This window comes from Nocardia sp. NPDC050435 (assembly GCF_040655395.1).
Classification (GTDB): domain Bacteria; phylum Actinomycetota; class Actinomycetes; order Mycobacteriales; family Mycobacteriaceae; genus Nocardia.
In genome coordinates this window covers 397317-512659 of the sequence record NZ_JBFAJW010000004.1, presented here as the reverse complement: position 1 = coordinate 512659, position 115343 = coordinate 397317, and the positions used below count along the sequence as shown (strand labels likewise).

General features: G+C 69.9%; 75 protein-coding genes (2 of these 75 cut by a window edge). 43 read left to right on the top strand and 32 right to left on the bottom strand.

The genetic code is table 11. The features are described 5' to 3' along the window. The 7 genes from AB0I43_RS14705 to sucC form a co-directional block, all read right to left on the bottom strand. Window positions 1–1388, bottom strand: the 5' portion of a protein-coding gene (locus tag AB0I43_RS14705; RefSeq protein WP_356973273.1) for a family 20 glycosylhydrolase. It extends 184 nt beyond the left edge of the window; only the first 1388 of its 1572 coding nucleotides appear in the window; the start codon lies at window positions 1386–1388; its stop codon lies beyond the left edge, outside the window. 120 nt (window positions 1389–1508) lie between these two features. Continuing rightward, window positions 1509–3113 carry a bifunctional phosphoribosylaminoimidazolecarboxamide formyltransferase/IMP cyclohydrolase gene (gene purH, locus AB0I43_RS14700; RefSeq protein ID WP_356973272.1) on the bottom strand — a complete coding sequence of 535 codons (1605 nt, stop codon included), beginning with the start codon at window positions 3111–3113 and terminating at the stop codon, window positions 1509–1511. Then, entirely contained in the window at window positions 3106–3768 is a 663-nt protein-coding gene (gene purN / locus AB0I43_RS14695; RefSeq protein WP_357432287.1) for a phosphoribosylglycinamide formyltransferase, read from the bottom strand. Before purN ends, purH begins: the two co-directional genes overlap by 8 nt. A gap of 283 nt (window positions 3769–4051) precedes the next feature. Continuing rightward, window positions 4052–5671, bottom strand: coding sequence for a DUF6350 family protein (locus AB0I43_RS14690; RefSeq protein WP_356973271.1), 1620 nt, complete (start codon window positions 5669–5671; stop codon window positions 4052–4054). 305 nt (window positions 5672–5976) lie between these two features. Continuing rightward, window positions 5977–6984, bottom strand: a complete 1008-nt coding sequence (locus AB0I43_RS14685; protein ID WP_356973270.1) for a DUF5336 domain-containing protein — start codon at window positions 6982–6984, stop codon at window positions 5977–5979. A gap of 185 nt (window positions 6985–7169) precedes the next feature. Further along, entirely contained in the window at window positions 7170–8072 is a 903-nt protein-coding gene (sucD, locus tag AB0I43_RS14680; protein ID WP_356973269.1) for a succinate--CoA ligase subunit alpha, read from the bottom strand. A gap of 28 nt (window positions 8073–8100) precedes the next feature. Continuing rightward, a complete protein-coding gene (sucC, locus tag AB0I43_RS14675) occupies window positions 8101–9267 on the bottom strand; it encodes an ADP-forming succinate--CoA ligase subunit beta (protein ID WP_356973268.1) in 1167 nt (388 codons plus the stop codon). 517 nt (window positions 9268–9784) lie between these two features. Here sucC and AB0I43_RS14670 point away from each other — a divergent pair. After that, window positions 9785–10993, top strand: coding sequence for a M23 family metallopeptidase (locus tag AB0I43_RS14670; RefSeq protein WP_356973706.1), 1209 nt, complete (start codon window positions 9785–9787; stop codon window positions 10991–10993). Window positions 10994–11057: 64 nt separating this feature from the next. After that, entirely contained in the window at window positions 11058–11723 is a 666-nt protein-coding gene (locus AB0I43_RS14665; protein ID WP_356973267.1) for a nucleoside/nucleotide kinase family protein, read from the top strand. Window positions 11724–11726: 3 nt separating this feature from the next. Here the strand turns inward: AB0I43_RS14665 and pgi are convergent, their stop codons facing one another. Then, window positions 11727–13364, bottom strand: a complete 1638-nt coding sequence (pgi, locus tag AB0I43_RS14660) for a glucose-6-phosphate isomerase (RefSeq protein WP_356973266.1) — start codon at window positions 13362–13364, stop codon at window positions 11727–11729. Between the two features lie 136 nt (window positions 13365–13500). Between pgi and AB0I43_RS14655 the strand changes: the two genes are divergently transcribed. After that, window positions 13501–14955, top strand: a complete 1455-nt coding sequence (locus AB0I43_RS14655) for an NAD-dependent succinate-semialdehyde dehydrogenase (RefSeq protein WP_356973265.1) — start codon at window positions 13501–13503, stop codon at window positions 14953–14955. Window positions 14956–15072: 117 nt separating this feature from the next. On the opposite strand, the gene AB0I43_RS14650 is transcribed toward AB0I43_RS14655, so the two are convergent. Next, the gene (locus AB0I43_RS14650) at window positions 15073–15366 is read right to left on the bottom strand and encodes a chorismate mutase (protein WP_356973264.1); all 294 of its coding nucleotides are present in this window, start codon (window positions 15364–15366) and stop codon (window positions 15073–15075) included. Window positions 15367–15692: 326 nt separating this feature from the next. Here AB0I43_RS14650 and pcrA point away from each other — a divergent pair, with 326 nt between their 5' ends. Then, entirely contained in the window at window positions 15693–18344 is a 2652-nt protein-coding gene (gene pcrA / locus AB0I43_RS14645; RefSeq protein WP_357432168.1) for a DNA helicase PcrA, read from the top strand. Between the two features lie 7 nt (window positions 18345–18351). Here pcrA and AB0I43_RS14640 read toward each other — a convergent pair whose 3' ends face one another. The 3 genes from AB0I43_RS14640 to AB0I43_RS14630 form a co-directional block, all read right to left on the bottom strand. Then, window positions 18352–19731, bottom strand: coding sequence for a DUF1731 domain-containing protein (locus AB0I43_RS14640; protein WP_356973262.1), 1380 nt, complete (start codon window positions 19729–19731; stop codon window positions 18352–18354). 78 nt (window positions 19732–19809) lie between these two features. Next, complete coding sequence (locus tag AB0I43_RS14635) at window positions 19810–20613, bottom strand: M23 family metallopeptidase (protein ID WP_356973261.1); 804 nt, start codon at window positions 20611–20613, stop codon at window positions 19810–19812. 165 nt (window positions 20614–20778) lie between these two features. Continuing rightward, on the bottom strand, window positions 20779–21684 hold the full coding sequence (locus tag AB0I43_RS14630) for an alpha/beta hydrolase (protein WP_356973260.1): 906 nt from the start codon (window positions 21682–21684) through the stop codon (window positions 20779–20781). 194 nt (window positions 21685–21878) lie between these two features. Here AB0I43_RS14630 and AB0I43_RS14625 point away from each other — a divergent pair, with 194 nt between their 5' ends. Beyond that, complete coding sequence (locus AB0I43_RS14625) at window positions 21879–22424, top strand: dihydrofolate reductase family protein (RefSeq protein WP_356973259.1); 546 nt, start codon at window positions 21879–21881, stop codon at window positions 22422–22424. Here the strand turns inward: AB0I43_RS14625 and AB0I43_RS14620 are convergent. Beyond that, complete coding sequence (locus AB0I43_RS14620; protein WP_357432166.1) at window positions 22421–24043, bottom strand: acyl-CoA dehydrogenase family protein; 1623 nt, start codon at window positions 24041–24043, stop codon at window positions 22421–22423. The two genes, AB0I43_RS14625 and AB0I43_RS14620, sit on opposite strands and share 4 nt — an antisense overlap. An 11-nt stretch (window positions 24044–24054) precedes the next feature. Then, window positions 24055–24651 (bottom strand): TetR/AcrR family transcriptional regulator, encoded by a 597-nt coding sequence (locus AB0I43_RS14615; RefSeq protein WP_356973257.1) that lies wholly within the window; start codon window positions 24649–24651, stop codon window positions 24055–24057. An 85-nt stretch (window positions 24652–24736) separates the two neighbouring features. Here AB0I43_RS14615 and AB0I43_RS14610 point away from each other — a divergent pair, with 85 nt between their 5' ends. From AB0I43_RS14610 to AB0I43_RS14600, 3 genes are read left to right on the top strand one after another with little or no spacing between them, the layout of a single operon-like run. Beyond that, entirely contained in the window at window positions 24737–25501 is a 765-nt protein-coding gene (locus AB0I43_RS14610) for a crotonase/enoyl-CoA hydratase family protein (RefSeq protein ID WP_357432164.1), read from the top strand. Beyond that, entirely contained in the window at window positions 25501–26868 is a 1368-nt protein-coding gene (locus tag AB0I43_RS14605; protein ID WP_357432162.1) for a hypothetical protein, read from the top strand. Before AB0I43_RS14610 ends, AB0I43_RS14605 begins: the two co-directional genes overlap by 1 nt. A 34-nt stretch (window positions 26869–26902) precedes the next feature. Further along, on the top strand, window positions 26903–27310 hold the full coding sequence (locus AB0I43_RS14600; RefSeq protein WP_356973254.1) for a nuclear transport factor 2 family protein: 408 nt from the start codon (window positions 26903–26905) through the stop codon (window positions 27308–27310). Between the two features lies 1 nt (window position 27311). Here the strand turns inward: AB0I43_RS14600 and AB0I43_RS14595 are convergent, their stop codons facing one another. Further along, window positions 27312–28001 (bottom strand): pyridoxamine 5'-phosphate oxidase family protein, encoded by a 690-nt coding sequence (locus AB0I43_RS14595; RefSeq protein WP_357432160.1) that lies wholly within the window; start codon window positions 27999–28001, stop codon window positions 27312–27314. Between the two features lie 79 nt (window positions 28002–28080). On the opposite strand from AB0I43_RS14595, the gene AB0I43_RS14590 reads away from it, so the two are divergent. The 3 genes from AB0I43_RS14590 to AB0I43_RS14580 all read left to right on the top strand — a co-directional run bounded on the left by AB0I43_RS14590 (window position 28081) and on the right by AB0I43_RS14580 (window position 30400). Next, complete coding sequence (locus tag AB0I43_RS14590; protein WP_357432158.1) at window positions 28081–29550, top strand: PLP-dependent aminotransferase family protein; 1470 nt, start codon at window positions 28081–28083, stop codon at window positions 29548–29550. 402 nt (window positions 29551–29952) lie between these two features. After that, a complete protein-coding gene (locus AB0I43_RS14585; RefSeq protein WP_356973249.1) occupies window positions 29953–30198 on the top strand; it encodes a DUF2630 family protein in 246 nt (81 codons plus the stop codon). A gap of 40 nt (window positions 30199–30238) precedes the next feature. Continuing rightward, window positions 30239–30400, top strand: a complete 162-nt coding sequence (locus AB0I43_RS14580; RefSeq protein WP_357432157.1) for a hypothetical protein — start codon at window positions 30239–30241, stop codon at window positions 30398–30400. Window positions 30401–30592: 192 nt separating this feature from the next. Here AB0I43_RS14580 and AB0I43_RS14575 read toward each other — a convergent pair whose 3' ends face one another. Then, window positions 30593–31807 carry a lipase family protein gene (locus AB0I43_RS14575; protein ID WP_357432155.1) on the bottom strand — a complete coding sequence of 405 codons (1215 nt, stop codon included), beginning with the start codon at window positions 31805–31807 and terminating at the stop codon, window positions 30593–30595. Between the two features lie 345 nt (window positions 31808–32152). Here AB0I43_RS14575 and AB0I43_RS14570 point away from each other — a divergent pair, with 345 nt between their 5' ends. Together AB0I43_RS14570 and AB0I43_RS14565 are read left to right on the top strand one after the other, a co-directional pair. After that, window positions 32153–33358: a helix-turn-helix domain-containing protein gene (locus tag AB0I43_RS14570; RefSeq protein WP_357432153.1), complete on the top strand. Its 1206-nt coding sequence runs from the start codon at window positions 32153–32155 to the stop codon at window positions 33356–33358. A 66-nt stretch (window positions 33359–33424) separates the two neighbouring features. Continuing rightward, entirely contained in the window at window positions 33425–34936 is a 1512-nt protein-coding gene (locus AB0I43_RS14565) for a carboxylesterase/lipase family protein (protein WP_357432151.1), read from the top strand. Window positions 34937–34939: 3 nt separating this feature from the next. Here the strand turns inward: AB0I43_RS14565 and AB0I43_RS14560 are convergent, their stop codons facing one another. Both AB0I43_RS14560 and cobF read right to left on the bottom strand, forming a co-directional pair. After that, window positions 34940–35809: a DNA-formamidopyrimidine glycosylase family protein gene (locus AB0I43_RS14560; protein ID WP_357432150.1), complete on the bottom strand. Its 870-nt coding sequence runs from the start codon at window positions 35807–35809 to the stop codon at window positions 34940–34942. A 36-nt stretch (window positions 35810–35845) separates the two neighbouring features. After that, window positions 35846–36580 (bottom strand): precorrin-6A synthase (deacetylating), encoded by a 735-nt coding sequence (gene cobF, locus AB0I43_RS14555; RefSeq protein WP_357432285.1) that lies wholly within the window; start codon window positions 36578–36580, stop codon window positions 35846–35848. Between the two features lie 45 nt (window positions 36581–36625). Between cobF and AB0I43_RS14550 the strand changes: the two genes are divergently transcribed. The 8 genes from AB0I43_RS14550 (at window position 36626) to AB0I43_RS14515 (ending at window position 43358) form a co-directional block, all read left to right on the top strand. Then, window positions 36626–37429 carry a thymidylate synthase gene (locus tag AB0I43_RS14550; protein WP_356973240.1) on the top strand — a complete coding sequence of 268 codons (804 nt, stop codon included), beginning with the start codon at window positions 36626–36628 and terminating at the stop codon, window positions 37427–37429. Then, a complete protein-coding gene (locus tag AB0I43_RS14545) occupies window positions 37426–37911 on the top strand; it encodes a dihydrofolate reductase (protein ID WP_356973239.1) in 486 nt (161 codons plus the stop codon). The genes AB0I43_RS14550 and AB0I43_RS14545 overlap by 4 nt, the downstream gene beginning before the upstream one ends. A 148-nt stretch (window positions 37912–38059) precedes the next feature. Beyond that, window positions 38060–38386: a cupin domain-containing protein gene (locus tag AB0I43_RS14540; RefSeq protein WP_356973237.1), complete on the top strand. Its 327-nt coding sequence runs from the start codon at window positions 38060–38062 to the stop codon at window positions 38384–38386. 50 nt (window positions 38387–38436) lie between these two features. Further along, window positions 38437–39477: a Dyp-type peroxidase gene (locus AB0I43_RS14535; RefSeq protein WP_357432148.1), complete on the top strand. Its 1041-nt coding sequence runs from the start codon at window positions 38437–38439 to the stop codon at window positions 39475–39477. Continuing rightward, window positions 39477–40277 carry a family 1 encapsulin nanocompartment shell protein gene (locus AB0I43_RS14530; protein WP_357432146.1) on the top strand — a complete coding sequence of 267 codons (801 nt, stop codon included), beginning with the start codon at window positions 39477–39479 and terminating at the stop codon, window positions 40275–40277. The genes AB0I43_RS14535 and AB0I43_RS14530 overlap by 1 nt, the downstream gene beginning before the upstream one ends. An 84-nt stretch (window positions 40278–40361) precedes the next feature. Continuing rightward, a complete protein-coding gene (locus AB0I43_RS14525; RefSeq protein WP_356973231.1) occupies window positions 40362–40886 on the top strand; it encodes a hypothetical protein in 525 nt (174 codons plus the stop codon). 64 nt (window positions 40887–40950) lie between these two features. After that, window positions 40951–42384 (top strand): TerD family protein, encoded by a 1434-nt coding sequence (locus AB0I43_RS14520; RefSeq protein ID WP_357432283.1) that lies wholly within the window; start codon window positions 40951–40953, stop codon window positions 42382–42384. A gap of 23 nt (window positions 42385–42407) precedes the next feature. Next, window positions 42408–43358, top strand: a complete 951-nt coding sequence (locus AB0I43_RS14515) for an aminoglycoside phosphotransferase family protein (RefSeq protein WP_357432144.1) — start codon at window positions 42408–42410, stop codon at window positions 43356–43358. Here the strand turns inward: AB0I43_RS14515 and AB0I43_RS14510 are convergent. Next, window positions 43355–44008: a helix-turn-helix domain-containing protein gene (locus tag AB0I43_RS14510; RefSeq protein WP_357432142.1), complete on the bottom strand. Its 654-nt coding sequence runs from the start codon at window positions 44006–44008 to the stop codon at window positions 43355–43357. The genes AB0I43_RS14515 and AB0I43_RS14510 overlap by 4 nt on opposite strands. A 197-nt stretch (window positions 44009–44205) precedes the next feature. On the opposite strand from AB0I43_RS14510, the gene AB0I43_RS14505 reads away from it, so the two are divergent. From AB0I43_RS14505 to AB0I43_RS14490, 4 genes are read left to right on the top strand one after another with little or no spacing between them, the layout of a single operon-like run. Beyond that, window positions 44206–45720, top strand: a complete 1515-nt coding sequence (locus AB0I43_RS14505; protein ID WP_357432140.1) for an amino acid permease — start codon at window positions 44206–44208, stop codon at window positions 45718–45720. 20 nt (window positions 45721–45740) lie between these two features. After that, window positions 45741–46481 (top strand): DUF1989 domain-containing protein, encoded by a 741-nt coding sequence (locus tag AB0I43_RS14500; protein WP_356973225.1) that lies wholly within the window; start codon window positions 45741–45743, stop codon window positions 46479–46481. Beyond that, window positions 46478–47098, top strand: coding sequence for an urea amidolyase associated protein UAAP2 (locus tag AB0I43_RS14495; protein ID WP_356973224.1), 621 nt, complete (start codon window positions 46478–46480; stop codon window positions 47096–47098). Before AB0I43_RS14500 ends, AB0I43_RS14495 begins: the two co-directional genes overlap by 4 nt. After that, window positions 47095–49104, top strand: coding sequence for a 5-oxoprolinase/urea amidolyase family protein (locus tag AB0I43_RS14490; RefSeq protein WP_356973223.1), 2010 nt, complete (start codon window positions 47095–47097; stop codon window positions 49102–49104). Before AB0I43_RS14495 ends, AB0I43_RS14490 begins: the two co-directional genes overlap by 4 nt. Before the next feature lies 1 nt (window position 49105). Here the strand turns inward: AB0I43_RS14490 and AB0I43_RS14485 are convergent, their stop codons facing one another. The 3 genes from AB0I43_RS14485 to AB0I43_RS14475 all read right to left on the bottom strand — a co-directional run bounded on the left by AB0I43_RS14485 (window position 49106) and on the right by AB0I43_RS14475 (window position 51020). Then, window positions 49106–49282: a hypothetical protein gene (locus AB0I43_RS14485; RefSeq protein WP_356973222.1), complete on the bottom strand. Its 177-nt coding sequence runs from the start codon at window positions 49280–49282 to the stop codon at window positions 49106–49108. 63 nt (window positions 49283–49345) lie between these two features. Next, on the bottom strand, window positions 49346–50500 hold the full coding sequence (locus AB0I43_RS14480) for an epoxide hydrolase family protein (protein ID WP_356973221.1): 1155 nt from the start codon (window positions 50498–50500) through the stop codon (window positions 49346–49348). A gap of 55 nt (window positions 50501–50555) precedes the next feature. Further along, the gene (locus tag AB0I43_RS14475) at window positions 50556–51020 is read right to left on the bottom strand and encodes a MarR family transcriptional regulator (RefSeq protein ID WP_356973220.1); all 465 of its coding nucleotides are present in this window, start codon (window positions 51018–51020) and stop codon (window positions 50556–50558) included. Window positions 51021–51129: 109 nt separating this feature from the next. Here AB0I43_RS14475 and AB0I43_RS14470 point away from each other — a divergent pair, with 109 nt between their 5' ends. Beyond that, window positions 51130–52248: a GDSL-type esterase/lipase family protein gene (locus AB0I43_RS14470; protein WP_356973219.1), complete on the top strand. Its 1119-nt coding sequence runs from the start codon at window positions 51130–51132 to the stop codon at window positions 52246–52248. Between the two features lie 736 nt (window positions 52249–52984). On the opposite strand, the gene AB0I43_RS14465 is transcribed toward AB0I43_RS14470, so the two are convergent. Continuing rightward, a complete protein-coding gene (locus AB0I43_RS14465) occupies window positions 52985–53602 on the bottom strand; it encodes a TetR/AcrR family transcriptional regulator C-terminal domain-containing protein (RefSeq protein ID WP_356973218.1) in 618 nt (205 codons plus the stop codon). A 77-nt stretch (window positions 53603–53679) separates the two neighbouring features. Between AB0I43_RS14465 and AB0I43_RS14460 the strand changes: the two genes are divergently transcribed. Further along, the gene (locus AB0I43_RS14460; protein ID WP_356973217.1) at window positions 53680–54246 is read left to right on the top strand and encodes a peroxiredoxin-like family protein; all 567 of its coding nucleotides are present in this window, start codon (window positions 53680–53682) and stop codon (window positions 54244–54246) included. A 10-nt stretch (window positions 54247–54256) separates the two neighbouring features. Here the strand turns inward: AB0I43_RS14460 and AB0I43_RS14455 are convergent, their stop codons facing one another. Both AB0I43_RS14455 and AB0I43_RS14450 read right to left on the bottom strand, forming a co-directional pair. After that, a complete protein-coding gene (locus tag AB0I43_RS14455; RefSeq protein WP_356973216.1) occupies window positions 54257–54826 on the bottom strand; it encodes a Uma2 family endonuclease in 570 nt (189 codons plus the stop codon). A 112-nt stretch (window positions 54827–54938) separates the two neighbouring features. Further along, window positions 54939–91898: a non-ribosomal peptide synthase/polyketide synthase gene (locus tag AB0I43_RS14450; protein WP_357432137.1), complete on the bottom strand. Its 36960-nt coding sequence runs from the start codon at window positions 91896–91898 to the stop codon at window positions 54939–54941. A gap of 761 nt (window positions 91899–92659) precedes the next feature. Here AB0I43_RS14450 and AB0I43_RS14445 point away from each other — a divergent pair. From AB0I43_RS14445 to AB0I43_RS14405, 9 genes are all read left to right on the top strand, one after another. Then, a complete protein-coding gene (locus AB0I43_RS14445; RefSeq protein WP_356973213.1) occupies window positions 92660–97195 on the top strand; it encodes a hypothetical protein in 4536 nt (1511 codons plus the stop codon). Continuing rightward, complete coding sequence (locus tag AB0I43_RS14440; RefSeq protein WP_356973211.1) at window positions 97195–98049, top strand: immunity 49 family protein; 855 nt, start codon at window positions 97195–97197, stop codon at window positions 98047–98049. Before AB0I43_RS14445 ends, AB0I43_RS14440 begins: the two co-directional genes overlap by 1 nt. A gap of 66 nt (window positions 98050–98115) precedes the next feature. After that, on the top strand, window positions 98116–98826 hold the full coding sequence (locus AB0I43_RS14435) for a hypothetical protein (RefSeq protein ID WP_356973209.1): 711 nt from the start codon (window positions 98116–98118) through the stop codon (window positions 98824–98826). Window positions 98827–98829: 3 nt separating this feature from the next. Then, entirely contained in the window at window positions 98830–99159 is a 330-nt protein-coding gene (locus AB0I43_RS14430; protein ID WP_356973208.1) for a hypothetical protein, read from the top strand. Window positions 99160–99161: 2 nt separating this feature from the next. Beyond that, entirely contained in the window at window positions 99162–99458 is a 297-nt protein-coding gene (locus tag AB0I43_RS14425) for a hypothetical protein (protein WP_356973206.1), read from the top strand. Window positions 99459–99537: 79 nt separating this feature from the next. Continuing rightward, the gene (locus AB0I43_RS14420) at window positions 99538–99993 is read left to right on the top strand and encodes a hypothetical protein (protein ID WP_356973205.1); all 456 of its coding nucleotides are present in this window, start codon (window positions 99538–99540) and stop codon (window positions 99991–99993) included. Window positions 99994–100017: 24 nt separating this feature from the next. After that, window positions 100018–100839 carry a hypothetical protein gene (locus AB0I43_RS14415; RefSeq protein ID WP_356973203.1) on the top strand — a complete coding sequence of 274 codons (822 nt, stop codon included), beginning with the start codon at window positions 100018–100020 and terminating at the stop codon, window positions 100837–100839. Window positions 100840–100863: 24 nt separating this feature from the next. Continuing rightward, entirely contained in the window at window positions 100864–101895 is a 1032-nt protein-coding gene (locus AB0I43_RS14410) for a TNT domain-containing protein (RefSeq protein ID WP_356973201.1), read from the top strand. Between the two features lie 33 nt (window positions 101896–101928). Continuing rightward, window positions 101929–102306, top strand: a complete 378-nt coding sequence (locus AB0I43_RS14405) for a hypothetical protein (RefSeq protein ID WP_356973200.1) — start codon at window positions 101929–101931, stop codon at window positions 102304–102306. Here AB0I43_RS14405 and cobM read toward each other — a convergent pair. Both cobM and AB0I43_RS14395 read right to left on the bottom strand, forming a co-directional pair. After that, on the bottom strand, window positions 102297–103046 hold the full coding sequence (gene cobM / locus AB0I43_RS14400) for a precorrin-4 C(11)-methyltransferase (protein ID WP_356973198.1): 750 nt from the start codon (window positions 103044–103046) through the stop codon (window positions 102297–102299). The two genes, AB0I43_RS14405 and cobM, sit on opposite strands and share 10 nt — an antisense overlap. Window positions 103047–103075: 29 nt before the next feature. Next, on the bottom strand, window positions 103076–103501 hold the full coding sequence (locus tag AB0I43_RS14395) for a PPOX class F420-dependent oxidoreductase (protein ID WP_356973197.1): 426 nt from the start codon (window positions 103499–103501) through the stop codon (window positions 103076–103078). 59 nt (window positions 103502–103560) lie between these two features. Here AB0I43_RS14395 and AB0I43_RS14390 point away from each other — a divergent pair, with 59 nt between their 5' ends. Further along, window positions 103561–104349 carry a DUF1460 domain-containing protein gene (locus AB0I43_RS14390; RefSeq protein WP_356973196.1) on the top strand — a complete coding sequence of 263 codons (789 nt, stop codon included), beginning with the start codon at window positions 103561–103563 and terminating at the stop codon, window positions 104347–104349. A 1-nt stretch (window position 104350) separates the two neighbouring features. Here the strand turns inward: AB0I43_RS14390 and AB0I43_RS14385 are convergent, their stop codons facing one another. Both AB0I43_RS14385 and AB0I43_RS14380 read right to left on the bottom strand, forming a co-directional pair. Then, entirely contained in the window at window positions 104351–104968 is a 618-nt protein-coding gene (locus AB0I43_RS14385; protein WP_357432135.1) for a response regulator transcription factor, read from the bottom strand. Next, a complete protein-coding gene (locus tag AB0I43_RS14380) occupies window positions 104965–106155 on the bottom strand; it encodes a sensor histidine kinase (RefSeq protein WP_357432133.1) in 1191 nt (396 codons plus the stop codon). The genes AB0I43_RS14385 and AB0I43_RS14380 overlap by 4 nt, the downstream gene beginning before the upstream one ends. A gap of 130 nt (window positions 106156–106285) precedes the next feature. Here AB0I43_RS14380 and AB0I43_RS14375 point away from each other — a divergent pair, with 130 nt between their 5' ends. Together AB0I43_RS14375 and AB0I43_RS14370 are read left to right on the top strand one after the other, a co-directional pair. Next, window positions 106286–107344 carry an ABC transporter permease gene (locus AB0I43_RS14375; protein ID WP_357432131.1) on the top strand — a complete coding sequence of 353 codons (1059 nt, stop codon included), beginning with the start codon at window positions 106286–106288 and terminating at the stop codon, window positions 107342–107344. A gap of 17 nt (window positions 107345–107361) precedes the next feature. Next, window positions 107362–108087, top strand: a complete 726-nt coding sequence (locus AB0I43_RS14370) for an ATP-binding cassette domain-containing protein (RefSeq protein WP_357432129.1) — start codon at window positions 107362–107364, stop codon at window positions 108085–108087. Between the two features lie 23 nt (window positions 108088–108110). Here AB0I43_RS14370 and AB0I43_RS14365 read toward each other — a convergent pair whose 3' ends face one another. Further along, window positions 108111–109229, bottom strand: a complete 1119-nt coding sequence (locus AB0I43_RS14365) for a metallophosphoesterase (protein WP_356973190.1) — start codon at window positions 109227–109229, stop codon at window positions 108111–108113. After that, window positions 109226–110197, bottom strand: coding sequence for a LysR family transcriptional regulator (locus tag AB0I43_RS14360; RefSeq protein ID WP_356973189.1), 972 nt, complete (start codon window positions 110195–110197; stop codon window positions 109226–109228). The genes AB0I43_RS14365 and AB0I43_RS14360 overlap by 4 nt, the downstream gene beginning before the upstream one ends. A 142-nt stretch (window positions 110198–110339) precedes the next feature. Here AB0I43_RS14360 and AB0I43_RS14355 point away from each other — a divergent pair, with 142 nt between their 5' ends. Next, window positions 110340–111719 carry an MFS transporter gene (locus AB0I43_RS14355; protein ID WP_357432127.1) on the top strand — a complete coding sequence of 460 codons (1380 nt, stop codon included), beginning with the start codon at window positions 110340–110342 and terminating at the stop codon, window positions 111717–111719. Further along, the gene (locus tag AB0I43_RS14350) at window positions 111716–112462 is read left to right on the top strand and encodes a 3-hydroxybutyrate dehydrogenase (protein WP_356973472.1); all 747 of its coding nucleotides are present in this window, start codon (window positions 111716–111718) and stop codon (window positions 112460–112462) included. Before AB0I43_RS14355 ends, AB0I43_RS14350 begins: the two co-directional genes overlap by 4 nt. 34 nt (window positions 112463–112496) lie before the next feature. Here AB0I43_RS14350 and AB0I43_RS14345 read toward each other — a convergent pair whose 3' ends face one another. After that, a complete protein-coding gene (locus tag AB0I43_RS14345; RefSeq protein ID WP_356973473.1) occupies window positions 112497–113090 on the bottom strand; it encodes a TetR/AcrR family transcriptional regulator in 594 nt (197 codons plus the stop codon). A 94-nt stretch (window positions 113091–113184) separates the two neighbouring features. On the opposite strand from AB0I43_RS14345, the gene AB0I43_RS14340 reads away from it, so the two are divergent. Continuing rightward, complete coding sequence (locus tag AB0I43_RS14340) at window positions 113185–114768, top strand: carboxyl transferase domain-containing protein (RefSeq protein ID WP_356973474.1); 1584 nt, start codon at window positions 113185–113187, stop codon at window positions 114766–114768. A 5-nt stretch (window positions 114769–114773) separates the two neighbouring features. Continuing rightward, window positions 114774–115343, top strand: partial view of an acetyl/propionyl/methylcrotonyl-CoA carboxylase subunit alpha gene (locus AB0I43_RS14335; protein ID WP_356973475.1) — the beginning only. Its footprint extends 1449 nt past the window's final position; only the first 570 of its 2019 coding nucleotides appear in the window; its start codon is at window positions 114774–114776; the stop codon falls past the right edge of the window.

The following is a 115343-nucleotide window of genomic DNA, read 5'->3' as shown; positions in this document are numbered from 1 at the left end:
GCGGCGTTCTGCGCGGGCGTGAGCCGGGAGCCGTCCACGAACACCGCCGGATCCCACAGCTCGTAACCGAACACCGGCGGCTGGTTGGCGACCACGGCGGCCGGGCCGCCGGCCACGAAGTAGGTCGGCAGGAACGCGGCGTTCTTCACCTGATGTCCGGCGGCGATCAGATCCTGTGGCGTGCGGGCGGTTCCGAAGAACGGCAGCGGTAGCTGCGCGACGCCGGCGCGGCTCCAGTAGTCGATGACGATGTCGCCGCCGATCGCGAGCGTGCCCGCGCCCGTGTGCAACCCGTCGTTCCAGATGCGCGGCCGTTTCCCGTGCGCGCGCACGATATCGGCCCCCCAGTTGATCAGCCCGAGCAACGCGTCGACCGGTTCGGCCTGCGGACCGTAGGCCGCGCGCGCATACGCTCCCAGCTGTGGATAGTCCTCGTAGCCGCTGACTTTCAGCCCGTCGAGCAGGAACTCGTCCGCGCCGAGATGCCAGTACCGCCCCGGGAACAGCGGCAGGAACTCCGCCAGGATGTCGCGCATCAGGTCGTAGCTGCGCGGGTCGGAGATATCGATCGCGGCGTCGGAGACCACGCCCGCGGCGCTGCGCAGTTTCAGTTCCGGGTAGGCGGCCAGAATGCCGTTCATGTGGCCCGGGAAATCGACCTCGGGCACGATCTCGACCTGGTACCGCGCCGCGTAGGCGATCAGATCGCGGATCTCCTGCTTCGAATAGTGCTGCGCCGCAGTGATGGCCGGGTGCCGGGTGCTCTCCAGCCGGAATCCGAAGGTGTCCGACAGGTGCAGGTGCAACACATTCAGTTTCAGCATGCCCATGCGCCGGATCTGGGCGCGCACCAGGTCCGGGGGCAGGTACTGCCGCCCCACGTCCAGCATCAGGCTGCGTTCGGCGTAGTCGGGCCAATCGGTCACGACGCCACCGGGAATCGGGGCCGCACCGCGCAGCAGTTGCAGCGCCGAGCGGGTGGCGTAGAACGCGCCGGCCGCCCCGGCGCCCTGCAACTCCAGGGTCGGGCCGACCACCATCCGGTAGCTCTCGAGCGTCTCGGGCGCACCCGGCACCGGCCCCAGGCGCAGCACGATGTCGCCTGCCGCACCTGCCGAACCCGCCTGCGCGACAACGTCCTTGCCGGTGGCCGTGCGCAGCCCGTCGGCGAATTCCGCGGCGGTGTCACCCAGTACCGCGTCGGAGTACAGCACCCGTGCCCGCGCGCCCAGCACGAACTCCGCGTCGCCGCGCACCCAGTTCTTGGCCGTGGGAACCGTCCGCGGTGCGATCGGCTCGGCCCCGGCCCGGCCGTCGTCGGCGACGGTGAGCGCCGAGAACGTCACCGCCACGATCACCGCACAGCGCGCGGCCGCTCCCTGGAACATGCGGTCAGCCTACGAAATCCGCATCGGAAATCCGGGCAATCGGCGGCAGCGCGTTTCCGGGACCGGAGACGGCGAACGCCACGCCGGACGGTACCGGCGTGGCGTTCGAACGGGCCGCGCTCAGTGCGCGAAGTGCCGAGATCCCGTGAGGTACAGGGTGATGCCCTGCTCCCGGCACAGCTCGATGGTGTCCTTGTCGCGGATGGAGCCGCCCGGATGCACGATCGCGCGCACCCCGGCCGCCGCCAGGATCTGCGGGCCGTCCGAGAACGGGAAGAAGGCGTCCGAGGCCGCGACCGAGCCCTTGGCGCGGTCACCGGCGCGCTCCACGGCGAGCTTGCAGGAGTCGACGCGGTTCACCTGCCCCATGCCCACGCCGACGGCGGCGCCGTCGTTGGCGAGCAGGATGGCGTTGGACTTCACGGCCCGGCAGGCGCGCCAGGCGAATTCGAGGTCGCGCAGCGTCGCCGCGTCGGCGGCCTCGCCCGCGGCCAGTGTCCAGTTCGCCGCGCTGTCGCCTTCGGCGTCCAGGATGTCGCGCTGCTGCAACAGCACGCCGCCGCTGATCGGGCGCAGCTCCGCGCCGGCCCGCTGCGCGGGTTGCGCCACCAGCACGCGCACGTTCTTCTTGCGCTGCAACACTTCCACCGCGCCGTTGGCGTACCCCGGGGCGACGACGACCTCGGTGAAGATCTCGGCGACCTGCTCGGCCATCTCCACCGACACCTCGCGGTTGGCCGCGATCACGCCGCCGTAGGCCGAGACCGGATCCGTGGCGTGCGCCTTGCGGTGGGCCTCGGCGATGTCCGCGCCGATCGCGATGCCGCACGGGTTGGCGTGCTTGATGACCGCGACGGCGGGCGCGTCGAAGTCGAAGGCGGCGCGCCATGCCGCGTCGGCGTCGGTGTAGTTGTTGTAGGACATCTCCTTGCCGTGCAGCTGCTCCGCCTGCGCCAGGCCCGCCGGGCCGCCCTCGCTGGTGTAGAGCGCCGCGGCCTGGTGCGGGTTCTCGCCGTAACGCAGCACGTCCGCGCGGGTCCAGGTGCCGCCGACCCAGGCCGGGAACTCCTGCGCCGCCGCGGCTTCCGGCGCGGCGGCCGGGACCGCCACGCTGGTCATCCAGCTCGCCACGGCCACGTCATAGCTCGCGGTGTGCTGAAAAGCCTTGGCCGCGAGCGCCGTCCGCTCGGGGAGGGTGAACCCGCCGGCCTGCACGGCGGCGAGCACCTGGTCGTAGTCGCCGCTGGAGACCACCACCGCGACCGACGGATGGTTCTTGGCGGCGGCGCGCACCATGGACGGGCCGCCGATATCGATCTGCTCGACGCACTCGTCGACCGACGCGCCGCTCGCGACGGTCTGGGTGAACGGGTAGAGGTTCACCACCACCAGCTCGAACGCCGCCACGCCCAGCTCGGTGAGCTGGTCCAGGTGGTCCTGCTTGCGGGTGTCGGCCAGAATGCCCGCGTGCACCCGCGGGTGCAGGGTCTTGACCCGGCCCTCCAGCGTCTCCGGGAACCCGGTCAGCTCTTCGACTTTGGTGACCGGAAGGCCGGCCTCGGCGATCTTGCCCGCCGTCGAACCGGTCGACACCAGCTCGATTCCGGCGGCGTGCAGACCGCTCGCGAGCTCGATGAGCCCGGTCTTGTCGTAGACGCTGACCAGCGCGCGCTTGATCGGACGGCGTCCGGCGGAGCCTCCTGCCATCCCCGTGGGCTCACTCATGAGGTATTACTGCCTTTCGTCCGTCGGAGACAATGCCTCGGGTAGCGACGGCGGCGACAACCTCCGCCAGCAACCGCCGCTCGACAACCTTGATGCGCTCGTGCAGGCTCGCCTCGTCGTCGCCGGGCAGCACGGTGACCGCCTCCTGCGCGAGGATCGGCCCGGTGTCCACGCCCGAATCCACCAGGTGCACGGTGGAACCGGTGACCTTCACCCCGTAGGCGAGGGCGTCGCGCACCCCGTGCGCGCCCGGGAAGGCGGGCAGCAGCGCGGGATGGGTGTTGATGATCCGGCCGCCGAAGCGCGCCAGGAACGCGGGGCCCAGGATCTTCATGAAACCGGCCGAGACCACCAGATCCGGCTGGTACACCTCGACCGCCGCCGTGAGCGCGGCGTCCCACGCGGCTCGATCGGCGAAGTCCGGCAGGGCCACCTGGAAGTGCGGGATGCCGGCGGTCTCGGCGTGGCCGGTGGCCGCGCAGGGCCGGTCCACGCCGACCGCCACGATCCGCGCCGGATACTCGGCCGCCCCGGCGGCCGCGAGCAGCGCGCGCAACAACGATCCGGTGCCCGACGCGAGCACGACGACGGTGGCCGGTGCCGCGGTGGGCACCCACGGGACAGTCGAAGACGTCAGGGCTCTACTCCTGAGAATCGGGACCGCCGAAGCTGTGCGGGCTCCGGCACGTCGACGCGCGCGGACTGGACGAGCTCCTGCGCATCGGACTACCGGGGCTGTGCGGCTCCGGCGGATCGGGACGCCGGGGCGGTGCAGCTCCTGCGAATCGGGGGCCGGGCGGGGCTGGGTAGCTCCTGCGATTCGGTGGGGCGACCGAGGAGCACCCTCTGCCGCCGACGTAGAGCCTAGTGGGGTGGGTCAGCTCACTTTCGACCGGTTACCGGCTATGTGGCACGCTCCGCGCGCTGGGGCTCGAGCGTCACCGGCTGCGGAAGTACGGGCGCGGGTCCGGATCCGGCTCGGGATCGGGGTCCACCTCGCTCGCCTCGACCACTTCCGCGTCCACGATGTCGGGCGTCGCCGCGCCCGCCTCGGCCTGGCCGACGGCCGCGACCTCCTCCTCGACGAGTTCGCCCTCCATCTCGACCTCGAGGTCGGGGCCGTCGTAGTCGGGGTAGTCGTCGTCGTAGTAGCCGTCCTCGTGGTAGCCCTCGTCGTGGTAATCGTCCTCGTGCTGCCCGGCCTCGTCGTCGTAGTAGCCGTCGTCGTCGTAGGCGTGCTCGTCGTAGTCGCCGTGCTCGTCGTAGTAGCTGTCCGCCGCCTCGGCCGGCGCCGCCGGTCCGAAGGCGGGCGCGGTACCGACCGGCACCACGAACCAGCGCGCGAACATCAAACCCGCGTATCCGGCGAGGGCCAGCCAGCCGAACGCCAGCAGGCCGAACAGCGGCAGATCCAGCCCGACCCGGCCGAAATTGCCGAGCGCACCGCCGCCGATCGCGCCGAGCAAGGTCAACGCCATGCTGACCAGCGCGGCCGAGACCAGCGTCGCCCACGGCGACCTCGCCTGGTCCGGCGAAGTGCGCCCGCAGTCCAGGCCGTTCAGCACCCCGGCGGCCGCGGGAATCAGCAGCAGCACCAGCCACCAGGCGGCGGCCGGCCCCTCGGGCAGCGCCGCGAGCACCGGGACCGCCGGAACCGGGCCGCCGACAACGGAGAACAGGCTGATCGACACGTCACCGACGTGCGCGCCGGCGCCGAACACGACGCCGACCGCGCCCAGCGCCACGTTCGGCAGATAGGCCAGCGACAGCAGTGTCAGGCCGAGCACGCCCACCGCGTTGCCCGCGGGCTGGTAGGTGTCGCCGATGCGGGACCAGTGCAGGAAGAACGACAGCACCGTCACCGCGAGGCCGCAGGCGAGCAGGCGCAGCAGGGTGCGGCGGGCGGCGTAGCCGGCCGCCATCGACCACTCGGGCAGGTCCAGCCGCGCGAGCAGTTGCGGGCCGGAACGGCTCGCGATGCCGCCGCAGGCGGCGAGCAATTGCAGGCCGAGCACCCAGCCGAAGGCCGCGAGCGTGTTCGGCGGCTGCAGCGCGACGACGCCGGAGGCGTCCTCGGCGACGGCGGAGCACACGGCGGTGACCAGGATCGGGCCGCCCACCGCGGCGCCGATCAACCAGGCCAGATCGGCGCGGGAACTGTTCGGTTCGACCGCGCGGGCGCATTCGCGCCAGGTCAGCCACAGCACCAGCCCGGTCGGCAGCAGCGGCAGCAGGCCCAGATCGGTGGTGCCGATCACCAGCGGAACCTGGTGTGCGGCAAGCCAGCTCGCGGCGATGGCGCCGGCGGCGCCGGTCAGGCCGCTGCGGGCGGTCAGCAGGGTGGCGAAGACGAGCACGACGATCGTGGTCAGCGCCAGCGCAGCGGGGCGCGCGGCCACCAGCAGCAGAGCCCGGCCACGTTCCGGGGTCAGCGCGAGAAAGGCGGTGTCGTCGCCGGAATGGGCGGTGCGGCGGGACTTGGCCGAGGCGGTCTCGCCCTCTCCCTCCCGGCGGGGGCCGCCGGTCCAGCGTTCGAGACTGTTTCTGGAGGAGTTCATGCCCGCACCTCGCCGCGCTCGGCTCCGCTCGCTGCTCTCGAACGGCCGTGCGCCCCGTGGCGATCACGCCGTTCGCGCACGGACCGCGCCGCGCTGCGCCCGAATCCGGCACGAACTCCCGACAAGCCGCGCATATCGATGAGGTCACTCCGTTCGCTCATAAGGCAATTCAGCGTGTCAGCTTTCCCCCGCGCAGGGGGCCAGGCGCGCCGCGAGCACCCGCCCCACATCGGGGTCGGGTGCTCGCGAAGAGGGTGCGGGCGCCGGGGTGACGATCTCGCGTGCGCCCCAACGCCGCTCACCGGCTACTGCTGCTGGTCGTCCGTGGGACGGAAGGCGCGGGTGGCCTTGTTGGCCGGATCCTCGCCCTGCTCACCGCCGAACGGCTGCTGCTGGCCGTAGCTCGGCGTGCCGCCGTACTGGCCCGGCTGCGGGGCGCTGAAGTGCTGCGTGGCGCTCTCGTCCGGGCGCGGCTGCGCGGTCTGGCCGTACTGCGAACCCGCCTGCTGCGCACCGTATCCGGGCTGCTGGCCGTAGGACTGCTGGCCGTAACCGGCCTGCTGCTGGCCCGGCTGGCTCTGCTGGCCGTAGGAGGGCTGGCCGTAGGACTGCTGCTGTTGCTGCTGCTGGTATTGGCCGCCGGTGGAGCTGCCGTACCCGGACTGCCCGAAGGACTGCCCCGCCTGGCTCTGCCCGCCGAAGGACTGCTGGCCGTAGGGCTGACCCGGCTGGCCCTGGCCGCCGAAGGACTGCTGGCCGTAACCGCCCTGCGGGGAACCGTAGCCGCCCGGCTGAGCGGGCTGGGCCGGCTTGGGCGCCGGCGGTTTCACGATGCCCAGGTCGAACAGCACCACGGCGGCGGCGAGACCCGCCTGCACGAGCGCCAGGAAAAGCAGTAACCAGGCGCCGAAGCCGGACTCCAGGCCCTCACGCAGGGTGAAGGTCTGGGCGGCGACACCGAGGAAACCGGCGACGGCCGCGGCGCCCGCGAGCACCTTCCAGTTCTGGTCGGGCAGCAGGGACGCGCCCGCGAGCAGACCACTGAACAGCAGCAGCGCGAGCACGCCGACCAGGCCGTATTCGAAACCGCTGATGCTGGTGTCCGAGATGGACGCGTACGGCAGGAAGCCGAACAGGAAGTTCAGGACACCGAGCGCGGCGACACCGACGAGCAGGAAGAACGGAAGCCCTTTGCCCTCGGACCCGGACGCACTCGCACCTGAACCGCCGCCGCTGGCCGGCTGGCCGAGATTGCTTGGTGCGGAAGGCGTTGCGGGTGTGTTGTACCCGGAGCCCCCGGTCGGGTATGACATGTCGTCGTCTCCTAGGTCGATCGTTTTCGTGCTGCGCACGTCTGGAACCTCTCTTGACGCTACTGCACTCGCTCGCCCAGGTCACCCTCAACCAGTCCGAGGATGCGCGGTAGCCCCAAATACAAAGGCCGCCCTCAGGTTCTGAGAGCGGCCTTCGTACGGATTTGCTGTTCAGGCTGTGATCTCTAGCCCTTTTCCAGGATCTCGCGAGCCAGCGCGGCGGTCGCGGACGGGGTCTTGCCGACCTTCACGCCCGCGGCCTCCAGAGCCTCCTGCTTGGCCTGGGCGGTACCGCCGCCGCTGGAGACGATGGCGCCGGCGTGGCCCATGGTCTTGCCCTCGGGCGCGGTGAAGCCCGCGACGTAGCCGACGACCGGCTTGGTCACGTTCTCCTTGATGTAGGCCGCGGCCCGCTCCTCGGCGTCGCCGCCGATCTCGCCGATCATGACGATGAGCTTGGTCTCCGGGTCCTTCTCGAACGCCTCGATGGCGTCGATGTGGGTGGTGCCGATGACCGGGTCGCCGCCGATGCCGATGGCGGTGGAGAAGCCGAAATCGCGCAGCTCGTACATCATCTGGTAGGTCAGCGTGCCCGACTTCGAGACCAGGCCGATCGGGCCCTTGCCCGTGATGTTGGCCGGGGTGATGCCGACCAGCGCCTCGCCCGGGGTGATGATGCCGGGGCAGTTCGGGCCGATGATCCGGGTCTTGTTGCCCTTCTCGACGTTGTAGGCCCACGCGTAGGCGGTGTCCTGCACCGGGATGCCCTCGGTGATGACCACGAGCAGCGGGATCTCCGCGTCGATGGCCTCGATGATGGCGTCCTTGGAGAACTTCGGCGGCACGAAGGCGATCGACACGTCCGCGCCGGTCTCCTTGATGGCCTCTTCGACGGTGCCGAAGACCGGCAGCTCGACCGCGTTGCCGTCCTTGTCGACGTGCGAGACGGTGGTGCCGGCCTTGCGCGCGTTCACGCCGCCGACGACCTGGGTGCCCGCCTTGAGCATCAGTGCGGTGTGCTTGGTGCCCTCGCCGCCGGTGATGCCCTGGACGATGACCTTGGAGTCCTTGTTCAGGAAGATAGACATTCTGTGTTTGTCCTTAACTCGGCCGTCGTTAGCGGGCGGCAGCCAGTTCGGCGGCCTTGTCGGCGCCTTCGTCCATTGTCTGCGCGAGCGTCACCAACGGGTGGTTCGCGTCGGCGAGGATCTTGCGACCCTCCTCGACCCGGTTGCCGTCGAGCCGGACGACCAGCGGCTTGTTCGCCTCGGAGCCGAGGATCTCCAGCGCCTTGACGATGCCGTTGGCGACCGCGTCACAGGCGGTGATGCCACCGAAGACGTTCACGAACACACTCTTGACCTGCGCGTCGCCCAGGATGACGTCCAGACCAGCGGCCATCACCTCGGCCGAGGCGCCGCCGCCGATGTCGAGGAAGTTGGCGGGCTTGACGCCACCGTGGTTCTCGCCGGCGTAGGCGACGACGTCCAGGGTGGACATGACCAGACCGGCGCCGTTGCCGATGATGCCGACCTCGCCGTCGAGCTTGACGTAGTTGAGGTCGTTCTCCTTGGCCTTGAGCTCGAGCGGGTCGGTCGCGTCGATATCGGCGAACTCCGCGTGGCCGGGCTGCCGGAACTCGGCGTTCTCGTCCAGGGTGACCTTGCCGTCGAGGGCCAGGATCTCGCCCTCGGGGGTGCGCACCAGCGGGTTGACCTCGACCAGGGTGGCGTCTTCACCGATGAAGACCTCCCACAGCTTCTGGATGGTCACGGCCGCGGCGTCGAGCACCTCGGCGGGCAGGTGGCCCTGCTCGGCGATGGAGCGCGCGAACGCGAGGTCGACGCCCTTGACGGCGTCGACGGGAACCTTGGCGAGGCGCTCGGGGGTCTTCTCGGCGACCTCTTCGATCTCCATGCCGCCTTCCACCGAGCACATGGCCAGGTAGGTGCGGTTGGAGCGATCCAGCAGGAAGGAGATGTAGTACTCCTCCGCGATGTCCTTGGCTTCGGCGACAAGGATCTTCTTGGTGATGTGGCCCTTGATATCCAGGCCCAGGATGTTCGACGCGTGCGTGAACGCGTCCTCCGGGGTGGCGGCGTACTTCACGCCACCGGCCTTACCGCGGCCGCCGACCTTCACCTGGGACTTGATCATCACCGGCTTGCCGATTTCCTCGGCGATGGCGCGGGCGTCCTCGGCTGTATCCGTGACGCGGCCCTCGGACGAAGGCACTCCGTGCTTAACGAAGAGCTCCTTCGCCTGATATTCGAAGAGATCCATGTACTCACCGTCTCGTCTGCGTTGCTATGACAACGTCTTTGTTGGCGGCCCGACGTCGGAAGCGGGTCGGGTCGGACTCTAACCAGTCACATGGAGGGCCAATCGGCCACGTTCATCCTAAGTGGCGCAGGTCACGGGCAGATACGGGGCGTGACAAAACCGCTGGCCAACGCTACCCGCGAGTAGGTTATTGACGGCGCGCCAGGTAAACCGGGACATCCCGCCCGTGACGGCGCTAGTACTACGCCACGTCGTCGGATAACCTCACCAGAGTGCCCCGCCGAGCGTGAGTCGTATCGTGCTGTTACCGTGATGAATGTCACATGTTTGGCCCGATCGGGCGCAACGCTTGCGGACCCTGCAATCGTTTCGTTACCGTCATTGCGGTCGATGTCACAACTCGGTCACAACCAGGAGGACGGCAAGCTTTGACGCACAGCAGCACTCCACAGGTTCGCCGTTCCCTGTGGGCTCGGATTCCTTCTCGTTCCACCAGTTTCACGATGTGGCATCGCCGATGAATCACCGCTCCACCCTCGCTTCCGGACATCGCGCTCGCACGGGCCATCGTTATCGCGACGACAACGAGCCCTTCGCCGTAGCCGATCAAGGAAAACGCTCCTTCCCGTCGTCCAACAGCCGGTACGCCGCCGCGGCCCCCGCCGCCGAGCCCGCACACGAGCAGTACGACGACTACGCCGCCTACGACAACGGCGGCTACGACTCCAACGCCTGGGCCGCCGACAACGAATGGGCCCAGCAGGATTCCTGGTCCGACGGCGGCGCCTGGGCCGCCAACGACAACTGGCCGCAAGACCAGACGCCGTGGACTCCCCCGGCCGAGGACACCTGGTCCCCCGAGCCCGAGAACACCTGGGCCCCCGCCGCCGACGAGGAATGGCCCGCCGAATCCGGCGCCGACTGGACCCCGGACACCACCGGCGAGTGGGCTCCCGACTCCGGCGAGCTCCCCGTCACGCCCAAGGCCCGCCGCGGCGGCGCGCATCGCATGCCCGCACCGCCGGCCGCCCTCAAGGGGCGCGCCGCGGTCGTCGCGGTGGCCGCCGGTGCGGTCGTGGCCGCCGGGCAGTGCGCGATGGCCTCCCCCGAACAGCCTTCCACCAGCATCGATTACGAAGCCTCCGGCCAGATCCACGAGATCGCGGCACAGTCGGTCAGCATGGCGGAGCCCGGCGCGTCCATGGTGTCGCCGCAGGTGCTCAACGTGTCCGCGCCCGCGAACTTCGGTCAGTTCTCCGACATCCTGGAGAAGGGCCGCAAGTACGCCGAGGATCTCGCCGCCGCCGAGGCCGCCAAGCTACGACCGCTGTTCTCGCGGTTCGCCGCGGGTAACTTCACCTCCGGTTACGGCGCCCGCTGGGGCGTCCAGCATCTGGGCATCGATGTCGCCGGTCCGATCGGCACCCCGATCTACGCGGTCGCCGACGGCACCGTGATCGAGGCGGGCCCCGCCGCCGGCTTCGGCATGTGGGTGCGCCTGCTGCACGACGACGGCACCGTCACCATCTACGGCCACATCGACACGGCCACCGTCTCCCAGGGCCAGCGGGTCATGGCGGGCGACCAGATCGCCACGATGGGCAACCGCGGCTTCTCCACCGGCCCGCACTGCCACTTCGAGGTCTGGCTGAACGGCGTCGACAAGGTCGACCCGGTGCCGTGGCTGGCCACGCGCGGCATCTCCCTGGGCGTCCAGCGCGATTGACATCGCGGCACTGAATATTCGTTGCTCCAACTGATTTCACGGCGGCGCGGGTAGCGTTGCCGGGATGACGGCGATGTCCTGGGGTCAGCTTGCCGATCGAGTACTGACAGCCGCCGGGCCGGGCCGCTATCTGGTCGGCATCGCGGGGCCGCCCGGAGCCGGGAAATCCACATTCGCGACAGGTTTGCGCGATTCCCTCAACACCCGCGAGGGCGCGGCCGTCGCCGAGATCGCGCCGATGGACGGCTACCACCTGAGCAACGCCGAACTGCGGGCCGCGAACAAGCTGTCGCGCAAGGGCGAGCCGGACACCTTCGACGCCGCCGGATTCGTGGAGAACCTGCGCCGCCTGCGCGACCTGCCGCTGGGCAGCCCCGTGCCGTGGCCCACCTTCGATCGCAGACTCGACGAACCGACGCCCGGCGGCATCGTCTTCACCGACCAGCGCATCGTCGTCGCCGAGGGCAACTATCTGCTGTTCGACGACGCCGACGGGCAGGAATGGTCGGCGGTGCGCAAATTGCTGGACGAGTGCTGGTACCTGGACGCCGATCGGCGGCTGCTGGAGAAGCGGCTGCTGCGCCGGCACATCCGCGGTGGCCGCACCGTCGGCGCGGCCCGGGCGAAGGTGCACGAGAGCGATTTTCGCAACGCGGACCGGATCGCCGCCACCCGCGGCCGCGCGGATCTCGTCCTGCGCGGCCACCAGGGGCGGTACTACCTCGAATAACGCCTAGCGCTGGTCGCGATACCAGGCGATCAGCGCGTCGGTGGAGGAATCGCCCTGGGAGGCGGGCTTTTCCGCGGAGGTGAGCAGCGGGGCCAGTTCCAGCGCCTGCTGCTTGCCCAGCTCGACGCCCCACTGGTCGAAGCTGTCGACACCCCAGATCGTGCCCTCGACGAACACCTGGTGCTCGTAGAGGGCGATCAGCTGACCGACCACCGACGGGGTGAGCTGCGGTGCGAGCAGGGTGGTGCTGGGGCGGTTGCCCGGCATCACCTTGTGCGGCACCACGGCCGGATCGGTGCCCTCCGCGGCGATCTCCGCCGCTGTCTTGCCGAAGGCCAGCACCTTGGTCTGGGCGAACAGGTTGCTCATCAGGATGTCGTGCATGCTGCCGGTGCCGTCGCGCGTGGGCAGATCGTCGGTGGGGCGGGCGAATCCGAGGAAATCGGCCGGGATCAGCCGGGTGCCCTGGTGCAGCAGCTGATAGAAGGCGTGCTGGCCGTTGGTGCCCGGCTCGCCCCAGAAGATCTCACCGGTGGAGGTGCTGACCGGGGACCCGTCGGCGCGCACCGACTTGCCGTTGGACTCCATGGTGAGCTGTTGCAGATAGGCCGGGAAGCGCGCCAGATCGTTCGAATAGGGCAGCACCGCACGCGATTCCGCGCCGAAGAAGTTCGAGTACCAGACACCGAGCAGGCCGAGCAGCACCGGCGCGTTGCGCTCCAGCGGCGCGGTCGCGAAATGCGTGTCCACGGCGTGCATTCCGGCCAGGAACTCCGCGAAGCGCTCCTTGCCGATGGTGGCCATCACCGACAGGCCGATCGCGGAATCCACCGAGTAGCGGCCGCCGACCCAGTCCCAGAAGCCGAACATGTTGGCGGTGTCGATGCCGAATTCGGCGACCCGCTCGGCATTGGTGGACACCGCGACGAAATGCTTGGCGACCGCGTCCTCGCCCAGCGCGGCGACCAGCCAGCGCCGGGCGGCGGTCGCGTTGGTCAGCGTCTCCAGCGTCGAAAACGTCTTGGACGCAACGATGAACAGGGTGGTCGCCGGATCCAGGCCGGTCAGTTTGGCGACCAGGTCGGCGGGATCGACATTGGAGACGAAGCGCGCGTCGATGCCGGCGTCGGCGTAGTGCCGCAGCGCGCGGTGCACCATGTCGGGGCCCAGATCCGAGCCGCCGATGCCGATGTTCACCACGGTCGTGATGCGCTCGCCGGTGGCGCCGCGCCACTGGCCCGAGCGCAGCGCGTCGGTGAATTCGCCCATGCGGCGCAGGACTTCGTGCACCTCGGCGGCCGCGTCGGCGCCGTCGATGAGCGCGGGCTCGCCCGCGGGCAGGCGCAGCGCGACGTGCCCGACGGCGCGGTCCTCGGAGGTGTTGATGTGCTCGCCGCGCAGCATCGCGTCCCGGCGCCGCGGTACCCCGGCCTCCTCGGCCAATTGCACCAGCAGGTGCAGGGTTTCCCGGGTGACGCGGTGCTTGCTGTAATCGATGTGCAGATCACCGACCGCGACCGTCAGCTCACGGCCGCGCTCCGGATCGTCGGCGAAGAGCTCTCTGAGGTGCCGCTCGGCCACGCTGGCGTGGTGCTCGTGCAGTTTCCGCCAGGCCGCCGATGCGGTGATGTCGCTGCTCACGAGTGCCGAGGTTACTGCCAGCCGCACGCGCGCGCACGGAAACCACCCCTCCGGCGCCGTCCGGGGATGCGCTGCGGCACAGTCCGCGTCGGTTTTCCTGCGCCGCGGCGGCGGGCACGCGGCCTAGGCTGGGCCCATGGTGTCCAAGAGCGAACTCCTGCAATCCGTGCCGACGCGCCTGTGGATCGGCGGCCCCGTCGAGGCCGGCGGCGGCGGCACCTTCGCGGTGCGCGACCCGGCCACCGGGGACGTGCTGACCGAGGTCGCCGACGCGACGCCCGAGGACGCGGTCAAAGCCCTCGACGCCGCCGTCGCCGCCCAGGCCGACTGGGCCGCCACCCCGTCCCGGGAGCGCGGGGAGATCCTGCGCGCCGTCTTCGAGCAGCTGACCGCCCGCGCCGAGGAATTCGCGCTGCTGATGACCCTCGAGATGGGCAAGGCGCTGCCGGAGAGCCGCAACGAGGTGCGCTACGGCGCGGAGTTCTTCCGCTGGTTCGCCGAGGAGGCCGTGCGGGTGCACGGGCGCTATCTGCACGCACCGTCCGGCACCGGCCGGATCATGGTGCACAAGCAGCCGGTCGGGCCGTGTCTGGCGATCACACCGTGGAATTTCCCCCTGGCGATGGGCACCCGCAAGATCGGGCCCGCGCTGGCGGCCGGCTGCACGATGATCGTCAAGCCCGCCTCCGAGACTCCGCTCACCATGCTCGCGCTGGCGCAGCTGTGCAGCGCGGCAGGCCTGCCGGACGGCGTCCTGTCGGTGATCACGACCAGCCGTTCCGGGGCCGTCACGCAGCCGCTGCTGGACGATCCGCGGCTGCGCAAGCTCACCTTCACCGGATCCACCGGCGTCGGTAAGAAGCTCGTTCAGCAGGCCGCGAACGGTCTGCTGCGCACCTCCATGGAACTCGGCGGCAACGCGCCGTTCGTGGTGTTCGACGACGCCGACATCGACGCCGCCGTGCAGGGCGCGATGCTGGCCAAGCTGCGCAACGGCGGCGAGGCGTGCACCGCGGCCAACCGCTTCCACGTGCAGAACGGCGTGCGCGAGGAGTTCACCGCCAAGCTCGTCGAGGCGATGTCGGATCAGGTCCGTCTGGGCCCGGGCTCCGACCCGGAGACGACGCTGGGCCCGCTGATCAACGAGGACCAGCTCGCCACCGTGACCGAACTGGTGGGAGACGCGGTCGCCGCGGGCGCGCGGGTCCGGCTCGGCGGCAAGGCGCCCGGCGGCGCGGGCTGGTTCTATCCGGCGACGATCCTCACCGAGGTGCCGCCGCACGCGCGGATCCTGCGCGAGGAGGTGTTCGGCCCGGTCGCGCCGATCGTCGGCTTCGACACCGAGGAGCAGGGCGTCGCCGCCGCCAACGACACCGAATTCGGCCTGGTCGCTTACGTTTACACGCGCGATCTGGACCGGGCGCTGCGTATCGCCGAGGGGCTGGAGTCAGGCATGGTGGGCGTCAACCGGGGCGTCATCTCCGACCCGGCCGCGCCGTTCGGCGGCGTCAAGGAATCGGGCTTCGGCCGCGAGGGCGGCACCGAGGGCATCGAGGAGTACCTGAACACCAAGTACATCGCCCTGACCTGAGCGGAAAAAACGACCGCCCCGGGGTGCATGAACACCCGGGGCGGCCTGGGGAAACGGTTGTCTTGCTGCAGACACCGCAAGGTTCGCGGGGGCCTGGGCGGCCCCCGGGGGCAGAACTCAGTGGCCGAGGCGGCCGCGACCGAGACGCAGGAGCAGCATGGCCAGGGTGTGCCCCTCCTGGCCGAGCTCACTGAAGCGTTCCAGCACCTTCATTTCGCGGCTGTGCACCAGCCGCGGGCCGCCCGACGCCATCCGAGTACGGCCGATGATGCGCGAGACCTCGGTGCGCCGCTTGATGGCGGCCAGGATCTCGGCGTCGAGCTGGTCGATCTCCTTGCGGAGCTTGTCGATCTCAGCCTCGCTCTGCGGCAGCGCCGCATCGGAGCCGTGCGTCGTGGCAGGGGTGCTCATCATTCATCTCCTCGTGTCAGAACATGGATCGGCTGGCGCGCGCGGGCTGTTACCGTCCGTTCCGGTTCTTTCACCCGTGATAGACCTTGTGGTCTTCCATCGTCCCCCCGGATCCTGCGCTCAGCTACTCGAATCGCGTCCGGCGGCGAAACCCGGCGAGTGACCGGTTCGGCGGAGACGCGGTAGCGCAGATCATGTGGCCAGTGTGCCACGGGTCCGAAGCAATGCAAAACACTTCTATTTTGCAAATTTGCGAGTCGTGATCCGGTTCGGGAGCCGCCGGGGACTTCTTCCTTGTCGGTGCCCGCCGGTAGCGTGGATGGGCAATGGACATCACGGTGGCTCCCCAGACTCAGGCCGGTCGGAACCGGCGCTCCGACGCAACCCAGAACGCGCAGGCCGATGCCGGGCCCACCGGGTCCCAGGGCGCGCCGGGTTCGCTCGCCGCCCAGGCGCAGCGCCGCGCCGACGAGCAGGAGCAGCGCCGGATCGAGCGTGAGCAGCGCCGCACCGACGAGGCCGACCGGCTGCTGGAGGGCCTGAATCCGCAGCAGCGCGCCGCGGTGGTGCACACCGGCCGGCCGCTGCTCATCGTGGCGGGCGCCGGGTCGGGCAAGACGGCCGTGCTGACCAGGCGCATCGCCTACCTGCTCGCGGCCCGCGGCGCCACGCCCGGCCAGATCCTGGCCATCACCTTCACCAACAAGGCCGCCGCCGAGATGCGCGAGCGGGTGACGGGCCTGGTCGGCCCGCGCGCCAACAACATGTGGGTGTCGACGTTCCACTCCAGCTGTGTGCGAATTCTGCGTATGCAGGCCGCGCTGCTGCCCGGCTTGAATTCGAATTTCAGCATCTACGACGCCGACGATTCCCGGCGATTGCTCACCATGATCAGCCGCGATTTCGACATCGACGCGAAGAAATATTCCGCGCGCCTGCTCGCCACCGCGATTTCCAATCTCAAGAACGAATTGATCGATCCGGCCCAGGCCACCGCCGACGCGGAGACCGACAACAGCGGTGAGCTGCCGGGGCTGGTCGCGCGGGTCTACACCGAGTACCAGCGCCGGCTGCGCGCGGCCAACGCCCTGGATTTCGACGATCTGATCGGCGAGACGGTCGCGCTGCTGCAGAAGCACCCCCAGGTCGCCGAGTACTACCGCCGCCGGTTCCGGCACGTGCTGGTCGACGAGTACCAGGACACCAACCACGCGCAGTACGTGCTGGTGCGTGAGCTGGTCGGGCACCACCGCGCCCGGCCCGAACTCGACGACGCCGAGGCCGGCGCCGCGGCCGCCGATCCGGAGTTCGCCCCGGCCGCCGCCGCGGACGTGGTGCCGCCGAGCGAACTCTGCGTGGTCGGCGACGCGGACCAGTCCATCTACGCCTTCCGCGGCGCCACCATCCGCAATATCGAGGAGTTCGAGCGCGATTTCCCGGACGCGGAAACCATTCTGCTGGAACAGAACTACCGCTCCACCCAGCACATTCTCTCCGCCGCCAACGCGGTCATCTCGCGCAACGAGAACCGCCGCGACAAGAAGCTGTGGACCGATTCCGGCGAGGGCGATCTGATCGTCGGCTACGTCGCCGACAACGAGCACGACGAAGCCTCGTTCGTGGCGCGCGAGATCGACCGCCTGGTCGACCAGGGCGACGCGAACTACAGCGACGTGGCGGTGTTCTATCGCACCAACAACAATTCCCGGGCGCTGGAAGAGATCTTCATCCGGATGGGCCTGCCCTACAAGGTGGTCGGCGGCGTCCGGTTCTACGAGCGCAAAGAGGTCCGCGACATCGTCGCCTACCTGCGCGTGCTGGAGAACCCGGACGACGCGGTGAGCCTGCGCCGCATCCTCAACACTCCGCGCCGCGGCATCGGCGACCGCGCGGAGGCCTGCGTGGCGGTGCACGCCGAACAGCGCGACATCGGGTTCGCCGCCGCCCTGCGCGACGCCGCCGCGGGCAAGGTGGCGCTGCTGAACACCCGCGCGCAGCGCGCGATCGCCGGTTTCCTCGAACTGCTGGAGGAGATCCGCGCGGCCGGGGTGCAGCAGGACCTGGATTTCCCCGATGTCGGCAATGTGGTCGAGGCGGTGCTGGAGCGCACCGGGTACCGCGGCGAGCTGGAAGCCTCCGACGATCCGCAGGACGGCGCGCGCCTGGACAACCTGAACGAACTGGTGTCCGTCGCACGGGAGTTCAGCTCCGAGGCGCACAACAACGCGGAGGCCGCCCGGGCCGAGGGCATGCTGCCCGAGATCGGCGAGGGCGAGCCCGAGCCGGGTTCGCTCGCGGCGTTCCTGGAGCGGGTCTCGCTGGTCGCCGACACCGATCAGATCCCGGACGAGGGCACGGGCGTGGTCACCATGATGACCTTGCACACCGCCAAGGGGCTCGAATTCCCGGTGGTTTTCGTGACCGGCTGGGAGGACGGCCAGTTCCCGCACATGCGCGCCCTGGGCGATCCGGCCGAGCTCGCCGAGGAGCGCCGCCTGGCCTACGTCGGCATCACCCGGGCCCGGCAGCGCCTGTACCTGAGCCGGGCGATCATCCGCTCGGCGTGGGGTCAGCCCTCGCAGAACCCGGAATCCCGCTTCCTCGCGGAGATTCCGGGCCATCTGATGGATTGGCAGCGGCTGGAACCCGCGCCGTCGCAGCAGATGCGCGGGTTCCGCCGGCGCGGTGACGACGACGGCATGGAACGCGATTGGACCCGCGGCGACGGCTGGGGTGGTGGCCGGCCCGGCGTGCAGAGCCAGAGTCACGGCCCGCGCCGCCCGGCTCCCGGCGGCGCGGCGCCGCGCGGCAAGAACCTCAATCTCGGGGTGGGCGATCGGGTTACGCACGACAAGTACGGTCTCGGTCGCGTGGTGTCCGCCGACGGCGCGGGGCCGCTGGCCACCGTGCTGATCGATTTCGGCGAGGCGGGCAAGGTGCGGCTCATCCCGCAGCACAGTCCGATCGAGAAGCTCTGAGGCCGGTTCAGCGCGGCAACAGGTCGTCGAGCGCTTCGTCCAGCGTCGGGTAGCGGAAGCTGAAGCCCAGCTCACGCAGGACCGCCGAGGTGGCGTGCCGTCCGGTGAGCCCGAGCGCGGCGTCCGAGCGCAGCACGATCGCGCCGAGGGCGAGGACGGCGGCGGGCGTCGGCGGGGCTGGTGGGCGATGCAGCTTCCGGCGCAGGGTGGCCATCAGGTCGCGGTTGCGGACCGGAAAATCGCTGGCGGCGACCAGGATTCCGTTGGGCAGCGTGAGCTCCGGGTCGAGACCGATGGCGGCCCGGACGAGGGTGAGCCAATCCTCGACATGGATCCAGCTGAACCACTGTGCGCCGCTGCCGACTCGGCCGCCCAGCCCGGCCCTGGTGAGCTGGGCCAGGCGTTTCAGGGCGGGGGCCTGCGGGTCGAGCACGATCGAGGTGCGCAGCACGGTCCAGTGCTCGGCGTTCGCGCCCGCGAACGCCCGCTCCCACGGTTCGGCTACGCCGGTCATCTGCGGTAGGCCGGCGGGCAGCGGAGTCGTTTCCGTGCAGCGGGTTTCGCCCGCGTCCGACCAGATCGCGGTGGTGCTGGCCTGCACCCAGTAGTCGATCGGGGTGGCGAGCGTGGCGGCGGCCGCGACCAGGGCCGCGGTCGAATCGACTCGGCTGCTGCGCAATTGGGCGATATTGCGTTCGGTGGGGCGGCAGTCGACGAGCTTGCCCGCCAGGTTGATCAGGGCGGTGGGTCCCGGGTTGCGCAGTGCGGCAACCCATTCACCGACCGAGCGGCCGTCCCATGCGACCTGTTCGAAGGGCAGGCCCGGGTCGGGCCGCCTGGTCAGGATGACCGCGCGGTAGCCACGACAGGTGAGGTCCGCGGCGATCTGCTTGCCCAAAGCTCCGGTACCGCCCGCGATTACGGTGGTCAGCGCGCCTTCGGCCGCGGTGATTCCCGCCAACCGCGCCAGGCGCGCGAAGCACACTCGCGCATCGTGTTCGAGCAGGGTGCCGACCACCGCGCGAGTGATCGCGGCCGACGGCCCGGCGAAGGTCAGTTCCTGGCTGACGCGCGTGCCGCCGTCGACGGACGTCAGGATCCAGCGGATCCGCATGGTGCCCAGGGGTTCCGGTTGTTCCAGCGTCACCGACGCACCCGCGACGACGTCGATCAGGGTGAAGGGCTTCGCGAACCGCCCGTGCACGGCCTCGTTGGCCCGCCCGCGCGGCAGGTAGGCGCCCGTGGTTCCGGCCGCGACCGGCCCGTCCAAGCGTACCGACACGACACCCGGATTCCACTCCGGCCACCGATGCGGGTCCCCCACCACAGCCCAGACGGCCGCGACCGGCCGGGCGATGAACTGCGTGTACGTCGTTGTACTGGCCATGGATCCGACGGTAGACCGCCCCCGCGCCGCGGACGGTGAAACCGTGCGCCGGATCACGAGTGCGCTCGGTCACCGCGGCTAGTCGCGCTCCGGGCCGAGTCCGATGCCGCGGGTGGCCAGCCACGGGATCGGGTCGATGCGGTCGGTGCCGTGCAGCCAGACCTCGAAATGGCAGTGCGGGCCCGTGGATTCGCCGCGGTTGCCGACGGTGGCGATCTCGTCGCCGGCCAGGACGTGCTGACCGATCTCGACCAGGGCGGTGTTGATGTGCCCGTAGACGGTGACCGTGCCGTCGTCGCCGAGGACTCGCACCCACATCCCGAAGCCTTCGGCGGGCCCGGCGCTGATCACGGTGCCGTCCTCCACCGCGTAGATCGGCGTGCCGATCGGGGCCGCGACGTCGACACCGGGGTGCAGGGTGCCCCAGCGGGCGCCGTAGCCGGAGGTGAAGACGCCGGTCGCGAACTTGGTGAACAGCGGCCGCAGCGCCGAATCGTGCTGCGCCTGCAGGTCTTCGGCGAACTTCTCGCCGCTGTGCAGGACGTCGGCGAAGGCGCCGAGGTCCGGCGGGGCGGTTTCGTCGAGAAGTTCGGGCTCGACCGTGGGCGCAAGGACCCGGGCCTGGCCCACGGCCTGGTACTGCGCTTGGTCGGCGGGCTTGCCGGTCTCGCGGGCGAACAGGTGCCCGGCGGAGACGACCGCGCCCGCGGCCATCGCGAGGGCGACGGCCCGGCCGCGCAGCGCGTGCGGTGGTGGCGGCATGCGGTGTGCGCCCCGGTGGCGCGACTCCGGCTGATAGCTGAAAGATCGCTCCCACTGCTCGCCGGGAGCCGAGTCGGTGCCGGGGAACGAGGACCGGCGGCGTTTCCCGTGGCGGCTCACCGCGGCGCGCCCGGACGGTCGACAACCTGTCCGAAATGCGAAGAATCTCTGGCTATCTCATGGATGTTCGCACTCATCGAGCTCTGTCGTCCTCCGGTCGCCCTGCCTGCCACGTCTTCGGCCCACCGAAGGTAACGAACCAGTAGCTGCCCCCGCAACTCCGGTTCAGGCGTTCGGTTTCGGCGCGCGCGCCAGGAACGCCGTGACCATCGGGGCGAGCAGTTCGGGCCGATGCATCACCGAGACGTGCGAGGCGCCCGGGATGATCGCCAGTTCCGAATTCGGCAGGCCGGCCGGGGTGTCGCCCATGATCCCGCCGCCGAACAGCCGGAAGACCTGCACCGCGTGCTCGGGCGTCACGATGTCGGAGTCGCCGATGACGGTGAGGGCCGGAATGGTCATGGCCGCGACCGACGCGTCCGGCACCGTCGGGATATTGCTGTCCATGTCCACGATCTTGGCGACCAGCGCCGGGAAGTCCTCGGGCCGCGGCGCGTTCTCCAGGTAGTAAGAGTGGAAGGCACTGCCGTGCAACATCTCCGGCTGCAACTGGGTGATGCCGTCCAGGGTGCCCGGATGCATGGCGTGCGGGCCGAGACCACCGGAGAGCAGGACCAGCTTGCGCACCAGGCCCGGATGCCGCAGGCCGATGTCCAGGGCCACACCCGCGCCCATGCTGTAGCCGAACACGTCGGCCTGGCGCACGCCGAGCCGGTCGAGCAGGGCGACGGTGTCGGCGGTCATGGTCTCGGTGCGCAGCGCGCGGCCCGGCACGTCCGGCGAGTGGCCGTGCGCCTGCTGTTCCACCGCGATCACCTGCCGATCCTTCGACAGCTGCGGAATGAGGGCGCCGAAATCGGTGCCGATGCCCGACAGCGCGCCGTGCAGCAGCACCAGCGGCGGCTGCTCGGTGGCCGCACCGTGCACCTCGTAGTAGATCCGGGCGCCGTTCACCTCGGCGTACCGGCCGATTTCGGCGGCGGGAGCGGGCGATTGCGCATCGGGCTGCGCGCAGGCCACCAGCGCGGCGGCGGCGAGGGCGGCGAACAGGGTACGGACGGCGTTCTTCATGGCGGTCTCTTCTCGGTTCCACAGGAGGCGAGGCCGCGGTTCCTCGCTGGTACGCCGGTAGAGACGGGCCGGGCCCGCGAAATTCGTCGGCGTTGAGCCCCGCTAACCGCTGCATAGCCGAAATACCGCTTGTACCAGTGATTTCAGGCGGAGATGCTGATTTCCGCCCGCACTACCGACTCGAAAGGCACCTCATGCGCAAGCTCGTCGAATCCACTTTCGTCACCACCGACGGCGTCGTCGGCGACCCGCACGAATGGGGCGGCCCGTACTGGGACAGCGAACACAGCGACTACGCCGCGACACTGCTCTTCGCCGCCGACGCGCTCCTGCTCGGCCGCGAGACCTACGCCTCGTTCGCCGAGGTGTGGCCCACCCGGCCCGCGACGGACCCCTACGCCGCGCGGATCAACTCCATGCCCAAGTACGTCGCCTCCCGCACACTCGCACCCGCCGCCACCACCTGGAACGCGACGGTCCTGGAGGGAGATCTGGTCGAGGCGGTGCGCGCGGTGAAGGCCGGCGACGGCGGCGACATCCTCAAGTTCGGCACCGGGGCACTGTCCAGTGCGCTGCTCGACGCGAAACTCGTGGACGAGTACCACTTCTGGATCTTCCCGACCGTCGCGGGCGCCGGTACGCGCCTCTTCGAGGGACATGCTTCGGTCGCGCATCTCGAACTGCTGGCGACGACCACCTTCAAGTCCGGCATCGTCGTGCACCGGCTGGCACCGCGCTAGGCGACGTACGCCCGTTCGAGGATGGCGGCGGTGTCGACGCCGGGTGGCAGGGTGCCGAAGGCGATGCCCCAGTCGCCGCCCAGGCGGGAGGCGCAGAAGGCGTCGGCGACCGCGGCGTGGCCGTGCCGGACGAGCTGGGCGCCCTGCAGGACGAGTGCCATCAGTTCGACCACGCGGCGGGCCCGGAACTCGATGTCGGACAGGTCGGCCAGTTCCTTGCCGAGCAGGCCGATCGCGTCGTCCAGGTGCGGGTTGCCGCCCTTGGCCAGGCCGACCTCGGCGAAGTACGCCTCGACCGATTCCGGTTGCCGGCCCATGGCGCGCAGGGCGTCCAGCGCGGCGACATTGCCGGAGCCCTCCCAAATGGACATGAGCGGGGCTTCGCGGTACAGCCGGGGCATTCCGGATTCCTCGGCGTAACCGTTGCCGCCGAAGCATTCCAGCGCTTCGGCGGCGTGTGCCGGCGCGCGCTTGCACACCCAGTATTTGGTGACCGCCAGCGCGATCCGGCGCAGCGCCGCCTCGGCCGGGTCGGCGCCGGCCCGGTCGGTGGCCCCGGCCAGGCGCATCATCACCGTGGTCGCGGCGTCGGATTCGATCACCAGATCGGCCAGCACATTGCGCATGGCCGGCTGGTCGATCAGCTTGGCGCCGAAGACTTCTCGATGCCGGGCGTGGTGCACCGCCTGCACCGCGCCGGTGCGCATGCCGGTGGCCGAACCGATCACACAGTCCAGGCGGGTCATGTTCACCATCTCGATGATGGTCTTCACGCCCGCGCCCTCCGCACCGACCAGCCAGCCGGTGGCGTTCTCGTACTCGATCTCCGAGGACGCGTTGGACTTGTTGCCCAGCTTGTCCTTCAGGCGCTGGATACGAATGGGATTGCGGCTGCCGTCGGGCAGTACGCGCGGCAGCAGGAAGCAGGACAGCCCACCCGGAGCCTGTGCGAGCGTGAGGAACATGTCCGACATCGGGGCCGAGGTGAACCACTTGTGACCGACGATCCGGTAGCTGCCGTCGGGCTGCGGCGTCGCGGCGGTGGTGTTGGCGCGCACGTCGGAGCCGCCCTGCTTCTCCGTCATGGACATGCCCGCGATCAGACCGGTCTTGGTCGAGGGCTCGCGCAGGCCGAAATCGTAGCTGCGCGAGGCGAGTAGCGGCTCGTACCGGGCGGCGAGCTCCGGATTGTGGCGCAGCGCCGGAACAATGGCGTAGGTCATGGAGATCGGGCACATGTGCCCGGCCTCCGCCGCGCCCCAGGTGTAGAACTTGGCCGCCCGCGCGACGTGCGCGCCGGACCGGTCGTCGGTCCACGGGGAACCGTGCAGGCCGTGCGCGACGGCGACGGTCATCAGGTCGTGCCAGTGCGGATGGAATTCGACCTCGTCGACGCGATGCCCGTAGCGGTCGTGGGTGCGCAGCACCGGCGGGTACTCGTTGGCCAGGCGGCCCCACTCCCGCACCTCGAACGATCCGGCGCGCACGCCGAGTTCGCGGACCTCCGGCTCGGCCCAGCCCGCGCCCTCGCGGTGCAGGCCCTCCAGCAGCGCCGGGTTGCGCGCGACATCGAACGGGGTGATGTCGGGAACCTGGTTGAAGACTTCGTGTGTCGGCATCTGGCTGACTCCTACCGGGTGGCGCCGAGGGCGCGCATGGCGAACGAGACGAGTTCGGGGACAACGGATTCGCTGTGCGGCGCGTCGGCCAGCGGGCCGACCAGCACCTCACCGATGGCGCCGACCAGGGCGGCGGCGCTGGTGCGGGCTTCCTGCGGCGGCAGCTCGCCGCGCGAGACGCCTTCGGCCACAGCGGATTCGAAGGCATCGGCGAAGGCACGGCGGAAACGCAGGCGCTCGATGTCGACCACGGCGTCGACCGGTTCGACCAGCAGCACATAGGCGAGCTTCGGGTTCTTCAGAGCGCGACCGGCGAAGGTCTCCACGGCGGCGGCCACGCGTTCGGTCGCGGTGCCGCCGTGGGCCACCGCGCGCACCGCCTCGACCTCGCGGGCGACCACCCGGCGGAACACCGCGGTCACCAGATCGGTCTTGCCCTCGTAGTGCTTGTAGACGGTGCCCGTCGCCACCCCGGCCTCGTTCGCGACCGCCGCCATGGACAGCCCCGCGAACCCGTCGCGGGACAGCACCCGGGTCGCGGCCTGCACGATGAGTGCGGCCTGCGCGTCGAGTCTGGCCTGCGTGGCCGGGGTTCTTCGGTACACCACGCAAGAAGTGAAACACGGATTCACTTCTTCACACAAGGCCGCCGGAGTCGTAGGGTCGAGGGGCAACGGAGCGAAAGGTGCAGCAATGAGTGTGCGAGTCGAAAAGGCCGGGCCGGTCACCACGGTGATCCTCAGCCGCCCTGCGGCCCGGAACGCGGTCGACGGGCCGACCGCCGCGGCGCTGGCCGAGGCGTTTCGCGCCTTCGACGCCGATCCGGAGGCCGCGGTCGCGGTGCTGTGGGGCGAGGGCGGCACCTTCTGCGCGGGCGCCGACCTCAAGGCCCTGGGCACCGAGAACTCCAACCGCGCCGCCGAGGACGGCGACGGCCCGATGGGGCCGACCCGGATGCAGCTGTCCAAGCCGGTGATCGCCGCCGTCTCCGGGTACGCGGTCGCGGGCGGCTTGGAGCTCGCGCTGTGGTGCGATCTGCGAGTCGCCGAGCAGGACAGCACTTTTGGCGTGTTCTGCCGCCGCTGGGGTGTGCCGCTGATCGACGGCGGCACCGTGCGCCTGCCCCGGATCATCGGCCACGGTCGCGCCATGGACCTGGTGCTCACCGGTCGCGCCGTGAGCGCGCCGGAGGCGCTGGAGATGGGTTTGGTGAGCCGGGTGGTGCCCGCGGGCGAGGCCCGGCGGGCGGCCGAGCAGCTCGCCGCCGAACTCGCCCTGCTCCCCCAGACCTGCCTGCGCTCGGACCGCATGTCGATGCTCGAACAGGACGGTCTCGACGAGCCGGCCGCGTTGCGCAACGAATTCCAGCACGGACTGAAGGCGCTCATGGACGGGGCGCTGGACGGCGCCGCGCGCTTCGCGGCGGGCGCCGGACGGGGCGGAGCCTCCGCCACCTGATGGAGCGCCTCAGCGTCGTCGACGAGATCTTCCTCCGCACCCACCGCGGACTCGGGACTCCCATTGCGCTGCAAGGGGTGTGGCGGACGGCCGACCGGGTGGACCCGGTGCTGCTGGACCAGTTGCACGCGGCGCTGCGGACCGGGCGGCTCGGGCGCAGGGTGCTCCGAGCCCGGGTCCCGGGCGCTCGGCGGGCCTGGCGGCCCACGGTCCGCGCCTACCCGGTGGACTACCCCGCCACGCCGATTCCGGGTGCGGCGCTGCTCGATTGGGCCGACGCGCAGGGCGCGGGCCTGGATCCCGAGTTCGGGCCCGGCTGGCGATTGGCCGCGGTGCCGGTGGTAGACGGCGGCACGCTGGTGTCGCTGACGTGTTCACATGCCTTGGCCGACGGACGCGGCCTGGTGCACGCGGTCGACGCCGCCCTCGCACGGGTGGCGGCCGCTCGCGAAGATCCCACCGCCGCCGGTATGCGCAGCGGGGCCGACGGTACGGACGCGGTCGAAAATATCTCCGCCGCAGAGCTTTCCGGTTCGATGGACCACCTATCCGGCGCTGCGGATGGTCCGTCGATACCCGCGACATTCGGCGGCGACTCGGATTGGATCGATGCGCGCCGCCAGTGGTGGACAGTGCTGCGCGGCACAGCCCGCGCTCTGCGTCGTGGCATTCCGCGCCGGGCCGTCACCACCGAGACCGAGGGCAGGGAGCTGTCCGACCGTCCGCCGCGCACCGCGATCCTGCAATTTCCGGCCGAGGACTGGGATCGTCTCGCCGCCGAGCAGGGCGGCACTGCGAACAGCCTGTTCGTCTGGCTGATCGCGAATCTGCTGTGGGACAGCGGCTTTCCACGCGAGCGGATCGAGGCGAGCCTGCCCGTGGACACCCGGTCCGAGCCGCGCACCGACAACGATCTCGCGGTGACCTCGATCGGCGTCACCCGGGCCGACGATCCCGCGACCATTCGCGAGAAGGCCCGCGTGGCTTACGAATACCGGATGACCAGCCCCGGCGGGATGCCGGAGGAGATCTTGCAGGTGATTCCCGATCGCTGGGCGCATGCTTTGGCCCGGGGCGCCGGCGAGCGAGACATCCTGTGCTCCAATATCGGATCGCTCCCGGACACGCTGCTGACGCTCGGCTCGCACCGGTGCACCGGTGTCGCGGCCCGGGCGATCCACCCCGGTTTGCGGGAGCTGCCGCGCACCAGGCTGTCGGGATATCTGTGCCGGATCGGCGCGAATTACACCCTCGCCCTGGTGGGCTTGGATCCCGTCTTCGAATCGTCAACCGCCCTGGTCGAACTCGTCGGCCGCCGGGCGGGCAAGCTGCCCATCCCGATCGAATCCTGGCAACCTGGAGCTTGACCTAAACAATAGTTCAGCTTCTACCGTGGGCGGCATGACCACTCGACCCACACTGCACGACCCGGCGCGTCGCTCCCGCGCCGACCTCGAGGCGACGGCGCTGGCCGGGCAACTCCAGCGGGGCGTCGTCGCGGGCGACGCCGACGCCTACGACAGCTGGTTCGCCGACGACATCCTGTGGGGCAGCCCCAAGGGCGCCACCGTCACCGGCTTCACCGAACTGAACGCCATCCACCACCGGCTGATGGCGGCCGGTGTCGCCCCGCCGTCCCGGTTCGAGGTGGTCGCGGCACGCTCACCCGCGCCCAATGTCGTCATCGCTCAAATCCGCAGGCAGGCACTGGAGCCCGGCGGCTTCTCCGAGATGGCGATGTACGTCCTGATCGAGCGGGACGGCGAGTGGTGGCTGGCGGCCGCACAGAACACGCCGATCACCACCTGACTCACTCCCGGACGGCGGAATCGGGCACGCGATCCAGCACGTCCGCCGGGACGGCGACGCCCGGCTCCAGGTCCGGCGAGGAGATCGGCGTGCCCCAGACCTGTTGCAGCGGCAGCACTCCCGCCCAGACGCCGCCGTTCTCGATGTCGGCGGCGTCGTCACCGGGGCCGCCGGCGCGCACCTTCACCGAGGCCTCGGTGAGATCGAGCGCCAGCACCATGGTGGCGGCCATCTCTTTCTTCGTGGGCGGGCGAACGCGGTCCCAGGCGCCGGGGGCGGCGTGTTCGACGACGACCCGCAGGGCCCGCAGCCGTTCCCCGGGATCGGTGACCTCGACCGCCCGGCCGCGCACCACGGCCGAGCGGTAGTTCATCGAGAAGTGCATGGCCGAGCGCGCGTAGACGAGGCCGTCGACGTGCGTGACGGCCAGCGAGATTTCGCCCAGCAGCGCGGCGCGCATATTGCCCGCGCCGGTCGAGCCGTGCAGATAGACGGTGTCGCCGTCGCGGCCGTAGACGGTGGGCAGCACGACCGGGGTGCCGCCGAGTACCACTCCGACGTGGCAGACCAGGCCCGCGTCCAGGACCGCGTCGAGCTCGGCCCGATCGGCGCGGCCACGCTCCTTCATGCGGGTCAGGGCGGTGCGCGGGGTCGGCGAGAGCGGTGTCCGGGTGTCGGCTGTCGTGGTCATGTGGCAAGCTTGCCTGGAAAATTGGCATTGTTGAATAGCCAATTCGAGGCGTTTTCGGCAGTCCAATTAGGAGGTGCGGGTGCTGGACGAGTTCCCGGTGGCGCTCGACCGGACGGCGGCGGATCCGCTATCGGTCCAGGTCGCCGACGCGTTGCGAGCGGCGGCGACCAGCGGCGTGCTGCGCGCCGCGGACCGGCTGCCCTCCTCGCGGGCGCTGGCCCGGCAGCTGGGCGTGAGCCGCACCGTGATCGCCGCCGCCTACGACCAGTTGCACGCCGAGGGCTGGCTGACCGGGAAGACCGGGTCCGGCACGTACCTGACCACCGCGCCCGCGGCAACGCCCGTCCGGCCGACGGCCGCTTCCCGAGCGCCCGAGGGCGGCGACCTGCTGGACCTGTTCCCCGGCGCGCCGTGCGTCGAAGCCCTCGACCCGGCGGCGTGGCGGCGCGCCTGGCGGGCGGCCGCGGACGACTCGGCGGTGGCCCGCAAGGACCGCGCGGGCGAACCCGGATTCCGCGCCGCCGTCGCCGAACACCTGCTCCGGCAACGCGGCCTGCATCCCGCCACCACGGCGGCCGTGCTCGCCACCGCCGGAACCAGCTCGGCCGTCGGCGAATTCGCCAACGCGGTGCTGCGCCCCGGTGACACCGTCGCGATGGAGGACCCCGGATATCAGCGGGCGATGGGCGCCTTTCTCGCGGCGGGGGTCCGGGTGCACCCGGTGCCCTGCGACGCCGACGGACTGCGCGTGGATCTGATCCCGGATCATGTGCGCGCGGTGTACTGCACTCCGGCGCACCAGTTTCCGCTCGGGGCGCGGATGCCCGCCGGTCGCCGCGTCGAGCTGGTCGAATTCGCGCGCCGCACCGGCATTTCCATTCTCGAAGACGACTACGACGGCGAATTGCGCTACGACACCGCGCCTTTGCCGCTGCTGGCCGCGATGGCGCCGGACGTGGTCATCCATCTGGGCACCACCAGCAAGATCCTGTCCCCTTCGCTCGGCGTCGGCTGGCTCGTCGCCGACCCCGGCGTCACCGCCGCCGTTCTCGCCTACCGGGAACGCACCGGCTCGGGCCCGAGCCCCGCCGGGCAGCACGTCTTCACCGCCCTGGCCCGGCACGGCGACCTCGCCCGGCATCTGCGCCGCCTGCGCCGCACCCTCCCGCCGCGGCGGGAACTCCTGGTCGGCGCGCTGCGCGACCGGGGTCTGGAAATCCTCGGCGACGACGCCGGCTCCCACGTCGTGGTCCCCCTCCCCTCGGCCGCCACCGAAGACGCGGCCGTCGCCGCGGGCCGCGCCCACGGCGTCGCCCTCGACGGCTTGTCCCGCTACCACCTCGCCGCCCAGCCCGACCCGCACCCCCGAATACCCCACTCCCCCAACCCGACTCCCCTCCCCCCACCCCTGGGCCGCCACACCTACGGCATCGCCCTCGGCTACGCCGCCCTCCCCCACGCCGCCCTCCGCACCGCCGCCCCGATCGCCGCCGATTGCCTCGCCGGAGTCCTCGCCCCGACACCACACTCCTCGCCACCGCCCGCGTGAAATCGCCACCCACCCTCGTGACATCGCCACCGAGCGCGTGACCCGCCCCCTCGGGCATCACCACACCCGCGCGGCAACACCTCCACTCGCGCGACATCACCATCGAGCACGTGGCATCACCACCCGACCTCACGGGCCGCTGCACCACCCCACACGAGCGAACGCGGACCGGTTTGCCGACACTCGAACCGACTGTCGCAGCACCACCACTGCGGATCAGTCGGCCGACCCTCGTGCGCGTGGCGACCCGCCCGGCGTCAGGCGCGACAGCACCGGCTTCATCAGCCGAGCGGCAGCACCGGCGGGGCGCATCGACTGCTGCCGTGATCCTGGCCAGGGCGACAGACCGGGTCGGCGGGCGATCCAAGGCCCACGGGTGGCGGCAGGCATAGCATGGTCGGCATGACCGAACAGGACATCCTGGCTCGCATCAAGCAACTGGTGGACGCGGAGCACGAGCTGCGCGCGAAGGCGGAGGCGCACGAGGTCGACCCGGTCGCCGAGCGCAAGCAGCTGGGCGAGCTCGAGGTGCTGCTCGACCAGTGCTGGGACCTGCTGCGCCAGCGCCGCGCGCGCATCGACGCCGGCGGTTCCCCGGACGACGCGCAGGTCAACCCGGCCGGGCAGGTCGAGGGCTACCTCCAGTAGCGGAGAGTTTCCCGAACGAGCATCGGGGTAGTTCGCCGACATGACCACAGACCCGAAGACCACCGACACCGGCAAGGGCCCCGACACCGCCGAGGACGACGTCCAGAGCGATCCCGCAAAGGGCGCCGGGGACCGCGCCGATTGGTCCGACGAAGGCGGCGCCACCCCCGAAGGCCCCGCCGACGACGATCCGAGTCAATGACCCCCGGCAGCTCCGCACACGATCGATCCGACGCCGACCGCACCGAGGCGTACGGCGACCCCGCCTGCCTGCTCGGCGAAGTCTGCCCGGACTGCGGCCGCGTGCGCGCCGACATCTATGCCGCGGGCTGCCCCACATGCCGCCCGGCAGGTCACAGGGCGTATCCGCCAACCGACTGAGATATCGAGCACCCTACCGATTCGCGCCGATCGCCTGTCCGACGATCGCCTGCACAGCGGTCGGCACGAGTTCGGTGAGCCCCTGCGCGAATTCGGGATCGGTGACGACCGTCGCCGGGCTGGTGATCGCGCATCCGGGCTGGGCGGGCATACCGTCGAGGCGATCGCGGAGCCAGTAGAAGGCTCCGGGAAGGTGGGTCAGCACGCCGGAGATGTGCTCGGCCAGCAGTTCCCGCACATAGGTGACGCTCGGCGCGTTCTCGGCGCAATACTTGCCGACCAGGCGGTCGACGCCCGCGCCGGGCAAGATCTCGTCGTTCTGCGCGTGATAGATGTACACCGGGACCGACGGGGTGCGCTGGCCCAGCGAGTTCTCCGCGATGACCCGCTGCACCACCGGATGACTCAGCGGATCACCGCCCCGGAATGCCGCGAAGATGTCGTAGAAGGGCACCAGCGCGGTGCCCATCGGGTGGCAGAGCACGAATTTCGTGCCGATCAGGAACTGCCCGAGCGGATCCACCTCTTCGCGCACGACCCGGCGCACCTCCGGATATTCGTTCATCAGCCCGGCGATGACGCCGGTGAGCAGTCCGGTATAGAGCCCGCGATTGTTGTGCCGCAGGGCACCCGCCCAATCCGCCGCCGCGACACCGCCCGCCGCGACGCCGACGATATTCAGTTCCGGCGCGTACTCCCCGGCGATCTCGGCGGCGAACGAACTCGGCACGGTGCCGCCCGAATAGCCCCACAGCGCGGTCGGTGTCGCCGCCCCCGAGAGCTGCGCCGGCTCGAAACTCTGCACCGCGCGAATGCCGTCGAGGGTGGCCTGCGCGGTGATCCGGGAGACGCCGTACGCCGAATTCGGCCCCTCGTAGTCGGGCAGCACGACGGTCCAGCCCTGACCGATGCCCGCCGCGATCGGAATCAGCACCTCTGCCGCGTTCACGTAATCGGCGGGAATGGAGCCCGCCTGGATGACATACGACGGCGCGCAATACTGCGCGGCACTGTCCTCCGCGATCTGATAGGACAGCAGCTTGCGCCCGCCCTCGGGCCGGGCGCCGCGCGGCTTGAGCACGGTCGTCACGGTGGCGATGGCCTCGCCGAAACTGTTGGTGGTGCGGTAAAGCAGCTGCCAGGCATCGACATTCAGGTGCGCGAGCCCGAAGAACGCGGGCGCGATGGCGCGCACCCGCAGCACCTGCCCCGGCGCGGCAGCGGCCACGACACCGGCGGTCGGCGCCCACCGGTTCGATCCGGAGGTCGGCCGGGTCGGCGGCGGCCGTCAGCTGAGCCGATATCGAGACCAGTAGTCCCAAGGCGGTCGCGGCGGCGGCGATTCGGAGGCTACGACGCCCTCGGCGTGCACTCATCGAATTCTCTTTTCTGGGACGGGCATTGGATCGCTACACCGTCCCAGACGCACCCCGCGCAGGTCACCGTGCGCACGCCAAGGATTCGGACCGCCAATTTGTGCATTCGACGGGATTCGGGTTTGTCCGCATGCACGAAGGAATCGATCCGTTGCCAACTATTGCGCGGCATTGTTTGTGTGTGCGAACAATGTCGGATGACCTCGCCACCGCAGTCCGGCATCGACGCCGAGTTCATCGATTTCCTGCGGACGCTGCTGCCCGCGCTCGTCCGGGAAACGCTGACCGGGGTCTTCCAGGACGCACCCGACTATCAGGCGCTGCCGCCCGAACAACTCGGCATCGAATTGCCGCTGGCCGCCGACGCCAATCTGCGGCTGTTCCTGGACTCGGTGGTCGAAGGCCGGTTGCCGCGCGCGGCGGATGTCAGCGATCTGATCGAGATCGCGGTGCACCGGGCACGGGCGGGCGTGCCGCTGGACGCGATGCTCTCGGTGTATCACACCGGTGCGGCCGCAGCCTGGAATTCGGTTGCCGCCCTGGCGAATACGCCGGAGCAGCGCGAGCAGCTGCTGGCCCTGGTGCCCTATGTGCTGGGCTATCTGGGCGCGGTGACGCCCGGCGTCGCGGCGGCCTATCTGCGCGAACGCCAAGACCTGCACTGGGAACAGCGCGAAGCCGAGCGCGCGGTCGCCCAGGCCCTGGTGCACGGCAAGCCCGCCGATCTGCTGGCCGAGCGGTTCGGCATCTCCCTCGACGGCAGTTTCCAGGTGCTGGTGTTCCGCCTGGCCGAATCGCAGGGCCGGCCCGCCGCGAGCGGACGACCGGTACTGCGCCTGGCGCACGCCGAGATCGAAGCGCTCTCGCCGCGCGCGCTGAGCATGATGGAGCGCACCGGCGGCGTGATCCTGATTCCGGCCGGTGATACCGAATCCACCGGCAAGCTGGACACTTTCGTCACCCGGATGGCCACCGGCACCGGCCTGCGCACGGTGGCCGGGCACGCCGTCGCCGCGGGGCCCGCGCAGGTCTGCGCGGCGGCCGAGGAGGCGGGCGAGATCGTCCGGCTGGCCGATCGCCTGCACCGGCCCACCGGCGTCTACCGGATGGCCGATCTGGCCCTGCAATACCAGCTGGCGCGCCCCGGCCCGGCCCGCGCCTGGCTGCTGTCGCTGCTGACGCCGCTGGCCGAGCACGAACACCTGCTGGCCACCCTGCGCGCCCTGATCCGGCACGGCTACAACCGGCAGGAAGCCGCCGATGACCTGGTGGTGCACCGGAATACGCTGAACTACCGGCTGAACCGGATCGCCGTCCTCACCGGCTACGACCCCGGCCGGCCCGATCACGCCCAGCTGTTCGCCGCGGCGCTCACGGCCAGCGATATCGACGCGGCCGAATGACACACTGCGTCACGATCCGACCAATTCTGTCTGGGCCGGTGCGGGGTCGCCCGATACCATCGATTGATGGTGGCAACAACCGACATCGAGACCGCTGACGGCATCGTGCGCGGGCGGCGCGGCCGCCGCGTACTGCGCTGGCGGGCCCTGCCCTACGCCGCGGCGCCCCTGGGCGAGTGGCGTTTCCGCGCCCCGCAGCCGGTGCGGCCCTGGACCGGTGCCCGCGACGCGACCGAATTCGGGTTCGCCGCCATGCAGCACCGCGCCGGAGCTCGCATCGGCCCCCGCCAATACCAGCCGACAAGCGAAGACTCCCTGACGCTGAATGTCACCGCGCCCGTGACGCCCTCGGCCACGCCGCGCCCGGTGCTGGTCTTCATCCACGGCGGCGGCTATCTGATGGGCACCTCCGCGCTCGGGCTGTACTCCGGCGCCCGCCTGGCGCTGCGCGGCGACGCGATCGTGGTGTCGATCAACTACCGGCTGGGCGCGTTCGGTTACATCGATTTCAGCGAATACTCCACCCCCGAGCGGCCTTTCGACAGCAACCTGGGTCTGCGCGATCAGGTCGCCGCCTTGGAATGGGTGCAGCGCAACATCGCCGCATTCGGCGGCGATCCGGGCAATGTCACCGTCTTCGGCGAATCGGCGGGCGCGCACGCGGTGCTCGCGCTGTTCGCCACGCCGGCCGCCGCGGGCCTGTTCCACCGCGGTATCGCGCAGAGCCCGCCCGCCGACTGGGCCATGACCGCCGAGGACGCGCGGGTCTTCGCACGGCGCTGCGTCGAGGCGCTCGGCGCGCAGCCCGGCGACGCGGCGCGGGCCCTGACGGATGCGCCCGCCAACGACATTCGCAAGGCGGGCGCGCGCGTCATCGGCCAGGTGCTGCGGGAGCGGCCGGGCCTGTTCCCGGCCTGCCCGGTGGTCGACGGCGACTACCTCCCGCAGTCCCCGATCGACGCGTTCACCGACGGCGCCGCGCACCGACTACCGCTCATCATCGGTACCTGCCGCGACGAGGGCACCCTGTTCGACAAGTTCGCCGACGGCCTGCCCACCAATCCCGACCGCCTGCACACCGTGTTCGGCGGGGCCGGCGAGGGCGCCGAAGCGCGCGTGATCGCCGCCTATCCCGGGTATCCGCGCGCCCGGACGGCGGTGCGCATGGGCGGCGACTACGTCTTCTGGCGGCCCTCGGTCACCGTCATGGAGAGCCACAGCAAGCACGCGCCCACCTACGCCTATCGCTACGATTTCGCCCCGCGCGCACTGCAACTCGCGGGTGTGGGCGCCACTCACGCCACCGACCTGATCCCGGTCTTCGGCGCCACCGACGGGCCGATCGGGCGGGCGCTCACGGCGGCGGGCGGGCGGCACGGCCTGCAGGCTGTCACCCGCCAATTCCAGGACAACTGGCTGGCCTTCGCCCGCACCGGCGCACCGCTGCCGTCCTGGCCCGCCTACACCGAGGAGCGGCGGACCACGCTGATCATCGACGACCCGACCCGCCTGGAACACGATCCGGAACAGGCCAAACGCCTGGCCTGGCAGGGCGTGCGCGTCTCGACGCTGAGCTGAGGGCTACTTGAGCAGCCGCGACATCCGGCGATCGGCGAGGATCTTGCCGCCGGTCTGGCAGGTGGGGCAGTACTGGAAGGAGCGCTCCGCGTAGGACACCTCGCGGACGGTGTCGCCGCAGACCGGGCACGGCAGGCCGGTGCGGGCGTGCACCCGCATGCCGGAACGCTTCTCGCCCTTGAGCCGCGCGGCGTCCTGGCCGACCGAGCGCTGCACCGCGTCGAGCAGGACCTCGCGCATCGCGCCGTACAGTTCCGACAGCTTCTGCGCGGGCATGGTCTTGGTACTGGCGAACGGCGAGATCTTCGCGGTGTGCAGGATCTCGTCGGAATAGGCGTTGCCGATGCCGGCCAGCAGCGTCTGATCGACGATGGCCGTTTTGATGCGCTGCGAGGCGCCGCGCAGGATCTCGGTGAACTGCTCCTCGGTGACCTCGAGCGCGTCCGGCCCGAGCCGCGCGATCCCGGGGACCAGCTTCGGATCCGTCACGATGTAGACCGCGAGCCGCTTCTTGGTGCCCGCCTCGGTCAGATCGAACGCCGGGGTGCCGCCTTCGGGATCGAAGAAGTGCACGCGCAGGGCCAGCGGGCTCTTGCCGCCCGGTTTCGGCGGGGTCTGGCTCGGCTCGTCCACCCAGCGCAGCCAGCCGCCGCGGGACAGATGCGTGATCAGCCACAGACCGCCGCAATCCATCCCCAGGAACTTGCCCCAGCGCCCGGCGCCCGTCACATCGCGGCCGGACAGCGCTGTCACCGGCGGGTCGAACGTCTTCACCGCGCTCAAGGCCGCGACATCGACTCGCCCCACCACGGCGCCGACCGCATGCTCCCGCAGGAACTGCGCCAACGCCTCTACTTCCGGCAGTTCGGGCACGGTGTTCAGGCTACCCGGGGGTACCGACAAACGCGCTCAGTCGCGCCGCAGGTGATAGACGTCCATGATCCAGCCTTTGTCCGCGCGCAGCCGGGCGCGGACCGCCACGATCCGCTGCTCGACCTCGCGCAGCGGGCCCTCGATCAGCACCTCGTCGGGCATACCCAGGTAGGCCGCCCACCAGATGTGGATATCGGTGCCGGGGACCTCGGTGAACGAGCAGTCGCCGTCCAGCATCACCACCGCGGAACTGCCCAGCCCTTCCTCGCGCAGCCGGCGGCCGGTGGTGATGTGCACCGGCTCGCCGATGCGGTGCAGCACCATCCGATGCCGGGCCGCCAGGGCCTGCACGCTGGTCACCCCCGGGATCACCTCGTAATCGAAATCCGCGCCGCGCGCGAGCACCCGCTCCAGCATCCGCAGCGTGCTGTCGTAGAGCGACGGATCACCCCAGACCAGGATGCCGCCCACCCCGGCCACCTCCTCGAACGCCGCGGCCAGCAGCGCGGACCGGCGGTCGTGCCAGTCCTCGACGACGCCCTGGTAGTCGGCGGGCGCGCGGTCCCGCGGCGGATCCGGGATCTCCACGATCCGGTACGGCCGGTCCATGTGCTCGGTCAGGATCGCGGTGCGCACGTCGAGCAGCTCCTGTTTCGCCTCGCCCTTGCCGATGACGAAGAACACCTCGACCTGGCGCATGGCCTTGACGGCCTGCACCGTCACCTGGTCCGGGTCACCCGCACCGATGCCGATCACATAGAGCTTGCGCATGTGCGGAGAGCTTTCCATGCGACCGCACCACTAAGCTCGGGACCCGTGGCGACCACCGATACGCAGTACGAGGACCTGCTCCGGCTGGTGCTGGAGTCCGGCACCGCGAAAGCCGACCGCACCGGGACCGGCACCCGCAGTGTCTTCGGGCACCAGTTGCGCTACGACCTGTCGCAGGGGTTCCCGCTGGTCACCACGAAACGGGTGCACCTGAAGTCGATCGTGTACGAGCTGCTGTGGTTCCTGCGCGGCGATTCCAACGTCGGCTGGCTGCGCGAGCACGGCGTCTCGATCTGGGACGAGTGGGCCGACGCGGACGGCGAACTCGGCCCGGTCTACGGCGTGCAGTGGCGCTCCTGGCCGACGCCCGACGGCGGCCACATCGATCAGATCACCCAGGTGCTGGAAACGCTGCGCGCCGACCCGGATTCGCGGCGCATGATCGTCTCGGCGTGGAACGTGGCCGAACTGGATCGGATGGCGCTGGCACCGTGCCACGCGTTCTTCCAGTTCTACGTGGCCGACGGAAAACTGTCCTGCCAGCTGTATCAGCGCAGCGCGGACCTGTTCCTCGGCGTGCCGTTCAATATCGCCAGCTACGCGCTGCTGACCCACATGGTGGCCCAGCAGACCGGCCTGGCGCCCGGCGATTTCATCTGGACCGGCGGCGACTGCCACATCTACGACAACCACGTCGAGCAGGTCACCGAGCAGCTGACCCGGCCGCCCTACCCGTTCCCCGCGTTGCGGTTGCGGCAGGCCCCGTCGCTGTTCGACTACCGCTACGAAGACGTGGAAGTCGTGGATTACCAGCATCATCCGGCGATCAAGGCGCCGGTGGCGGTGTGAGCTCGCGCAAGATCGGCCTGATCTGGGCGCAGACCCCCGAGGGCGTCATCGGTTCCGAGAACACCATCCCGTGGCGGGTGCCCGAGGACATGGCCAACTTCAAGTCCGTCACCTGGGGCCATCCGGTGATCATGGGCCGGCGCACCTGGGATTCGCTGCCCGGCAAATTCCGTCCGCTGGAAGGCCGCCGCAATATCGTCGTGACGCGGCAGGCCGACTGGTCGGCCGAGGGCGCGGAGCGAGCCGGGTCCGTCGCCGCGGCGCTGGCCGCGGCCGACGGCGACGTCTGGGTGATGGGCGGCGGCGAAATCTACCGCGACAGCATGGAATTCGCGACCGACCTGCTGGTCACCGAGGTCGACACCGAGGTGCGGGGCGACGCCTACGCACCGGAGATCGGCCCGGGGTGGCGGGCCGAACCGCAACCGTGGCGGGAATCCGCGAGCGGTCTGCGCTTCCGGACCCTGCACTACACCCGCTGACGACCGGCCCGGGCAAACCCGGCCCGCACCCCACACCGGTCGGGCATACTCCTGACATACGCGACGGCCGGACCCGGCCGTGCGCGCGCCGCCCTGAACTGGTGACACCAGCCCTGGCACCAGTGATGTGATGCGAAAGGCAGTCTCCATGGATAAGAAATCGCTGACTGCGGTCGCCCGCCAACAACTGAAGTTGGCCGCCACCGCCACCAGCGGTCGCAGTTCGCAAACCATCTTCGGTGGTCACGCCGCCTCGCTGCGACAGACCGTGGTCGGCCTGACGGCGGGCCAGAGCCTGGCCGAGCACGACAACGCGGGTGATGCGACGCTGCTGGTGCTCAGCGGCACGCTGACCCTGATCAGTGGGAGCAACGAGTGGAAGGGTTCCGCCGGTGATCTGCTGGCCGTCCCCAAGGCCCGGCACAGTGTGAAGGCCAACGAGGACGTCGCGTTCCTGCTGACGGTGGCCAAGTAGCGCCCCGCCGCTGAGCGGCGCGCTCGGCGGCTCCTACTAGGCTGTTGCCCATGGGTGAGCCACAGCCGATCCTCGATCCACTCTCACCGAGCGCGATCTTTCTGGTCGTGACCATCGACGAGGGCGGCGAACCGGCCGTGCGCGAGTTGCTGGAGGAACTGGCGGGCGTGCGGCGCTCGGTCGGGTTCCGCGTGCCGGGCTCGGATCTGTCGATCGTCACCTCGATCGGCTCGGCCGCGTGGGATCGGCTGTTCAGTGGGCCCCGTCCCGCCGCGCTGAAGCCGTTCCCCGGCTACTTCGGCCCCAAGCATCAGGCCCCGGCGACATCGGGCGATCTGCTGTTCCACATCAAATCCCAAACCCCGGACGCCGCTTTCGAATTGGCGATGGCCATCGGCCAGCGGCTGGCGGGCGCGGGCACCGTGGTCGACGAGACCACCGGGTTCCGCTATTTCGAACAGCGCGATCTGCTCGGCTTCGTCGACGGCACCGAGAACCCCGAGGGCCACCTGGCCGTCGCGGCGGCGCTGATCGGCGACGAGAATCCCGATTTCGCGGGCGGCAGCTACGTCGTCGTGCAGAAATACCTGCACGATCTGGATGCCTGGCGGCAGCTGCCGGTCCCGGAGCAGGAGCGCGTGATCGGGCGCACCAAACTGGAGGACTACGAGTTCCCCGACGAGGACAAGCCCGCCGATTCCCACGTCGAGGTGAACACCGTCTACGACCCCGAGACCGGTGCCCAGCGCCAGATCCTGCGCGCCAACATGCCGTTCGGCAGCGTCAAGGAGGGCGAGTTCGGCACGTACTACATCGCGTACGCGGCCTCGCCCGACGTCGCCGACGCGATGCTGGTGCGGATGTTCCTCGGCACCGAGGACGCCACGCACGACCGCATCCTGGATTTCTCCACCGCCGTCACCGGCACGCAGTTCTTCACGCCGTCCGCCGATTTCTTCGACGACCTGCCGGACCCGCCGGCCGCTCCGGAGGAATCTTCGGCGCCGGAGCGCGTTCGAAGTCAGAGCGTGGGTAGTACCGACAATGGCAGCGGCTCACTCGGCATCGGCACTTTGAAAAGGAGCAGGTAATGAACAACCTCCATCGGGATCTGGCGCCGATCACCTCCGAAGCGTGGAAGGCGATCGAAGAAGAGGCCGGCCGCACCTTCAAGCGCCATATCGCGGGCCGCCGGGTGGTTGATCTGTCCGGTCCGCACGGCGAGGATTACTCCGCGGTGGGCCTGGGCCGCACCCAGCCGATCGCCGCGCCCGACGAGGGTGTGCGCGCCCGCCAGCGCGTGGTCGCACCGCTGGTCGAACTACGGGTGCCGTTCACGCTGTCGCGGGACGAGCTGGACGACGTCGCGCGGGGCGCGCAGGACGCCGATCTGGATCCGGTGAAGGACGCCGCCCGCAAGATCGCCTTCGCCGAGGATCGCGCCATCTTCGAGGGCTACGCCGCGGCCGGGATCACCGGCGTGCGGGCGAGTTCGTCGAACGAGGCGATCAAGCTGCCGACCGATCCCCAGCTGGTGCCCGAGGCCGTCACGCAGGCGCTGAGCGCGCTCCGCCTGGCCGGCGTCGACGGACCGTACTCGGTGCTGCTGAGCGCCGATCTCTATACCGCGGTGAGCGAGACCTCCGACCACGGCCATCCGATTCGCACCCACATCGAGCGCCTGATCCCCGAGGGCAAGATCGTCTGGGCGCCGGCCATCGAGGGCGCGTTCGTGCTCACCACCCGCGGCGGCGACTTCGACCTCGCCATCGGCCAGGATCTCTCCATCGGCTACCTCTCCCACGACGCGGAGAACGTGCAGCTGTACTTCCAGGAGAGCATGCAGTTCCTGGTCTACACCGCCGAAGCCGCGGTGGCGCTGCAGGCCTGAGCCCGCCGAGCGTCCTCCACACCGAGCCACCGCGCGCCCTCCATGGCTAGGGTGGGGCGGAGAACGCGAGGAGGCGGTAGGACGATGGTGCGCGCGGGTGTGGTGCCGGGGCGGCGGATCGCGCTGTACGCGGCGGTCGGTGTGCTGGTCACGGCGGCGCTGTCGCTGGTCGTGATGTTCGCCTTCGGCGGGCATCGGGTCTTCACCGGCCTGGCGATCGGCGGCGTGGTCGCGATCGCGGCGCTGGTCGCGCTGTTCAAGCGCGACGCGATCGTGCTCGGCGAGGACGCGATCTATCTCCGCACGCCGTGGCAGGAGACGCCGGTCGCGTGGGAGCGCGTGGTGGCCGGGCGTTTCACCCTGGACGACCGGGAGCGCTGGTCGCTGGCGCTGGACCTGTCCGGGGGTGACGAAGCGCACGACGAGCTGGTGCTGCTGTCGATTCCGCCGGTGGCCGGGCCCGTCGCCGGCGCCTACGATCTGCGCAAACGCGAGCAGGTGCACGAGATCCGGGAAATGCTGCGGCGCAAACACATCCCGGTGATGGTGCTGCCGGAGATCGCCGGGGCGCTGAGCACACACTGGAAGATCGCGCCGCCGACACGGTGACGCGGCGCCCCGCGCATTTGGGGTGACGCTGCGGGCGGGGTCCAGTACTTTGAGTGCTGTGTCGATGATGAAGGGCGCCAACGTTCCGGTGCCGATGCCCGTGGTCCGCATCGAATTGGGGTGGCAATCGGGTCCGGGCGTTCCGGACGCGGATGCCTCCGCGCTGTTGCTGGTGGGCGGCAAGGTCCGCAACGACAGCGATTTCGTGTTCTACAACCAGCCGCAGCACTCCTCCGGCGCGGTCCGGCACGAGGGCAAGCAGCAGGGCCCCACGGTGCTGGACAACCTCTGGGTGAACCTGGGCCAGGTGGAACCGCAGATCGAGACGATCGTCGTCGCGGCCTCGGCCGACGGCGGCACCTTCGGCCAGTTCCAGGGCCTGTACGTGCGCGTCCTCGACGCGAACAACGGCGCCGAGGTGGCGCGGTTCGATTCCACGGGCGCCACCAGCGAGACGGCGTTCGTGCTCGGTGAGCTGTACCGCCGCCAGGGCACGTGGAAGTTCCGCGCCGTCGGGCAGGGGTACGACTCGGGGCTGGGCGGATTGGCCACCGACTACGGCATTTCCGTCGACGACGCGCCCACCCCGCCGCCGGCGCAGCAGTTCACGCCGCCGCCCGCGCAGCAGCCGGCTCCGCCGCCGCAGTACGCGCCGCCGCCGCAGCAGCAATTCGCCCCGCCGCCACCGCAATACCAGCAGCCGGCCGCGCAGCAATTCCAGCAACCGCCGGCGCAGCAGTATCAGCAACCGCCGGCGCAGCAATTCCAGCAGCAGTACCAGCAGCCCCCGCAGCAGCAATTCCAGCAGCAGCAATTCGCGCCGCCGCCACCGCCGGGCGGCGCACCGGTGAATCTGAGCAAGATCTCGCTCACCAAGGAATCGCCCTCGGTCTCGCTGACCAAGTCGGGCGCCACCGGCGGCACGATGCGGGTCAACCTGAACTGGACCACCACCCAGCCCGCCCGCGGCGGCGGCCTGTTCGGCCGCCGCTCCCGCGGCGGCAACGGCGGGCTCGATCTGGACCTGTGCTGCTTCTTCGAATTGGCCGACGGGCGTATCGGTTCGGTGCGCGCGCTCGATCGCTCCTTCGGCGATCTGACTCGCCCGCCCTACATCCGCCTGGATCAGGACGACCGCACCGGCGCCAGCACCACGGGCGAGAACCTGGACATCAACCTGGATTTCACCGCCCAGTTCCGCCGCATCCTGGTCTTCTCCTCGATCTACGAGGGCGCGAAGGATTTCCGGGGCGTGCACGCGACGGTCACGCTCTACCCGCTCAACTCCACCCCCATCGAGATGACCCTCGACGGCTGCCAGGACGATTCGCGCGACGCGGTGCTGGCGCACATCGAGAACATCAACGGGGAACTGGTGGTGCGCCGCGAGGGCACCTTCATTCGCCCGCCCGCCGGTCAGCCGGGCGCGGGCGTCATGGAGATCGCCAGGATCTACCAGTGGGACTTCGGGTTCAAGGCGGGTCGCGGCAAGGGCTGACCGATCCCTGGCACGATCGGGCGATGACCGATTTCGCGACACCGCAACAGCTCGCCCGCCGCACCGCCGCCGCGGTGGACGCAGCGGTCGGCGCCGCGCGGGAGCTGAACCTGGCCGTCACCGACGCCGTGGTGCTGCACGACGTGTTCTCCGTCGTCGTCCATCTCGCGCCGGCGCCGGTCGTGGCCCGAATTCCCACCGTGCTGCCGCCCTCGGAAACCCTCGACACGCTGGCGCGGCGCCAGCGCGCGGAGCTGGACGTGGCCGCGTGGCTCGCCGCCCGGGGCGTGCCGGTGATTCCGCCGAGCCCGCTCCTCCCGCGCGAACCCGTGCAGCGCGACGGGTTTTCGATTACCTTCTGGCAGTTCCTGGCCGAGGACCGGGACCGCGAGCCCGACTACGTGGCCAACGCCGAGAGCGTCGCCGACCTGCACGCGGCCCTGCGCGACTACCCGGGCCGGCTCGAGTTCCTCTCGGCCGCCGACCCGGATTTCGTCACCGCGGCGCTGGGCCGGCTGGAGCGGATGCCGGAGCTGCTCCCGGCCGCCGAGCTGGACCGGGCCCGGCGCGAATGGCGGATCCTGGAGCCGCTCGTGCGTTCGCGGGCGGCGTTCGAGGCGGCGTTTCCGGCAGTGCCCCTGCAGCCGATTCACGGAGACTCGCCGCCCGCGAACATCTTTCGCGGCGTGCGGGGCGACCTGTACTCCGATTTCGAGCTGATCACGCTGGGCCCGGTCGAGTGGGATCTGGCGGCCCTGGGGCCCGAGCACGAAGCCGCCTACGACCGCGGGGCGGCGCGCCTGGGCGCGCGGCCGTTGCACGCGGACGTGCTGCGGTTCGTCAACGCGGTGGGCATGGTGCGCGTCGCCGCCACCCTCACCCTCACGCCGCAGCTGCCCGAGCTGGCGCACTGGCTGCGGCCGGCCCTCGAGCAGTGGCGCACCATGCCGTTCGCGGGCGGTCTGAGCGGCTAGGTACCGGCGAGCAGTTCAACGGCCGCGGAACGGATCTCGTCCGGATCGCCTGCCCAGCCGAGGACGCGCAGGGCGGCGTCGGGGATGGTGCGCTCGACGTAGTCCGGCGCGGCGCCCTCGTCGGAGCGGATGCTGATCACGGTCTCGACGAGGCGGAAGGGCAGCACCTCGGTGCCCGTGCCGCCCGCCGTCGCGGACAGGACCTCGCGGGCGAAAGTCTCGTAGTAGCCGCGCAGTTCGTCGCGCCGCAGCCGGAACGCCGCGAATCGTTCGGTGCGCAGGTCCGGCAGCAGATACAGCGCACCGAGATTCCAGCGTGCCGCGCGCAGCTGGCGGACGTCGAACAGCGCCAGCGCGTACAACCGGACCGGCGCGGGCGCGGCGGCGGCGCTCAGGCGCGCGGCGAGGGCCAGTGGCGCCGTGATCGTTTCGTCGAGCAGAGCGTCGAGAATGTCGTCCTTGGCGCCGAAGTGGTGGTAGAGCGAGGCCTGCCGGATGCCGACGGCGTCGGCCACCGCCCGGGTCGAGGTATTCGCATACCCCTTGGTGGTGAACAGTTCTCCGGCCGCGTCCAGGATCTCCGCGCGCGGGGTCTGCCCGCGCCGGGCGCGCTGCTCTAGTCGGGGTCGGCCGGGGCCGGAGTTCGTCACCAGCCCATTCTGGCACCGCCGAGACGGCCTCCCCGTCGGCCACCGGCCCGCCGTGAGGTTTCTGTCATTTGACAGAAATCGGGGCAACACAGAAGTTACCGGCGTTCCCGGAAGCGATACACGCGCGACACCGGAAGCGCGATCGCGGACGCAAAACTGTCATTCGATAGATATTGGTGACACGCCGGAGGAACACCATGGCCACCACCCTCACCCCGCCCGATTCGGACAGCACCGATCTGGCCGGTTTCGGTTATCAACCCGTCCTGCACCGCAAGCTGGGCCGCTACGCCTCGTTCGCGGCCGGGTTCTCGTTCGTCTCCATCCTCACCACGATCTTCCAGTTCTTCGGGCTCGGGTACTCCTTCGGTGGCGCCGCCTTCTTCTGGACCTGGCCGATCGTGTTCGCCGGGCAGTTCCTGGTCGCGCTGAACTTCGCCGAACTCGCCGCGCACTACCCGCTTTCGGGCTCGATCTACCAGTGGTCGCGCCGGCTGGGCGGTGACCTGGTGGGCTGGTTCGCGGGCTGGTCGATGATCATCGCGCAGGTCGTGACCGCCGCCGCGGCCGCGATCGCCCTGCAGGTGGTGCTGCCCTCGATCTGGAGCGGGTTCCAGCTCATCGGCACCGAGAGCGCCCTCACCTCGACCTCCGGCGCGGCCAACGCGGTGCTGCTGGGCAGCGTGCTGATGGTGCTGACGACGATCATCAACGTGATCGGGGTCGATGTCATGGCCCGGATCAACGCCATCGGCGTCACCATCGAGATCGTCGGCGTCGCCGCGGTGATCGGCCTGTTCTTCGTCAAGGCCGAGCGCGGACCCGAGGTCGTGCTGAACACCGAGGCCGCCGCACCCGGTGGCTACCTGGCGGCGTTCCTGGTCTCCGGCCTGATGGCCGCCTACGTGATGCTCGGCTTCTCCTCCGCCGGCGAACTCGCCGAGGAGACCCGCAATCCGCGCCAGGTCGCACCGCGCACCATCCTGTCCGCGCTCGCGGTCTCCGGCCTGGGCGGCGGACTCATGCTGCTCGGCGCGTTGATGGCCGCACCGAGCCTGACCGACGGCAACCTGTCCACCGGCGGCCTGGCCTACGTCATCACCGCCAAGCTGGCCAGTCCGGCGGGCACCGTGCTGCTGTGCGCGGTGGCGGTCGCGGTGTTCGTCTGCACCCTGGCCATCCAGACGGCCGGTTCGCGGCTGATGTTCTCGATGGCCCGGGACGGGAAACTGCCCTTCGCCCAAGCCTTGTCGAAGGTGCATCCGCGCTTCGGCACGCCGATCCTGCCGGCGGTGGTGTTCGGCGCGGCGGGCATCGCGCTGCTGCTGATCAATCTCGGCAACGCGGCGATCTTCGCGACCCTGGCCAGCGTCTGCATCGTCATGTTCTACCTGGCCTACCTGCTGGTCACCGCCCCGATGCTGCGGCAGCGGCTGCGCGGCTGGCCCGGCACGACCACCCCGGGACTGTTCTCGCTGGGCCGCTTCGGCATCGCGGTGAACATCGGCGCGGTGGTCTGGGGCATCGCGATGGCGATCAACCTCGCCTGGCCGCGGCCGGAGATCTACACGCCGCAGGGCGGCGGCTGGTGGATGCTGTGGTCCGCTCCGCTGTTCGTCCTGCTCAGTGCCGCCGTGGGATTCGCGATCTACCGGACGGTGGCACGCAAGTCCGGCCCCGCCTTCGACGACGCCGTCGTCCAGCCCGCCTGATCGATTCGAAGGAGCGAACCATGTCCGAGCCGAACACCTCCTCCACCGCCGGCGCCCGGGCGCACGCCCGCGCCCAGGCCGCCGCCGCGCGGTTCGTCACCCCCGCCGCCGACGATGTCGACCCCGCCGAAGTCACCTGGGCACAGCGTGTTCCGCCGGGCAGCTACGCCAATGTGGTGCTGGGCCGGGGCACCCGGATCCGGCTGACCGACCCGGAGGGCGGGGCCTGCGCCCACCTGCTGCTGCTGCGCGCCGAGGCGCCCTGGGAACGGCTCAATGTCGCCGACACGGTGAAAGTCCCTTGGCAGGCCTATCTTTCGACCGGCCACCCGCTGCTCTCGGATCAGGGCCGGGTGCTGGCGACCATCGTCGCCGACAGCTCGGGCAGCCACGACGCCCTCTGCGGGCCGACCGCCGCCGGCCGGAACCTGCTCCGGCTGGCCGGTTCGAAACAGGGCCTGGCGCCTCGGGATATCGCGCCGACGGTCTCCTTCTTCCGCGGCGTGCGCGTCGCGGAAGACGGCGGTCTCGTCCCGACCGGCGGTGTCGGCCCGGGCGGGGCGGTCGACCTGCTGGTGCACCTGCCCGTGATCCTGCTGGTGGCCAATGCCCCGCACCCGCTCGACGAACGCGCCACCACCGACCTCGACCTGCTGGCCTGGTCGGCCCCCGAGACGCCGTCCGCCGGCGACCCGGAATACCTGCGCGCCGTAGCGAACACCGAATCCGCCTGGACCGCACTGACTCTGGAGCACGCATGAGCCTCGCCCCGGCCCGCACCGTCGTCCTCGACGAGACCGTCCCCGCCTGCGCACCGTGGTCCACGGTGGTCCGCGCCGGCGAGATCCTGGAAATCATCGATCTGCACGGCAATCAGGCGGTCGACTGCCTGCTCTACAACGCGGCCGACCACACCGATCGCTACAGCGCCCAGGCCACCGTCACCGCGCAGCGCAATATCTTCCTCGGCGCCGGCAGCGTCCTGCTGACCGACGCGGGCACCGCCCTGATGACCGTGCTCGCCGACGAGGTCGGCAATCACGACACCATCGCCGGCGCGTGCTCCCAGGAGTCCAACACCCTGCGCTACGGCCACCACACTCGCCACCAGCACGCCTGCGTGGAGAACTTCCTGATCGAGGCGATGAAACACGGGCTGGGCAAGCGGGACCTGGTCTCCAACATCAACTGGTTCATGAACGTGCCGGTCGAGCCGGACGGCACGCTCGGCATCGTCGACGGATTGTCCGCGCCCGGCAAGAAGGTCACGCTCGGCGCGGACACCGACACCCTGGTGCTGGTCTCCAACTGCCCGCAGATCAACAACCCCTGCAACGGTTTCGACCCCACGCCGGTGCGGATGGTGGTGTCGCGATGACGACCGTCGAGGAACCCGCCGTCACCGAATTCGTCCTGGCGCCCGTCGTCGCCGAGGTGTTGCGCCCAGGAATGCTCACCACGCTGCAGGACTGGCCCGGCCGAGTCGGCTACTGGCACATCGGTGTTCCGCCCTCGGGCCCGATGGACGATCTGTCCTTCCGGCTGGGCAATCGCGTCCTCGGCAACGACGAGGGCGCGGGCGGCCTGGAGTGCACGCTGGGCGGACCGGCGCTGCGCTTCGCGACCCCGACGTGGGTCTGTGTCACCGGCGCGCCCGCCGACGTCACGATCGACGGTGTGCCGGTGGAACTCTGGCGGACCGTTCAGGTCCCCGCGGGCGGGGTGCTCGACGTCGGCGCGATCCGCGGGCCGGGCATGCGCACCTATGTGCTGATCGCGGGCGGCATCGAGGTGCCCGAATACCTGGGCAGCAGCGCGACTTTCACACTCGGCAAGTTCGGCGGCAGCACCGGCGGCGCGCTGCGCGCCGGTGAACTGCTGCCGCTCGGCCCCGCGCGGGAGCGGATCGCGGCCGGCGTGCCGATGGACGACCAGCCCGTCCTGGCGAAACGCTGGGAGCTCGCGGTCACCGAGGGACCGCACGGCGCGCCGGAATTCTTCACCCGCGGCGATCTCGACGTCATCACCGGCACCGACTACGAGGTGCACTTCAACTCCGATCGCACCGGCGTCCGCCTGATCGGTCCCAAGCCGGAGTGGGCGCGCGCCGACGGCGGCGAGGCCGGGCTGCATCCGTCGAACATCCACGACAACGCGTATTCCATCGGCGCGCTGGACTTCACCGGCGACACCCCGATCCTGCTCGGCCCGGACGGTCCGAGCCTGGGCGGCTTCGTCTGCCCGGTGACCGTGGTCGCGGCGGACAAGTGGAAACTCGGTCAGCTCGCACCGGGCGACAAGGTGCGCTTCGTGCCGATCCGCAGCGAAAACGCCGCCTCTGTCAGGGAATTGGGCGCGGCCCGGCGGGCGAATCTGCCGCTGGTGTTCTCCACCGGTGGTGACGGCGACGACGGCGTGCTGCGCCGGGCCGACGTCGACGACGAGATCGGCGTCACCTACCGGCGTCAGGGCGACGACGGCGTGCTCGTCGAATACGGCTTGCTGACACTGGATCTCGCGTTGCGCGCGCGTGTGCACGCACTGTATGAGCATCTGCTCGGCGCCGGGGTGCGCGGTATCACGGAATTGGTGCCGGGCATCCGATCCTTGCAGGTACGGGTGGATCCGCGGTTGCTGCCGATTCCGCGGCTGCTGGCCCTGCTGGCCGAAGCCGAGCGGCACCTGCCGCCGGCCGACGAGCTGGTGGTGCCCAGCCGAACCGTCCATCTGCCGCTGTCCTGGGACGATCCCGCCACCCGGGAGGCGATCACCCGCTACATGCACGGGGTCCGCCCGGACGCGCCGTGGTGCCCGTGGAACATCGAATTCATCCGGCGCATGAACGGTTTGGCGGCGGTCCAGGATGTCTACGACACCGTCTTCGACGCCGAATACCTGGTGCTCGGGCTCGGCGACGTGTATCTCGGCGCGCCGGTGGCGACGCCGACCGATCCGCGGCACCGCCTGGTCACCACGAAATACAACCCCGCGCGCACCTGGACGCCGGAGAACGCCGTGGGCATCGGCGGCGCGTATCTGTGCGTCTACGGCATGGAGGGCCCCGGCGGGTATCAGTTCGTCGGCCGGACCACCCAGGTGTGGAATCACGCGTGGCGGCCGGGCACGGCGGAGAACCCCTGGCTGCTCCGCTATTTCGATCGGATCCGCTGGTATCCGGTCGAGGCGGGCGAACTGCTGGACCTGCGCGCGGATTTCGCGGCCGGGAACATGGCGGTGCGCGCCGAGGACGGCGAGTTCCGGCTCGCGGAGTACCGCCGCTTCCTGACCGACAACGCCGGCAGCATCGCCGAGTTCCGGACCGGGCAGGCGGCCGCGTTCGCCGCCGAACGCGAGTCCTGGCAGGCCGCGGGCGAATTGGGCTGACTCACCAGCCGAACAGCTCGGCGAGGTCGATCGAGTGGTCGTCCCAGCGGTTTTCGATCTCCCGGCGCTGCTCGGCCGGGAGATCGGGCGCCCAGCCGCAGCGGCGCCAGAACTCCTCGCGGTGCTCGTCGGTCATCCGCATCGGCTCGGTCATGGCCGCTCCCGGTAGCCAGGTCATGCCCTCTGAGTGTGACCCTGTTCACACAACGACATGCCGAGAACAGGGTCGACACACCGGGATTCAGCGCAGGTCGCGGAAGAACGCCCGCACATCGGCGATCAGGATCTCCGGTTCCTCCAGCGCCGCGAAGTGCCCGCCGCGATCGGCGACATCGGTCCAGCGTGTGATGGTGTGCTCACGCTCGTCGTAGCGGCGGATCGCGATGTCGTGCGCGAAGGCCAGCACCGCGGTGGGCACGCCCGAGTTCTGACTCGCCGCGCCCCACGGGGCGTCCTGGGCATAGCCGACGTAGGCGGCCGAGCCGCCGGTTCCGGTGAGCCAGTAGAGCATCGTGTTGGTGAGCAGGCGATCCCGGTCGATGATCTTGTCCGGGTTCACCTCCCGCGGGACGGTCCACTCGCGGAACTTGTCCATGATCCAGGCCAGCTGCGCGACCGGCGAATCCACCAGCCCGTAGGCCAGCGTCTGCGGCCGGGTGGACTGGATGGCGATATAGCCGAACTCCTCGTTCATGAACGCCTCGATGCGCCGCAGCCGATCGCGTTCCAGCTCGGTGAATGTCGCCAATTCCGCCTCAGGCACCGGCAATTCGGGGAAGGACAGCGTGCCGTTGACGTGCACGCCGAGCACCCGGTCCGGTGCGTGCCGGGCGACCTCGGGACTCACCGCGGCGCCGATGTCGCCGCCCTGCACGCCGTAGCGGTCGTACCCGAGCCGCCGCATCAGTTCGTCCCACGCCGCGGCGATGCGCTGGACGGTCCAGCCGCGCTCGGCGACCGGGCCGGACAAGCCGAAGCCGGGCAGGGCGGGGATCACCACGTGGAAGGCATCGGACGGATCGCCGCCGTGCGCGGCGGGGTCGGTCAGCGGACCGATGAGGTCGAGGAATTCGACCACCGACCCCGGCCAGCCGTGGGTCAGCAGCAGTGGCACGGCCGTCGGTTCGGCCGATCGGATGTGCAGGAAATAGATGGTCTGCCCGTCGATCTCGGTCGTGAACTGCGGGTGGGCGTTGAGCTTCGCCTCCTGCGCGCGCCAGTCGTAGCCGGTGCGCCAGTAGTCCACCAGCTCACGCAGCCAGGCCGTCGGCACGCCGGTGTCCCAGTCGTCGCCCGGCAGCGGTGCGGGCAGGCGCGCGTTGTCGAGCCGCCGGCGCAGGTCGTCGAGCTGCTGCTGCGGGATGTCGAGGTGGAATTCTGCGATCTCGTTGTTCATGACCTCAGCCTAGGAAGCAGCTAGGTCAGCTTTTGCCCTAGGAATCCGGGCGATTTCAGTCCGTCCGGGCGGTCGCCTCCGGGTTCACCGCGTCCCGGATGATGCGCAGCGCCGAGGTCAGCCCGTCCAGTTGCTGCGGGGTGAGCAAGCCGGTGAACCAGCGCTCGATCGCTTCGATGTAGGCCGGCAGCACCTGGTTCAGGCGCTCCTCGCCGGTTTCCGTGAGCACCGCGTAGGAGCTGCGGCGATCGGCCGGATCTGCTTCGCGCCGTACCAGATTCGCCCTGGCCAGCCTGTCCACCAGGCGGGTGACGCCGCTGGTGGACAGCGAGGTCTGCGCCGCCAGGTCGGTCATGCGCAGGCGCTTATCCGGCGAGCGGCTCAGGCGCAGTATCGCGTTCAGATCCAGCCCGGACAGGCCGCTCGATTTCCAGGTCGGCTCCAGCTTGCCGACCAGACCGCCCTGCGCCTCGAACAGCAGGCCCATGGTGGTCAGGCGCGGGTCGTCGAAGAGGTCCATGCGGCCAACCTACCGCACTGATTGCTACGCGGATAGTTGACGTGAGGAACATTATGCGATAGAAACTTGCTCAAGCAATATTCCCCACAGCAACTAAATGGAGGTCCTCATGTCTCGCTGGGTAGCCGGGTTCCGTTCCGCCGTGATCAGCCCCGAGGAGCAGATCAAGCTCACCGAATCGCGTGCGTTCGCCGACCAGACCGTGCGGCAGCCGCTGCGTCTCGCCGGTGGCGGGGCGCGGCTGCGGGTGCGCCTGACCAACCGGTACGGGCACACGCCGCTGACCATCGGCGCGGTGCGCGTCGCGCTGCACAAGAACACGAACGAGATCCAGGCCGACACCGATACCGTGGTGCGGTTCGGTGGCGCGGAACAGGTGGTCATCCCCGCCGGGGCGGACATCGTCTCCGATCCGGTCGATCTGGCCGTGCGGGGTGGGACCGACCTGGCGCTCAGCCTTCACCTGCCGGAACCGACGGGGCTCGCGACGTTTTCGCATCAGCCCGCTGAAATCGCCTATGTGACAGCCGGAGATCAGACCGGGGCCGCCGGTTTCCCGCTCGCCGAGGAGGTTTCGGCGCGGTTCTTCGTGACCGGCGTCGATGTGGAGACCGACGGCGACGCTCCGGTCATCGTGGCGTTCGGCGACTCCTGGTTCGAGGGCGTCGGCACCACGATGAGCGCGAATCACCGCTCGGTGGACTACCTCAACGAGCGCCTCACCGAGGGCTGGGCGGTCAATCAGGGCATCGCCGGAAACCGCCTGCTCCGCACCGAGATCGGCGCGGCCGGGCGGGATCGGTTCGACCGGGACGCGCTCACCGTCCCCGGCGTCACCCGGGTGCTGATCAACTTCGGCATCAACGATCTGATCCTCGGCGGCATGGCCGGTCAGCCCCCGGCCACCGCCGCCGAGTTGATCGCGGGCTTCACCGAACTCGCCGAGCGCGCGCACGCGGCCGGACTGCCCATCCACGCCGCCACCATCGGGCCGTACGCCGGCTGCGTCTACCCCGGCATGCCCATCGCCGAAACCCTGCCCACCCGGCGGGAGGTCAACGAATGGCTCCGCGGGACCGACGTTTTCGACGCCGTCTTCGATGTCGCCGCCGCGGTCGAGGACCCCGAGCGCCCCGATCACATCCGCCCCGAGTTCGACTGCGGTGACGGCATGCACCTCAACGACGCTGGCGCCCAGGCCATGGCCGCCACCATCGCCCTCGACTAGCGGGTTCGCCGGGCGAGGTTCTGCGCAGGCGGTCGGAAAATACGATCGTCGATGGGTCGGTCTGCGCGGCTGCCGCGTTGCGCAGCAGCCGGATCGCCCGGCAGTCAGGCCGCAGGCAGCCGGGTTGCCCGACAGTCGGAGTGCGCAGCGGCCGGTTTGCCCAACCAGTCGGATCGCGCGACAGCCGCGTTGCGCAGTAGCCGGATCGCCCGGCAGTCGGGTTGCGCGGCAGTCGGGTTGCGGGACAGCCGGGTTGCCCGGCAGCCGGATTGCGCAGCGGCCGGGTTGCCCAACCAGTCGGATTGCGCGACAGCCGCGTTGCGCAGCAGCCGGGGTCCCCGGCAGTCGGATTGCGCGACAGCCGCGTTGCGCAGCAGCCGAGCCGCCCGACAGACCCGTTGCGCAGCAGCCGAGCCGCGCGACAGCCGGGTCACCCAGCAGCCCCGTTGCGCGACAGCCGGGTCGCGCGACAGCCGGGTCGCGCAGCAGCCGAGTCGCCCGACAGCGGATCGCACAACAGCCGGGTCGCCCGGCAGCCGCGTTGCGCGACAGCCGGGTCGCGCGACAGCCGAATTGTGCAGCCGGGTCGCCCGGTAGCCGGCAGCAGCCAGACCGCCCGGCAGCCGAGTTGCCCGGCAGCCGGGTTGCGCAGCGGCCGGGCTGCCCGACAGTCGAGTTGCACGGCAGCCGGATTACGGGAGGGCAGCAGTCGCCGTCAGTTGGGGTGACCCGCCGGTCAGTCGGACGTCGGGGTGAGCCCGCGCAGCACGATGTCCAGGCCGCCGTGGAACTCGTCGGCCGGGGTGAGGGTGCGGGCCTCGGCGGCGGTTGCGGTGAGGTGGGGATATTCGGCGGGCTCGAGCTCGGCCATGGCGACGGTGCCGGGGCCGGAGAGGGGGGCGTAGTGCGCGTTCTGGAGGAAGCCGAGCAGGTAGGCGATGAGGGCGCGCTGGGCGAGTACGCGGTCGCTGCCGGTGAAACCGGCGGTGGTGAGGATTGCCAGGGTGGCTTCGATCAGGCGCAGTGTCGCCGGGGCGGATTGGCGGTGGCGCATGACCAGCGGGACGACAGCGGGGTGGGCGGAGACGGCCAGGCGCATCCGGTCCAGCAGGGCCCGCACCTGATCGCGCCACTCCCCCGCCGGGGGCGTCACCTCGATGTCGCCGAGCACCTGGTCCACCACCAGGACCTCGAGGCGCTCCCGGTCCGGGACGTAGCGGTACAGCGCCATGGTGGCGACGCGCAGGTGCGCGGCGACCGCGCGCATGGTCAACCCGGGCAGGCCGTCGCGGTCGATGACCGCGAGGGCGGCGGCGGCGAGGTCGGCGGTGGTCAGCGAGCGAGGACGGGGCACGGGTTGACAGCGTACAAGGTACGCGCATACTGGCTATAGGCGTACTGCGTACACCTACCTACTCCGAGAGGCCGCCCATGTCACTACCCACGACCGTCTCCCCGCGCACCCTGACCACCGTGACCGGCGTCGAGGTACCTATCCCCGACCCCGATTGCCTTGTGCACCTGCAATTCCGGCGCTTCGCCGGCTGCCCGGTCTGCAACCTGCACCTGCGTTCCCTCGTGCACCGGCACGCCGAGATCACCGCCGCCGATATCCGCGAGGTCGTCGTCTTCCATTCCAGCGCAGCGGAATTGCGCAAATACACCGCCGACTTCCCGTTCGACTTCATCGCCGACCCGGACCGCACCCTCTACCGCGAGTTCGGCGTCGAATCCAGCCCCCGCGCCCTCCTCGACCCCCGCGCCTGGCCCACGATCCTGCGCGCCGTCGCCGGCACCATCCTTGCCGTCCTGCGCCAACGCGCCATCGCTCCCCCCGACCACCCCGAAGGCGGCCGCCTCGGCCTCCCCGCCGACTTCCTCATCGCCCCCGACGGCCGCGTCCTCGCCGCCAAACACGGCACCCACGCCGACGACCAATGGTCGGCAGACGAACTCCTCGCCCACGCCGCGCGGACAACCATCCCGCTCGAAACCTGAGCCGGCTCGATCAGGGCATGAGTGTCGCGGGGTCGACGGTGAACTCGAACGGCGTGTGCAAAGTGACGGCATCGCCGGCCGCCACCCGATGCACCAGCTCGTACACACCGTCGGCCCCGAGCGCGTAGGCGAAAAGAACCGGCAGGTCCTCACCGGGGAGCTGGCCCTTGAAGGAGCTGATCTCGAACCGCCAGTAGGCGGGAATACAGGCCTCGGCATAGAGCTGCGGCTTCACCAGCCGGTCCTGCATCGTCGTGGATTTCGACACGACCTCGACGGCAAGCCGGACCTGCCCGGCCGCGACTCCCCGCTCGTCCATCGGCAATGCCCCGGACAGCACGATGAGATCGGGGATGGCTTCGTCCTCACCGATCAGCACGCCGACACCCGACATGGCCAGCAACTCCGGCGGAAGCGCCGCGTCCAGCGCACGTTCCAGCCACTTGATCAGCCATTGGTGCCGGGGCTTCGGAGCGGCGTTCACGACGAGCTGGCCATTCAACACCTCGTACCGTAATCCGTTTTCGGGCATGCGATCGAGATCCGCTGCCGTCCAACGGTCGCCCCGGGGTATCGGCATAGCCATCGGAACCACCTCCAACCTCGTTGAACAGTAGCGATATGCGCGTGGTTCCTCCGAGTCTAGACCGGCCCACCGGTCCACCTGCTGAGGTGGACCGGTGGGGACGGGGTTACTCCACGACGATGATCGTGGTGTCCGGGCCGGCCGCGGCGGTGGTCTCGGCCGGGGTGACGAACCAGTGGCTGACCTCGCCGTCGGCGAGGTCGTCGGCGACGTCCGCGCCGGTCGGGATGACCGAGAGGGCGCCGGCGGTGGCGGCGGTGAGGAATTCCCACAGGGCCGGGAGGCCGGACTGCGCGGTGGTAAACGTGGTCGACTCGTAGTCGATGCCGTTCTCGTCGCGCAGTGCGACGCCCAGGTCCAGGGCCTCGGTCTGGGTCAGCACGACCGCGCCGGGCAGGACGAAGGCGGGGGTGTCCTCGCTCAGCGGCCGGACCCGGTCGGCGTAGGAGACCGGGTGGCTCGCGGCCGCGGCCAGCGCGGACTGCACCTGCGGATCGCTGGGCACCAGCCAGTGCACCGGTCCGGGCACCGGGTCCAGCGTGATGCCGAAACCGGCTCCGGCGCCGACGATCTCGTCCATGCGCAGACCGCTGGCGAACAGCGCCGCGGCGCCCGCCTTCTGCACCGCCCACACCGCGACGACGGCGTCCACCGAGCGCGGCAGCGCCACCGCGACGGTGTCGCCGGGCCCGGCGCCGTGGGCGATGAGCACCCGGGCCAGCTGCGAGGAACGCCGGTCCAGCACGTGGTAGGCGATCTCGTCGCCGTCCTCGAGCAGGGCCGGGGCCTCCGGATCGGCCTCGACCACCTCGGCCAGCACCTTGGCCAGCGTGCGGTTGCCGACCCGCGCGTCGGCGGCGGGAGCCGTTGCGGCGACACCGGATTCGGCGAGCAGCTGCGCGCGTTCGGCGTCGTCGAGGATGTCGATGTCACCGATCACGCCGGCCGGATCGCCCAGCAGCGATTCCAGCACCCGGATCAGGCGCACGGACAGGGTCCGCACCTCCTCGGCACTGAACCGGTTGGTCAGGAACTCGAAGGTGAACTCCATCGTGGACTCGGCGGCCACCTGCAGGGTGAGCGGGTAGTGGGTCGAGCTGTCCACGTCCACGCCGGTGACCGACATGCCGTCGATGGAGCTGGCGGCCGCGATCGCCTCGCGGTCGATCGGGTAGGACTCGAAGACCAGCAGCGTGTCGAATTGCGAACCCGCACCGGCCATCCGCTGGATGTCGGCCAGGCCGACATAGTGGTGGTCGAGCAGATCGGCCTGATCGCTCTGCAGGGTGCGCAGCTGATCCTCGATGGTGCCGCGATCGTCGATCCGCACCCGGACCGGCAGTGTGTTGATGAACAGGCCGACCATGGATTCCACGCCCGGCAGCTCGGCCGGCCGGCCGGAGACGGTCGCGCCGAACACCACATCCGAACGGCCCGTGAGCCTGCCGAGGGTGATGCCCCACGCCGCCTGCACCAGCGTGTTGACGGTGATGCCGAGTTCGGCGCAGTGCTTGGTCAGCCTGCGGGTGCGGTCGGCGTCGTAATCGACGACCACCGTGCCGGTTTCGTACTGCTCGGCCGAACGCGGTTGCGGCGCCAGTTCGGTCGGCTCGGTGAGCCCGTCGAAGGCCGCCGCCCAGGTGCGCAGCGACTCGTCGGCGTCGCGGGTGCCCAGCCACTCCAGGAAGGAGCGGTAGGGCGCCACCGCGGGCAGCGCGGACAGATCGCCGTGCACCGCGTACAGCACCAGGAGGTCCTGCATGAGCAGCGGCATGGACCAGCCGTCGAGCAGCACGTGGTGGGTGGTGATCGCCAGGTGCCACTGCTGTGCGCTGGAGCGGTACAGCGTGAACCGCACCAGCGGCGGCACCGCCATGTCGAAGCGGTCGGCCCGGTCGGCGGCCAGCATGCGGTCCAGCTCGTCGATCCGCTCGGCCTCCGGCGCGTCGGTCAGATCGATTTCCCGCCACGGCAATTCGACGCCGTCGACGGCGATCTGCACGGCCTGGCCGACGCTGTCGGTGACGAACGCGGTGCGCAGGTTCGGGTACCGGTCCAGCAGCGCTTGCGCGGCGGTGCGCAGGCGCGGCACGTCCAGCGCGCCACCCAGGTCGACGACGGCCTGGATGGTGTAGATGTCCACCGTCGCGGTGCTCATCAGCGCGTGGAACAGCAGACCGGACTGCAGCGGGGTCACCGGCCACACCTCGGTCAGCTGCGGGTAACTGCGCTCCCACAGGTCGATGTCGGTCTGGCCGACCCGCACCAGCGGCATGTCCGACGGCGTGCGGCCGCCGGCGTCGGTGCGCTCGGCGTGCGCCGCGACGGCGGTGAGCGCCTGCACCCACAGCTCGGCGAGCTCGCCGGCCCGCTGCGCGGTGAGCACCCCGCTCGGGTAGGTCAGTGTGGCGCGCAGTTCGCCGTCGACGACCATCGCGTCGATGTCGAGGCTGCGGGTCACGGGCATGGCCGGATCCGGCTGGGTGCTGATCTCGGCGGCGAGTCGGCCCAGGTAGTGGAAGCCGATCTGGCCCGCGACGGAAGCCGGCCCGGCCAGCAGCTGCTCCTTGACCGCCTTGACGACGGCGCCCGTCGCCGCGCCACCGGTGAAGGCGGCGTCGACGTCGGACAGCTCCAGGCCGAACGCGCCCGGCTGGGTGAACCAGCCGACGGTGTGCGAAAGATCCGCGCCCGCAACGGCTTCCCGGCCATCGCGATCGAGTTCGAGCAGCACCTCCGGGACGCCCCAGCGCACCAGCGCCAGCGCGAGCGCGGCCAGCACGCCGTCGGTCTCGTTGCCGCGGTAGCGGGCCGGGATGGCCGTCAGCACGGCGGCGGTCTGTTCGGCGGGCAGCGTGAGCTGAATCCGCTCCAGGGTGGCGGCCGTGTCCAGAGCCGGGTCCAGCGCCCGGCTGCCGATCGGCGCGGCCGCCGGACGCGGCGCGACGGGGGCAGCGATCTCGGCGAGGCTGGTGGCCCAGCGCCGCAGCGAGGTGCCGGTGGCGGGCAGTTCCAGCGTGGCGTCCACGCCGAGCTGGGCGGCGGCCGTGGTCAGGTCGGTGCCCAGCACCTGCCAGGACGGGCCGTCCACCACGAAACGGTGTGCCACGACGAGCAATTCGTCGTCGCGGTTGTCCGCGAAGGTGAACAGCACGAACTGGACCATGATTCCGGCGGCCGGGTCGAGGCGGCTCGCCGCCGCCGCGCGTTCGGCCGCGACCAGCTCGGCCAGGTCCGCGCCCTTCTCGACGCGGGCCTCGTGCACCAGCGGCTCGACGTCCACCGCGCCCGGTTCGAGCGCCTCGAACGACCAGCCCGCGTCCGCCGGACGCAGGCGCGTCCGCAGCGCGTCGTGCCGGTCGACGATGGCGGTCAGCGCCTCGAGCAGCGTGTCCCAGTCCAGCGCGGCGGGCAGCGGCAGCAGCGCCGACTGCGCGAAGTGCAGGTAGGGCGCCCCGGTGGCGAGGAACTCGGCCAGCGCGGGCGGCAGCGGGATCTCGCCGACGCCGCCGCCGGGCAACTCGCGCAGGCGGGCCAGATCGGGATCGTCCACCAAAGTGGCGACCGTCGCCAGCGCGGCCACGCTGCGCTGGGAGAACACGTCGCGGACGCTGAACGCGACGCCGAGCGCCTTGGCCCGCGACACCAGCTGGATGGACAGGATGCTGTTGCCGCCGAGCGCGAAGAAGTCGTCGTCCGCGCCGATGTGCTCGACGTCGAGCACATCGCCGAACACGCTCGCCACGAGTTGCTCGACCGGGGTCGCCGGCGCGCGGAACGCGGCCTTCTCGAAGCTCGGCTGCGGCAGCGCGTTGCGATCCAGCTTGCCGTTGGCGTTGAGCGGCAGCGCGTCCAGCACCATGAAGGCGCTGGGCACCATGTAGGACGGCAGTTCCGCGGCCAGCGCCGATTGCAGTGCGCGCTTGTCGAATTCGGCGTCCTCGGCCCCGGCCGCGACCACGTACGCGACGAGACGATCGCCGAGCCCGGGATCGTTGTGCGCCAGCACGGCCGCCGAGGCGATCGAATCCTGGCGCAGCAGCGCGGCTTCGATCTCGCCGAGCTCGATGCGGAAACCGCGGATCTTCACCTGGAAGTCGGTGCGGCCCCGGTACTCCAGCTCCCCGGCGGCGTTCCAGGCCACCAGGTCACCGGTGCGGTACATCCGCTCACCGGCGCCGAACGGACTGGCCACGAAGCGTTCCGCGGTCAGGTCCGGACGGCCGAAGTAGCTGCGCGCCAACTGCGCACCGGCCAGGTACAGCTCACCGGAGACGCCGACCGGCACCGGCCGCAGGCGCGCGTCGAGCACGTAGACCTGGCTGTTCCACTCCGGCGCGCCGATCGAGACCGACACCTCGTCGGCGTCGGTGACCAGGTGGCTGGTGATCGAGACGGCGGCCTCGGTCGGGCCGTACAGGTTGAACAGTCGCGCCCGGTTGCCCCGGCGGAACCGCTGCGCGGTCGCCGCAGGCAGCGCCTCGCCGATGGCGAGCACGCGGCGCAGCGAATCCGGCAGCCGCTCGTCACCTTCGGTGAGCAGCGCGTCCAGCATGGACGGCACCACGTGCAGGGTGGTGACGCCGGTGCCGCGCATCAGCTCGTTCAGGTACGCCGGGTCGCGGTGCCCGTCGGCCGCGGCGATGACCAGGCGGCCGCCGCTGACGGCCGCCGACCAGAACTCCCACACCGACAGGTCGAAGGTCGCGGCGGTCTTGAGCAGCACCGCGTCCTCGCTGCCGAGGTCGAATTCGGCGGTCTTCCAGAACAACTGGTTCGCGATCGCACCGTGCGGCACGGCCACGCCCTTGGGCTGGCCGGTGGAGCCGGAGGTGAAGATCACATAGGCGGTGTTCGCGGCGGTCAGCGCCCGCACCCGCTCGCCGGCGGCGATCGGCGCGGCCGGGTAGTCCGCCAGCGCCAGTTCGTCGATGCGCACGGTTTCGGCGGCGGCGGTGTCGAAGCCGTCGCGGCCGGTGGTCAGGACGCACACCGGGGCAGCGGTGCCCAGGATGTAGTCGACGCGGTCGGCGGGCTGGTCCGGATCGATGGGCACATAGGCCGCACCGGATTTCGCGACCGCGTACATCGCGATCACCAGGTCGGCGGAGCGGCGGATGGCCAGGGCGACCCGGTCCTCCGCGCCGACGCCGCGCTGGATGAGGTAGCGCGCGAGCTGGTTGACGCGGGCGTCGAGTTCGGCGTAGGTGAGCTGGGACGCGCTGTCGACCAGGGCGATGGTGCCCGGGGCGGCCGCGGCGACGGTCGCGTCCAGCAGGGACACCAGCGTCGCGGCGGTGTCCACCGGGTGCTCGGTGTCGTTCCAGGCGCGCAGGATGCGGGTGGCCTCGTCGGCCGCGAGCAGCTCGATCTCACCCACCGGCACCGTGGCGTCGTCGAGCACCGCGTCCAGCACCCGCACGAACCGGTCCGCGAAGCCCTGCACGGTGGCCTCGTCGAACAGGTCGATGGCATAACCGAATTCGGTGATCACCTCGGCCGGGGTGCCGTCCTCGGCGTACCGGTCGTAGAGGGTGACGTGCAGGTCGGTCTTGGCCAGCTGCGAGTCGAAGTTCACCGCGCTCACGGTGAGGCCGGGCAGCGCCAGCTCGGTCTCGGCGAGGTTCTGGAACGACAGGCCCACCTGGAACAGCGGGTTGCGCGCGGTGGAGCGCTCCGGGTTGAGCACCTCCACCAGGCGCTCGAACGGCACGTCGGCGTTGGCGAACGCCTCCAGGTCGCGTTCGCGCACCTCGGCCAGCAGGTCGGCGAAGGACGCCTCCGGCCGCACCTGGGTACGGAACACCAGGGTGTTGACGAACATGCCGATCAAGTCGTCGAGTTCGCGTTCGCCACGGCCCGCGATCGGGGTGCCGACGGCGATGTCGTCGGTGCCGGACAGGCGCGAGAGCAGCACCGCGAGCGCCGCGTGCACCACCATGAACAGCGACGCCTGGTTGGCGCGCGCCAGTTCGTGCAGGCGGGCATGCTGCTGCGGCGACAGCTCGAAGCGAATCGCCTTGCCCTGGAACGACTGCGCGGGCGGGCGCGGCCGGTCGGCGGGCAGCTCCAGCTGATCCGGCAGCCCCGCGAGGGTCTGCTGCCAGTAGGAGACCTGCTGGGCGGCAAGCGATTCCGGATCGTCCTCGGAGCCCATCACGGCGCGCTGCCAGAGCGCGTAGTCGGCGTACTGCACCGCCAGCGGCTGCCACTGCGGGGCGTCGCCGTGCGAGCGGGCGGCGTAGGCGGCCATCAGGTCCCGCGCCAGCGGGCCCATGGAGGCGCCGTCGGCGGCGACGTGGTGCACCACGAAGGCCACGACGTGCTCGGTGTCGGTGATCCGGTAGAGCACCACGTCCAGCGGCACCTGGGCGGTGACGTCGAAGGTGGTGAGCGCGAAGCGGATCACGGTCTCGACCAGGTCGGCCTCGGCGACGTCCACCGGCACCAGCTCGGGCGCCGCGGCGACCGGCAGGATGACCTGATGCGGCCCGTCGGCCGAGTTCGGGTAGGTGGTGCGCAGCACCTCGTGGCGGCCCAGTACGTCACCGATCGCCTGGGAGAGCGCGGTGCGGTCCAGCGTGCCCGAGAGCCGCACGGCCAGCGGGATGTTGTCCACGGCCGAGGCGGCGGTGTCGAACTGGTTCAGGAACCAGTACCGCTGCTGAGCAGGCGACAGCGGCACCCGCTCGGGGCGCGGCTGCGCGGTCAGCTGCGGGCGGGCCCGGCCCGAACCCGCGTTGGTCTCCACCTGCACCGCCAGCTCGCGCACCGTGGCGGCCTCGAACAGGTCCCGCACCGCCAGATGGGTATCCAGCGCCGCGCCGAGGCGGGCGGTGACCTGGGTAGCCAGCAGCGAGTTGCCACCGAGTTCGAAGAAGTCGTCGTCGGCGCCGACCCGGGCCAGGCCGAGCACGTCACCGAAGACGCCCGCCACGATCTCCTCGATCGGGGTCGAGGGCGCACGGAACACCTTGGCCTCGAACACCGGCGCGGGCAGCGCTTTACGATCCAGCTTGCCCGAGGCGTTGAGCGGGAACTGCGCCAGCACCACGAACGCCGAGGGCACCATGTAGGCGGGCAGGTCACCGCCGAGCGCGGTGCGCACGGCGTCGAGGTCGAGTCCGGTCTCGGGCGCACCGTCGGGGATGACGTAGGCGACCAGCTGATCACCCAACCGGTCATCCGAACGCACCAGCACCACAGCCTGCGCGATCGAATCCAGACCCGTCAGCGCCGCCTCGATCTCACCGAGCTCGATCCGCAGACCACGCAACTTCACCTGGAAATCGGTGCGGCCCAAGTACTCCAGCTCACCGGCGGCGGTCCAGGTGACGAGGTCACCGGTGCGGTACATGCGCGCACCATCGGTCGCGAACGGGTTCGCCACGAAGCGATCCGCGGACAGATCCGGGCGTCCGACATAGCCGCGCGCCAGCTGGGTTCCCGCCAGATACAGCTCACCCGGCACACCGACCGGGACGGGGTGCAGGCGCGAATCCAGTACGTAGACCTGGGTGTTGAACACCGGTGCGCCGATCGGCACCGAGGTGAGATCGGTATCGGACACCTCGTGGAAGGTGACGTCGACCGCGGCCTCGGTCGGGCCGTAGAGGTTGTGCAGACGCGCGCCGGTCAGCTCCCGCAGGCGCTGGGCGGTGACCGCGGGCAGCGCCTCACCGGAGGCGAAAACATTGCGCAGCGTGCGGCAGCCCGAGGCCGCCTCGTCGGCGACGAACACCGACAGCATCGAGGGCACGAAGTGCGCGGTGGTGACGCGCTCCTCGAGGATCACCCGCGCCAGGTAGGCGGGATCGCGGTGCCCATCGGGCTTGGCGACAACCAGCCGCGCACCGACCTGCAAGGGCCAGAAGAACTCCCACACCGACACATCGAAGGTCGCCGGGGTCTTCTGCAGCACCACGTCCTCACCATCGAGGTGATAGGCGCTCTGCATCCACACCAGGCGGTTCACGATCGCGGCGTGGCTGACCGCCACACCCTTCGGGCGACCGGTCGAACCCGAGGTGAAGATCACGTACGCGGTGTTCGAACCACGCAGCGCGCCAAGGCGTTCCGACTCGGTCAGCGGCGCGTAGGAGTATCCGCTGAGGTTGAGCTGATCGATCTCGAGCGCCGGAACCGACCCCGCGTCGAAGTCGTCACGGCTGGTGGTCAGTACACAGACCGGTGCCGCGGTCTCGAGCACGTAGTGGGTGCGCTCGGCCGGATGATCCGGATCCAGCGGCACATACGCGCCACCGGCCACGGCAACGGCGTACATGCCGACGACCAGCTCGACCGAGCGGCGCATGCCCAGCGCGACCAGCGAATCCGGGCCCACGCCCAGCGAGATCAGATGCCGGGCCAGCTTGTTCACCCGCGCGTCGAACTCCGCGTAGGACAGACTCGTCCCCTCGAAGCTCACCGCGAACGCGTCCGGCGTCTTGGCGGCCTGCGCCTGGTACATCGACACCAGCGTCGCGGCCGGATCGACCTCGTGCGCGGTGCTGTTCCAGCCCGTGACCACCTGCGCGCGCTCGGCGGCGTCGAGCAGCTCGACCTCGCCCAGCGCCCTGGCCGGGCTCTGCACCACCGCGGTCAGCAGCCGCACCAGCCGGCGCGCGAACCCGGCGACGGTCGCGCCGTCGAACAGGTCGGTGGCGTAGGCGAATTCGGCGCTCATGCCGTCGGCGACGCCGTCCGCGCCGATCCGATCGGTCAGGTTCAGGTGCAGGTCGAACTTGGCCGTCACCACATCCAGCGGCACGCCCGCGACCTCGAGGCCGGGCAGTTCGAACGAGGCCGCGCCGGTGTTCTGGAACGACAGCATGACCTGGACCAGCGGATGCCGCGCCTGCGAGCGCGCCGGGTTCAGGATCTCCACGAGCCGCTCGAACGGCAGGTCGGCGTGGCCGAAGGCGGCGAGGTCGAGTTCGCGGGTGTGCGCGAGCAACTCGGCGAAGCTCTGCCCCGGGTCGACCGCGCTGCGCAGCACCAGGGTGTTGACGAACATGCCGATCGCGTCGTCGAGCACCGCTTCGCCACGGCCCGCGACGGCGGTGCCGATCGCGATGTCGTCGCTGTTGGACAGCCGCGCCAGCAGGGCCGCGAAGGCCGCGTGCACCACCATGAACAGGCTCGCGCCGCTGGTGCGGGCCAGGCTGTCCAGGTCGCGCACCAGCTGGGCGTCGAGTTCGAACTCGTGCACGCCGCCCTGGTTGGAGGCGACGGCGGGGCGGGAGCGATCCGAGGGCAGGTCGAGCTGGTCCGGCAGGCCCGCGAGGGTCTCGGTCCAGTAGGTCACCTGCTGCGCGATCAACGAGTCCGCGTCCGCTTCCGAGCCCAGCGTCTCGCGCTGCCAGAGCGCGAAGTCGGCGTACTGCACCGGCAGCGGCGCCCAGCCGGGCGCCACACCCTGCGCGCGGGCCGCGTAGGCCATCATCACGTCGCGGGCCAGCGGACGCACCGACCAGCCGTCGCCCGAGATGTGGTGCACCACGAAGACCAGCACGTGGGTCTCGGTGTCCTGGATCCGGAAGAGCTTGGCGCGCACCGGGACCTCGGCGGTGACGTCGAAGCCGGTCAGCACCAATTCGCTGATGCGCTCGGTGAGTTCGTGCTCCCGCACCGGAACCGGGGTCAGGTCCGGCAGGTTGTGGCCCGGCGGCAGGATGACCTGCACACCGTTGCCGTCCACGGTCGCCGGGTAGACGGTGCGCAGCACCTCGTGCCGGGCGACCACGTCGGCGACGGCAAGGTGCAGCGCCTCGACATCGAGGCCGCCGGTCAGGCGGACCGCCATCGGGATGTTGTTGACGGCCGAGTCGGCGTCGAACCGGTTGAGGAACCACATGCGCTGCTGTGCGAGCGAAAGCGGAATGGTGTCCGGGCGGGCGCCGGCCACCAGCGCGCGCCGGGCGCCGGTGCCCGCGTGGGCCTCCAGCCGCGCGGCCAGCGCCGCCACGTTCGGCGCCTCGAACAGCAGCCGGACCGGGGCGCGGGTGTCCAGGGCCGCGCCGAGGCGGGCCACCACCTGGGTGGCGATCAGCGAGTTGCCGCCCAGGTCGAAGAAGTCGTCGTCCAGGCCCACCGACTGCGGGGCCAGGCCGAGGACTTCGGCGAAGGTGCCGGCCACGATCTGCTCGATCGGGGTCGACGGCGCACGGAATTCCCTTGCCTCGAAGGCGGGTTCGGGCAGGGCCTTGCGGTCGAGCTTGCCGTTGGCGTTGAGCGGCATCGCCGCGAGCACGACGAGCGCGGCCGGGACCATGTACGACGGCAGCTGAGCGGCCAGATGGGCGCGCAACTGCTCGACGTCGACCTCGGCGCCCTCGGCGGGCACGACGTAGCCGACCAGCTGATCACCGGTACGCGAATCCGACCGCACCAAAGCGACCGACTGCGCCACGGAATCGTGTGCGGTCAACGCGGTTTCGATCTCACCGAGCTCGATCCGCAAACCACGCAGCTTGACCTGGAAGTCGGTGCGGCCGAGGTAGACGATCGCGCCGTCGGCGTTGCGGGTTACCAGGTCACCGGTGCGATACATCCGGGCCCCGGTCCCGAAGGGGTTGGCCACGAACCGATCCGCGGTCAGATCGACGCGGCCGTAATAGCCGCGGGCGAGCTGGTCACCGGCGAGGTAGAGCTCACCGGCGGCGCCGGGCGCGACCGGGTGCAAGCGCGAATCCAGCACGTAGGCTTGCGCGTTCCACACCGGCAGACCGATCGGGACCGCGCCGCTGATGTCCTCGGCGACGGGGCCGTGGGTGGCGTGCACGGTGAATTCGGTAGGCCCGTACAGGTTGTAGAGCTCCGCGGAACTGACCCGGCGCAGCGCGTGCACGGCGTCGGCGGTGAACGCCTCACCCGCGACGAGCAGCGCGCGCAGCGAGCCGAGCGCGGCGTGGTCGGCCGCGGCGGCGAACACGGTCAGCATCGAGGGCACGAACGAGGTCATCGTCACCCGCTGCGCCGCGATCACCTCGGCCAGATACTGCGGATCACGATGCCCGTCCGGAGCCGCCACCACCAGACGACCACCAGTCGTCAACGGCCCGAACAGCTCCCACACCGACACATCGAAAGTCGCCGGTGTCTTGAACAACACCACATCCTCGGCACCGATGCCGTATTCACCGGTGATCCACCGGATCTGGTTCACCACCGCCGCGTGCGGCACCGCCACACCCTTGGGGCGGCCGGTGGAACCGGAGGTGAAGATGACATAGGCCGGATGCTGCGGACGCAGCGGAGCAAGGCGTTCGGTGTCGGTGACGGGCTGGTCGGAGTAGTGGCCGAGGTCGAGTTCGTCGATGGCCACGGCGTCGGGGAACCGGTCGCGGCTGGTGGTCAGTACGCGGACCGGGGCGGCGGAGTCCAGGACATAGCCGATGCGTTCGGCGGGCTGGTCCAGGTCCAGTGGGACGTAGCCGGCGCCGGCCTCGTGTACGGCGTAGGCGGCCACGACGAGGTCGATCGAGCGTCGCATGCCCAGCGCGATGAGGGTTTCGGGTCCGGCGCCGAGGGTGATGAGGTGGCGGGCCAGACGCCGCACGCGGGTGGCGAGTTCGGCGTAGGTGAGGGTGGTAGCGGTGGCGGGGTCGATCAGTGCCACCGCGTCGGGGGTGGCCGCGGCCTGGGCGGCGAACTCGCCGACCAGGGTGAGGCCGCCCTCGTCGCTGCGTCGCAGTCCGGGTGCGGTGTAGGAGGTTTCACCGGCGAGGCGGGGGAACAGATTGCGCCCGGTGTCGTTCCAGCCGCGCAGCGCCAGGTCGGTCTCGCGCTGATCCAGCAGCCCGATATCGCCGACCGCCAGCTCCGGCTCCGCCGCGACGGCGGCCAGCAGCTGGTTGAAGCGGCGGCCGAAGGCGGCCATCGTCGAGGCGTCGAAAAGATCCGTCGCGTAGATCAATTCGACCGCGATGCCGGATTCCGGCTGCTCGGTCATAACCAGCGACAGGTCGAACTTCGCCGTGTCGATCGGCATGTCGACGCCGCTGGCGGTCAGACCGGGCAGTTCCAGCGAGGTCTGCGCGGTGTTCTGGAAGGCCAGCATCACCTGGAACAGCGGGTGCCGCGCTTGCGAGCGCGCCGGGTTCAAGATCTCGACCAGGCGCTCGAACGGCAGGTCGGCGTGCCCGAACGCCGCGATGTCGGTGGCGCGCACCGAACGCAGCAGATCGGTGAACGTGGCGTCGGCGTCGATCGAGGTCCGCAGCACCAGGGTGTTGACGAACATGCCGATCAGGTCGTCGAGCGCGCGCTCGCCGCGGCCGGCCACCGGCGTGCCGATGGCGATGTCTTCCTCGCCGGACAACCGCGAGAGCAGCACCGCGAGCGCGGTGTGCGCCACCATGAACAGCGTGGTGCCCCGGGTGCGCGCCAATTCCACCAGCTCGGCCTGGATTTCGGGCGCGATCCGGAAGGCGTGCACCGCGCCCCGGCCCGAGGCGACGGCCGGGCGCGGGCGGTCGGCGGGCAGGTCGAGCTGCTCGGGCAGCCCGGCCAGGGTCTGCCGCCAGTACGAAACCTGGTCGGAGATCACCGATTCCGGGTCGTCCTCGGAACCGAGCACCGCGCGCTGCCACAGCGCGAAGTCCGCGTACTGCACCTCGAGCGGCCGCCACGCGGGCTCGCCGCCCTCGACGCGGGCGCCGTAGGCGATCATCACGTCCCGGGTGAGCGGGCCCATGGAGAAGCCGTCGGCCGAGATGTGGTGCACCACCAGGGCGAGCACGTGCTCGGTCGGGCTGACCTCGAACAGCCGGGCCCGGAACGGCACCTCGGCCGTGACGTCGAACGCCGTCTGCACGAACTCCGAAAGCCGCAGCGGCAGTTCGGCTTCGGCGACGTCCACGGGCGCGAGATCCGGGATGACCTGGCCGGTCGGCACGGTCTGCTGGTGCGCCGCGCCGTCCACCTCGGGGTAGAAGGTGCGCAGCGACTCGTGCCGGGCCAGCACGTCGGCCACCGCGATCTGCAGGGCCTGCCGGTCCAGCAGACCGGACAGCCGGACCGCGGCCGGGATGTTGTCGACGGTCGACTCGGGGTCGAACCGGTTCAGGAACCACATGCGCTGCTGCGCCAGCGACAGCGGCACCCGCTCCGGGCGCGGCTGCGGCGTCAGCGCGGCGCGGCTACCGCCACCGGCCCGGGACTCCACCCGGGCGGCCAGCGCGACCACCGTCGAAGCCTCGAACAGTTCCCGGACGCCGAGATCGGTGTCCAGCGCCGCGGCCAGGCGGGCCGCGACCTGGGTGGCCGAGAGCGAGTTGCCGCCGAGGGCGAAGAAGTCGTCGTCCAGGCCGACCCGCTCCGCGCCCAGAACCTGGGCGAAGGTGTCGGCGACGATCTCCTCGACCGGCGTGGTCGGCGCGCGGAACACCGCGGCCTCGAACACCGGCGCGGGCAGCGCTTTACGGTCCAGCTTGCCCGAGGCGTTGAGCGGGAACTCCGCCAGCACGATGAGCAGCGCGGGCACCATGTAGGCGGGCAGCTGCCGGCCCAGGTCCTCGCGCACCAGTTCGGTGTCGACGGTCGCGCCCGGCGCGGCCACCACGTAGGCCACCAGCTGATCGCCGAGGCGCTGATCGCCGCGCACCAGCACGACCGACTGGGCGATCTCGTCGAGCCCGGTCAGCGCCGACTCGATCTCGCCGAGCTCGATCCGCAGACCGCGCAGCTTCACCTGGAAGTCGGTGCGGCCCAGGTACTCCAGCTCGCCGTCGGCGGTCCAGGACACCAGGTCGCCCGTGCGGTACATGCGCGCGCCGGCGTTCCCGAACGGGTTGGCCACGAAGCGATCCGCGGACAGATCCGGGCGTGCGACATAGCCGCGCGCCAGCTGGGCGCCCGCCAGATACAGCTCACCCGCGACACCCACCGGGGCAGGCCGCAAGCGCGAATCCAGCACGTACACCTGGGTGTTGAACACCGGCGCGCCGATCGGCACGGTGTCGGTGTCGGCGGCGGTCACCTCGTGATAGGTGACGTCGACGGCCGCTTCGGTCGGGCCGTACAGGTTGTGCAGCGCCGCGCCGGTCAGCTCGCGCAGGCGATGCGCGGGCTTGGGCGGCAGCGCCTCGCCGGAGGCGAAGACCATGCGCAGCGAACCGGCCTGGGCCGCAGCGGCATCGGCCACGAAGACCGCCAGCATGGACGGCACGAAGTGGGTGACGGTGACCCGCTCGGTCGAGATGACCTCGGCCAGGTAGGCGGGATCACGATGACCGTCCGGCTTGGCGATGACCAGGCGCGCGCCGATCTGCAAGGGCCAGAAGAACTCCCACACCGACACGTCGAAGGTGGCCGGGGTCTTCTGCAGGACCGCGTCTGCATCGGTGAGGCCGTACTCGGCCTGCATCCACACCAGGCGGTTCACGATCGCGCCGTGCGCGACCGCGACACCCTTGGGCTTGCCGGTGGAGCCGGAGGTGAAGATGACGTAGGCGGTGTTGTCCGGGCGCGGCGCATCGCGGTCGGCCGCGGTGAGCGCGGTCTCCGGGTAGCCCGACAGGTCGAGCAGATCGATCCGCACCTGCGCGGTGTCGATCTCCAGGTCGCTGCCCGAGGTCAGCACGCACACCGGATCAGCGGTCGCCAGAATGTATTCGGTGCGCTCGGCCGGATGATCCGGATCCAGCGGCACGTACGCGCCGCCCGCGAGCACCACCGCGTACATGCCGACCACCAGGTCGACCGAACGCCGCATGCCCAGGGCCACCGCGCTTTCCGGTCCGACCCCGCGATCGATGAGCCAGCGGGCCAGCGGGTAGACCCGGCGCGCGAACTCGGCGTAGGTGAGACTGCTCCCCTCGAAGGTGAGCGCGGTCGCGTCCGGGGTGCGGGCCAGCTGCGCCTCGAACATCGAGACGAGCGTGGCGGTTTCGTCGACCCGGTGCGCGGTGTCGTTCCAGCCCGCCACCACGAGTTCGCGCTCGGCGGCGTCGACCAGTTCGATATCGCCCACGGCCGCGGCCGGTTCGGCGGTGATCGCGGTGAGCACCCGGACCAGGCGGTCCGCGATGCGGCGCACCGTCTGCTCGTCGAACAGGTCGCGCAGGTAACCCGCGCGGATCCGCAGCCGCGAATCCAGCTGCGCGATCAGCGTCAGCGGGTAGTGCGTGGCGTCGGCCGCGTCCAGCCCGGTGACCGCCATGCCGTCGATGTCGGCGGCCTGGGCCTGGATGCCCTCGGCGTCGACCGGATAGGACTCGAAGACCACCAGGGTGTCGAACAGGCCGCCGACGCCCGCGGCGGACTGGATGTCGGCCAGGCCCACGTAGTGATGGTCGAGCAGATCGGCCTGCTCGCCCTGCACCCGGGTCAGCAACTGCCGCACCGGTTCCGCCGGATCGAAGCGCACCCGCACCGGCACGGTGTTGATGAACAGGCCCACCATGTTCTCGACGCCGGCCAGCTGCGCCGGACGACCCGAGACGGTGGTGCCGAACAGCACGTCGTCGCGCCCGGTCAGGCGGCCCACGAGGATGCCCCAGGCCACCTGGAGCACGGTGTTCGCGGTCACGCCCAGGCTCGCGGCCAGCTCGGTAAGGCGCGCGGTGGCCGCCTCGTCCAGGTCGAAGAAGTACTCGCCGGACAGCGCGGTGATCTCCCGGCCGGCGTCCGGGCGCGAGAGCAGCGTCGGCTCGCCGACCCCGTGCAGCGCCCGCGACCACGCGGCCACCGAGGCCGAATGATCCTGCTGCGCGGTCCATTCCAGGAACGTGCGGTAGGACCGGACGGCCGGCAGCGCGGCGGCGTCGGCGTGCAGCGCGTAGAGCGCCAGCAGGTCCCGCATGAGCAGCGGCATGGACCAGCCGTCGAGCAGGATGTGGTGGTTGGACACCACGAACTGCCAGCTGTGCGCCTCGGTCTGGATCAGGGTGAACCGGATCAGCGGCGGCGCGGTCAGGTCGAAGCGCCGCAACCGGTCGGCCTCGATCAGGTCGGCGGCCGTGCCGGAATCGGTGCGATCGTGCTCGGCCCAGGCCACCCGCACGTGCTCGAGCACCAGCTGCACCGGGTTGCCGGCGGCATCGGTGACGAAGGCGGTGCGCAGGTTCTCGTAGCGGTCCACCAGCGCCTGTGCGGCCGCGCGCAGTCGGGCCGCGTCGACGCGGCCGGTCAGGGTCAGCACCGCCTGCGCGGTGTAGACGTCGACCGAGCTCGCGGCGAGGCGGGCATGGAAGAGCAGACCCGCCTGCAGCGCGGCCAGCGGCCACACGTCGGCCAGCGCCGGGAACCGCTGCTCCCAGCCGTCGATGTCGCGCTGCGTGGTGCGCACCAGCCCGAAGTCGGACGGGCTGTGCCCGCCGGCCTGGGCCGAGGTCGCGTGCCGGGCAACGGCTTCCAGCGCCGTCGTCCAGAGCGCGCCGAACTCGGCGACCTCGTCGGCGGACAGCAGCGTCGACGGGTAGCCGATATTGGCGGTCAGCTGGTCGCCGACCACGATGGCGTTGATGTCCAGCGGTGCGGCCGCGGGCATGTCGGCGTCGTAGGCGCCGCCCAGCGCGCCCAGCTCGGGCGCCGGGATCCAGCCGAAGCCCCGCAGCGCGTCCGGCACGTCGTTGTCCGAGACGCGGCCCAGGTAGTTGAAGCTGACCTGGCCCGGCAGCTGCGCCGGCAACTGGCCCGCGGTCGCCGGGTTCAGGTACCGGAGCAGGCCGTAACCGATGCCCTTGTCCGGCACCGCGAGCAGCTGCTCCTTGACCGCCTTCACCGCCCGGCCCAGTGCCGGGCCGCCGGCCAGCGCGGCGTCGACGTCGATGCCGGACAGGTCGAAGCGGACCGGGAAGATGGTGGTGAACCAGCCGACGGTGCGCGAGATGTCCGCGCCCGGAACGACATCCTCTTCGCGGCCGTGGCCCTCGAGCCGCAGCAGCAGCGCGTCGTCGGTGCGGGCGCCGGCCCGCTGGGCCCGCCACTTCGCGGTCGCCAGCGCGAGCGCGGTGAGCAGGCCGTCGTTCACGCCGCCGTGGAACAGCGCGGGCACGGTGGTCAGCAGGGCCTTGGTGACCTCGGCCGAGACCGCCACCTTCAGCTTCTCGATGTGTCCGGAGGTGTCGCGCGCCGGATCCAGCGGACGCGCGGTGAGCAGCGGGTCGGCGGTGCCCGCCACCGACTGCCAGTAGCCGAGTTCGGCGGTGCGCCCGGCACTTTCCGCCTCGCGCTGCAACGCGTGCGCCCACGTCCGCATGGACGTGGCCGGTGCGACGAGCTCGGGTTCCTGCCCCGCGGTGAGCTGACCCCACGCGGCGACGAAGTCGGGCACCAGGATGCGCCAGGAGACGCCGTCGATGACGAGGTGGTGCGCGAGCACCAGCAGCCGGCCCATCCGGCCGCCCGCCGCACCGTCATCCCCGCGAACGCGGGGATCCAGCCACACGAAGCGGATCACCACACCCGACGCCGGATCCAATCGATCGAGCGCGGAATCCAGTGCGGCGGTCGCGATCTCGACGAGTTCGTCCGCGCTCGCGGCGGCGTCGAACTCGACCCGCTCGATCAGCGCGTCGACATCGACGCTGCCGGGCGCGGCGGTCTCGACGATCCAGTCGTCCGCCACCCGGCGCAGACTCGCGCGCAGCATGTCGTGCCGGTCGATGACCGCGCCGACCGTCTTCGCGATCCCGGCGCGGTCGATGCCGACCGGCAGTTCCAGGGCCATGGTCTGGTTGAACCGGCGGAACGAGCCCGGCCGTTCGGCCATGAACCGCACCACCGGGGTGAGCGGCAGCTCGCCGACGCCGCCGCCGGGCAGCTCGTCCAGCACGATGGCGGTGGCCTCGGCGGCCTCGACCGTTTCGGCGACCGCGGCCAGCCCGGCCACGGTGCGCTGCTCGAAGACGTGGCGCGGGGTGAACACCACACCGCGGGCCTTGGCGCGCGAGACCAGCTGGATGGAGACGATGCTGTCGCCGCCGAGCGCGAAGAACGAATCGTCGACGCCGACCCGCTCCAGGCCCAGCACCTCGGCGAACACCTCGGCGATGGTCTGCTCGACGGAGGTGCGCGCGGCCCGGAACGCGACCTCGGCCGCGAACACCGGCTCCGGCAGCGCCTTGCGGTCCAGCTTGCCGACCGGGTTCAGCGGCACCTGGTCGAGCACCATGATCGACGACGGCACCATGTAGGCCGGCAGCCGCTCCTCGAGCGCGGCGGTCAGTTCCGCGATGTCGATCGAACGTCCCGGCGCGGCAACGACATACGACACCAGCGCGGTGGCGCCGGCGGCGTTCTTGTGGCCGAGGGTGGCGGCGAAGTCGACGCTCTCGTGTGCGCTCAGGGCGCTGTCGATCTCGCCGAGTTCGATGCGGAAACCGCGCACCTTGACCTGGAAGTCGCTGCGGCCCACGTACTCCACCGCACCGTCTGCGGTCCAGCGGACCACGTCACCGGTGCGGTACATGCGCTCGCCCGCCAGGTACGGGTGCGCGACGAAACGGTCGGCGCTCAGGCCGGGCCGGGCGTGGTAGCCGCGCGCCAGCTGGATACCGGCGATGTAGAGCTCGCCGGCCACGCCGACGGGCACCGGCCGCAGCCGGTTGTCCAGGATCAGCGACTGGATACCGCGGATCGGGCCGCCGATCGGCATCGGGTCGCCCGCGACCAGCGGGGTGCTGATGTTGACCACCATGGCGGTCTCGGTCGGGCCGTACACATTGTGGAAGCGGCGCGTGCTGCCATCCGGCAGCGCGGTCGCCCACTTGGCGATCAGCTCCGGCGAGTACGCCTCGCCGCCGACGGCCAGCAGACGCAGGTCGTCCAGGTCGTCCGGGGTCATGGTGGCCAGCGCGGCCGGGGTGATGAAGACATGGCTGACCCGCTCGCGGCGGATCACCTCGGCCAGCTCCGCACCGCCGTAGACGCCGGTCGGCACCACCACCAGCGCGCCGCCCGGGCCGAGCGCGAGCAGCAGCTCCAGAATCGAGGCGTCGAAGCTCGGCGACGCGAATTGCAGTGCGCGGCTGGACGAATCGAGCCGGTAGTGCTCGATCTGCGCGGCGGCGAAGTTGGCCAGCACGGCGTGCGAGACCACGACGCCCTTGGGCAGGCCGGTCGAGCCGGAGGTGTAGATGACGTAGGCGGCGCTGTCGGTGCGCAGCGGGCGGACGCGCTCGGCGTCGGCGATCGGGCCGCCGTCGTAGGCGTCCAGATCCAGCTCCTCCAGCACCAGCCAGCGCGTGGCCTCCGGCAGGTCGGCGCGGACCGCGGCGACCGTGAGGCCGACGGGCGAACCGGAATCGGTGAGCATGTGCTCGATCCGGTCGGCCGGGTAGGTCGGGTCCACCGGCACGAAGGCCGCGCCGGTCTTGGAAATCGCGAGCGAGACGAACCACGAGTCGGTGGAGCGCGGGATGCTCACCACGACCAGGTCCTCGGTGCCGATCCCGCGGGCAATCAGCAAGCGCGCCAACCGGTTCGAGCGCTCGTCCAGCTCGCCGTAGGACAGAGTCGTCCCCTGGTACACGATCGCGGGCGCCTGCGGATCCCGTGCGGCGGCGGCCGCCAGCAGGTCGGGCAGGGTGCGCGGCGCGACCGCCGGGCCGCCGGTGCGGGCGACGAGATCGGTGCGCTCGGCGGCGTCGAGCACCTCGATGTCGCCGATGACGCTCGCCGGATCGGCCGCGACGGCCGTCAGCACGCGCTGCAACCGCGTCGCGAATCCGTCGGCGGTCGCCGCGTCGAACAGTTCGGTGGCGTAGGTGAGCGCCAGCGTCATCGCGCCCGAGGCGTCCTCGGCCAGGGTGAACTGCAGGTCGAAGCGCGCGACGTTCTCTTCGAGATCGAGCGCGGACACCGTCAGGCCGGGCAGCTCGAGGCTGGTCCGGTCCAGGTTCTGGAACGCCAGCGCCACCTGGAACAGCGGGTTGCGCGACTGCGAGCGTTCCGGCGCGAGCAGTTCCACCAGGCGCTCGAACGGCACGTCGGCGTTGCCGAAGGCGTCGAGGTCGGTGCCCCGGACCTGGTCGAGCAGCTCGGCGAAGGTCTCCGAGCCGCGCACGCCGGTACGCAGCACCAGGGTGTTGACGAACATGCCGACGAGATCGTCGAGCGCCTGCTCGCCACGGCCCGCGATCGGCGAGCCGACCGCGATGTCCTCGGTGCCCGACAGCCGGGCCAGCAGCACCGCGAGGGCGCCGTGCACGACCATGAACAACGAGGTATTGCGCTGCCGGGCAAGCTCTTCCAGCGCGGTGACCAGCTCACCGGGCAGCTCGCGGCGCAGCGTGGCGCCGCGGTGCGAGGCGACGGCGGGCCGCGGCCGGTCGGTGGGCAGGGTCAGCTCGTCGGGCAGGCCGTCCAGCGTGCGCTGCCAGTAGGCGACCTGGCGGGCCAGCAGCGACTCCGCGTCGTCCTCGCTGCCCAGCACTTCGCGCTGCCACAGCGCGAAGTCGGCGTACTGCACCGCCAGCGGCGCCCAGCCGGGCGCGCTCCGCTCACCCACCCCGTCGGCTCCGCCGACTGCCGTCCCCCGGCCGTGGGTGCGCGCGGTGTAGGCGGTCATCACGTCCCGGGTGAGCGGGCCCATGGAGAAACCGTCACCGGCGATGTGGTGCACCACCACGACGAGCACGTGCTCGTCGGCGGCGACCCGGTACAGCCGGGTGCGCAGCGGCACCTCCTCGGCCACGTCGAAGCCGACCGTGACGAATTCGGTGACGGCCGTGAGCAACTCGGACGCCTCGACCGGGGCCGGGTGCAGATCCAGCTCGACGTCCTCGGCGGGCACGACGAGCTGCACCGGGCTGCCGCCGTGCTCGGGGTAGCGGGTGCGCAGCGACTCGTGCCGGCGCACCACGTCGGCCACGGCCAGGCGCAGCGCCTCGACATCGAGCGCGCCGGTGAGCCGCATGGCCAGCGGCAGGTTGTAGGCCGCGGACGCGGTGTCGTACTTGTTCAGGAACCACATGCGCTGCTGCGCGAACGACAGCGGCACCAGATCACCGGCCCGGCGCGGCCGGGCGACCAGGCGGGGCCGGGCCTCGCCGGTGTGCGATTCCAGCCGGGCCGCGAGCGCCTCCACGGTGGAGGCCTCGAACAGCGCCCGCACCGGCACCGTGGCGCCGAGCGCCGCGCCGATCCGCGACGCCACCCGGGTGGCGATCAGCGAGTTGCCGCCGAGGTCGAAGAAGTCGTCGTCGACGCCGACCCGGGGCAGGTCGAGCACGTCGGCGAAGACGGCCGCGACCGCCTCCTGCACCGGCGTGACCGGTGCGCGGAACTTGCGCGCCTGCACCGCGGGCGCGGGCAGCGCGCGCCGATCCAGCTTGCCGTTGACGGTCAGCGGAATCCACTCCAGCCGCACCACGGCGGCCGGGACCATGTAGGACGGCAGGCGCTCCCCCGCGCCCGCGCGTACCGCGTCCAGATCCGGTGTCGCATCGGGTTCGGAGACGACGTAGGCGACGATGCGCTGATCACCCGGCTGGTCCTCGCGCACGATGACCGCGGCCTGGGCGATGCCGGGCTGGGCCAGCACGGCCGACTCGATCTCGCCGAGCTCGATCCGGAAACCGCGCACCTTGACCTGATCGTCGGCGCGGCCCAGGTATTCGAGCTCGCCGAAGCGGTTCCAGCGCGCCAGGTCACCGGAGCGGTAGAGCCGCGCACCGCCGGAGCCGAGCGGGTCGGCCACGAAACGGGTCGCGGTCAGATCCGGGCGGCGCAGGTAGCCGCGCGCCAATTGCGGCCCGGCGACATACATTTCGCCCGCCACACCGACCGGGACCGGCCGCAGCCGATGGTCGAGCACGAAGACCCGCAGGCCCGCGATGGCGCGGCCCACGATGCTGCCGGAGGCGGCCGCGATGGTGGCGGCGTCCAGCGCGCGGTAGGACACGTGCACCGTGGTCTCGGTGATGCCGTACATGTTGACCAGCAGCGGACCGGACCCGGTGGTCATGCCGTCGCCGTGGCGCGCGATCCAGTCGCCGAGCCGGCGCAGTTCCAGTGCCTCGCCGCCGAAGACGACGTAGCGCAGCGCCAGCGGGGCGGCCGCGGCGGCCGCGTTGCGATCGGCCTCGGCCAGCTGGTAGAACGCCGACGGCGTCTGGTTGAGGACCGTAACCCGTTCCGCGCGCAGCAATTCCAGGAACTGCTCGGGCGAGCGGGAGGTGTAGTAGTCGACGACCACGACGGTGCCGCCGAACAGCAGCGGGCCCCACAGTTCCCACACCGAGAAGTCGAAGGCGTAGGAGTGGAACAGCGTCCACACGTCCTCGGCGCCGAAGCCGAAGTCGCTGTCGGTGTTCGCGAACAGCCGCACCACATTCCGGTGCGCGACCGCGACGCCCTTGGGGCGGCCGGTCGAACCGGAGGTGTAGATGACGTAGGCGACGTGATCCGGCGACAGCGGCGCGTTGCGGTCGGCGTCGGTGATCGGGTGATCGTCGGCGTCCTCGACGTCGCCGGTCTCCACCGCGAAACCGTCGAGCACGACGCTGGGCAGCTCCGCCGGGACCGTCACCTGGACGGTGGAGTCCAGGATGACGCTGGTCGGCCGCGAGTCCTCGAGCACGTAGGCGATGCGATCGGCCGGGTAGGCCGGGTCCACCGGCACGTAGCCGGCGCCGGTCTTCACCACGGCGAGCAGCGCGACGACCAGGTCGAGCGAACGCGGAAGGATCACCGCGACCAGCGATTCCGGGCCCGCGCCGTCGGCGATCAGGCGGCGCGCGAGCACGTTCGCGCGGCGGTCGAGTTCGCTGTAGGTCAGCGCCTCGTTGCCGAACTTGGCGGCGGTGTGGTGCGGATGCGCGGTCACCATCTCGTCGAACAGATCGACCAGCGTGATCTCGGAATCGGCGAACCGCCCTGTGCTGCTGTCGATTCCGGAGGAGACCCAGCGCTGCGAGACATCCAGGCGCTCGGCCTCGCCGAGCAGATCGATGTCGCCGAGCACGACCGTGGCGTCCTCGGCCACGCTGCGCAGAATGCGCACCAGGCGGTCGGCGAAGGAGGCCACCGTCTCGGGATCGAACAGTTCGGTGGCGTAGTTCCAGGACAGTGCCATCGCGCCGTCGCGGGTGCTGCCGACGGTCAGCTGCACGTCGAACTTGGCCGTGCCCGCGTCGAAGTCGACCACGTCCAGGTCCAGGCCGGGCAGGGCGACGGTGCCCATGTCCGCGGCCGAGGCGGCCTCGAAGGTCAGCGCCACCTGGAACAGCGGGTGGTGCGCCTGCGAGCGGGCCGGGCTCAGGACATCTACCAGGCGCTCGAACGGCACGTCGGCGTGCGCGAACGCGGCCAGGTCGGTGCGGCGCACCTGCTCGAGCAGGTCGCTGAACTTCGCTCCGAGGTCGACCTCGCTGCGCAGCACCAGGGTGTTGACGAACATGCCGACCAGGTCGTCCAGCGCCCGCTCGCCACGACCGGCGACGGGAGTGCCGATGGCGATGTCGGTGCTGTTGGACAGGCGCGCGGCCCAGGTCGCCAGCGCGGCGTGCACCACCATGAACAGGGTGACGCCGTGCGCGCGGGCGGTGTCCTCGAGCGCCTGCCGGAGTTCGGCGTCGAGCGAGAAGTTGTGCAGGCCACCGGTATTGGCGGCGACCTCCGGGCGCGGGCGGTCGGCGGGCAGCTCGATCTGCTCGGGCAGATCGCGCAGCTGCTCGGACCAGTACGAGATCTGGCGCGCGGCCACCGATTCCGGATCGCTCTCGGAGCCGAGCACCTCGTGCTGCCAGAGCGCGTAGTCGGCGTACTGCACCTCGAGCGGGGCCCAGGCCGGCACCTCACCGCGGGCGCGCTCGGTGTAGGCCAGCACGACGTCGCGCAGCAGCGGGCGCAGCGAGAAGCCGTCACCACTGATGTGATGCAGGACCAGCACCGCGACATGGGTGCGCTCGTCCAGGCGCAGCAGCCGCGCCCGGAACGGGATCTCCGTGGTGACGTCGAAGTGCACGCTCGCCGATTCGACGATGCGCGTGGCCAATTCGGCGTGCGTGACCGGCTCGGCGGCCAGCGCGAAGCGGACCTCCTCGGCGGGCAGCACCCGCTGGAAACCGGCGCCCTCGACCTCGGGATAGAGGGTGCGCAGCGCCTCGTGCCGGGCCAGCACGTCGGCCACGGCGGCGTCGAGCGCGGCCACGTCCAGTTCGCCGGTCAGCCGGATGGCGACCGGGATGTTGTTGACGGCCGTGCGGTTGTCGAAGCGGTTCAGGAACCACATGCGCTGCTGCGCCTGCGACAGCGGCACCAGCTCGCCGGCCGGACGCGGGCGCGCGATCAGCGGGGCCCGGCCGCCCTGTCCGGCAGCCGATTCCACGCGGGCGGCCAGCGCCGCCACGTTCGCGGTCTCGAACAGCAGCCGGACCGGCACCTGGGTGTCGAGCGCCTCGCCGAGGCGCGCCGCGACCTGGGTCGCGACCAGGGAGTTGCCGCCGAGGGCGAAGAAGTCGTCGTCCAGGCCGACCTGGTCGACGCCGAGCACCTCGCCGAAGATGCCCGCGACGATCTGCTCCACCGGGGTGGCGGGCGCGCGGAATTCACGCGCCTCGAACACCGGTTCCGGCAGCGCCCGGCGGTCCAGCTTGCCGGAGGCGTTGAGCGGGAACTCCTCGAGCACCAGGTAGGCCGCCGGCACCATGTACGCGGGCAGCTGCCGGCCCAGGGTGTCCTTGACCGACTCGATGTCGATGGCGCGATCCGGGCTCGCGACCAGGTAGGCCACCAGCTGATCGCCGGTGCGCTCGTCGTGGCGCACCACGACCACGGCCTGGGCCACCGAACCCTGTGCGGTGAGCGCGGATTCGATCTCGCCGAGCTCGATGCGCAGACCGCGCACCTTGACCTGGAAGTCGGTGCGGCCCAGGTATTCCAGTTCGCCGTTCGGCGTCCACACCACGAGATCGCCGGTGCGGTAGGCCCGTTCGCCCGGACCGCCGTACGGGTTCGCGACGAAACGGTCCGAGGTCAGGTCCGGACGGCCGACGTAGCCGTAGGCCAGCTGCGCGCCCGCCAGGTAGAGCTCACCCGGGACGCCCACCGGCACCGGGTGCAGCCGCGCGTCGAGCACCAGCACCTGGGTGTTGAACACCGGCGCGCCCATCGGCACCGAGCTGATGTCGGCGTCGGTGACCTCGTGGAAGGTGACCTCGACCGCGGCCTCGGTGGGGCCGTAGAGGTTGTGCACGCGGGCGCCGGTCAGTTCGCGGATGCGCTGTGCGGCCGGTGCGGGCAGGCCCTCACCGGAGCAGAACACGTGCCGCAGCGAGACACAGTGCGCGGCGGCGTCTTCGGTGATGAACACCGAGAGCATGGACGGCACGAAGTGCGCGGTGGTGATCCGCTCGCGCTGGATCAGCTCGGCCAGGTAGGCGGGGTCGCGGTGCCCGTCCGGCTTGGCGATGACCAGGCGCGCGCCGATCTGCAAGGGCCAGAAGAACTCCGGCACCGACACGTCGAAGGTGGACGGGGTCTTCTGCAGGCCGACATCCTCGGCGGACAGGCCGTACTGGGCGTGCATCCACACCATGCGGTTGACGATCGCGGCGTGCGAGACCGCGACACCCTTGGGCTTGCCGGTGGAACCGGAGGTGAAGATGACGTAGGCGGTATTGCCCGGCCGCAGCGGACGGTGCCGCTCGGCGTCGGTCAGCGGCGCGTCGGAGAATTCCGACAGATCCAGCTGATCGATGCGCACCTGCCGGGTGGTGGTGCCGGGCAGGTCGTCACCGGCGGTGAGCACGCACACCGGTCCCGCGGTGGCCAGGATGTGCTCGATGCGCTCGGCCGGGTGATCCGGGTCCAGCGGCACGTACGCGCCGCCCGCGGCCTGCACCGCGTACACCCCGACCAGCAGCTCCAGCGAACGCCGCATGCCCAGGGCGACATAGGATTCCGGGCCGACGCCGGCCTGCTTGAGCCAGCGCGCCAGGCGGTGCACCCGCGCCGCGAACTCGGCGTAGGACAGACTCGTCCCCTCGAAGGTGAGGGCGGTCGCGTCCGGGGTGCGCTCCACCTGCGCCTCGAACATCGAGACCAGGGTCGCCGCGGCGTCGCCGACCGGCGAGGTCAGCGCGGCGTCGACGGCGAACTCGGTGTCGTTCCACTGCGCCAGCACCAGGCTGCGCTCGGCGTCGTCGAGCAGATCGATGTCACCGAGGGTGACGGCCGGGTCGGCGGCCACCCCGCGCAGCACGCGCACGAAGCGGTCGGCGAACGCGCGGGCGAAGCCGTCGTCGAAAAGGTCGGTGGCGAAAACCAATTCGGCGTCCATCGCCGCGTCCCGGTCGCCGCCGGAGACCTCGCCGAGCGACAGCTGCAGGTCGAACTTCGCGGTGGGCTGGTCGATCTCGAGTTCGGAGACCCGCAGGCCCGGCAGCTCCAGCGCGGTGCGGCCCAGGTTCTGGAAGGAGAGCATGACCTGGAACAGCGGGTGCCGCGACTGCGAGCGGGCCGGGTTGAGCACTTCGACCAGCCGCTCGAACGGCACGTCGGTGTGCGCGAAGGCCTGCAGATCACGCTCGCGGACCTGGGACAGCAGCTCGGTGAACGACTGCGCGGCCCGCACCTCGGTGCGCAGCACCAGGGTGTTGACGAACATGCCGACCAGGTCGTCGAGCCCCTGCTCGCCGCGGCCCGCGGCCGGGATACCGATGGCGATGTCCTCGGTGCCGCTCATCCGCGCGAGCAACGCCGCGAACGCGCCGTGCACCACCATGAACAGCGTGCTGCCGTTGGCGTGCGCTACCCGGTTCAGGTCGTCGACGATCTCGGCCGGGACCCGGAACCGGTGCGTGCCCGCGTGATACGTCGCGACGGCCGGTCGCTGCCGGGTGGACAGGCGCAGCTCCTCGGGCAGCCCGTCCAGCGCGTCCCGCCAGTAGTTCAGCTGCCCGGCGATCAGCGAGGCCGAATCGTCTTCGGTACCCAGGGTTTCGCGCTGCCACAGCGCGTAGTCGATGTACTGCACCGGCAGCGGGGCCCAGCCGGGCGCGGCCTCGGCGCGGCGCGCGATGTAGGCCGACATGAGATCGCGCACCAGCGGCCGCATCGAGAAGCCGTCCGCGGCGATGTGGTGCACCACGACGGCGAGCACGTAGTCCCGGGTGGTGTCGCGCCAGCGGCGGGAGCCGCCGGAGCGCGCGTCCACCTGGAACACGCGCAGCCGCACCGGCGGTTCGGCGGTGACGTCGAACCCTTCGATCGCGAAATCGTAGAGCGCGGGCGCGATCTCGTCCTCGGCGACGTAGTCCACGTCCAGGCGCGGCACGGCCTGCGAGGCGGGCAGCACCTGCTGGAAGGCGATGCCCTCGTGCGAGGGGTAGATGGTGCGCAGCGACTCGTGCCGCGCGATCACGTCGGCGACGGCCTGCCGCAGCGCGTCGATGTCGAGCTGCCCTTGCAGGCGGACCGCGACCGGGATGTTGCTGGCGGCGGAGTCGGAGTCGAAGCGGTTGAGGAACCACATGCGCTGCTGCGCGAGCGACAGCGGCGGGTGTTCCGGCCGCTCGGCCGGGGCGAGCGCCGGGCGAGAGCCGGTGCCCGCGTGTGCTTCCAGGCGCCCGGCCAGCGCGGCCACCGTCGGGGCCTCGAACAGCAGGCGCACCGGGACCCGGGTGTCCAGGGCCGCGCTCAGGCGGGCCACCACCTGGGTGGCGATCAGCGAGTTGCCGCCCAGGTCGAAGAAGTCGTCGTCCAAACCCACCGGGCGGTCGGCCAGGCCGAGGACCTCGGCGAAGGTGTTGGCCACGATCTGCTCGATCGGGGTGCCCGGCGCACGGAACTCGCGGGCCTCGAAGACCGGTTCGGGCAGGGCCCGGCGGTCCAGTTTGCCGTTGGGGCTCAACGGCATCGCCTCGAGCACGACGATCGCGGCGGGAACCATGTAGGACGGCAGCTGGGCGCTCAGGTGCGCGCGCAACTCGTCCAGGTCCACCACGGCCTCGGTCGCGGGCACGACGTAGCCGACCAGCTGATCACCGGTACGCGCGTCCGAACGCACCAGCGCGACCGACTGCGCCACGGAATCGTGTGCGGTCAACGCGGTCTCGATCTCACCGAGCTCGATCCGCAAACCACGCAGCTTGACCTGGAAGTCGGTGCGGCCGAGGTAGACGATCGCGCCATCTGTGTTGCGGGTGACCAGGTCACCGGTGCGATACATGCGCCGGCCACCGGCGGCGAACGGGTTGGCCACGAACCGATCCGCGGTCAGATCGACACGGCCGTAGTAGCCGCGTGCCAGCTGATCGCCCGCCAAATACAGCTCGCCCGCGACCCCGGCCGGGACCGGGTGCAGGCGTGAATCCAGCACGTAGGCTTGGGCGTTCCACACCGGCAGACCGATCGGGACCGCGCCCTCCACGGTCGGGGCGACCGGGGCGTGGGTGGCGTGCACGGTGAATTCGGTGGGCCCGTAGAGGTTGTAGAGCTCGGCGGAGCTGACCCGGCGGATCGCTTTGACCTGGTCGCCGGTGAAGGCCTCACCGGCGATGAACAGGGTCCGCAGCGAGGCGAGTTTGGCTGCGCCGTCGGTGGTGTCGGCGCTGCCGGCGAACACGGTCAGCATCGAGGGCACGAACGAGGTCATCGTGACCCGCTGCGCCGCGATCACCTCGGCCAGGTACTGCGGATCACGATGCCCGTCCGGGGCCGCGATCACCAGACGACCACCAGTCGTCAACGGCCCGAACAGCTCCCACACCGACACATCGAAAGTCGCCGGTGTCTTGAACAACACCACATCCTCGGCACCGATGCCGTATTCACCGGTGATCCACCGGATCTGGTTCACCACCGCCGCGTGCGGCACCGCCACACCCTTGGGGCGGCCGGTGGAACCGGAAGTGAAGATGACATAGGCCGGGTGCTGCGGACGCAGCGGAGCCAAACGCTCGGTGTCGGTGACCAGTGCGGCGGAGTAGCCGGATAGATCCTCCTCGTCGATCACGAGCGTGGACAGACCGGTGGCGTCGAAACCGTCCCGGGCCGTGGTCAGCACGCAGACCGGGGCCGCGGATTCCAGCACGTATCCGATGCGTTCGGCCGGCTGATCCAGGTCCAGCGGCACATAGCCGCCGCCCGCGGCCTGCACCGCGTAGGCGGCCACGACCAGGTCGATCGAGCGGCGAAGACCGAGGGCGACCAGGGATTCCGGCCGCACGCCGGCGGAGATGAGCCGCCGGGCCAGCCGGTTGACCCGGCTCGCGAACTCGGCGTAGGTGAGCGTGGCGCCGGTCTCGGGATCGACCAGGGCCACCACGTCCGGGGTGGCCTCGACCTGGGCGGCGAATTCCGCGACCAGGGTGCCCGCGCCGCGCAGCGGCCGCGCGGTGGCGTTCCAGCCGTGCAGGGCCTGCGCGCGTTCGGTGTCGTCGAGCAGATCGATATCACCGACCGCGATATCGGGATCAGCGATGATCGCGGCCAGGATCCGATCCAGCCGCGCCGCGAACCCCGCAACCGTGGACTCGTCGAACAAATCGAGCGCATAGGAGAACTCCGCCGACATCCCCGTCGACTCACCGAGCTCGTCCTGGATCTCCTGCAACGTCAACTGCAGATCGAACTTCGCCAGCCCGGCGTCGTAATCGATACCGTTGATCGACAGCCCCGGCAGTTCCAGATTGGCCTGCTTGGTGTTCTGGAAGGCCAGCATCACCTGGAACAACGGATGCCGCGCCTGCGAACGCGCCGGGTTGAGCACCTCCACCAGACGCTCGAACGGCACATCGGCGTGGGCGAAAGCATGCAGATCGGTTTCGCGGGCAGTCGCCAGCAGATCGGCGAAACCGGCCGACTCCTCGATCCGGGTCCGCAACACCAGCGTGTTGACGAACATGCCGATCAGATCATCGAGCGCGGCTTCACCACGCCCGGCGACCGGGGTGCCGATCGCGATGTCGGCGCTGCCCGACAACCGGGCCAGCAGCACCGCCAGCGCGCAGTGCATGACCATGAACGGTGAAGCGTTGTAGGTGCGGCCCAGCTCGATCAGCGCGCGCTGGGTTTCCCCGGAGATGACGAACGGGTAGGTGCCGCCGCGGTAGCTGGCCACCGCGGGCCGCGCCCGGTCGGCGGGCAGCACCAATTCGTCGGGCAGCTCGGCCAGTTCCCGCGCCCAGTAGGCGATCTGGTTGGAGATCAGCGATGTCGGGTCGTCCTCGGAGCCCAAGACCTCGCGCTGCCACAGCGAGTAGTCGGCGTATTGGACGGGCAACTCCGACCAGGCCGGGGGCTCCCACAGGGTGCGCGCGGCGTAGGCGACCATGACGTCGCGGGCCAGCGGGCCCATCGACCAGCCGTCGGCGGAGATGTGGTGCATCACCATGCCCAGGACGTATTCGGTGTCGCTGATCTCGAACAGGCGCGCGTGCAGCGGGACTTCGCTGGTGACGTCGAAGGCCATCGAGGCCAGGTCGATCAGGTGCTCGAACAGGGTGGCCTCGGTCACCCGATACGGCGTGAGGTCGGGCACGATCTGGGCCGCGTCCAGCACCACCTGCACCGGGCCGCCGGTCGTCTCCGGGAAGACCGTGCGCAGCGACTCGTGCCGATCGATCACGTCGATCACCGCGACCTGCAGCGCGGCGACGTCGAGTTCGCCGGACAGGCGGATCGCGACCGGGATGTTGTTCACCGCGGACTCGGTGTCGAACCGGTTCAGGAACCACATGCGCTGCTGCGCGAGGGACAGCGGCACCTCCGCCGGACGCTCGCGGGCGACCAGCGCCTTGCGGGCGCCGTCACCGGCGCGCGATTCCACCCGGGCGGCCAGCGCGGCCACGGTGGAGGCGTCGAACAGCATGCGCACCGGGACGCGGGTGTCCAGGGCGATGCCGAGGCGGGAGGCGACCTGGGTCGCGATCAGCGAGTTGCCGCCGAGTTCGAAGAAGTCGTCGTCGACGCCGATCCGGGAGATGCCGAGCACCTCGCCGAAGATCTGGGCGACGATCTCCTCGATCGGGGTCGAGGGCGCACGGAAGGTCTTGACCTCGAACACCGGCGCGGGCAACGCTTTACGATCCAGCTTGCCCGAGGCGTTGAGCGGGAACTCCGCCAGCACCACGAACGCCGAGGGCACCATGTAGGCCGGCAGTTCACCGGAGAGCTCGGTGCGGATCGCGTCGATGTCCAGGCCCGCGTGCACGGGCAGGATCGTCAGATCCGCGGCGACGTCGGCCGGATCCGGTTGGCTCGCAGCGGAATCCGGGATCACGTAGGCGACAAGCTGATCACCCAACCGGTCATCCGAACGCACCAGCACCACAGCCTGCGCGATCGAATCCAGACCCGTCAGCGCCGCCTCGATCTCACCGAGCTCGATCCGCAGACCACGCAACTTCACCTGGAAATCGGTGCGGCCCAAGTACTCCAGCTCACCAGCCGCGGTCCAGGTCACCAAGTCACCCGTGCGGTACATGCGCGCACCATCGGCACCGAACGGGTTCGCCACGAAACGATCCGCGGACAGATCCGGACGCGACACGTACCCACGCGCCAATTGCACGCCCGCGAGGTAGAGCTCACCCGCGACCCCGACCGGAACCGGGTGCAGGCGCGAATCCAGCACGTACACCTGGGTGTTGAACACCGGTGCGCCGATCGGCACCGACACGGTGTCGGCGGCGGTGACCTCGTGGAAGGTGACGTCGACAGCGGCCTCGGTGGGCCCGTACAGGTTGTGCAGACGCGCGCCGGTCATCGCCACCAGGCGCTGGGCGGTCGCGGCGGGCAGCGCCTCACCGGAGGCGAAGACGTTACGGAGACTGCGGCATTCGTCCGGACGCAGCTCGGCGACGAACACCGACATCATCGACGGCACGAAGTGCGCGGTGGTGACGCCCTCGTCGGTGATCACATCGATCAGGTACGACGGGTCACGGTGCCCGTCGGGCTTGGCGACGACCAGTCGCGCGCCGACCTGCAAGGGCCAGAAGAACTCCCACACCGACACATCGAAGGTGGCCGGCGTCTTCTGCAACACCACATCGGCGCCGGTCAGGCCGTATTCGGTCTGCATCCAGACCAGGCGGTTCACGATCGCCTCGTGCGACACCGCCACACCCTTGGGACGCCCGGTCGAACCCGAAGTGAAGATCACGTACGCGGTGTTCGAACCACGCAGCGCGCCAAGGCGTTCGGACTCCGCCAGCGGCGCGTCCGAGTAGCCGTCGAGTGCCAGTTCGTCGATCTCGAGCGCGGGCACCGACCCGGCGTCGAAGTCGTCACGGCTGGTGGTCAGCACACAGACTGGTGCCGCGGTCTCGAGCACGTAGTGCGTGCGCTCGGCCGGATGATCCGGATCCAGCGGCACATACGCGCCACCGGCGACGCTGACCGCGTACATGCCCACGACCAGGTCCAGCGAGCGGCTCATGCCCAGCGCGACCATCGACTCCGGGCCCACGCCCAGCGAGACCAGGTGCCGGGCCAGCTGATTCACTCGCGCCGAGAACTCGGCGTAGGACAGACTCGTCCCCTCGAAGCTCAGCGCGGGGGCGTCCGGGGTGCGGGCGGCCTGCGCCTCGAACATCGACACCAGCGTGCCCGCGGGCACCTCGTGCGCGGTCCGGTTCCAGCCGGTGAGCACCTGGGCGCGCTCTTCGGCGTCGAGGATGTCGATGTCCTGCACCTTGGATTCCGGTGCGGTGACAGCGGTTTCGAGCACCCGCAGGTAGCGGTCGCCGAATTCGGCGACGGTGGCGGCGTCGAACAGATCGGTGGCATAGGACACCACCGCGGTCATCCCCGCCGGCTCACCGTGCACACCGTGTTCCTCGGTCACGGTCCACTGCAGATCGAACTTGGCGATATCGACGTCGAGCTCGTCGGCGGTCACCGTCAAACCCGGCAACTCCAGGGTCGCGTGCGACATCTCCTGGAACGACAACATCACCTGGAACAGCGGATGCCGCGCCTGCGAACGCGTCGGGTTGATCACCTCGACCAACCGCTCGAACGGCACATCGGCGTAGGAGAACGCCGCGAGATCGGTTTCCCGGGTCCGCGCCAGCAACTCGGTGAACGGCTGATCGCCCTCGACATCCGAACGCAGCACCAGGGTGTTGACGAACATGCCGATCAGATCGTCGAGGGCCTGCTCGCCACGGCCCGCGACCGGCGTGCCGATCGCGATGTCGCTGGTGCCCGACAACCGGGCCAGCAACACCGCCAGGCTCGCGTGCATCACCATGAACAGCGAAACACCCTGCGCGCGGGCCAGTCCCGACAGGCGGGTGTGCAGGTCGGCGTCGATGGTGAAGCTGACCCGGCTGCCGTGGAAGCTCTGCATCGGCGGGCGCGGGCGGTCGGTGGGCAGGTCGAGCTGATCGGGCAGGCCCGCCAATTGCTGCCGCCAGTAGGCGATCTCACGGGCGGCCATCGAGGCCGGGTCGGCTTCGTTGCCCAGCAGCTCACGCTGCCAGATGCTGTAGTCCTGATACTGCACCGGCAACGGCACCCAGGCCGGCGGCGTCCCCGCGGCCCGCGCCAGGTAGGCGGCCGCGACATCGCGCGAGAGCGGGCCGAAGGAGAAACCGTCGGCGGCGATGTGATGCACCACGAACGCGACCGCGTGGTCGGGGGTGCCGTTGGTCGAGCCGCCGGTGACCTGATAGATCCGCACCCGGATCGGCAGTTCGCGCGAGACGTCGAACCCGGTCGCCGCGAATTGGGTGAGCGTGGACTGCAATTCGGATTCGTCGATCGACTGCACCGAGATCGCGAGGTTGATCTCGTCGTCGGGCACCACCTGCTGGTAGCCGCCGTCCCCGGACTCCGGGAAGACGGTGCGCAGCGATTCCTGGCGGGCCATCACGTCGTTCAGCGCGACCTGCAGGGCGTCGATATCGACATGACCGCGCAGGCGGACCACGAACGGCAGGTTGTAGGTCGGCGCGGCCGGATCGAACTGGTTGATGAACCACATCCGCTGCTGGGCCAGCGACAACGGCACCCGGGCCGGCAACTGCTGCGCCACCAGCGGCGGGCGGGAACCATCGGCCGGAGCCGCGTTCTCCGCACGCGCGGCGATCCCGGCCACGGTCGGGGTCTCGAACAGCGCCCGCACCCCGATCTGGGTACCGAACGCCGCCCCGATCCGCGACACCACCTGCGTGGCGACCAGCGAGTTACCGCCCAGATCGAAGAAGTTGTCGTCGATGCCGATCCGGTCCTGGCTCAGCACGTCGGCGAAGATCCCGGCCACGATGTGCTCGGCCTGGCTGCGCGGCGCCCGGAAACCCGCGGCGTCGGCGCTGAACACCGGCTCGGGCAGGGCCCGGCGGTCCAGCTTGCCGGAGGTGTTGAGCGGGAACGCCTCGAGCACCATGACCGAGGCGGGCACCATGTAGGAGGGCAGTTGCTCGGCGGCGAAACGGGTCAGCTCGACCGGGTCGATCGACTGGCCCGGGCCGGGCACCACGTAGGCGACCAGTTGCTGGCCGGTGGCCGTATCGACCACCAGGACCGCGGACTGGCTGACCGCGGGATGGGCGAGGGTGACGGTCTCGATCTCACCGAGCTCGATGCGCTGGCCACGGAACTTCACCTGGAAGTCGGTGCGGCCGATGTATTCCAGCACGCCGGACTCGGTCCAGCGCACCAGGTCACCGGTGCGGTACATGCGCTCACCGGTGCCCGAGACCGGGTTGGCCACGAAGCGGTCACTGGTCAGGTCGGGGCGGCCGCGGTAGCCGCGGGCCAGCTGACGCCCGCCCAGATACAGCTCGCCCGGTGCGCCGATCGCGGCCGGGCGCAGCCGCGAATCCAGCACGTAGACTTCGACATTCCATTCCGGGATGCCGATCGGAACGGTCAGGGTGTCGGCGGCGGTGGCTTCCCAGTAGGTGACCGAGACCGCGGCCTCGGTGGGACCGTAGAGGTTGTGCAGGCCCGCGGTGGACAGGGCCCGGAAACCGGCGGCCGTCTCCGGGGGCAGCGCCTCACCGATCACGTACACCGCGCGCAGCGTGGCGCACTGGGCCGCGGTGGCGTGGGCGACGAACACCGTCAGCATGGACGGGACGAAGTCGGTGACCGTGACGCCGTGGCGTTCGATCATGTCGGCGACATAGAGCGGGTCGCGGTGCCCGTCCGGGCTGGCGATGACCAGTTTCGCGCCGACCAGCAGCGGCAGGAAGTAGCCCCACAGCGACACGTCGAAGGTGGTGGCAGTCTTCTGCAGATAGACGTCGTTCGCGGTCAACCGGTATTCGTCGAGCATCCACAGCTCTTGGTTGACGATCGCGTGATGGGTCACCGCCACGCCCTTGGGGCGGCCGGTGGAACCCGAGGTGTAGATGACGTAGGCGGTGTTGTCCGGGCGCAGCGGGGCCAGGCGATCGGCATCGGTGACCGGCGCCGACGCGTAGGCCGAGGTGTCGAGGGTGTCGATGGCCACCCGGCGCATCCGGTCGGGTAGCTCGAGTTCGTCGCGGGCGAGCGTGAGTACGCAGACCGGATCGGCCGATTCGAGGATGTAGGCGGTGCGGTCGGCCGGGTGGTCGGGGTCGATCGGCACGTAGGCGCCGCCGGCCTTGAGCACGGCGTGCATGCCGATGACCAGTTCCAGCGAGCGGCGCATGCCGAGCGCGACCAGCGATTCCGGGCCGACGCCGTCGGCGATGAGGAAGCGGGCCAGGCGGTTCACGCGCGCGCCGAACTCGGCGTAGGTCAGCTGCTCGCCCTCGAAGTCGAGGGCGATGTTGTCCGGGGTGAGCGGAATCTGCCAGTCCAGCAGGGCGGGCAGGGTGGTGACCGGGACCTCGTGCTCGGCGTCGTTCCACTCCAGCAGGGTCTGTTCCCGCTCGGCCGCGGTGATCACCGCCAGCCCCCACACCCGCTCCCGCGCATCAGCGGCCAGGAACCGGTCGAAGAACTCCAGGAACCGGCCGTGATGGCGCCGCGCTTCGGACTCGCTGTACAGATTCGGGTTGGTCTCGAAATCGATATGAGACCGGCTACCCGCCGACTGATAGAAATTGACGCCCAGATCCTCGATGCTGCCCGTGGACAGCACATGCAGCCCACCGGTCATCGGCCCCAGCACCATCTCGTTCTGGAACAACATGATGTTGACCCACGGACCGAAGAACTCCGTGGTCACCACCCCGTCACCAGCGGCGTCACGGCGAATGTCCTCATGCCGGTACCGCTGATGCCGCAACGCACCCGACACCTCGACCGTGACCGCCTTGAGCAACTCGGCCACCGTCGTGTCCTGACCCACCCGCAACCGCAACGGCACGATATTGGACACCACACCACCGGAACGACGCATCGCCGCGGTCGTACGCGCGGTCACCGGCAAAGACAGGATCACCTCCTCGGCACCGGTCAACTGCGCCAGATACGCCGCGAAACCCGCGATCAGCAACCCCGCCGGGGAATTGTCGTGCCGCGCCACCGCCTCGGCCAGCAGCGCGTCCTGCGCGCTCGACAGCGCCGCGCTGGCGATCCCGTTCACCGGGGCCGGCGGCGCGGAACGACCCGCCAGGCTCGACCCCTCCTCCAGGCCCGCCACCCGCGCGGCCCAATGCTGCTTGTCGGAGGCGAAACGGGTGCTGCCGCGGTAGTCCAGCTCCTGAGCCAGCAGCGTGCGCAGATCGGTGGCCTTGGCCGGCTTGACCGCCACCCCGGTGACCGCCGCGGTGTAGAGCTCGGCGATCCGGGTCATGAACGTCATCGCACCGAAACCGTCGAGCACGATGTGATGGGCGCGGGAGTACCAGAACCAATGGTCATCGGCCAACCGCAGCGCCGCCGCCCGGATCAGGCGATCGGTGACGATATCGAGCGGGCGCGAGTACTCCCGGCGCATCCACTCCCGCGCGGCCGCGGCGGGATCGGGCTCGCCCCGCAGATCGATGTACTCCAGCGTCGAGTCCTGGCTGGTATCGACCAGCTGGAACGGCTCACCGCCGCGTTCGACGATCCGCAGCCAGCCCGAGCCCAGCTCGGTCGCGGCATCGCGACTGGCCTGCTCCAGCGCGCCTACGTCCAGATCGCCGCGCAAGTCGACATACTGGGCGATATTGATCGGCACCTGCGGATCGACGTGCTGGGCATACCAGATGCCCAGCTGTGCGGGCGACAGTGCGAATTCCACACCAAAGTCGCTGTTCCCGCCCTCATCCAGCCGGTCCAACCGAAACCTCGCTTCCGGAACACCACGCAAGCGCTCCCCGACGACACCCGGACAGGACGCTCACCTCATCGAAGCGTGGCGCCCGCGTACCCAGGTTCAGTTCTCATATCAATCAGGCACAAAAATGTTCATTGGCACTATCTGTCCAAGGTCGATCTCGTTACATGGGCCCGATCACGCCCACTACCCACCGACCGGCAGCGCCGGGACCTCCGCAACAGACCACCGAAACAATCTACCGTCGCCGCCTGCCCCGAACCAACCAAGATCCATAGCAAGGTGACATTGCCCCAGGCAGGCGCTCCAGTAAGAGTTTGCTGGATTTGCTGTCGGCGATGTCACAGTCGCCCCGAGGCGGTAGGCGGGCGCGGACCGGCGCCCGGCCGGACGCTCGGCACGCCGCACCGCCGCCGGAGCGCGGCCGCACGATCCGGCCTCGTCCGCGTCTCGGTGGGCCGGCGCAGCTGAGCAAACTGCACAGCTCGCGGACGGACCGATAACCGTCGTTCACTTCTCCGGGAATCAGGGCTGCGCGCTGTCCCGGTTCGCCCGCTCGAATCCGCGCGGGCGTCAGCACTCTTCGCCGGCGGGGCGGCGAATCGGCGCGGGCGGCAAGTTCTTTCAGATCGAGTGGAACCAGTTCTGGACTGGCCGCGTCAAACGGGGTGTAGGTATGTTTGTGCCCAGCTAGCGGGTGGGCCGGTTCGAAGGGGTAGCAACGGGTGGGGATCGAGATACCGGACTCGTTGCAGTGGGTCGCCAAATACGTGGTCGGCGCCGGAGACTGGCCCGAAGGAGACGAAACCGCGATGCGGCGGGTCGAGGACGCCTGGACCGGTCTGGCCACCACCCTCACCGACCTCGACGACGAAGCCACCTACGCCGTCAAACAGGCCATCGCCCAACTCGACGGCTCCACCGGCGAAGCCTTCGCCGCGCACTGGGACAAACTCGGCGGCGGCAAAGGCGCCTTCGACGGCCTGATCAAGACCATCGAAACCCTCGCCGACGAAATCGGCGACGGCGCGGCCGATATCGAGCACACCAAGCTCGTCATCATCGCCTCGCTGGTCATCTTCGCCATCGAAATGGCCATCGCACTGGCCGAAATGGCCACCGGTGTCGGCGCGCCCGCCGGCGCCGCCACCGCCGCGGCCGCCCAGACCGCCACCCGCATCGCCATCCGCGTCGCACTCAAAGCCCTGCTCAAACGCATCCTGTCCAAAGCCGCTCTCAAAGCCGCCGCCCGCGCGGCGCTCAAGGGCGCGTGGTCGGCGGTGCTCGAGGAAGGCTTCCTCGAGATCGGCCTCAAACTCGCCCAGGTCGCCGTCGGCAACCGGGACGCCCTCAGCAAAGAGGAATGGCTCGAGTCCGGGGCCACCATCGCCGCGGCCGCCGCGGCCGGAGCCACCGAGGGCGCGCTCACCTCCGGATCGGGCAGCCCCGGCGGGAATAAACTCACCAGCGCCCTCAAGGACGGGGCCCAGGAGGTGGGCGCCGGATTGGCCGGTGAGGTCGCCGCCGCCGCCACGACAGCCGCGCTGACCGATCAGCCGTTCGATCTCTCCGACACGTTCTCGCTGGAGAACATCACGTCCTCGGTGGCGGGGGCCGGGCAGAGCGCGCTGGAGAACGGGGGCGGGAACAACAATCCGGGTGAGACGAATCCGGCGGGCGCCAACGATGGTGGGGAGCAGGGGAATCCGGGGGACAACAATCCCGGTGAGCAGAATCCGTCGAACCCCGCGGACACGACACCGGCGGGAAGCAATCCCGCGCAACCCAATCCGGGGCAGACCACTCCGGCGGGGACCAATCCGAACGGTGGGGAGAATCCGAGTCAGCCGGGGCAGACCCAGCCGACGGAACCGGGGGCGCAACAGCAGAACCAGCAGCAGCCCACCCAGCCCACGGAACCGTCGACGCAACAGCAGAATCAGCAGCAGCCTACGGAACCGGCGGCGCAGCAACAGAACCAGCAGCAACCGTCCCAGCCGACGGAACCGGCCGCGCAGCAGCAGAACCAGCAGCAGCCCACCGAACCGGCGGCGCAGCAACAGAACCAGCAGCAACCGTCCCAGCCCACGGAACCGGCCGCGCAACAACAGAACCAGCAGCAGCCCACGCAACCAACCGAACCGGCGTCGCAACAGCAGAACCAGCAGCAACCGTCCCAGCCGACCGAACCGGCCGCGCAACAACAGAATCAACAGCAGCCCACCCAACAACAGCCGACTCAAACCACGGAACCGTCGGCACAGCAACAGAATCAGCAACCGAGCCAACCGTCGACACCACAGCAGCCGACCCAGCCGACGGAGCCGTCCACCCAGCAGAACCAGCAACAGCCCACTCAGCCGAGCGCGCCGTCGACCCAGCCCACGGAACCATCCACCCAGCAGCAGCCGACGCAGCCGTCCACACCTCAGCCCAGCAGTCAACAGCCGAGCCCGCAGTCACCCGAGGGCCAACCGGCCCAGCAGAACCCGGCCCAGCAGTCACCGAGCCAGCCGACCACCGGCCAGTCCGCCCAGCAGCCGGCCACGCCCCAGTCCCCCAACAGCCAACCAGCCCCGCCTCAGCAACCAGCACAAACCACCGAACCCGCCCAGGGCCAACCCGCCAACACCCAGCCCACCACCGGCCAGCCCGCCGCACCGAGCAGCCCCGCCACCCAGTCCCCGGCGAACCAGAACCCGTCCCCCGCGACTCAAAACCCCTCCCCCACCACACCATCCGATAGCACCCCCGCTTCACCGGCCACCACCGCACCCGCCGCGACAGCGCCCACCTCGCCGTCCACACCGGCAACCCCAGCAGCACCCAACACCCCCGCGACTCCGGCGAATCCCACCACGGCCACCCAGCCGACCTCGACCGAAACCACACCGGCAGCCACCGCCACCGCACCTGCCACAGCCCCGGTCACCGGACTCCCCAGCACCCCCCAATCCGAGACTCCTCGCTCACCCAGCACCCCGCAAACCGGTGACCCCGGTACCGCCGCCGGCCCGAACGCCGCGCGCCCCAACAATTCGCCTTCACCAACGCGCCCTGACGCGCCCGCACGAGCGACGCAGAACCCGGCCAGTCCCGACACCACACGTCCCACCCAGAACTCGGCCAATCCCGATTCCACGCGCCCCAACCAAAATCCCTCTACCCCAGGTGTTTCGCCCACACGCGCACAACAGAGTCCATCCTCAGCGCGCCCCGATCCCACCTCCCCCACCAACCGCCAACCCGCCACACCCGACAACAGCAAACCTTCCCGCCCGACCCCGCAGCGTCCCAGCCGCTTCGAAGACCAGAACCTCCGCAACCTCCCCGACACCAGGGCCCCGGAATCCGAACCACGCCGAACGGACCACGGCACACCCGGCAACCCGACTCGCCCAACTCTCAACCAGACCAGCCCTCCTTCCTCCAGGCAACCCGACCGCACCCCGCCCGGTGACGCATACCCCAAACGCTCCGCAGCCGACTGGCAGAAGCTTTTCGATCAGCACAAATACGATCCCAACTCCACCCCTTGGAATCCGGGGGCCACCAACCCCGCACACCACATCACCGAACCACGAACGAACCCACCCCGGTCAAGCCACGACACCACCCCAGCCCAACCTGCCAGAGGCCCTGAACAACAGAACCCGAACACTCTCAACACAACTCGCCCAACCTCCGACGGCGGCCACTCGGCCACCCCCTCCTCTCACCCGGTCGACTTCGACCCAACCAAACCCTCTACACCCCCGAACACCCACCACACCCCCACCAGCACCTCCATCGGCAACGACCCCACCACCCACCGAGTCCGCCAGAACCTCCGCAACGAGGGCGACTTCGACGTCATCTTCCACGCCGACCGCGACGGCAACCCCCAGAACAACCTCACCCCCAAACAAATCGCCGACGCAATCCGCGCCAACCCCAACTACAAACCCGGCACCCCCGTCCGCCTCATCGCCTGCCACGCCGCCAACAACCCCGACCTGGCCCGCCGACTAGCCAACGAGCTAGGCGCCCCGGTCACGGTCGCCTCCGACGCCGTCGGCGTCCCCGCCAGACCCGACTCCCCCGCCCACGTCCGCGACAACGGCACTTGGACCACTCACTACCCGACCTCGCCCGACGGCAAAACCCCGACGCCGACCACCAGCCAGTCCGTCGCGCCCCCAACCGACCTCGGCAACTCACCCGTCGACTACATGGCAGATGACGACGCTGAAAAACGGCGCAAACGAGAAGCGCAGCTCAAGAAGGCAAATACGAACCAAGAATGGTTCGAGAAGTACTACAACGCAATTGGGCATCGCCGCAGCCTCAAAAACCGGGACGAGCACAACGACCCGCTACCACAACTGCACCCGACCGGATCGAACGATCCCAAGTGGATGCTCGCCAGCGACGTGCCCGATGCGGAGCCGGAATCCTACATAGATGAGAGCGATCACGACGGTGAACGTGGTGAGAGAATCTCGAAGGAGAACCTAGACCGTCTCGACGAACTTGCGAAGGCCCGCGAAGAAGCGATTAAAAATGACCGGCAGCCACACAAAGACCGGGCCGCCGCAAAAGCCGAGTACGAAAAGGATCCCTCGGAGGCAAACAAGGCGGCTTTCGAGGCAGCCGATGCCAAGCATAGCCCATTGCATGGCGCAATGACCCGAGCTAGCGAGACATACGGAGATGCAGTCTCCGAACTGCAGGCCATCCCCAACAACTTCGCAGGGGCCGAGCGCATCGACAATCGCGGTTCAGGGAACAATCGTTTCGATCAGATCTGGCGGCTTCCGAACGGCGAATATGTGGTTGTGGAGGTCAAGGGGTCGCCTGACGCCGGCCTCGGTGATCGGCGCGGGCTACCGCTGGGCGCCAAGGATATCGACGCGACCGCAGGTGAGCCCGGCGAGCAGCGCCAAGAAACAACAGAAACAACAGAAACAACGAAACCTGAGACAGCTGAAGTATCACCTACACCGGGCGTCCCGAAAGTCAAGCAGGGTACCCGCGAATACTTCAAGACTATTCTTCATGAGATGGAGACTCGCGGTATCGCGAACCTCGCAAAGGCAACCACCGAGGCCGAGAGACAGCATGCGAACGACGAGCTGAAATTGGCGGCAGACCTGAAAGAGGCTCTTCTCGCGCAGCCGAGTAAGCTGAAATACATGCTGGTGAAGGCAGTTCCGGATGGTGACAGACACGGCGGATACATTATGAAGGAGTTCGATATCAGGACAGAGGATGAGAAGTAATGGTAACGATTCCGCGCCATGAGTACCCCACACGGAACCTGGCCGACCTGCTGGAACATGCCGAACCGAAGCTTCGAACCAGCATCGATGGTCTCGGTCGCACTTCGGAAGAGTTCTCCTTCGCTTTGCCCGCAGCGGTAACCGTCCTCGACCTGCGTTGCGCCGGAGACCCCACCGCCGCGCAACTCGAGACGTGGGAGGCGTGCGTGACCGCAATGCAGATCGGTTCCGCGTTCTTCACCTCGGCCCTCGCAACCGGCGACACCGTCGACTGCGTGATCGCGCACGAGAAACGGACCGTGCGGACCGGGGCGCACCGATGGGCGCATCCAAGCGATTGGCTGACCGCTTTTTGGCTGAGTTGCATCTGCCGCGAAAAGCGGCGGCTCGACGAGTTGTGCCGAGTACCAGTGTCTTTCCTGCGAAGGCCCGGGGCAGTGTTCGATTCCTACATCTATGCCTGGGTCGAAGCGCTCCAGGCGTACTGGCTGAAGCAGCCGGAGTTCGGAGCGAAACTTGTCGCGGCTGTGGAAGGCACCGCTCCGGAAGCGATCCAGCACACCGGCGCGGGCGGCGTACTCCGCCTGATGTATCCACCGATGAACCTGATGACCCAACTCGCGCGAGGCGACGACGACCGATTCAACAACGAATTGGCCAAAGCTCTGCAGTGGCACAAAGAGTACTGGTCCAGCGAAGAGGACTTCTACAAGCCGGAAGGCTTGGTCTCGCTCAGCCTCACAGCCGTAGCATGCCTGGCCAGGGACGCCGGTTTCGACATCACAGTCGACTCGGAGTACATCCCGCGGTATTTGCTCGAGGGCGAATGGGTGGGTGAGTTCCGGACGGTGTGAACGTGATACAGCAACGGCCGCACGGCGATCCGTGCGGCCGTAGGGTTCGGCATGGGAAGAAGTTGGATGGACATCATTGCCGAGTTTCGTAAACTAGTTCCGCTGGAAGACTTCGATGGAATACCGGACGCATGGGTCAGCTCTGAACCGAATCCCATAGCGCGCCTCGTATTCATTGCACGCCCCGATGGCCAGGCCTTGTTTCAGGTGAACGCCAAGCACGAGACGAGCTGGGAAGATGTGAACCAATTCGTCCACTTCGCACGAGCCAACATGCAGAAGCTGGCCGCCGCTACACCGATGATTGCCGTACCGGGCTTGCGACTTCCCCATTACGGCTTCGACAGCGCGATCGCGGTTCTTCCCGCAGCCGCAGACTTGACGCCGTCCGAGGACGAAGACCTGAACCAACGCATCTATGGACTATGCCCTGGCTGGGAATGCGAAGTCTCGATGACAGAATCCGAGAGCTTGGCTTTTCGCCGGTATCGACGAGAACTACAACCCAGCAATTGGTCTCGTGATCCCAAACCATACATAGCCGTGCGGTTCGGATTCGAACGTCAGGGCGAGCCCGATGTCACGAGTGACAGCCCGATAGTTACCGACCTGGGAAATCTCGAAGCTGCGCTTCATATGATCGCCGAAGCGGATGCCGGCTGGATCGAATGTAAGAACTGGCGGGCGCAAGCCGTGTCGCTCGAGTTTCAGCGCGGGGATCCCACGGCAGAGACCGCCTTGAAGCTACTCCGCAAGTTCGTTACCACAGGAGGGTGAGAGTTGTTTCTGCGATCAGATTTCGACCTCGAGGCCGATCCAGCCGGTAAAGACGATGTCTCCGATCTGCTCGAATCGCTCGGCCACGTCGACAAGACCATCGCGATTCTGGGATCCGAGCCACAGGTGTATATCTCGACGGTGTACCTACCGGAGAACGATACCTTCAGCCTCGACTTCCGCGACGGCGGCCCATCCCGCCATTACAGCATCCTCGGTCTGTCTCGCGACACTGTCATCGGCGCTTTTCCGAGCTATCTGGCCGGTGACAACCGGTGGAAGACCGCAGTGGAATGGGAACGCGACCGACACTACGAGGAGGTACAGGGATAGCGATGCAGTACCTCAACGACTCGACCGTAGGCAGTTTTCTCGCCGAATCCGGTCTGCGCATGCTGGTCTTCGGCACGGCAGCGGACCTGAGCAGCCAGGTGTTTCGCAGCCAGATCACCGAATTCGACCAGATCACCGGCGATCAGCTCGCTGTCGGCGTCATCGACGTGGCGTTGGCGCCGGCGACTGCCGCCGGATGGGGAGTGAGTGCCACCCTGCCGATTCAAATCGTCTTCGCAGATGGCGTCATGCACCGCCTGCTCTACACCGACATCCTGAATCGCAGTATCGGCGAGTAGCCTTGCCTGCGACCAGGTCTGGGAAATGTCGATTCCGCAAGGTGGACATCCGGCGGGCGAACCTAGGTAGGAAATGACAGTGAACTCCGTCGATAGTCCCGGCTCTCCTGCGCAGCGGATCGCCCATCTCAAGGCCGAAATCACCGATATCGTGCTGGACCAGATGGCCACCGTAGGACCTGATCTCGCCTTCATCGATCTGAAGGTGATGATGACAAGCACTGTGGGCGATGTCGCGATGACAGCGACCAAACAAGACGGCAGCGCCCCGCCGCTGGCACCGGATCCACGTCTCGAGCCACTCTTCCGCGAACTTCGGCACCTCCAATACGATCCAGACCAAGGCGCCTGGTTCTCCGCACTTGTCACCAATGACGCGGAAATGCGCCTTATATTGAAACTCAATTATGACGTCGACCCGATCTGGTACCCCGAACTGCCGGGCTCCGCGTTTCGAAGGGATCTAGAGGACTACCCACGAGGCGAAGGGTACATTCCGACCTGGCTGGCAGATAAAATAGCCGAGAGCGATTGAGAGACAGAGGAACCGGAACACCTGATGGTATACATTCCATTTTCTTTCAATGGCCTCGACTTCACCGCGAAGCACAATCTTCTGAGTACCGTCTGCGAAACCCTCTTCCATCAACTTCCACCCGGATGGTTCGAAGTCACCATCGACTATCGACAGGTCGGTCGGCATGTCGAGACCGTCAGCGTCGTGCATACCATCGACAAGCGGATCATCCCGATCCAAACCCCGAGCGGTGCGCGGGAGCTGTTCGCGGCCTACCGACAGCTGATGAGCCGTCCACACGAGGGGACGTGGTACAGCCTGCGATTTCACTATGCTCGCATGAACGATTACTCCGTCAACATCAACTGGACAGATGACCCGTTCACTCAGCCGGTTCCTGACGACGAGTTCTTGTTCGAGCTGGACAAGCAGTGGATCGACGAAGTACCCAGCTGGTTCGCCGGCCAGAGCGCGGAGTTCAGCAAGGCGGCGGCATACGGATACGACGAGTGGGGGCTGGAGGTAAACGATCGACCTCCGTTGCCACCCAAAGTGATCGAACAAGTAGCCGCCTACCTCGACGCCGCTCCAACTGTTTACACAAACAGCTCTCCCTGGCCGGATCCGCTGGATCCCGAGGAGCCCGAAGTGATCCCGCCCCATTTCTACACCGACGGCGCGTGGATCTGGCCGGAAGATGTCCCTTACCAGCTACGCACCCGCGAAATGTCTCCCGAACCCGAGTTTCTCGCGCATATTTTGGAGAACAACTTCACCCTCCCCGAGGTAAGCGAGACTGCCCTGCGTGACGCGCGGCTACAGGCCGCGTACTGGATGCACACCAAAAATTCCCGAGCGGATTGAGATGACCGAGTTGGAAGGTAAGTCGTGAACTTCGCGGAGTTGGAGAAGATCGTTCGGGGGCTGGGAGCGCCGGAATCCGAGTTCGGTATCGGGCGACGACGGGATGACGCGTTCGTTGTCAATTACGAGGACGGGGAGTACCTCGTCTACTGGTACGAGCGTGGGAGCCGGATCAATCGGGCCGTGTACGAGAGCGAGGCTGCGGCTTGCTTCGGGTTTCTGGGGCTGATCGGCGGTATTCTGCGCGGTGAGCAGCCGTTGGATCCTGGGCGGGGGACGCCGGGTTCGATTGCGGGTGCGGGGTTTTCGGATGGCGTGGTGCAAGCGCTCGTCGATGGGGACGTCTATGGCGGACTGGGTGAGGATGCGTGGACACAGCGGTTCGTGGTTGCCGAGGACGGCGCGGCGGCGGTTGGTGAGCGACGGCTGATCTGGCCTGATCGCAACGTGCATCCCGATGGATTCGCTACCGCAGAAGGGCGCGCTCCCATTCGACTGGAACCTGGACGGATCGTCGACTCTTTCGGTCCGACGTTCGGCAAATTGCTCTACGCGACCGAGACTCCGGTATCCGCGCGCTCGCTGCCCATCGATTACCTGAGTTCCGGTTACCGGCGTTGGCGAGTGAAGACGCCGACTCCGGTGTGGGCGGGCCCGGTGGCACCGTGGTTCGGCCAACCCGGAGGCGGCGAGCAGTTCTTCGCGTTGATGCCGATCGTCGACCTGGTCGGCGCGGGTTTCCTGGAGGAGATCGAGGAATCGGTGGTGACCGCCACCCTGGGTCGCGGCGGCGGGATTTTCGACGAGAGCGTCAGTAGTCAACTGGCCACCTTCTCGCATGTCACCATCCCCGAAAAACTGGTGTCGGAAGGCGAACTCCGGGAACAGGCCTGGTGCCTGCTGCCCTCCGGCCCGAAGCGATACGAGGTCTTCTTCTACGAGCGCGGCTCGCGCACCGAGGATCTCGGCCGCGTCGGCGATCGCTATTCCGCGGTTCGGATGCTCGGTGGCCGACTGCTCTACACCGACATCCTTAATCGCAGCACCAGCGAGTAGCCTCGGCTGGCACAGTTCGATGGAGGGGAAACCATGTTGAATACCGTTGGGATCTACCGGGAGATGTACCGGAGCAAGGGGCATCTGCCGTCGTTGCGGGAGTCGCAGGCGACGCAGGCGCTGGGGGATCAGCAGGAGATCCTGCAGTACATGCGTTCCGCCACACCGGTTTTCGACGTGCTCGAGGACGTGGTGGATATCGTGAACAACAGCACCATGATCCCCAGCGGGCCGTCGCTGATCTCGGATGGGCAGTGGATCTGGCGGGTGGATTCGATCCACTATCTGAGCAGTTATCGGCTCGCGTTTCCCGAGGCCTTTGTGCAGCATGTGCGCGCGCAGAATTACCGGCCGCCGGTGAGTTTGCCCGCGACCGACGAGTTCGACGCCGAGGTGCTGTCCTACTTCTGACGGGCCCGCGCCGGGTCGTAGAGGTGGGATTCGGCGCAGGACAGGGTGGGGGTCAGGGCGCGGCCGACCAGGATGACGGCGGCTTGGCGGAGGTCGGCGGCTTCGGCCTGGTCGGCGATGTCGGTGAGGGTGCCGCGCAGGACGAGCTGGTCGGGTTGACTGGCGCGGTAGACGACGGCGGCGGGGCAGTCCGGGCCGTAGTCCGCGGCCAGCTCCGCCGCGAGGGGGCGGATTCGGGTGATCGCCAGGTGCAGGACCAGGGTCGCGCCGGTGTGGGCGAAGTTGGCCAAGGACTCAGTGGCGGGCATGGCGGTGGAGCGGGCCTGGGTGCGGGTCAGGACGACCGATTGGACCAGTTCGGGGACGGTCAGTTCGGTGCCGAGCAGGGCGGCCGCGGCGGCGTAGGCGGGGACGCCGGGAGTGACGTCCCAGTCGACGCCGTGCGCGTCGAGGCGGCGGGTCTGCTCGGTGAGGGCGGAGTAGAGCGACGGGTCGCCGGAGCACAGGCGGGCCACATCCTGGCCGGCGGCGTGGGCGCGGACCAGGTGGGCGGTGATCTGGTCGAGGTCCAGGTGCTGGGTGTCGATCAGTTCGGTGCCGGGTGCGCAGTGCGCGAGGACCTCGGGGTCGAGGTAGGTGCCGGCGTACAGGCACACCGGTGAGCTGCGCAGCAGGTCGACGGCGCGCACGGTCAGCAGGTCCGCGGCTCCGGGCCCGGCCCCGATGAAGTGCACGGTCATGCCCGGAGTCTATGCGGCGCGCGAACCGGTCAGGCGGTCGCGTCGAAGGAGGCGATGACCTTGGAGGGGTGCAGGCGGACGACGAGTTCGCCGGGGACGCCGTTGCGCTTGCCGAACTCCTCGGCGCGGTCGGCGCCCATGTAGCGGGCGGCGATCTCGGTGGCGGTGCGCAGCAGTTCGCCCGGGTCCTCGGAGAGGGTGACGGTGCCCTGGATCTGGACCGAGCCGTAGGGCGGCTCCTCCAGGTCGACGCAGACGGCGATGCGCGGGTCGCGGGCGAAGGCCCGGCCCTTGGCGGTGGTCTTGCCGGTGTTGAAGACCAGGGTGTCGTCTTCCAGGATGAACCAGACCGGGGTGACGATCGGGCGGCCGTCGGCGGCGGCGAACGCGACCTTGCCGGTGCGGGTGGCGTGGCTGAGGAACTCACGCACCTTCGGATCCGAGAGGGAGGCCATGCCCGTGAGATTACGGGCTACGGTGGTTGTCGGCCGTGCACCAACCAGAGGGAGGCGTTTTGCGCAGCATCGCCCGCGTCCTGCTCATCCTGACGACGCTGCTCGCGGTGCTGGCGCCCGCGGCGCATGCCGCGCCGGCGATCGATGACGCCACCTCCGCCGAGATCGACGAGCTGCTGGCCCTGCGCAACGCGCAGCCGCGCGCCAAAGGGGACATGATCGAGGCGCTCTCGCGCCGCTTCCTCGGCACGCCCTACGGGGCGAACATGCTCGTCGGCTCGGCGACCGAGCCCGAGCGCTTGATCGTGGATTTCCGCCGGGTGGATTGCTTCACCTACCTGGACTACGTGGAGGCGCTGAGCCGTTCGGCCACCCGCGACGAGTTCGTCGCGAATCTCGTCGACACCCGCTATGCCGGCGGCACGGTCGATTTCGGGCACCGCAAGCATTTCTTCACCGACTGGGCGGCCACGCCCCGGATCGCCGCCACCGACATCACCGGCGCGCTGAGCCCGGCGGCCGTCCCGATCACCAAGTATCTCAACGCGAAAGCCGATGGCGGACAGTATCTTCCGGGCCTGCCGGTGGTGGAACGGCCGATGACCTACATTCCCGCCGCCGCGGTGGACGGGGCGGTCGCCGATCAGCTCCGCACCGGCGATTATCTCGGCGCTTACACCGATCAGGCCGGACTGGACGTCACCCACGTCGGCATCTTCGTGCAGACCCCGAACGGCCCGGTGTTCCGCAACGCGTCGTCGCTGGCGGAGAACAACAAGGTCGTCGACACGCCGCTCTTCGAGTACGCCCGGACCGTGCCCGGCCTGATCGTGCTGCGCCCGCAGTAGGTCAGATCGCGCCCTGTTCGCGGGCGCGCGCCACGGCCGAGGTCCGGGAGCGGACCCCGAGTTTGGCGTAGATGTGCACCAGGTGCGATTTGACGGTGGTCTCGCTGAGGAACAGCTCCTTGGCGATCTCCCGGTTCGATTTCCCGTCGGCGACCAGGCGCAGCACCTCGATTTCGCGGGGGCTGAGCGTGGTGTCTGCACGCCGCACCCGCGTCATCAGTTTCGAGGCCACCGCCGGCGACAGCACGCTCTCGCCCGCCGCCGCGGCGCGGACCGCCGCGAGCAGTTCCGGCGGCGGGGTGTCCTTCAGGATGTAACCGCAGGCTCCGGCCTCGATGGCGCCGAGGATGTCGGCGTCGGTGTCGTAGTTGGTGACCACCAGTACATTCGGCGGCTGGGCCAGGGCGCGCAACTCGGTGGTCGCGTCGACGCCGGAGCGGCCGGGGCCGAAGCTGAGGTCCATCAGGACCAGGTCGACCGGGGTGGTGGCGCAGAAGGCGACCGCGGCCTCGGCGGAGGGCACGTCACCGAGGACGGTGATGTCGCCGCTGCCTTCCAGCAGGGCGCGCAGTCCGGCGCGCACGATGGCGTGGTCGTCGGCCAGCAGCAGGCGGATCATCCGCGCTCCCCCGTCGCGAGCAGACCACCCTGCGGCACAACGGCTTCGAGCGGGAAGGACACGGTCACGGCGGTGTGGCCGGGTTCGGATTCGACCGCGAACGTGCCGCCCTGCTGCTCCACCCGCGAGCGCATGGCCGCCAATCCGAAGGAGCCCGTGGGCGCGCGGTCCAGGACCACCGGATCGATGCCGACGCCGTTGTCGACGATGTCGAGCAGCACCTCGTCGTCGGAATAGGTGAGCGTGAGCCGCGTCCGGTCGGCGTGCGCGTGCCGCACGACATTGGCCACCGCGCCCTGGGCGATCCGCACCAGTGCCGCCTCGACCGGCATCGGCAGCCGCTCGGGTGTGCCCTCGACCACGAGCTGGGCCGTAACCCCTTCGGCACGTGCGCAAATGCGCTCCAGCGCCTGGGCGAGCGACTGCCCGTCCAAGGCCGCGGGCGCCAATTCGGCGATCAGTCTGCGGGTTTCGGCCAGATTCTCTGCGGCGGTCTCGCGTGCGAGCCGAATCTGTTGCAGCGCAGGGTGTTCCGGTGCGGCCTGCTCGGCGGCGTGCAGCAGCAACTGGATGCTGCTGAGCCCCTGGGCGACGGTGTCGTGGATCTCCTGCGCCAGCCGTTCCCGTTCGGCCAGCTTGCCCGCGTTGCGCTCCTGCTCGGCGAGCGTGGCGCGCGTGCTGAGCAATTCATCGATCAGGCGCTGGCGTTCGGCGGACTCCCGGAACAGCGCCTGATATCCCATGCCGATGCCGACGGCGACGGCCGCGCCGATGACCGGCCCGATCACCCCGCCGAGCGCCCAGCCGCGCTGGAACCCGAACCCGGCGACCGCCACCGCGGTCGCCGCGATCACGGCCACCAGGCTCCACGGTCGCGGCAGCAGATGCAGATAGAGGAAGAACAGGCCGAAGGCGAGATAGCCCGCGTCGGGCGCGAGCGGCACCAGGCACAGCCACAGCAGCGTGAGCAGGCCGAGCCAGGCCGGGATCCCGCCCGGCCGCCGGCCGACCCGGCCGCCCGCGAAGTAGGTGACCAGGAACGCCGCGACCAGCACCGGCATGGCGACCGGATGCTCGGACTCCGGCAGCAGCGCGCGCAGCGCGGTGACCGCCGCCAGGGCCGTCACCAGCACGTGCAGGCCCAGCCGCAGCGCGGTGAAGACGGGGGTGAGCGGCGACGAGTGCACTCTGTCAGCTTATGTGCGGCTACCGCGATGGCATCCACCGAAAGGTGTAAACGGCCGCCCACCCTTCGTTCGGGGCGGGATCGTTCCGGCGCGCGATGGTCCGGAGCCGGATCGGCGGGACGGTGGAGTCATGTTCGTCGCACTGAGAGATCTCCGGGCCGCCCGCGGCCGATTCGGCCTGATCGCGCTGGTCGTCACGCTGGTGGCGCTGCTGGTGAGCTTCCTGAGCGGACTCACCGCCGGGCTCGCGCACCAGAACGTCTCGGCCGTGCGGTCGCTGTCGGCCGAACGGCTGGTGTTCGCCGACACCGGCGCGGACCCGTCGTTCGACGCCTCCGCGCTGAGTCCGGATCAGGTGGCCGCCTGGCAGCGGGCGGCCGGGCCGGGCGGCTCGGTGCAGCCGGTCGGGATCAGCCGGGCCGAAGCCGGGCGGGCCGGGGCGCCGCCCGCACAGGTGGCGCTGTTCGGGGCGACGCCGAGCACGGTCGGCAATCGAGCGGCAACCGAGCCGGGCACCGTCGTGCTCAGCACCGGCGCGGCCGCGGACCTGCATGCCGCGGCCGGCGACACCGTCGGCGTGGGCGGGCGCGAGTTCACCGTCGCGGCGGTCGAGGGCGACGACTGGTACAGCCACACGCCCGTGGCCTGGCTGACGCCCGCCGACTGGCAGGCGGTGAGCCCGCGCGGCGGCGCGGCTACCGTGCTCGCCGTCTCCGGCGTCGCCGACCCGGACGCGGTGAACGCCGCGGCGCACACCAGCACGACCACCGTGCCCGGGGCGTTGTCCGCCCTCGCCTCCTACCAGGCCGAAAACGGTTCGCTCACCTTGATGACGGTGCTGCTGTTCGCGATCTCCGCCTTGGTGATCGGCGCGTTCTTCACCGTCTGGACCGTGCAGCGGATGCCCGACATCGCCACGTTGAAGGCGCTGGGCGCGACCACCGGTTCCCTGGTGCGCGACGCGCTGGGCCAGGCCGCGATCGTGCTCGTCGCCGGTGTCGCGGCGGGCCTGGGAATCACGGTGGCGGCGGCCGCCGCCATGGGCGACGCGCTGCCGTTCGTGCTGACCCCGGCGACCACCCTGCTACCGGCCGCCGCCCTCATCGTGCTCGGCCTGTTCGGCGCGGCGTTCGCGCTGCGCTTCCTGTTCACCACCGATCCGCTCACCGCGCTCGGCGCGGCACGCTAATCCCCTTGGAGCACACCATGACCGCCCTCACCGTCGAAGATCTCACCCTCACCTACCCCGATGGCTCCGACCGTCTCACCGCCCTGAACCGGGTGAACCTGACCGTCGCGGGCGGCGCGATCGCCGCCATCACCGGCCCTTCCGGATCCGGCAAGTCCAGTCTGCTGGCCACGGTGGCCACCCTCATCCGGCCGGACTCGGGCCGGGTGCTGCTCGAAACCGGTGATCGCACAGTGGATCTCGCTCAGCTCGGCCGGCGCACGGCCGCCGCGGTGCGGCGCGCTGAGATCGGCATCGTGTTCCAGCAGCCGAATCTGATTCCCGCGCTGACGGCCGTCGAACAGCTCGAGGTGATGTCGCGGCTCGGCCAGCACCGGTTCGTCCCGGCGCGTGTGCGCCGCGAAACCCGCTCCAAGGCAATGGATCTGCTGGCGGCCGTGGGCCTGGCCGACCAGCACGCCAAACGCCCCGCCCAGCTCTCGGGCGGTCAGCGCCAGCGCGTGGACATCGCCCGGGCCCTGATGAACGATCCGGCCCTGCTCGTCATCGACGAACCGACCAGCGCGCTGGACACCGAACGCGGTTCCGCCGTCATCGATCTCATCCTCGAGGTGGTGCGCGCCCACCGCGCCGCCACCCTGCTGGTCACCCACGACCGCAGCCATCTGCACCAGATGACCTCGGTTTACACCATGACCGACGGTGTGCTCACCCCGACCTCCGCGGCCGCCGTCGCCGCGTGAGAGCCGGTGGCCCGGCCCAACTGTTACGCGCTGCGCAGCACCAGGACCGTGATCTCGCTCGGTGCGAAGACCCGCAGTTGGGGGCCCCAGAAGCCGGTGCCGCGGCTGGTGTAGAGCTGGGTGTCGCCGTGCCGGGACAGGCCCGCGACCACCGGCTGTTCCAGCCGGACCAGGTAGTGGAAGGGCCAGATCTGGCCGCCGTGGGTGTGGCCCGAAATCTGTAGTGCCACACCGGCCGCCGCGGCCTCGCGCACCTGGCGCGGCTGGTGGGCGAGCAGTACCACGGGGGCAGCGGGCGCTCCCGCGAGCGCCGCCCGCAGGTCCGGGCCGTGGCCGGGCAGACCGACGCCGGTGGGGTCGTCGATTCCGGCGAGGACCAGGCGGTCGCCGCCGCGCTCGATCACCTCGTGCTGGTTGTGCATGGGCTGCCAGCCGAGGGCGGCCATGTGGTCGATCCAGCCCTGCGCGTCGCCGAAGTACTCGTGATTGCCGGTGATGTAGAACCGGCCCAGCGGGGCCTCGACCTTGCCGAGCGGATCCACCTGCGGATGCCGCTTCGCCACCGAACCGTCGGCGAGATCGCCCGCGTGGCAGGCGATGTCGGGCCGCAGCGAGTTCACCACCTCGACCACGCGCTCGGACCAGCGCAGCCGGTCCAGCGCGGCGAAGTGAGTATCGGTGACCACGACCAGGCGCAACCCGTCCAGCCCCGCGCCGAGGCCGCGGATCGGCACCTCCAGCGTGCGCACCCGCGGCACCCGCCGCGCTTCGGCGATGCCGTAGCCGACGAGCGCCGCACTCACCGCCAGCACGCCGACCGCCACGATCCGCGACCGGGCGGGATCTTCGACACCGCCCAGCGCCAGGCCGAACCCGGCGAGCGTGCCGAACACCGACCAGCTGAACAGCACCCACATCACGCCGAGCAGCGTGTCGCCGAGCACCGAGGCCGCGTCGGACTGCGCGGGACCGTGCCCCCGGAACATCGCGGCGGGCAGGCAGACGTAGCCGAGCGCGAACACCGCGGTGCCCGCCCAGAACACGGCGCCGGAGCTGGTCGCGCCGACCAGGGTCCACCACGGCAGCAGGAACAACAGAGCGGGAATCACCAGGAAAAGGGCGATGCGGGGCACGTACTTCACAGAAAATCCTCACGACCGGCCGACTGCGCCAGGGTATACCTCGCGGACGTACCGGCCGCCGCGCCCAGCAGCGCCGCCCGCTGCTCGCGGACCTGCGCGCACAGGGCGTCGACCACCGCCGACACCTCCGGCCGGCGCAGCGTCTCGGTCCTGGTCACCAGCCAGTAGGTGAGGCGGATCGAGACCTGCTCGCCCAGGACCCGGACCAGATCCGCGTGCCGGTCGGCCATGAAGCAGGGCAGCAGGCCCAGACCGGCCGCCGCGCGCGTGGCCTCGACGTGCACGAAGACATTGGTGGAGGTGATGGATTCGCGCATGCCGGTGGCGAAGCCCGCCGCCAGGTCCAGGTCGTCGACCTGGAGCATGGAGTCGATGAAGTAGACCAGTGGATAGCGCACGAGGTCGGCCGGCGTCTCGGGGACGCCGTGCTCGTCCAGGTAGGACCGGGCGCCGTAGAGGCCCAGGCAGTAGTCGCCGAGCCGAATCGCCTTGGCCCGCAACACCTGCGGCTCCCCCACCACCACCTCGATATCCAGCCCGGTGCGCTGCTGGGAGGCGCGCCGGGTCGCGGTGACGATCTCCACCGAGACGCCGGGGTGCTGCCGCTGCACGGCGGCGACGGCGGGCGCGGCGAGGTAGGCGCTGAACCCGTCGGTGGCCGAGATCCGCACGACGCCCGCCAGGACCCGCGCCCCCGTGCCGCCCGGCGCCAGGGATTTCACGGCCGACTCCACCGCCTCGGCCGCGACCAGCGCCTCGCGCCCCAGCTCGGTGAGTTCCCAGCCGCCGGTGACGCGGGTCAGCACCCGCCCGCCCAGCGTCTCCTCGAGCGCGGCGATGCGGCGGGAGATGGTGGTGTGGTTCAGCCCCAGTTCGTCGGCGGCGGAGACGAAGCGCCCGGAGCGGCCGACGGCCAGCAGAATCAGCAGGTCGTCCGCGCTGGGACGACGCGGCGAACCGGTACTCATATCTGCATCTTCGCAGACCGGGGCTGCACATCTGGACATTGCGACGAATCACATCTGCACGAATACTCATGCCCAGCTAGAAATTGTGGGGCCCATCACAGCGGAGACACCGGGGCATGGGCCGAGCGTGAGGAGTAGTTCGATGAGCGTGCGCAATCCCGTGCGGCCGGCCGACGACGATCCGGAAGCACCCTCCGGGCTCAGACGGGTGGTCGCCGCCTCGATGGCAGGCACGGTCGTCGAGTGGTACGAGTTCTTCCTCTACGGCACCGCGGCCACCCTGGTGTTCAGCAAGGTCTTCTTCGCCAAGGGCACCAGCGACCTGGACGCGATCCTGGCCGCGTTCATCACCTACGCCGTCGGCTTCGCCGCCCGCCCGCTGGGCGGCATCGTCTTCGGGCACTTCGGCGACAAATACGGCCGCAAGAAGCTGCTGCAGTTCAGCCTGGTGCTGGTCGGCGCGTCCACCTTCCTGATGGGCTGCCTGCCGACCTTCGGCCAAATCGGTTACTGGGCACCGGCACTGCTGGTGACGCTGCGCTTCATCCAGGGCTTCGCGGTCGGCGGCGAATGGGGTGGTGCGGTGCTGCTGGTCGCCGAGCACAGCCCGAACAATCGGCGCGGATTCTGGGCGAGCTGGCCGCAAGCCGGTGTGCCGGTGGGAAATCTGCTGGCCACGGTGGCACTGCTGGCGCTGACCTCGACGCTGTCCGACGCCGCATTCCTGAGCTGGGGCTGGCGCGTGGCGTTCTGGCTGTCGGCGGTCGTGGTGCTGGTCGGCTACTACATTCGCACCAAGGTCACCGACGCCCCGATCTTCGTGCAGGCCCAGCGTGAGGTCGAGCAGATCAAGGCCAACTCGTTCAGCGTGGTGGAGGTGCTCAAGCGGTACCCGCGCGGCGTGTTCACCGCGATGGGCCTGCGCTTCGGCGAGAACATCCTCTACTACCTGGTCGTCACCTTCACCATCACCTATCTGAAGGTGCACGTGGGCACCGACACCAAGGTGATCCTGTGGTGGCTGCTGGCCGCGCACGCCGTGCACTTCCTGGTCATCCCGATCGCGGGTCATCTCAGCGACCGCTTCGGCCGCCGCCCGGTCTATCTCGTCGGCGCGATCACCGCGGGCACCTGGGGCTTCTTCGCCTTCCCGATGATGGACAGCGGCCACAACGTGGTCATCATGTCCGCGATCATCATCGGCCTGGTGTTCCACGCCCTGATGTACGCCGCGCAGCCGGCCATCATGGCGGAGATGTTCCCGACCCGGATGCGGTATTCCGGTGTGTCCCTAGGATATCAGGTGACCTCGATCGTGGCGGGTTCGCTGGCGCCGATCATCGCGGTGCGCCTGCTCAACGAGTTCGACTCCGCGGTGCCGATCGCCTGGTACCTGGCAGGCGCCGCCGCCGTCACGGCCGTGGCGGTGCTGTTCGCCCGGGAGACTTCGGGATTGGATCTGGCCGAGGTCGACGAGGCGGATCGCGCGGCGATCGCCGAACCCGCCGCGGTGGCCAAATGACGGACCTCACCGGCAAATCCGCGCTGGTGACCGGCGGCGCGAGCGGGATCGGCGCGGCCTGCGCCCGACTGCTCGCGGCGCGCGGGGCCACCGTCACCATCGCCGACATCGACGAGACCGGCGCGAAGGAGCTGGCCCACGAGCTCGGCGGCAAGGCCTGGGCCCTGGATCTGCTCGACGTCGCGGCGCTGGAGGAGCTCCGGCTCGACGCCGACATCCTGGTGAACAACGCCGGGGTGCAACGGATCTCACCGCTCCAGGACTTTCCGCCCGAGCAGTTCCGGCACCTGATGACCCTCATGGTGGAGGCGCCGTTCCTGCTGATCCGCGCCGCGCTACCGCACATGTACCGCAACGGGTTCGGCCGGATCGTGAATATCTCCTCGGTGCACGGCCTGCGCGCCTCCGCCTTCAAGGCGGCCTACGTGACGGCCAAGCACGCACTGGAGGGACTGTCGAAAGTGACCGCGCTGGAGGGCGGCCCGCACGGGGTGACCAGCAACTGCGTCAATCCGGGCTATGTCCGCACGCCGCTGGTGGACAGGCAGATCGCCGATCAGGCTCGCACGCACGGCATTCCGGAGCGGGAGGTGATCGAGAAGATCATGCTCACCGAGAGCGCGATCAAGCGGCTGGTCGAGCCGGCGGAGGTCGCCGCGCTGGTCGGCTGGCTCGCCGGCGCCGACGCGGGCATGGTCACCGGCGCCTCCTACACCATGGACGGAGGCTGGAGCGCCCGATGAGCGTGGGCGGCCGCGTGAGGGGCGGCCGCGGCGTTCAGCCGAGGGCGGCGAGCACCATGTGCCGCAGGATGGGCCGGGCCCGGGTGGCGGTGGCGCGCGGGGCGCTGTGCGGCGTCGAGTTCATCAGGCCGAAGGCGGCGTGGGCCTGCACCCGCGCCGTCTCCTCGGCGAGCCCGGGGTGCAGTTCGCGCAGCACCCCGACCCAGACCTCGACGTATTGCCGCTGGGTGCGCCGCAGTTCGCGTCGGGAGGCGACGGGCACGTTCTCCAGGTCGCGGTCCTGGATGCGGATGAGTTCGGGCTCGCCGAGGGCGAAATCGAGATGGAAATCGACCAGGGCGGCCAGCGCGGCCTCGGCCGTGGCGGCCGCGGCGATCACGGCCTTCCCGCCGTCGAACAGCCGCTGGCTGACGCCGACCAGGAGTTCCACCAGCAGCGCCTCCTTGTTCGGGAAGTGCCGGTACACCGCCGGGCCACTGATCCCGACCGCCGCGCCCAGGTCGTCGAGGCGCACGCCGAGGAAACCGCGCTCGGCGATCAGCCGGGCTCCGGCTTCCAGCAACTGGCCGCGGCGCTGCGCCTTCAACTGCTCGCGCCGTGTGGGGACGACGGGTTCGACGCCGGGCACACGCACTCCTCTCGACCGTCCTGGACAACTCGGTTAATCAAGATTAACCTGAATTCCAGTTATCGGCGACTAACTGACCGACAGGATTTCCGTGATGGTGGTTACTCAACAGGCGGGCAGCCGCAGCGCCATGCAGGCGCTCACCGGCGATCTGCGCGAGCGGCTGGCCACGGCCGCGCTCGGCGGCCCGGCCAAGGCCCGCGAGCGGCATCTGGCCCGCGGCAAACTGCTGCCCCGGCAGCGGGTGGACCAGTTGCTCGATCCGGGCAGCCCGTTCCTCGAGCTGTCCCCGCTGGCGGCCACCGGCATGTACGACGACGAGTGCCCCGGCGCGGGCATCATCACCGGCATCGGGCGGGTCTCGGGCCGCGAGTGCGTGATCGTGGCCAACGACGCGACCGTCAAGGGCGGCACCTACTACCCGATGACGGTGAAGAAGCACCTGCGCGCCCAGGAGGTGGCGCTGCAGAACCACCTGCCCTGCCTCTACCTGGTCGATTCCGGCGGCGCGTTCCTGCCCCGCCAGGACGAGGTGTTCCCGGACCGCGAGCATTTCGGCCGCATCTTCTACAACCAGGCGACCATGAGCGCCGCCGGCATCCCGCAGATCGCGGCGGTGCTCGGCTCCTGCACCGCGGGCGGCGCGTACGTCCCGGCGATGAGCGACGAGGCGGTGATCGTGCGCGAGCAGGGCACGATCTTCCTCGGCGGCCCGCCGCTGGTGAAGGCCGCGACCGGTGAGGTCGTCACCGCGGAGGAACTCGGCGGCGGCGAACTGCATTCGCGCACCTCGGGTGTCACCGACCACCTGGCCGAGGACGATCAGGACGCGCTGCGCATCGTGCGTCGCATCGTGGCCACCCTCGGGCCGCGCCCGGCGAGCCCCTGGGAGGTGCTGCCGGCGACCCCGCCCGCCGCACCCGAATCCGAGCTCTACGATGTGGTGCCCACCGATCTGCGCACCCCCTACGACGTGCGCGAGGTGATCGCCCGCCTCACCGATGGCGCCGAGGGTTTCCACGAGTTCAAGGCCGAATACGGCAAGACCCTGGTCACCGGTTTCGCGCGCATCCACGGCCACCCGGTCGGGATCATCGCCAACAACGGCGTGCTGTTCAGCGAATCCGCCCAGAAGGGCGCGCATTTCATCGAACTGTGCGACAAGCGCAAGGTGCCGCTGCTGTTCCTGCAGAACATCACCGGCTTCATGGTCGGGCGCGACTACGAGGCGGGCGGCATCGCCAAGCACGGCGCCAAGATGGTGACGGCCGTGGCCTGCGCCCGGGTGCCGAAGCTGACCGTGGTGATCGGCGGATCCTACGGCGCGGGCAACTACTCGATGTGCGGGCGCGCGTATTCGCCGCGCTTCCTGTGGATGTGGCCGAACGCGCGCATCTCGGTGATGGGCGGTGAGCAGGCGGCCTCGGTGCTCTCGACCGTGCGCGGCGACCAGCTCGACGCGAACGGGCAGCCCTGGTCGGCGGCCGACGAGGAGGCGTTCAAGGCGCCGATCCGCGAGCAGTACGAGCACCAGGGCAACCCGTACTACTCCACCGCGCGCCTCTGGGACGACGGCGTGATCGACCCGGGCGATACCAGAACCGTGCTCGGGCTTGCCCTTTCGGTGTGCGCGCAGGCGCCGCTCGAACCCGTTTCCTACGGCGTCTTCAGGATGTGAGCGCGATGCTGAACAACTCCCAGCCCGTCGGTTTCGACACCGTGCTGGTCGCCAACCGCGGCGAGATCGCGGTGCGCGTCATCCGGACGTTGCGCGCCATGGGCCTGCGCTCGGTCGCGGTCTACAGCGACGCCGACGCCGACGCCCGGCACGTGCGGGAGGCCGACGTCGCGGTCCGGCTCGGCCCGGCGCCCGCCCGCGAAAGCTACCTGGACATCGACAAAGTCGTGGCGGCGGCGGTGCGCACCGGCGCGCAGGCGGTGCACCCCGGCTACGGCTTCCTTTCCGAGAACGCCGCTTTCGCCGCCGCGCTGGCCGCGGCGGGAATCGTGTTCCTCGGCCCGCCCGCCCGGGCGATCGAGATCATGGGCGACAAGATCGCGGCCAAGAACACCGTGGCCGCCTTCGACGTGCCCGTCGTGCCGGGCATCGCCCGGCCCGGCCTGACCGACGACGAACTCGTCGCGGCGGCAGTGGAAATCGGCTATCCGGTGCTGGTCAAGCCGTCGGCGGGCGGTGGTGGCAAGGGCATGCGGATGGTCGAGGATCCGGCGCTGTTGCCGGCCGCCCTGGTG

Bases quoted from the DNA above. Each gene is read 5' to 3' on its own strand.
- purH (WP_356973272.1), bottom strand. From the start codon at position 3,113: ATGAGTGAGCCCACGGGGATGGCAGGAGGCTCCGCCGGACGCCGTCCG.
- AB0I43_RS14690 (WP_356973271.1), bottom strand. From the start codon at position 5,671: ATGAACTCCTCCAGAAACAGTCTCGAACGCTGGACCGGCGGCCCCCGC.
- AB0I43_RS14685 (WP_356973270.1), bottom strand. From the start codon at position 6,984: ATGTCATACCCGACCGGGGGCTCCGGGTACAACACACCCGCAACGCCT.
- sucD (WP_356973269.1), bottom strand. From the start codon at position 8,072: ATGTCTATCTTCCTGAACAAGGACTCCAAGGTCATCGTCCAGGGCATC.
- sucC (WP_356973268.1), bottom strand. From the start codon at position 9,267: ATGGATCTCTTCGAATATCAGGCGAAGGAGCTCTTCGTTAAGCACGGA.
- AB0I43_RS14670 (WP_356973706.1), top strand. From the start codon at position 9,785: ATGAATCACCGCTCCACCCTCGCTTCCGGACATCGCGCTCGCACGGGC.
- AB0I43_RS14665 (WP_356973267.1), top strand. From the start codon at position 11,058: ATGACGGCGATGTCCTGGGGTCAGCTTGCCGATCGAGTACTGACAGCC.
- AB0I43_RS14655 (WP_356973265.1), top strand. From the start codon at position 13,501: ATGGTGTCCAAGAGCGAACTCCTGCAATCCGTGCCGACGCGCCTGTGG.
- AB0I43_RS14650 (WP_356973264.1), bottom strand. From the start codon at position 15,366: ATGAGCACCCCTGCCACGACGCACGGCTCCGATGCGGCGCTGCCGCAG.
- pcrA (WP_357432168.1), top strand. From the start codon at position 15,693: ATGGACATCACGGTGGCTCCCCAGACTCAGGCCGGTCGGAACCGGCGC.
- AB0I43_RS14640 (WP_356973262.1), bottom strand. From the start codon at position 19,731: ATGGCCAGTACAACGACGTACACGCAGTTCATCGCCCGGCCGGTCGCG.
- AB0I43_RS14630 (WP_356973260.1), bottom strand. From the start codon at position 21,684: ATGAAGAACGCCGTCCGTACCCTGTTCGCCGCCCTCGCCGCCGCCGCG.
- AB0I43_RS14625 (WP_356973259.1), top strand. From the start codon at position 21,879: ATGCGCAAGCTCGTCGAATCCACTTTCGTCACCACCGACGGCGTCGTC.
- AB0I43_RS14620 (WP_357432166.1), bottom strand. From the start codon at position 24,043: ATGCCGACACACGAAGTCTTCAACCAGGTTCCCGACATCACCCCGTTC.
- AB0I43_RS14610 (WP_357432164.1), top strand. From the start codon at position 24,737: ATGAGTGTGCGAGTCGAAAAGGCCGGGCCGGTCACCACGGTGATCCTC.
- AB0I43_RS14605 (WP_357432162.1), top strand. From the start codon at position 25,501: ATGGAGCGCCTCAGCGTCGTCGACGAGATCTTCCTCCGCACCCACCGC.
- AB0I43_RS14600 (WP_356973254.1), top strand. From the start codon at position 26,903: ATGACCACTCGACCCACACTGCACGACCCGGCGCGTCGCTCCCGCGCC.
- AB0I43_RS14595 (WP_357432160.1), bottom strand. From the start codon at position 28,001: ATGACCACGACAGCCGACACCCGGACACCGCTCTCGCCGACCCCGCGC.
- AB0I43_RS14585 (WP_356973249.1), top strand. From the start codon at position 29,953: ATGACCGAACAGGACATCCTGGCTCGCATCAAGCAACTGGTGGACGCG.
- AB0I43_RS14580 (WP_357432157.1), top strand. From the start codon at position 30,239: ATGACCACAGACCCGAAGACCACCGACACCGGCAAGGGCCCCGACACC.
- AB0I43_RS14570 (WP_357432153.1), top strand. From the start codon at position 32,153: ATGACCTCGCCACCGCAGTCCGGCATCGACGCCGAGTTCATCGATTTC.
- AB0I43_RS14565 (WP_357432151.1), top strand. From the start codon at position 33,425: ATGGTGGCAACAACCGACATCGAGACCGCTGACGGCATCGTGCGCGGG.
- cobF (WP_357432285.1), bottom strand. From the start codon at position 36,580: ATGCGCAAGCTCTATGTGATCGGCATCGGTGCGGGTGACCCGGACCAG.
- AB0I43_RS14540 (WP_356973237.1), top strand. From the start codon at position 38,060: ATGGATAAGAAATCGCTGACTGCGGTCGCCCGCCAACAACTGAAGTTG.
- AB0I43_RS14535 (WP_357432148.1), top strand. From the start codon at position 38,437: ATGGGTGAGCCACAGCCGATCCTCGATCCACTCTCACCGAGCGCGATC.
- AB0I43_RS14530 (WP_357432146.1), top strand. From the start codon at position 39,477: ATGAACAACCTCCATCGGGATCTGGCGCCGATCACCTCCGAAGCGTGG.
- AB0I43_RS14525 (WP_356973231.1), top strand. From the start codon at position 40,362: ATGGTGCGCGCGGGTGTGGTGCCGGGGCGGCGGATCGCGCTGTACGCG.
- AB0I43_RS14520 (WP_357432283.1), top strand. From the start codon at position 40,951: ATGATGAAGGGCGCCAACGTTCCGGTGCCGATGCCCGTGGTCCGCATC.
- AB0I43_RS14515 (WP_357432144.1), top strand. From the start codon at position 42,408: ATGACCGATTTCGCGACACCGCAACAGCTCGCCCGCCGCACCGCCGCC.
- AB0I43_RS14505 (WP_357432140.1), top strand. From the start codon at position 44,206: ATGGCCACCACCCTCACCCCGCCCGATTCGGACAGCACCGATCTGGCC.
- AB0I43_RS14500 (WP_356973225.1), top strand. From the start codon at position 45,741: ATGTCCGAGCCGAACACCTCCTCCACCGCCGGCGCCCGGGCGCACGCC.
- AB0I43_RS14495 (WP_356973224.1), top strand. From the start codon at position 46,478: ATGAGCCTCGCCCCGGCCCGCACCGTCGTCCTCGACGAGACCGTCCCC.
- AB0I43_RS14490 (WP_356973223.1), top strand. From the start codon at position 47,095: ATGACGACCGTCGAGGAACCCGCCGTCACCGAATTCGTCCTGGCGCCC.
- AB0I43_RS14485 (WP_356973222.1), bottom strand. From the start codon at position 49,282: ATGACCTGGCTACCGGGAGCGGCCATGACCGAGCCGATGCGGATGACC.
- AB0I43_RS14480 (WP_356973221.1), bottom strand. From the start codon at position 50,500: ATGAACAACGAGATCGCAGAATTCCACCTCGACATCCCGCAGCAGCAG.
- AB0I43_RS14475 (WP_356973220.1), bottom strand. From the start codon at position 51,020: ATGGACCTCTTCGACGACCCGCGCCTGACCACCATGGGCCTGCTGTTC.
- AB0I43_RS14470 (WP_356973219.1), top strand. From the start codon at position 51,130: ATGTCTCGCTGGGTAGCCGGGTTCCGTTCCGCCGTGATCAGCCCCGAG.
- AB0I43_RS14460 (WP_356973217.1), top strand. From the start codon at position 53,680: ATGTCACTACCCACGACCGTCTCCCCGCGCACCCTGACCACCGTGACC.
- AB0I43_RS14455 (WP_356973216.1), bottom strand. From the start codon at position 54,826: ATGCCGATACCCCGGGGCGACCGTTGGACGGCAGCGGATCTCGATCGC.
- AB0I43_RS14440 (WP_356973211.1), top strand. From the start codon at position 97,195: ATGGTAACGATTCCGCGCCATGAGTACCCCACACGGAACCTGGCCGAC.
- AB0I43_RS14435 (WP_356973209.1), top strand. From the start codon at position 98,116: ATGGACATCATTGCCGAGTTTCGTAAACTAGTTCCGCTGGAAGACTTC.
- AB0I43_RS14425 (WP_356973206.1), top strand. From the start codon at position 99,162: ATGCAGTACCTCAACGACTCGACCGTAGGCAGTTTTCTCGCCGAATCC.
- AB0I43_RS14415 (WP_356973203.1), top strand. From the start codon at position 100,018: ATGGTATACATTCCATTTTCTTTCAATGGCCTCGACTTCACCGCGAAG.
- AB0I43_RS14405 (WP_356973200.1), top strand. From the start codon at position 101,929: ATGTTGAATACCGTTGGGATCTACCGGGAGATGTACCGGAGCAAGGGG.
- cobM (WP_356973198.1), bottom strand. From the start codon at position 103,046: ATGACCGTGCACTTCATCGGGGCCGGGCCCGGAGCCGCGGACCTGCTG.
- AB0I43_RS14395 (WP_356973197.1), bottom strand. From the start codon at position 103,501: ATGGCCTCCCTCTCGGATCCGAAGGTGCGTGAGTTCCTCAGCCACGCC.
- AB0I43_RS14385 (WP_357432135.1), bottom strand. From the start codon at position 104,968: ATGATCCGCCTGCTGCTGGCCGACGACCACGCCATCGTGCGCGCCGGA.
- AB0I43_RS14375 (WP_357432131.1), top strand. From the start codon at position 106,286: ATGTTCGTCGCACTGAGAGATCTCCGGGCCGCCCGCGGCCGATTCGGC.
- AB0I43_RS14370 (WP_357432129.1), top strand. From the start codon at position 107,362: ATGACCGCCCTCACCGTCGAAGATCTCACCCTCACCTACCCCGATGGC.
- AB0I43_RS14360 (WP_356973189.1), bottom strand. From the start codon at position 110,197: ATGAGTACCGGTTCGCCGCGTCGTCCCAGCGCGGACGACCTGCTGATT.
- AB0I43_RS14355 (WP_357432127.1), top strand. From the start codon at position 110,340: ATGAGCGTGCGCAATCCCGTGCGGCCGGCCGACGACGATCCGGAAGCA.
- AB0I43_RS14350 (WP_356973472.1), top strand. From the start codon at position 111,716: ATGACGGACCTCACCGGCAAATCCGCGCTGGTGACCGGCGGCGCGAGC.
- AB0I43_RS14340 (WP_356973474.1), top strand. From the start codon at position 113,185: ATGGTGGTTACTCAACAGGCGGGCAGCCGCAGCGCCATGCAGGCGCTC.